The organism is Parabacteroides chinchillae (assembly GCF_900108035.1).
In the GTDB taxonomy this organism is placed as follows: domain Bacteria; phylum Bacteroidota; class Bacteroidia; order Bacteroidales; family Tannerellaceae; genus Parabacteroides; species Parabacteroides chinchillae.
In genome coordinates this window covers 1-115,343 of the sequence record NZ_FNVS01000005.1, presented here as the reverse complement: position 1 = coordinate 115,343, position 115,343 = coordinate 1, and the positions used below count along the sequence as shown (strand labels likewise).

General features: G+C 39.8%; 89 protein-coding genes and 1 pseudogene (1 of these 90 running past the window's edge). 65 read left to right on the top strand and 25 right to left on the bottom strand.

The window, feature by feature from the left end:
- The 3 genes in view from C4S38_RS05375 to nadA are tightly spaced (at most 3 nt apart) and all read right to left on the bottom strand, a layout consistent with a single transcriptional unit that may run on beyond the window.
- Positions 1–577: the 5' portion of a hypothetical protein gene (locus tag C4S38_RS05375; protein WP_234999294.1), read on the bottom strand. 392 nt of this gene lie to the left of the window's left edge; the window shows 577 of its 969 coding nt (coding positions 1–577); the start codon lies at positions 575–577; the stop codon falls past the left edge of the window.
- A gap of 2 nt (positions 578–579) precedes the next feature.
- The gene (locus tag C4S38_RS05370) at positions 580–2,037 is read right to left on the bottom strand and encodes an MBOAT family O-acyltransferase (protein ID WP_103982858.1); all 1,458 of its coding nucleotides are present in this window, start codon (positions 2,035–2,037) and stop codon (positions 580–582) included.
- A gap of 3 nt (positions 2,038–2,040) precedes the next feature.
- On the bottom strand, positions 2,041–3,027 hold the full coding sequence (nadA, locus tag C4S38_RS05365; protein WP_103982857.1) for a quinolinate synthase NadA: 987 nt from the start codon (positions 3,025–3,027) through the stop codon (positions 2,041–2,043).
- Between the two features lie 674 nt (positions 3,028–3,701).
- Between nadA and C4S38_RS05360 the strand changes: the two genes are divergently transcribed.
- The gene (locus tag C4S38_RS05360) at positions 3,702–4,232 is read left to right on the top strand and encodes an RNA methyltransferase (RefSeq protein WP_103982856.1); all 531 of its coding nucleotides are present in this window, start codon (positions 3,702–3,704) and stop codon (positions 4,230–4,232) included.
- Here C4S38_RS05360 and C4S38_RS05355 read toward each other — a convergent pair.
- Positions 4,224–4,829, bottom strand: a complete 606-nt coding sequence (locus C4S38_RS05355) for a DUF4294 domain-containing protein (RefSeq protein WP_103982855.1) — start codon at positions 4,827–4,829, stop codon at positions 4,224–4,226. The genes C4S38_RS05360 and C4S38_RS05355 overlap by 9 nt on opposite strands.
- Before the next feature lie 132 nt (positions 4,830–4,961).
- Here C4S38_RS05355 and C4S38_RS05350 point away from each other — a divergent pair, with 132 nt between their 5' ends.
- The 3 genes from C4S38_RS05350 to C4S38_RS05340 all read left to right on the top strand — a co-directional run bounded on the left by C4S38_RS05350 (position 4,962) and on the right by C4S38_RS05340 (position 8,701).
- Positions 4,962–5,774 carry a PorV/PorQ family protein gene (locus C4S38_RS05350; RefSeq protein WP_103982854.1) on the top strand — a complete coding sequence of 271 codons (813 nt, stop codon included), beginning with the start codon at positions 4,962–4,964 and terminating at the stop codon, positions 5,772–5,774.
- A gap of 12 nt (positions 5,775–5,786) precedes the next feature.
- Complete coding sequence (locus C4S38_RS05345) at positions 5,787–7,853, top strand: helix-hairpin-helix domain-containing protein (RefSeq protein WP_234999293.1); 2,067 nt, start codon at positions 5,787–5,789, stop codon at positions 7,851–7,853.
- A 68-nt stretch (positions 7,854–7,921) separates the two neighbouring features.
- Entirely contained in the window at positions 7,922–8,701 is a 780-nt protein-coding gene (locus C4S38_RS05340; RefSeq protein ID WP_103982920.1) for a radical SAM protein, read from the top strand.
- Positions 8,702–8,783: 82 nt separating this feature from the next.
- On the opposite strand, the gene C4S38_RS05335 is transcribed toward C4S38_RS05340, so the two are convergent.
- Both C4S38_RS05335 and C4S38_RS05330 read right to left on the bottom strand, forming a co-directional pair.
- On the bottom strand, positions 8,784–9,377 hold the full coding sequence (locus tag C4S38_RS05335; RefSeq protein ID WP_103982853.1) for a lipocalin-like domain-containing protein: 594 nt from the start codon (positions 9,375–9,377) through the stop codon (positions 8,784–8,786).
- A gap of 27 nt (positions 9,378–9,404) precedes the next feature.
- On the bottom strand, positions 9,405–12,137 hold the full coding sequence (locus tag C4S38_RS05330; RefSeq protein ID WP_103982852.1) for a T9SS type A sorting domain-containing protein: 2,733 nt from the start codon (positions 12,135–12,137) through the stop codon (positions 9,405–9,407).
- 266 nt (positions 12,138–12,403) lie between these two features.
- Between C4S38_RS05330 and C4S38_RS05325 the strand changes: the two genes are divergently transcribed.
- The 4 genes from C4S38_RS05325 to C4S38_RS05310 all read left to right on the top strand — a co-directional run bounded on the left by C4S38_RS05325 (position 12,404) and on the right by C4S38_RS05310 (position 16,151).
- A complete protein-coding gene (locus tag C4S38_RS05325; RefSeq protein ID WP_103982919.1) occupies positions 12,404–14,122 on the top strand; it encodes a tetratricopeptide repeat protein in 1,719 nt (572 codons plus the stop codon).
- 174 nt (positions 14,123–14,296) lie between these two features.
- Entirely contained in the window at positions 14,297–14,656 is a 360-nt protein-coding gene (locus C4S38_RS05320; protein ID WP_103982851.1) for a DUF3244 domain-containing protein, read from the top strand.
- Positions 14,657–14,942: 286 nt separating this feature from the next.
- Positions 14,943–15,623: a porin family protein gene (locus C4S38_RS05315; RefSeq protein ID WP_103982850.1), complete on the top strand. Its 681-nt coding sequence runs from the start codon at positions 14,943–14,945 to the stop codon at positions 15,621–15,623.
- A gap of 75 nt (positions 15,624–15,698) precedes the next feature.
- Positions 15,699–16,151 carry a porin family protein gene (locus C4S38_RS05310; protein WP_146059451.1) on the top strand — a complete coding sequence of 151 codons (453 nt, stop codon included), beginning with the start codon at positions 15,699–15,701 and terminating at the stop codon, positions 16,149–16,151.
- A gap of 75 nt (positions 16,152–16,226) precedes the next feature.
- Here C4S38_RS05310 and C4S38_RS05305 read toward each other — a convergent pair whose 3' ends face one another.
- Positions 16,227–17,306, bottom strand: coding sequence for an acyltransferase (locus C4S38_RS05305; protein WP_103982848.1), 1,080 nt, complete (start codon positions 17,304–17,306; stop codon positions 16,227–16,229).
- Between the two features lie 177 nt (positions 17,307–17,483).
- On the opposite strand from C4S38_RS05305, the gene C4S38_RS05300 reads away from it, so the two are divergent.
- Complete coding sequence (locus C4S38_RS05300) at positions 17,484–18,752, top strand: Gfo/Idh/MocA family protein (protein WP_103982847.1); 1,269 nt, start codon at positions 17,484–17,486, stop codon at positions 18,750–18,752.
- 108 nt (positions 18,753–18,860) lie between these two features.
- Here C4S38_RS05300 and C4S38_RS05295 read toward each other — a convergent pair whose 3' ends face one another.
- Entirely contained in the window at positions 18,861–20,540 is a 1,680-nt protein-coding gene (locus C4S38_RS05295) for a SulP family inorganic anion transporter (protein WP_103982846.1), read from the bottom strand.
- A 174-nt stretch (positions 20,541–20,714) separates the two neighbouring features.
- On the opposite strand from C4S38_RS05295, the gene rbr reads away from it, so the two are divergent.
- Positions 20,715–21,293, top strand: a complete 579-nt coding sequence (gene rbr / locus C4S38_RS05290) for a rubrerythrin (RefSeq protein ID WP_099464799.1) — start codon at positions 20,715–20,717, stop codon at positions 21,291–21,293.
- A 154-nt stretch (positions 21,294–21,447) separates the two neighbouring features.
- On the opposite strand, the gene nadB is transcribed toward rbr, so the two are convergent.
- Positions 21,448–23,025 (bottom strand): L-aspartate oxidase, encoded by a 1,578-nt coding sequence (nadB, locus tag C4S38_RS05285; RefSeq protein ID WP_103982845.1) that lies wholly within the window; start codon positions 23,023–23,025, stop codon positions 21,448–21,450.
- A gap of 155 nt (positions 23,026–23,180) precedes the next feature.
- Here nadB and C4S38_RS05280 point away from each other — a divergent pair, with 155 nt between their 5' ends.
- The 28 genes from C4S38_RS05280 to C4S38_RS05140 all read left to right on the top strand — a co-directional run bounded on the left by C4S38_RS05280 (position 23,181) and on the right by C4S38_RS05140 (position 55,288).
- Complete coding sequence (locus C4S38_RS05280) at positions 23,181–23,888, top strand: TapB family protein (protein WP_103982844.1); 708 nt, start codon at positions 23,181–23,183, stop codon at positions 23,886–23,888.
- Positions 23,889–24,031: 143 nt separating this feature from the next.
- A complete protein-coding gene (locus tag C4S38_RS05275; RefSeq protein WP_103982843.1) occupies positions 24,032–24,448 on the top strand; it encodes a hypothetical protein in 417 nt (138 codons plus the stop codon).
- 36 nt (positions 24,449–24,484) lie between these two features.
- Positions 24,485–24,901: a PH domain-containing protein gene (locus C4S38_RS05270; RefSeq protein ID WP_103982842.1), complete on the top strand. Its 417-nt coding sequence runs from the start codon at positions 24,485–24,487 to the stop codon at positions 24,899–24,901.
- A gap of 56 nt (positions 24,902–24,957) precedes the next feature.
- Positions 24,958–26,304 (top strand): dihydrolipoyl dehydrogenase, encoded by a 1,347-nt coding sequence (gene lpdA / locus C4S38_RS05265; RefSeq protein WP_103982841.1) that lies wholly within the window; start codon positions 24,958–24,960, stop codon positions 26,302–26,304.
- A gap of 308 nt (positions 26,305–26,612) precedes the next feature.
- Positions 26,613–27,962 carry a threonine/serine exporter family protein gene (locus C4S38_RS05260; protein WP_103982918.1) on the top strand — a complete coding sequence of 450 codons (1,350 nt, stop codon included), beginning with the start codon at positions 26,613–26,615 and terminating at the stop codon, positions 27,960–27,962.
- A 62-nt stretch (positions 27,963–28,024) separates the two neighbouring features.
- The gene (locus C4S38_RS05255; protein WP_103982840.1) at positions 28,025–28,753 is read left to right on the top strand and encodes a DUF4271 domain-containing protein; all 729 of its coding nucleotides are present in this window, start codon (positions 28,025–28,027) and stop codon (positions 28,751–28,753) included.
- Positions 28,750–29,508: a uroporphyrinogen-III synthase gene (locus C4S38_RS05250; RefSeq protein ID WP_199163421.1), complete on the top strand. Its 759-nt coding sequence runs from the start codon at positions 28,750–28,752 to the stop codon at positions 29,506–29,508. The genes C4S38_RS05255 and C4S38_RS05250 overlap by 4 nt, the downstream gene beginning before the upstream one ends.
- Entirely contained in the window at positions 29,508–29,891 is a 384-nt protein-coding gene (gene rnpA / locus C4S38_RS05245) for a ribonuclease P protein component (protein WP_099464891.1), read from the top strand. The genes C4S38_RS05250 and rnpA overlap by 1 nt, the downstream gene beginning before the upstream one ends.
- Before the next feature lies 1 nt (position 29,892).
- A complete protein-coding gene (gene yidD, locus C4S38_RS05240) occupies positions 29,893–30,114 on the top strand; it encodes a membrane protein insertion efficiency factor YidD (protein WP_103982839.1) in 222 nt (73 codons plus the stop codon).
- 1 nt (position 30,115) lies between these two features.
- Entirely contained in the window at positions 30,116–30,778 is a 663-nt protein-coding gene (locus C4S38_RS05235) for a TatD family hydrolase (RefSeq protein WP_103982838.1), read from the top strand.
- Positions 30,779–30,878: 100 nt separating this feature from the next.
- Entirely contained in the window at positions 30,879–32,171 is a 1,293-nt protein-coding gene (gene tyrS / locus C4S38_RS05230) for a tyrosine--tRNA ligase (RefSeq protein ID WP_099464813.1), read from the top strand.
- A gap of 320 nt (positions 32,172–32,491) precedes the next feature.
- Positions 32,492–32,704 carry a hypothetical protein gene (locus tag C4S38_RS05225; protein ID WP_103982837.1) on the top strand — a complete coding sequence of 71 codons (213 nt, stop codon included), beginning with the start codon at positions 32,492–32,494 and terminating at the stop codon, positions 32,702–32,704.
- A 310-nt stretch (positions 32,705–33,014) separates the two neighbouring features.
- Complete coding sequence (locus tag C4S38_RS05215; protein ID WP_103982836.1) at positions 33,015–33,941, top strand: ligand-binding sensor domain-containing protein; 927 nt, start codon at positions 33,015–33,017, stop codon at positions 33,939–33,941.
- A gap of 8 nt (positions 33,942–33,949) precedes the next feature.
- Positions 33,950–35,002, top strand: coding sequence for a DUF4434 domain-containing protein (locus C4S38_RS05210; protein WP_103982835.1), 1,053 nt, complete (start codon positions 33,950–33,952; stop codon positions 35,000–35,002).
- 24 nt (positions 35,003–35,026) lie between these two features.
- Entirely contained in the window at positions 35,027–35,587 is a 561-nt protein-coding gene (locus tag C4S38_RS05205; protein WP_103982834.1) for an RNA polymerase sigma factor, read from the top strand.
- A 116-nt stretch (positions 35,588–35,703) separates the two neighbouring features.
- Complete coding sequence (locus C4S38_RS05200; RefSeq protein WP_103982833.1) at positions 35,704–36,801, top strand: FecR family protein; 1,098 nt, start codon at positions 35,704–35,706, stop codon at positions 36,799–36,801.
- Positions 36,802–36,954: 153 nt separating this feature from the next.
- Entirely contained in the window at positions 36,955–40,377 is a 3,423-nt protein-coding gene (locus tag C4S38_RS05195; protein ID WP_103982832.1) for a SusC/RagA family TonB-linked outer membrane protein, read from the top strand.
- A 30-nt stretch (positions 40,378–40,407) separates the two neighbouring features.
- Positions 40,408–42,057, top strand: a complete 1,650-nt coding sequence (locus C4S38_RS05190; protein WP_103982831.1) for a SusD/RagB family nutrient-binding outer membrane lipoprotein — start codon at positions 40,408–40,410, stop codon at positions 42,055–42,057.
- Positions 42,058–42,336: 279 nt separating this feature from the next.
- Positions 42,337–43,623, top strand: coding sequence for a 3-keto-disaccharide hydrolase (locus C4S38_RS05185; protein WP_103982830.1), 1,287 nt, complete (start codon positions 42,337–42,339; stop codon positions 43,621–43,623).
- A 30-nt stretch (positions 43,624–43,653) separates the two neighbouring features.
- Positions 43,654–45,168, top strand: coding sequence for a Gfo/Idh/MocA family oxidoreductase (locus C4S38_RS05180; RefSeq protein WP_103982829.1), 1,515 nt, complete (start codon positions 43,654–43,656; stop codon positions 45,166–45,168).
- Between the two features lie 21 nt (positions 45,169–45,189).
- Complete coding sequence (locus C4S38_RS05175; RefSeq protein WP_103982828.1) at positions 45,190–46,044, top strand: sugar phosphate isomerase/epimerase family protein; 855 nt, start codon at positions 45,190–45,192, stop codon at positions 46,042–46,044.
- Positions 46,045–46,153: 109 nt separating this feature from the next.
- Positions 46,154–46,609 carry a hypothetical protein gene (locus C4S38_RS05170; RefSeq protein WP_103982827.1) on the top strand — a complete coding sequence of 152 codons (456 nt, stop codon included), beginning with the start codon at positions 46,154–46,156 and terminating at the stop codon, positions 46,607–46,609.
- A gap of 44 nt (positions 46,610–46,653) precedes the next feature.
- The gene (locus C4S38_RS05165) at positions 46,654–47,211 is read left to right on the top strand and encodes an RNA polymerase sigma-70 factor (protein WP_103982826.1); all 558 of its coding nucleotides are present in this window, start codon (positions 46,654–46,656) and stop codon (positions 47,209–47,211) included.
- Between the two features lie 90 nt (positions 47,212–47,301).
- Positions 47,302–48,168, top strand: coding sequence for a FecR family protein (locus C4S38_RS05160; protein ID WP_103982825.1), 867 nt, complete (start codon positions 47,302–47,304; stop codon positions 48,166–48,168).
- A gap of 117 nt (positions 48,169–48,285) precedes the next feature.
- A complete protein-coding gene (locus C4S38_RS05155; protein ID WP_234999292.1) occupies positions 48,286–51,759 on the top strand; it encodes a TonB-dependent receptor in 3,474 nt (1,157 codons plus the stop codon).
- 13 nt (positions 51,760–51,772) lie between these two features.
- A complete protein-coding gene (locus tag C4S38_RS05150) occupies positions 51,773–53,425 on the top strand; it encodes a RagB/SusD family nutrient uptake outer membrane protein (protein WP_103982824.1) in 1,653 nt (550 codons plus the stop codon).
- A gap of 146 nt (positions 53,426–53,571) precedes the next feature.
- Entirely contained in the window at positions 53,572–54,357 is a 786-nt protein-coding gene (locus tag C4S38_RS05145; protein ID WP_099465866.1) for a carboxylesterase family protein, read from the top strand.
- A gap of 40 nt (positions 54,358–54,397) precedes the next feature.
- On the top strand, positions 54,398–55,288 hold the full coding sequence (locus tag C4S38_RS05140; RefSeq protein WP_103982823.1) for a YitT family protein: 891 nt from the start codon (positions 54,398–54,400) through the stop codon (positions 55,286–55,288).
- Between the two features lie 68 nt (positions 55,289–55,356).
- Here C4S38_RS05140 and C4S38_RS05135 read toward each other — a convergent pair whose 3' ends face one another.
- The 5 genes and pseudogenes from C4S38_RS05135 to C4S38_RS05105 all read right to left on the bottom strand — a co-directional run bounded on the left by C4S38_RS05135 (position 55,357) and on the right by C4S38_RS05105 (position 61,788).
- Positions 55,357–57,312 (bottom strand): NPCBM/NEW2 domain-containing protein, encoded by a 1,956-nt coding sequence (locus C4S38_RS05135; RefSeq protein WP_103982822.1) that lies wholly within the window; start codon positions 57,310–57,312, stop codon positions 55,357–55,359.
- 125 nt (positions 57,313–57,437) lie between these two features.
- A pseudogene (locus tag C4S38_RS16320) lies at positions 57,438–57,997 on the bottom strand (hypothetical protein); the annotation flags it as partial.
- A 279-nt stretch (positions 57,998–58,276) separates the two neighbouring features.
- The gene (locus tag C4S38_RS05115) at positions 58,277–61,096 is read right to left on the bottom strand and encodes a M16 family metallopeptidase (RefSeq protein WP_103982820.1); all 2,820 of its coding nucleotides are present in this window, start codon (positions 61,094–61,096) and stop codon (positions 58,277–58,279) included.
- A gap of 152 nt (positions 61,097–61,248) precedes the next feature.
- Positions 61,249–61,467 carry a (4Fe-4S)-binding protein gene (locus tag C4S38_RS05110; protein ID WP_103982819.1) on the bottom strand — a complete coding sequence of 73 codons (219 nt, stop codon included), beginning with the start codon at positions 61,465–61,467 and terminating at the stop codon, positions 61,249–61,251.
- Between the two features lie 15 nt (positions 61,468–61,482).
- Positions 61,483–61,788 (bottom strand): GNAT family N-acetyltransferase, encoded by a 306-nt coding sequence (locus C4S38_RS05105; protein WP_103982818.1) that lies wholly within the window; start codon positions 61,786–61,788, stop codon positions 61,483–61,485.
- 250 nt (positions 61,789–62,038) lie between these two features.
- On the opposite strand from C4S38_RS05105, the gene C4S38_RS05100 reads away from it, so the two are divergent.
- Genes C4S38_RS05100 through C4S38_RS05085 form a run of 4 tightly spaced genes read left to right on the top strand, consistent with a single transcriptional unit; the run spans position 62,039 to position 68,126 of the window.
- A complete protein-coding gene (locus C4S38_RS05100) occupies positions 62,039–65,296 on the top strand; it encodes a DUF2723 domain-containing protein (RefSeq protein ID WP_103982817.1) in 3,258 nt (1,085 codons plus the stop codon).
- A 6-nt stretch (positions 65,297–65,302) separates the two neighbouring features.
- Positions 65,303–65,914, top strand: a complete 612-nt coding sequence (locus tag C4S38_RS05095; RefSeq protein ID WP_099464001.1) for a polysaccharide deacetylase family protein — start codon at positions 65,303–65,305, stop codon at positions 65,912–65,914.
- Entirely contained in the window at positions 65,915–66,832 is a 918-nt protein-coding gene (queG, locus tag C4S38_RS05090; protein ID WP_103982816.1) for a tRNA epoxyqueuosine(34) reductase QueG, read from the top strand.
- A gap of 4 nt (positions 66,833–66,836) precedes the next feature.
- Positions 66,837–68,126 carry a S28 family serine protease gene (locus C4S38_RS05085; protein ID WP_103982815.1) on the top strand — a complete coding sequence of 430 codons (1,290 nt, stop codon included), beginning with the start codon at positions 66,837–66,839 and terminating at the stop codon, positions 68,124–68,126.
- Between the two features lie 89 nt (positions 68,127–68,215).
- On the opposite strand, the gene C4S38_RS05080 is transcribed toward C4S38_RS05085, so the two are convergent.
- A complete protein-coding gene (locus C4S38_RS05080) occupies positions 68,216–69,193 on the bottom strand; it encodes a GntR family transcriptional regulator (RefSeq protein ID WP_103982814.1) in 978 nt (325 codons plus the stop codon).
- A 650-nt stretch (positions 69,194–69,843) separates the two neighbouring features.
- On the opposite strand from C4S38_RS05080, the gene C4S38_RS05070 reads away from it, so the two are divergent.
- The 6 genes from C4S38_RS05070 to C4S38_RS05045 are packed head-to-tail and all read left to right on the top strand — an operon-like array spanning position 69,844 to position 79,695.
- Positions 69,844–70,617 (top strand): glycyl-radical enzyme activating protein, encoded by a 774-nt coding sequence (locus C4S38_RS05070; RefSeq protein WP_199163397.1) that lies wholly within the window; start codon positions 69,844–69,846, stop codon positions 70,615–70,617.
- On the top strand, positions 70,614–72,683 hold the full coding sequence (locus C4S38_RS05065) for a pyruvate formate lyase family protein (RefSeq protein WP_099463995.1): 2,070 nt from the start codon (positions 70,614–70,616) through the stop codon (positions 72,681–72,683). Before C4S38_RS05070 ends, C4S38_RS05065 begins: the two co-directional genes overlap by 4 nt.
- Positions 72,684–72,703: 20 nt before the next feature.
- Positions 72,704–74,020 carry a sugar porter family MFS transporter gene (locus C4S38_RS05060; RefSeq protein WP_099463994.1) on the top strand — a complete coding sequence of 439 codons (1,317 nt, stop codon included), beginning with the start codon at positions 72,704–72,706 and terminating at the stop codon, positions 74,018–74,020.
- A gap of 12 nt (positions 74,021–74,032) precedes the next feature.
- The gene (locus tag C4S38_RS05055; protein WP_103982813.1) at positions 74,033–76,438 is read left to right on the top strand and encodes a glycoside hydrolase family 127 protein; all 2,406 of its coding nucleotides are present in this window, start codon (positions 74,033–74,035) and stop codon (positions 76,436–76,438) included.
- Positions 76,439–76,458: 20 nt separating this feature from the next.
- Positions 76,459–77,583 carry an aldose epimerase family protein gene (locus C4S38_RS05050; RefSeq protein WP_103982812.1) on the top strand — a complete coding sequence of 375 codons (1,125 nt, stop codon included), beginning with the start codon at positions 76,459–76,461 and terminating at the stop codon, positions 77,581–77,583.
- A 15-nt stretch (positions 77,584–77,598) separates the two neighbouring features.
- A complete protein-coding gene (locus C4S38_RS05045) occupies positions 77,599–79,695 on the top strand; it encodes a glycoside hydrolase family 127 protein (protein ID WP_103982811.1) in 2,097 nt (698 codons plus the stop codon).
- Between the two features lie 322 nt (positions 79,696–80,017).
- Here C4S38_RS05045 and C4S38_RS05040 read toward each other — a convergent pair whose 3' ends face one another.
- A complete protein-coding gene (locus C4S38_RS05040) occupies positions 80,018–81,457 on the bottom strand; it encodes a Gfo/Idh/MocA family oxidoreductase (RefSeq protein WP_103982810.1) in 1,440 nt (479 codons plus the stop codon).
- Between the two features lie 244 nt (positions 81,458–81,701).
- On the opposite strand from C4S38_RS05040, the gene C4S38_RS05030 reads away from it, so the two are divergent.
- A complete protein-coding gene (locus C4S38_RS05030) occupies positions 81,702–82,220 on the top strand; it encodes a GNAT family N-acetyltransferase (protein WP_103982808.1) in 519 nt (172 codons plus the stop codon).
- A gap of 2 nt (positions 82,221–82,222) precedes the next feature.
- On the opposite strand, the gene C4S38_RS05025 is transcribed toward C4S38_RS05030, so the two are convergent.
- Positions 82,223–84,496, bottom strand: coding sequence for a DUF6259 domain-containing protein (locus C4S38_RS05025; RefSeq protein ID WP_103982807.1), 2,274 nt, complete (start codon positions 84,494–84,496; stop codon positions 82,223–82,225).
- 164 nt (positions 84,497–84,660) lie between these two features.
- On the opposite strand from C4S38_RS05025, the gene C4S38_RS05020 reads away from it, so the two are divergent.
- A complete protein-coding gene (locus C4S38_RS05020; RefSeq protein ID WP_103982916.1) occupies positions 84,661–86,205 on the top strand; it encodes a glycine--tRNA ligase in 1,545 nt (514 codons plus the stop codon).
- Positions 86,206–86,215: 10 nt separating this feature from the next.
- Positions 86,216–86,740 (top strand): FKBP-type peptidyl-prolyl cis-trans isomerase, encoded by a 525-nt coding sequence (locus C4S38_RS05015; protein WP_103982806.1) that lies wholly within the window; start codon positions 86,216–86,218, stop codon positions 86,738–86,740.
- 508 nt (positions 86,741–87,248) lie between these two features.
- Here C4S38_RS05015 and C4S38_RS05010 read toward each other — a convergent pair.
- The 7 genes from C4S38_RS05010 to C4S38_RS04980 all read right to left on the bottom strand — a co-directional run bounded on the left by C4S38_RS05010 (position 87,249) and on the right by C4S38_RS04980 (position 96,312).
- The gene (locus C4S38_RS05010) at positions 87,249–88,058 is read right to left on the bottom strand and encodes a LytR/AlgR family response regulator transcription factor (RefSeq protein WP_103982805.1); all 810 of its coding nucleotides are present in this window, start codon (positions 88,056–88,058) and stop codon (positions 87,249–87,251) included.
- 4 nt (positions 88,059–88,062) lie between these two features.
- On the bottom strand, positions 88,063–88,815 hold the full coding sequence (locus C4S38_RS05005; protein WP_103982804.1) for a LiaF transmembrane domain-containing protein: 753 nt from the start codon (positions 88,813–88,815) through the stop codon (positions 88,063–88,065).
- A gap of 506 nt (positions 88,816–89,321) precedes the next feature.
- Positions 89,322–91,628 (bottom strand): glycoside hydrolase family 3 N-terminal domain-containing protein, encoded by a 2,307-nt coding sequence (locus tag C4S38_RS05000; protein WP_103982803.1) that lies wholly within the window; start codon positions 91,626–91,628, stop codon positions 89,322–89,324.
- A gap of 134 nt (positions 91,629–91,762) precedes the next feature.
- Complete coding sequence (locus C4S38_RS04995; RefSeq protein WP_103982802.1) at positions 91,763–92,713, bottom strand: nitrilase family protein; 951 nt, start codon at positions 92,711–92,713, stop codon at positions 91,763–91,765.
- A gap of 117 nt (positions 92,714–92,830) precedes the next feature.
- A complete protein-coding gene (locus C4S38_RS04990; RefSeq protein ID WP_099463982.1) occupies positions 92,831–93,586 on the bottom strand; it encodes a succinate dehydrogenase/fumarate reductase iron-sulfur subunit in 756 nt (251 codons plus the stop codon).
- 25 nt (positions 93,587–93,611) lie between these two features.
- Positions 93,612–95,555 carry a fumarate reductase/succinate dehydrogenase flavoprotein subunit gene (locus C4S38_RS04985; protein ID WP_103982801.1) on the bottom strand — a complete coding sequence of 648 codons (1,944 nt, stop codon included), beginning with the start codon at positions 95,553–95,555 and terminating at the stop codon, positions 93,612–93,614.
- A 58-nt stretch (positions 95,556–95,613) separates the two neighbouring features.
- The gene (locus tag C4S38_RS04980) at positions 95,614–96,312 is read right to left on the bottom strand and encodes a succinate dehydrogenase cytochrome b subunit (RefSeq protein WP_103982800.1); all 699 of its coding nucleotides are present in this window, start codon (positions 96,310–96,312) and stop codon (positions 95,614–95,616) included.
- Between the two features lie 408 nt (positions 96,313–96,720).
- Here C4S38_RS04980 and C4S38_RS04975 point away from each other — a divergent pair, with 408 nt between their 5' ends.
- The 14 genes from C4S38_RS04975 (at position 96,721) to C4S38_RS04915 (ending at position 114,511) form a co-directional block, all read left to right on the top strand.
- Positions 96,721–97,194 carry a pyridoxamine 5'-phosphate oxidase family protein gene (locus C4S38_RS04975; RefSeq protein ID WP_099463978.1) on the top strand — a complete coding sequence of 158 codons (474 nt, stop codon included), beginning with the start codon at positions 96,721–96,723 and terminating at the stop codon, positions 97,192–97,194.
- Positions 97,195–97,215: 21 nt separating this feature from the next.
- Positions 97,216–97,665, top strand: coding sequence for a hypothetical protein (locus C4S38_RS04970; protein WP_103982799.1), 450 nt, complete (start codon positions 97,216–97,218; stop codon positions 97,663–97,665).
- 50 nt (positions 97,666–97,715) lie between these two features.
- Positions 97,716–98,609: a serine acetyltransferase gene (locus C4S38_RS04965; RefSeq protein ID WP_103982798.1), complete on the top strand. Its 894-nt coding sequence runs from the start codon at positions 97,716–97,718 to the stop codon at positions 98,607–98,609.
- A gap of 87 nt (positions 98,610–98,696) precedes the next feature.
- A complete protein-coding gene (locus tag C4S38_RS04960) occupies positions 98,697–100,133 on the top strand; it encodes a THUMP domain-containing class I SAM-dependent RNA methyltransferase (RefSeq protein ID WP_103982797.1) in 1,437 nt (478 codons plus the stop codon).
- 40 nt (positions 100,134–100,173) lie between these two features.
- Positions 100,174–102,315: a S9 family peptidase gene (locus tag C4S38_RS04955; RefSeq protein ID WP_394340841.1), complete on the top strand. Its 2,142-nt coding sequence runs from the start codon at positions 100,174–100,176 to the stop codon at positions 102,313–102,315.
- A 247-nt stretch (positions 102,316–102,562) separates the two neighbouring features.
- The gene (purD, locus tag C4S38_RS04950) at positions 102,563–103,834 is read left to right on the top strand and encodes a phosphoribosylamine--glycine ligase (RefSeq protein WP_103982795.1); all 1,272 of its coding nucleotides are present in this window, start codon (positions 102,563–102,565) and stop codon (positions 103,832–103,834) included.
- 29 nt (positions 103,835–103,863) lie between these two features.
- Complete coding sequence (locus C4S38_RS04945; protein WP_103982794.1) at positions 103,864–104,868, top strand: DUF6427 family protein; 1,005 nt, start codon at positions 103,864–103,866, stop codon at positions 104,866–104,868.
- Positions 104,853–105,302, top strand: coding sequence for a YqaA family protein (locus tag C4S38_RS04940; RefSeq protein WP_103982793.1), 450 nt, complete (start codon positions 104,853–104,855; stop codon positions 105,300–105,302). Before C4S38_RS04945 ends, C4S38_RS04940 begins: the two co-directional genes overlap by 16 nt.
- Before the next feature lie 424 nt (positions 105,303–105,726).
- Positions 105,727–108,783 (top strand): SusC/RagA family TonB-linked outer membrane protein, encoded by a 3,057-nt coding sequence (locus tag C4S38_RS04935; protein ID WP_103982792.1) that lies wholly within the window; start codon positions 105,727–105,729, stop codon positions 108,781–108,783.
- 12 nt (positions 108,784–108,795) lie between these two features.
- On the top strand, positions 108,796–110,415 hold the full coding sequence (locus tag C4S38_RS04930; RefSeq protein ID WP_103982791.1) for a RagB/SusD family nutrient uptake outer membrane protein: 1,620 nt from the start codon (positions 108,796–108,798) through the stop codon (positions 110,413–110,415).
- A gap of 135 nt (positions 110,416–110,550) precedes the next feature.
- A complete protein-coding gene (locus C4S38_RS04925) occupies positions 110,551–112,113 on the top strand; it encodes a hypothetical protein (protein WP_103982790.1) in 1,563 nt (520 codons plus the stop codon).
- On the top strand, positions 112,103–112,471 hold the full coding sequence (locus C4S38_RS04920) for a hypothetical protein (RefSeq protein ID WP_103982789.1): 369 nt from the start codon (positions 112,103–112,105) through the stop codon (positions 112,469–112,471). Before C4S38_RS04925 ends, C4S38_RS04920 begins: the two co-directional genes overlap by 11 nt.
- A 12-nt stretch (positions 112,472–112,483) precedes the next feature.
- Positions 112,484–112,636: a DUF5989 family protein gene (locus C4S38_RS15910; RefSeq protein WP_099463965.1), complete on the top strand. Its 153-nt coding sequence runs from the start codon at positions 112,484–112,486 to the stop codon at positions 112,634–112,636.
- An 18-nt stretch (positions 112,637–112,654) separates the two neighbouring features.
- Positions 112,655–114,511: a glycoside hydrolase family 127 protein gene (locus C4S38_RS04915; RefSeq protein WP_103982788.1), complete on the top strand. Its 1,857-nt coding sequence runs from the start codon at positions 112,655–112,657 to the stop codon at positions 114,509–114,511.
- Between the two features lie 295 nt (positions 114,512–114,806).
- On the opposite strand, the gene C4S38_RS04910 is transcribed toward C4S38_RS04915, so the two are convergent.
- On the bottom strand, positions 114,807–115,343 hold a 537-nt coding region (locus C4S38_RS04910), incomplete at its 5' end, for an Lcl C-terminal domain-containing protein (protein WP_146059450.1).

The window sequence follows — 115,343 nt, the reverse complement described above, 5'->3', positions numbered from 1 at the left end:
CATCCGGATCATCATCATCAAGCATTTTACGAAGAAAATAAGACAAACCGGCGAACAGACAATTGCGGGCTTCGTAATTATAAATGAAAAACGGTTTATCCAAGGTTTTCTTCAATGGTACTATTTCTTCAGTTTTATTATCCATTTCATATCTATACATGTGTAGAGCCACACTGTTTGATGTTTTAATATCTATTGGTTTGGATAATAAATCTATATCTATGCATTGAATAACTGTTTTTACTTCTGTCGGAATCATTGTATAATACAATGCACTTTCACTCAACTGCTGTCCGGTGGAAGTAAGATTATATACTTTGGGATGATCGCTTAACTCTTTCTCAAGCATATATCCGTTTACTCCGTTCATACCTCTGCTATTACCCAATATAATCACTTCAGCTACTTCGGAAGTATCTTTCAATGTTTGTATAATCAGTTTTGTACGCATATAGTCGTTAGGCAAAGCCTTGAACAAAACTGGCGTTACTATATTCAACAACACCATAAAAGCCAGCAGAAATAAAATAAACGATATTATATAACGTATTTGTTGTACAGACAGATTCATAATCATATCTAAAATTGAAAATAAATAAAATTGGAAGCATCAGCCCCAAAGAAATAGATAGAAGCAATTATCAAACTATAAAAAGAATATCTTACAAACAGGTTAGGCATATTACACAAATCCAGACCAAAAGGTTTATTTCTGTTTATCCATTCAACCGTCAATAAAATAAAAATAAAGAAAAGAGAAATAATAGCCGTTACATTATTTGACCCGCTCACTTTGGGAATTGTAAACAATGAATCAGAGAACAAGCCTGATATGTAATTCCACGCCATAGATAATGTATCTGCTCTGAATATGATCCAGCCAACCGTTACAAAAAGGAAAGTTATGAACATAGAAATAACCGGTTTTGCGAAACCGGTTTGTTTATTATTATTTCTTCTTGACAAAAGTAATAAAGGTATAAAAAGCAATGCATGGTATATTCCCCAGGTTATGAATGTCCAATTAGCCCCATGCCAAAGTCCACTCAGAAAAAATATAATAAATATATTTCGTATATGTTTATACATTCCTTCCCAACTTCCTCCGAGTGGAATATACACATAATCGACAAACCACGTATTTAGAGATATATGCCATCTACGCCAGAAATCAATTATATTCCTTGAAAAATAGGGATAATTAAAATTCTGTTTCAATGTAATACCAAATAACTTGGCTGTACCTATTGCAATGTCGGAATATCCTGAGAAATCACCATAAATCTGAAAAGAAAAGAAAATAGCACCCAATAGCAGTGTACTTGCAGAATAGTTACTATAGTTTCCAAATACATCATTTACTACAATAGCACAGTTATCTGCTATTACAATCTTCTTAAAGAATCCCCAAAGTATCTGACGCATACCATTCACTGCGTCCGGATATGTAAAATTACGTGGTTTATAGAATTGCACCAACAAATTGGTAGCTCTTTCAATAGGTCCTGCCACCAATTGGGGAAAGAAACTTACAAATGCAAAAAAAGCAACCACATCATACGTAGGTTCAAGTTTCTTTCTATATACATCAATTGTATAACTTAAAGCCTGAAACGTGTAAAAACTGATTCCTACAGGCAAAATAATATATAAAAGCGGAGATTCTAAATTTATTCCCAACAGAGAAAAAGAAGTAATAAAGCTTTCAACAAAAAAATTAAAGTATTTGAAGAATATAAGTATTCCCAGATTCAGGGCAACGTTTCCTCCTACTACCCATTTGCATTTCTTTCTGATTTCCGGTGTATCTGCCGATGTTCCATTTCGCAATTTATCTATACAGACACCACTTAACCAACTGCAAAAAGAAGTAATAACTATAAGTATCAGAAAATGCCAATCCCACCAGCCATAAAACAGGTAGCTGACAACTACAATAAACAGATTCTGTAATTTTACCTTCCTGTTGAACACAAACCAGTAGAGCAGAAATACAACAGGAAGATAAATTGAAAACTCAACCGAATTAAAAAGCATATATTATAAACCCAGTTTTTCAGAAATTTCCAACATTCTCCTGATCGGTTTTATAGCTTTCTTCTGAACTTCTTCGTCTACAAATATCTCAGGCAGTTCAAACTTAAGACAGTTGTACAGCTTTTCCATTGTATTCAAACGCATAAAATTACATTCGTTACAAGCACAGGTACTATCATTCGGAGGAGCAGGAATAAATTCTTTAAGCGGACTTTGCTTACGCATTTCATGAATAACACCACTTTCGGTCGCTACAATGAATTGTTTCTTCTCGGACTTAATAGTATGCTTCAATAATGCTGCAGTCGATCCTACGAAGTCTGACACCTGAATAATGGGTTGTTTGCATTCGGGATGTGTTATAATTTCTGCATCGGGATATTGTTTCTTTAATTCGAGTATCTTTTCCAGAGAAAACTGTTCATGCACATGGCAAGCACCGTCCCACAACAACATATTGCGCCCTGTAATGCTATTTATATAGTTTCCCAGGTTACGATCGGGTCCGAATATAATCCTGGTATCTTCCGGAAAGCTTTCAACAATCTGACGGGCGTTGGTTGAAGTTACCACCACATCTGTAACAGCTTTCACAGCAGCCGTAGTATTTACATACGAAATAACAGTAGCACCGGGATGCTGTTTTACAAATTCTTCGAAAGCAGGAGCCGGACAGCTGTCGGCCAATGAACAACCTGCATTCAGATCCGGAACCAATACTTTCTTATCCGGACAAAGAATCTTTGCTGTTTCACCCATAAAATGAACACCGCAAAGAACTATAATATCTGCTTTCGTTTTAGCAGCCCATTGAGCCAAAGCAAGACTATCGCCTACAAAGTCTGCAATATCCTGTATATCACCAGTCTGGTAATAATGAGCCAATATAATTGCATTCTTTTCTTTACGCAATTTATCTATTTCTTCCTTTAAATTGATGTCTTTCGGAACAGGTGCATTCATATATCCGATTGATTGATTTGTTGACATAGCTTTATGTAATAACAGATTGTGACAATACGCAAAGTTAAAACTTTCCTTACAATCTGATATAAAAAATACATAAAACAGTCTTATAAAAAACTTTTATCATTCATTTCTTTCAGAATAAATTAGTTTTCTTTCCGAAATGAATGCCACTTTCATCCGAGTGTATAAAAAACGGATAAAGGAAGTTTTCTATGAGTTATCCACAATCATATATTATATTCTTATTATCTTTAAATTAAAAATTTAATTATGATATATATGATATACTGTTGAAACGGTTGATATATTTTAGTCGAAAATATTGTCTATAGAGTTATCAATATATATAAACTACTTATTAAGAAGATACTAACAATATAAAATATACTTTATATTCTGTTTTTCTTTTAGTTAAAGCTTATGTAACTTTTTTGTTGATTATTGGAATGTGAATAAAATAATAATTTTTTTCCTTGTTTACATGTGTATAATGGATGTTGAAAGTATATAATAAATAGTATGATATTTCTTTTGTACACAAAGGAAACGATTGTGTATATAGAAGAATCCGAATAAAGCAAGAACTTTTTTTCATTTTGTATCCACCATTTATCAATACCTTTTCAACGGTATATTTACACTTTGTTCATTAGGAAATAGCTACCTTTGTAATTGTAATAGTAAAGATAATAAAAATGCGTAAACTGAAAGTAACAGAATTGAATCGTCTTACTCCGGAAGCTTTTAAAGAGAGTAAAAAAATACCTATGGTAGTAGTTTTAGATCATATAAGAAGTTTAAATAATGTAGGTTCTGTGTTTCGTACATCCGATGCTTTCAGAGTAGAAGCTGTTTATCTTTGTGGTATTACAGCATGTCCTCCGCATGCAGAAATTCATAAAACAGCTTTAGGTGCCGAAGATAGTGTAGAATGGAAATATTTTAAAGATACTCCGGAGGCTGTTGATAACCTTAAACAAAAAGGTTATACCATATGTGCGATAGAGCAGGTCGAAGGAAGTATTATGCTGGATAATCTCTTATTAGATAAAGAAAAAAAGTATGCTGTAATAATGGGAAATGAAGTAAAAGGAGTTCAACAGAATGTTGTTGATAAATGTGATATGTGTATTGAAATACCGCAGTACGGGACAAAACATTCATTGAATGTGTCTGTTACTACCGGTATAATTATTTGGGATTTTTTTAAACAATTGTCAGATTAATCCGTTTTCAACCATAATAACTATACGCTCGGTAAGGGCGTCTTTTCCTTTTGGATCATATTCGGATTTAAGACTGGCTCCAAACATTCCGGCAAAGATGTTCCAGAATCCGGCGCGAAAGCTTCCCAGGTATGCCTTCAGCAAGTTATAGCTGGATTGATTGCATTCTCTGTCAATCAATTTAATAAGTAATTTTCCTTGGGAAAAAGATAGTTTTTTTAGTTCCGGTTTATATTGTTTAAACAAATCTTTTTCCATCAGCTTCAAATGAGCCTGTCGTGCCTTTTCATTAGGCAATGTCTCCATGTATTCGTATGTTTCTATAAGTGTTTCATAAACCATTTTAGCGTAAGGTAACGTACGCTTTACATCACGTACCAATTTATTATACTTTTGTTCTTCTCGTTTATTTTTGAATTTTACCTTTGGAAAAACATATACTTCTCTCAGATTAATAATAGCTATTGTATCTTTTCCGTTTACATAAGCTTTGTAGTAATTTTCCGGAAGAGTGTTCATTTTAAACGTCTGTTGTGCATTTATCTTTATACAACAAACCAAAAATAACAGAAATATATATAATATGATTCTTACCATACATTGCAAAAGTAGTTGATTTACTGGTTTGTTGTACTGGTTTTACACTATTTGACTAATAAGTTCAGTAAGAATTGCCAGATAAATATAAAATGGTATTTTTGTATTTATAATAGAAACAATACCTTACCTATGAAATTAATTGCATTTTGCCTGTTATGTCTAGTAATCTTTTATACCCGTGTCGGTGCTGTTAATAACTTACGTTTATCTGATATACGTAGTATGGGAATGGGAGGAAATGAAGTAACCCAATCATCGTTATTAAATCCTTCTTTAATAGCTCTCCAAAGTAACAGAAAGTTACAAATCAATTATTTCAATCGTTATTCTTTAAAAGAATTACAAACAGTAAACGGAAGTTTTCAATGTCCTAATCCTATATTACCAATAGGTGTTGATATCTTTTCTTTTGGTTACGATGCTTATAGGGAAAGCATGTTTCGTTTGTCCGGCAGTAAACTTTTAGGAGATAAATGGTCTTTAGGGATATCTGTTCAATATGCTATATTACAAACAGAATTATGTGAAGAAAATATTTCACGCCTTTCAACCGATATCGGAAGTACATTTCATCCGGTTGATAATTTGTTAGTAGGTATGTTGATAACCAATTTACCTTCTGTATCTATTAAAAATAATACAACTGAAATAAAGGATTTTACATTCTATTTAATACAGATAGGTTTTCAATGGAAGATTATTAATAATATGTTGATAGCTGGAAGTATAGGTACTAATAATGAACATACTGTAATATGTAATGCTGGTATTGAATATACTGTTTTTGACGCATTTTTTGTTCGTGCCGGAATTAGAAGCGATCCGGTTTTACCTTCTTTGGGTGTGGGATATAATTTATATCATTTTATTATTGATGTAGCTGCTTTATATCATCCGGAATTAGGAATAAGTACAGGAATTGGTTTATCATTTTCTTTTTAAATATACCTTACTATGAGACACTTTATGTTCATGTTTATAACTATGTCAATATACTTGTTAATTAATAGTTATAATGTTAATGGCCAGACTTCTTTTTCTGTTGATAAGTGGATGGAATATATGGAAGAAATGGCTGCAAATACAGACGATAATGAAAAGATAGAAACATTATATTCCGAATTATCCTATCTTACAGAACATCCTTTTGATCTGAATACTGTAACAGAACAACAATTGAAAAAATTACCGTTCCTTTCGGATTTCCAGATTAATAATATTATGAGATACAGAAAACGTTATGGCAATATGGCTACCGTATATGAACTGAAGAACATTGAAGGATTAGATTTTCAAACAATAGAATTGCTGCTTCCTTTTGTTTATATAGGTGTTATCCCTGTTGATAATTGCCCTGTTACTGTGAAAAATATGTTGAAATATGGTTCTAATGAATTATATATCAGATATGATAAATGTTTTCAACAAAAGAAGGGATATAGTTCATATCCTGATAGTATATTACAGGAATTTCCAAACCGGAAATATATAGGAGAATCTTTTTATACTTCTCTCCGTTACAGCTATTCATTTAAAGATAAAATATATTTTGGTGTTGTCGCTGAAAAGGATGCCGGAGAACCTTTTTGGAATGGTTATCATAAAGGATATGATTATTATTCTCTACATCTTCTTTTGAGAGATATAAAGATGTTGAAAACTTTGTTGATTGGTGATTATAAAGTTTCTTTTGGTCAGGGTTTGGTAGTAAGCAATGATTTTTCTTTGAGTCGTACCATTATTGTTACTCAGGCGGAAAGACGCACAAACGGATTTAGGAGACACTTTTCAACAAATGAAAATGATTTCTTTCGGGGAACTGCAGCAACGGTTAATTTGAAAAACATAGATATTAGTCTTTTCTATTCTTTACGTAAACTGGACGCAAAAGTTGAAGACCATATTTTTACTTCAATTAAAACAGACGGATATCACCGCTTGGAAAGAGACAGAGAAAAAATGAATAACATAAAAATGCAAACAATAGGTGGAAACATACAATATAATACTTCAAATGTTTGTTTAGGAATCACTGCTTTATCTTATTCTTTTGGAAAAGATAAAATTATGCCGGAGTCGAAACCTTATAATATATTCTATTTTAGAGGTGACAAAAATATAAATGCAAGTGTCAATTATCTTTTGAAAAATAACAAAATGAAGTTTTATGGTGAAACAGCTATTTCCCGGAATAAAGCGTTTGCAACTTTGAACGCTTTTCAATTAATGCCGGCTTCTTATATTTCCTTGTTGCTATTATACAGGTATTATGATAGACGTTATCAGGCTTATTTTGGTAATGCTTTTTCTCAAAATTCATCTGTTCAAAATGAACAAGGTTTGTATATGGGAATACAATTAACTCCATTCGCCTATTGGAAATGTTCGGCTTATGCTGATTTTTTCCGTTTTCCCTGGTTAAAATATGGAGTAGACTCACCTTCTACCGGACGTGAATATATGGTGCAAGTTGATTATACAGGCGGAAAAAATTTTTCTGTTTATATTCGCTATAAATACAGACGAAAAGAAAAGAATGAGAGTCTTTCCGATAAATTTACGACTGTCGTTTTACCTTATACTCAACAGCGTGTCCGGATTCAGGCAAATTATCATTTATCTTCCTTATTTATTTTCAAAACGTCTGCTGATGCTGTTGTATACAATGAAAGCACTAAAAACAGTAAAGGTTATATGGTCTCTCAAAGTTTTGGATGGAAACCTTCTTCACTACCTGTTCAGATAGATTTATATACTGCCTGTTTCTTTACAGACGATTATTCCAGTCGTGTGAGTTCTTATGAGAAAAATATATTGTATGTTTTCAATATGCCTTCATTTTATGGAAAAGGGTTACGTTTATCAACAACTTTTCGTTGGGATATATTGAAGAGAGTATCATTATCTGCCAAATTCGCATACACACATTATATGGATAGAAATGTTATTGGTACGGACCTTGAAGAAATAGAAGGTTCAGATAAAACGGATATTTATGCCATGTTAAGATGGAAATTTTAAAAGGCTTTTGTAGTTTTGTATCATATTATGGATGGTTAATTGTGAACCGCTTAAACAAAAATACAGTTATGTCTACGATTCTTTTTGATAAAATAATTTTCGGACCTGTTCACAGCCGCAGGCTTGGTGTTTCATTAGGTGTTAATCTTTTACCTACGGACGGGAAACTTTGTTCGTTTAATTGTATTTATTGTGAATGCGGACTGAATGAAGAACGTCGTACACGTAGTAAACTTCCTACCCGTGTAGAAGTAAAAGAAGCTTTAGTGCAGAAATTGGCTTATATGCAATCGGAAGGAATAGCTCCGGATGTGATTACTTTTGCCGGAAATGGCGAACCTACAATGCATCCCGAATTCGGAGGTATTATTGATGATACGATAAATACACGCAATCAGTTTTTTCCGCAAGCTAAAATTGCCGTTCTTTCTAATTCTACTATGCTCCATAAAGAAGAAGTGTTTCAGGCTTTAAACAAGATTGAAGATAATATATTGAAGTTAGATTCTGTTTTGGATAGCCGGATTCGTCAATTAAATGCTCCTAATTCTTCTTCTTTTAATTTTGATTCGTTACTGAAACAGTTATGCCGTTTTAATGGTAAGCTTATTATACAAACTATGTTTTTGCGAGGTGAAATAAATGGAGAACATATTGACAATACTTCTGAATCTGAAATTAAAGGTTGGGTAAACGCATTAAAACAAATCCGTCCTAAGCAAGTAATGATCTATACTATAGACCGGGAAACGCCGGTGAAAAATCTAAAGAAAGTATCTGGAGAAGATTTGGAAATAATTGCAGAAGTAGCTAGAAAAGAAGGATTTGATGTGACTGTTTCTGCATGATAAAACTTGTTTTTTGTTCTTTTAGGCAACTGTCTTTATAGCCAATAATAAAAACTATTATTGGCTATGTATGGAATATAGTTTACTCTTCTTTTTCTCTGCTTAAACGCCATGCTATTGCTCCGTTTTGTGATAAAACGAGCGAATCCGCATCAATTTTATCTATTGATAAAGTATCGATGCCATTAAAAGTCATTCTGTTTCCTATGCTTTTGTAATTCAATTGCAGATGCATTCCATCCAGACTCCATCCGTTAATATCCAAAGTAGCCATATTTACGCTTTGAGCTGTTCCGTCCTGATTTAGCGTAAAACCTTGTACTTCCTGTGCATTAATTGGGTTTGGTTCTACCCACGTACCTTGTATGTAGTAATAAGGAGAATGCCTCAGTATTGTTAACCCGGTTGCAGTTAATACTTTTGTACCATCCATATCTTTTTCAATACATGTGACTTTTACGGAATCATCAATTAATACACCCGGAACTTTTTCGGGGCTTGTATCCATTGTGCTGATATCTACAGTACTTCCATCGGAAGTAGTCAGTACGATATTGTTCATACTGGCATCAAGAACAGTCCCGTTTATGGTTTTAGACTCGGTGTTTTGTTTACATGCTGTCATGCTAAACACTGATGCAATAATGATTGATGCAATACAAATGTTCTTTTTCATATTTTATAAATATTAATATGTATTGATTTACCGTCTTTTTGCTGCTTGTATAATTTTTATATCATTGTTTGTATGAATTTTAAAGATATATATGCCCGGAGCAAACGAGCCGGTATAAATAACTTCTTCAGGATTTTTTATCTGTTTTACAACTTTACCGTCGGCCGAAATTATTTCGATCAATGTAACCTGTTGTGCATTGTTTATTCTTACCTGTTCATTAAATATGAGAGGCACTATGTTTACAGCATTATTGCCTGCATCTTCGATACTTACGTTTATTTCATTTTCTGCATTTGTTAAAACACTTTCATCGTTTTCATTATAAACGGCAGAAACGGAATAAGTATGTTTTCCTAAAGGGACATTTTTATCCAGATATTCTGTCCCGGTTATAAACGTTCTGTTTAGTTTTATTTGGTCGCGATAGACATTATATCCGGTGACTTCCGGAAAAGCAGCAACCGGATTGCTGCGTAGCTTATCATTTGATAAGCTACCTTCTTCGGAAGTAACGACTGCTGCAACAACAAAATTGGCATCGAAAACGGTACTTCCGCTTCCTTCGGGAAGATATAGATATTCCCATTTTTTTCCATCGTAAGATATAACATTCCCTTTACCGCTTATGGCAGGGCCTTTGTCTGCGTAAGCCGGATATTCTTTTTCTTTGTAATTTTCGGCATAGATAGTGACATACAAATTTTTAGTGGCATCTATTACATACGGAGTTTTTAATGTAATTGTGTTTGTCTGTTTGTATTGAGGATTACTGACCTTTTGTTGATATTTGTTTTCCATTTCTCCCTGGAAAATAAGTATGGAGTAAGTTCCTGCAAGAGGTGTAAATTTGACGGCTGTAAGCTTTTTGTTATTAAAAGGTGCCAAATCGTTTGCATCCCATGTTTGTCCGAAATAGAACGGATTACCTTTCAATCCGATTGATACGAAATTTGTATTGCTTCCCCAGAATATGGTTTGCTGGTATAAAGGAGCTTTCCAACTTACTAATACCGTATTTTCGGCCGTTTCTTTTGCAATTACATTTGTAGGGCCTTTATAATCGGTAATTAAAATAGTAGCATTGGTAGTGCCCGATTCTTTTCCATCCGTATATATGCCCGAAACTCCATAAATTTGGGAACCTGTTTCAAAAGATTCGTCTGTATATGTAGTTGAAGTTGTGTAGTCTAATAATATGTTGTTTCTGTAAATAGCATATTTTTCAATATCCGAAGCATTCTCAGGTGCTTTCCATTTCAGTGTAACTGTCTTATTATTGTACGTAAGAGTTAAATCGGTAGGGCTTAGTTTGTTTTGGGATGCATAACGTCCGGCTAGTTGTGTTACTCCTTTATTGATAGGATCCAACCAAATATCCATGCGGGTTGTATCCGAACCGGGGAATTTATTCCAGTGGTAAAATAATTTGCCATAAATATTACTGCCGTCCGGTTTATCGTTGCAGTTTGAATCTCCTCCGGTCAGGGTACCTACAATCAGTTTATTCTGATTAAACAACGGAGATCCGGACGAACCTCCGGCAGTTACACTTTGACCATTGTTTGTTGCATCAAAAATAACGTTCCAATGTGCATTGTTATACCCTCTTACACCATTTATATCGTTCCAGGTTATTGTTTTGGCAGGAGATTTGAATGTCGATATTTTTTTATAATCGCCATTGGGATGATGTATACCAACACCGGATTGAGCCGCTTTATCGCTTCTGTCCCATCCATTGTAATACACATTGTAACTTTCCGGAATGGATTGATTCAGTTTCAATAATAAACCGTCGGAACCTCCGCTGGTGGGAGTAGAAGCTACTTTTATACATCCGGTCATTGTATTAGGCCTATAAGCAATCGATAAGTTTGTACATTGAGTACGTTCATATCCAAAATAGAACAACCATTGACTGTAATCATCTTTACTGGCTGATACGTTAGATTCTGACTGGCTGCAATGAAATGCCGATAAAACGTAAGGGGTCAGATCTTCTTTTGTATTATTTACCAACGAACCGGAACATATGTAAGAGCTTTTTCCTATTCTCTGGATCATTTTGCAGACACCTTCTTTTTCGGCTTGCCAGGCGTCTCCTTCTTCACAATTAATGTTTACCATGCAATCGTTCGAAGCATTTTTCAATGAAGACGTTTTAGTTATATATAAGTGGTTATAGCCATAACCGATAGATTCGATATTAATACGAGGTTGTTCGGCATTGTTTGCTGCAGGTACATATTCCAGCACAATGTCATCACCCGCTATAAATTCGGTAGCAAATTTTTGTGTCGAAGGATTTGTTGTAGATGTATATGCTCCCAATACCTGTGTCTTATCTGTATTATAAATGAATAATTTACCTCCTTCTGGAATATAGAAATCGTTGTAGTATAGCATAATTGCTATAGCACCTTCTGCTTGTATGCGGAGTTGCCATACTGTTTGATTATCGGTCAGAGAAATTTGGTTTCCGTCTTTAATTATATCGAGATTGGCATCTATAAGTTTAGCTACGCGTAAAGGTGCACCCTGGCTTACTTGCCATTCATCTACAATTTTCAAATCTTCAACGCTAAAATTAACGGGTACTTCAACAGCAGCCAATGTATTTTTCAGGGTGTTTTGGCTATTAAAGCTGGGCGGTAGTCCGCCTTCGCTGATTTGTGCATTAACAGTAGAAATACCTATAATAAAGGAATATAAAATACTCATTGGAAGAGTAAGAAAGAGAAAGTGCTTTTTATTCATCTTACTATAACTTAATATATATTTGTTTTCTATATGGCCAATATCCCGTAATCCGGTTTAAAAGACGTTTCATCCAAATAGTTGTAAACTAGTTTAGAAACAGATATCAAAGATACATGAATTTTTTTCTACAATTTACATGTATCGGAAAATTTCATACTTATGATTTAGAAAAATCATCGTTATAATTTGAAAAAATCATTACGATGAAATGTTATTGTCGTAATTTTAGTTCTATATTTACCAACAATCTAAACGAACGCCAAATGAAATGCATTATAAGCATATTATTGCTAACCTTATTGTTATTTTCTGCCGGATGTAAAGACGAAACTGCCGCGAAAAAAATAATTATTCAAGCCGAGTCATTATATAAATCCGATCCCGACAGTGCGTACGCCTTGTTGAATACAATAGAGCTTCCTGATCTGCTAAGTGAAAAATTGCTTGCCCGTTGGTGCATGATATATGGGCAGGTAGCCGATACGTTGGGTGAAGAAATGCCTTATACCACTCAGCTAACGCGTGCCTTGTCTTATTATAAAAAGCATGGAACACGGAAACAACAAGCCGAAATAGGTCTGTATCTGGGTCGTTCGTATGTTGAAGACAAAGAATACGAAGATGCAATGAAAGCTTATATACCTGCATTAGAAATGGCTTTGCGGGCTAAAGACTATAACCAGGCAGGATATATTTGCAGCTATATGGGGGATTTGTATGATCTGAAAGGAACCTATTCATTAGGAAAAGATAAATATGAAGAGGCTTCATATTATTTTGCGAAAGCAGGCAATAAACGAAGTCAGGCTTTTGCTTTACGTGACGTTGGGTGTATGTATGCTTTTTCTGATTCTTGTATGTTGGCTTTGAATTATCTATTGAAGGCAGATACAATTGTAAGGAACTTAAATGATACGGCAGCTATTTCTGCTATAAGTAACGGATTGGGCAATGTGTATGGAATGTTAGGTGATTTAGAATTAGCCGAAAAATACCTGATGCAGGCAATCCGGTTGGATAGTGTTGATAATGCTCCTAATTATTTGTCATTGGCAAGCTTATACCGCGAAGAAGGAAATTATGAGAAAGCTCGTGAATATTTAAAGAAAGCGGAGATTCCGACATTAAATAAATATACTCCGATAGGAATATATTATCAGTATTATTTGGTAGAAAAGGCGGATAATTGTCCTGAGAAAGCACTTGCTTATTTGGAAAAACATTATGAGGTAACCGATTCTGCTGAAAGTATACAAGAAAAGATGAATATATATAAGGTAGAAAAGGAATATAATCATCTGAAAATATCTATGGAAAATATGAATTTACGCTCGGAGAAGCAGCGATTATTTATATTGGTCATACTGTTTGTGTTGTTTTCTTTATGTTCGTTATTTATATACTATATAAGAATTAATCAAAAAAATAGGAAGTTGAATAAACAGCAATTAGATTTACAACAAAAAGATATTATTTTATTACGATTAAAAGAAGATTTGCAATTCAAGCAAAAAGAATTGCATAAAATAATAACTAATAGGCAAACAAAAGAAAATAGTAATTTAGAATTAAAATATAAACAGAAACAAAACGAAATAGAAACACTTACACAACGAATAGAATTGCAACAAGAAGAACTGTTGTTTTCTTCTTCTATCGGAAAAAAGATATTAAAACTATCTAAGGGAGTCTGTCCCGGGAAAGATAAATCACCTCTTACTGAAAAAGATTGGCAAGCTATCTTTTCAATAGTCGATGAAATTTATCCATCAGTAAAAGATCATTTGTCAAATGTCAATATTACAGACTCTGAGCGCAATTATTCCTATCTCTCTATATTTAGGCTTGATACAAATGGAGAAGCTATACTGTTGCACATAAATCCTGAGTCAGTTAGTAAACGTCGCCAACGTGTGCGTCGGGCACTTGGAATAATAGGTCAAAATCTTGATTTGTGTACTTTTTTAAAGAATGCACAATAAACATCTTATTATTAATGTGATATAGTTATTTACTGACCTAGTCTTGTCCTATCTAAATACTGCTAATATTTTGATAATCAATCTTATCTTGTCCTATCTAAAGTATACCTTTTTTTATTTATTTTCTTTTATAGCTTTTACTTTTGTTCCAAAATTATAACATTGAAAGAAAATATGAAAGCTTTTAGATTTTTATTGGTTGCCATTTCATTATTGTGTGTAATTCCTTGTTTTGGAAAACGGGTTAGATTGAATGGAAATTGGGATAGAAAGCAGAAGTCCATTGGAATTGATATTCCCATTACTGCTACAGTAGATGAAAACATGAAAGAGCTATCCTTACAGTTTAATAGAAATATAGGATTGGTATATGTGACTATTTATAGCCTTTCAGAAGAAGTAATATATTATGAAGTGTTAGATGCGATTGAATTTTCTTCGTATACAATACAACTAGATAAGAAATTACAAGGTGAATATGTGATTTCTATATCAGATAATATGAATAATGTTTATGGATTGTTTGAATTTTAAATTTAAGAAAATGAAAAAGTTGAATGTGTTTTTTGCAGTGGCGATATTGTTGTATGTTACTGCATGTTCTAACGATGAGTTGGTAGATAATATACCAAATAAAAGCAGCAAGTATTCCATTTCAAAATGAAGATGATGAGATCGTACAGGTTATACTTGATAGAGATTTTATTAATTCTCAGTCAAATAGAGGAATTGGATTAATAAACCCTCCGGGAGAGTTAAGCGGATGGAGAACGTATGTTGAAAATGGAGTTTCGTATAATCTACCTATTATTGCAAGATAATGAAACAAAAATTTATATTCAGTATTTTACTGCTACTCGGAAGTTATACTATTGCTTTTGCCCAATTTTCATTTACTCCAAATGTAGGAATTTGTATTTCTGATATTTCAAACACACGAAATAGTCATGATTATATCAGTTATAATTTTGGTGTGGGTATTGATTATCATTTCAATCGTTGGGGAATAAGGAGTGGACTTTTTTTAAAAGAAAAAGGTACTTATAATATGGAAGGTGCTATAAATATTGATGAATATCCTGTCAATACAGACTTGGTTACAATGGATGCCAAATTGATGTATATGCAGCTTCCGGTATTAGCTTCTTATCGTTTGCCTATATATGATCATGTTGCTGTTCAGCTTAATGTTGGTCCTTATGTTGCATATGGATTGAAGGGTAAGTATAATTTGCAACGTATGGATGGAGAATATGGAATAAGTTCATCTCCCTTTGATCGGATTATTTTTGAAACAGAATCTTATGGAAAAAAAGATTTGTCTTCTTTTACTAAATGGGATTGGGGTATTAATGCTGGTGTTGAAATGAGTGTTTATCGTTTTAATATTGGTGTTTCTTATGAAATGGGGTTGAAGGATTTGTCTTCACATTTTCCTATAAAATATGACGGAAAGCAGCAGAATAGATCATGGAATATGTATGTTGGATTTACGATATGAACATAAATATGAATAAGTTAGTAATAAATTTATCAGTAAATCGTTTAATAAATACATCTTATTAAACAAATAATGATGAAGCGAGTATTTTTAATTTTATTCGCTGTTTTATCTATTCAGCTGGTAAAATCAATTGAATTAGAACCTCGTGCGGGTATTGGTGGAGTGTATGAGTGGGGATTGCATGCCGGTGCGTATGTTTCATTCCCGGTTTCTAATGTGTTTGCCATCCAAACAGGAGGATTGTTGTATAGTGGGGATAACTGGAAAAACTCTTCCTCCAAATGGAATATAGGCCTTAACATCCCTGTGTATGCTTCGTTTCGTTTGCCGGTTAGTGAGACAACAAACATAAGGCTGAGTGCAGGTCCTTATGTTGGAATTGCTTCACTCGGGCAACTAGGATTCTCTGCTGAAACGGGAGTGGAAGTAAAGAAGGTATATATAGGAGCTGCAATATTCCAGAACTGTCTGAACAAAAAAGATACTCAAGTTGGGATATCAGTAGGATATAAATTTGCTTTATAATTGGCTATTAGTCTTTATGTACTCCCTTCACACTCATTTGTCTTGGTTGGCAAATGATGTGAAGGGATTTTATGTTTATCCCAGAATGTATTTGTTTCCGGGGATATATGATAAAAGCTTAGAAACGATGCAGCAGGTTATAAAAGTAAATATTCCTATCAATAAGATGGAAACGGGAGTCGTGCAACTCTCATGAATGAGCTTATAAAAGAAATTCAGGATAAAGATATGCATTAGGTAAATGCCGTAACTTAACTGGGAGATAGTACGGATCGGTTTATACAACCATTCTTTATCGAATGAAATTTGCTTTAGTATAATGAAAATACCGAAAGTCATTAATGCGACAGGAGGAGTACAAAAACGCCAGGAAACTTCTATATAACCTAAATCTATTGACTCCAATGTTCTGTTGTAGAATGAGAAGAAGGCTAATCCGTAGCCGATAAGGAATGAAATTATTCCGATAAGCATACTTTTCTGCAAGCTCCAATTAATGTAAGTACGGATATAATGTGCCAAAACAAGATAACCTATATATCCTGAAAAATACCAGAACATGTGGAATTCATTCCAGAAACATTCCCCGTACCAACCATCCGTATATGTTGGTATGTAGTGATGGAGCGTGGTAAATGCCCATACGGCCAATACTGCTTGTTCTCCTCTCTTACTGGCTTGTTTCAACCAGGGCGAAAGGATCGGCATAAACATGTATAAACCGATCAACATATAGATGAACCAAAGGTGTCCGCTACTCATATTGAAATTCAATAACAGACGGGTAAGGCTTCCTTTCATATCTTCTGTAGTCATATCTCCGTATAATACGGGTACAGTCGCATATAATACTGACCAAATAATAAACGGAATAAGAACTCTGCTGAAACGACGTTTGAAGAAAGGGGCACCGCTTTCTTTCAAAGGTAACAGCAGGTAAGAAGAGGTCATTACAAACAAGGGAACGGCTGCACGCAAGGCACTGTCTATAAGACTTACCCAAAAACGATCGGTATCGTTTGCAATTGAACAGCCATTGGCTCCTACATAAAAAAACTCGCAGGCGTGTACCATGATCACCATAAAACACGCAAGTACTCTAAGATAGTCTAAAAAAACAATACGATTGTTTTGTAAAGGATTCGTAGTTAACATAAATATTACATTTTAAAAGAATTGAGATAATATTAAAAATAAAATACGGATGCAAAAATAGACAATAATTCGGATTATTTGAAAATCAAAACAAGCTTATGGTATCAGTCTGATCTGTTTTAGAATAAAATCCTGTATATTTGGCGAAAACTTCAATAATCTAATACTTAATATTCGATGGAGAAAAAAACAACTGTCCCCGTTACGGCCATTGTACTAGGAGCCAGCGGAAGAGGTAAATTGTATGGCGATTATTCACTTGAACATCCGGACGATCTTCAAATTGTCGGCATTGCCGAATTGGTGGAACTGCGCCGTAATATGTATAGGGATAAATATCACGTTCCTGCCGGAAACTGTGTAGCAACCTGGGAAGAAATGTTGAACCGCCCCAAGTTTGCAGATGCTGTGATTATAGCAACCCCAGACCATCTGCATTATGCTCCCTGCATGAAAGCGCTTGATTTAGGTTATGATATTCTTTTGGAAAAACCTATTGCCCAGACAGAAGAAGAATGCCGACGGCTGGTGGCATATGCCAAAGAGAAGGGAAAGATAGTAGGCCTGACACATGTTTTACGCTATTCTCCTTATTTCTTGATGCTGAAAGAGATGGTGTCGAGCAAGAGAATTGGTGAATTGGTAAGTATCCAGCATTTCGAACCGGTAGACCATGTGCACATGAGCCATTCGTATGTACGCGGAAGCTGGCGCGATTCGGAAGCAAGTACTCCGTTGGTTCTGGCCAAGTCGAGCCACGACCTTGATATACTTCACTGGATAATAGGTAAACCGTGTACAAAGGTGGCAGCTTTCGGCGACCTGGCACATTTCAAATCAGAGAAAGCTCCTGCAGGAGTTCCGGCCCGTTGTACGGATGGTTGTCCGGTAGAAGCAACTTGCCCTTATTCGGCATTAAAGATCTATTATCGTGATCGTACGTGGCTGTATGTATTTGATTTGCCTGAAGATTATGACGAACAAGGTAAGGTAATCCTTGAAAATCTGAAGAACGGCAATTACGGCAAATGTGTTTATCATTGCCAGAATAATCAACCGGACCATTATATGATGCTGATGGAGTTTGAAGGTGGTGTAACGGTCAACTTCTCTATCGAGGCATTTACTTCGTATAGCGGCCGCCGTACCCGTATCATGGGTACACATGGTGATATTGTCGGAGATATGGAATCGTTTACCCATACCGATTTCGCTTCCGGTGTCTCCAAGACATACCGGGCGGATGCTGTGGATGCGTTGAATTATGAAGGTGTAGGCCACGGTGGTGGTGATGCCGGAATGATACACGACTGGATAGAAGCCATTCGTAAACAAGACGCTTCCCTTATGAGTACGCCGCTCGACGAATCGTTGGAAAGCCATCTCATGGCGTTTGCTGCCGAACGGAGCCGTAAGGAAAACAAGGTAATTGCTGTAGAGCATTGATTCCGTTTTATGCCGATGAAAAAACTTCATCGGCATAAAACAAAATGACTGCTGTGATATATTCTGATTTTTTCCGGAAACCCGGAAAGAAAAGCCTTCCGGTATCTTTTATTTTTTTATAAAATCTTCCGCTCTCCTGATTGCTTCGTCTATATTGCTACAAATGTTTTCTGCTCCTATCCTGGCCTCAAAGCCGGATTTAATTAGGATGCGGTGTACTTGTTCGTTTACACCGGACAGAATTATATGTATATGTTCCGCCTGGGATAAACGTACAAGGCTTTCCAGGTTATGCAGCCCGGTAGAATCCATAAACGGAACTTTGCGCATGCGGATGATACGTACTTTTGGCTTGTCTCCTATGATTTGCATTACGTCATCAAACTTATTGGCTACACCAAAGAAGAAAGGACCATCTATTTCGTATGCTTCTACACCTTTGGGAAGAATCAATACTTCTTCGTCATGATGGATTTCCCCTTCGTCGGAAAGGTCTATACTGTCTGTTGCAACAGACACGCGGGTTGTTTCGGCCACCCGTCGCATGAAGAGCAGCATAGCGATAAGAAGGCCTATTTCGATGGCAATGGTAAGATCGAATATGACGGTTAGCAGAAAAGTTACTAACAATACGGAAACATCGCTCTTTGGATTTTTCATTAACGAACGGAATGTACGCCATTCGCTCATGTTATAAGAAACAATTATAAGTACGCCTGCCAGACAAGCCATTGGAATATGCTTTGTAAGCGGTCCCAGGAAAAGCAGGATCAGTAGTAATACAATGGCGTGAATGATGCCTGCTATGGGTGTCTTTCCTCCGTTGTTTATATTTGTCATAGTGCGGGCAATTGCTCCTGTTACGGGAATACCCCCGAATATAGGGACAATGACGTTGGCTGCTCCTTGGGCAATCAGTTCCGTATTGGAATTATGTTTGTCACCTGTTACTCCATCGGCAACCGTAGCCGAAAGCAAAGACTCTATTGCCCCGAGCAATGCAATTGTAAATGCGGAAGGGAGCAATAAATTAATCGTCTCCATATTAAAACGGATCGTTTCCGGCTGAGGCAACTGTGCCTGAATGGTGAACCTGTCTCCGATAGTTTCGATAGAAGTAATGCCAAAATGGCTTCGCAGGATATAAACAACTATTGTCATCGTGATAATAGCTACCAGCGATCCGGGTACTTTCTTAGATATTTTAGGAGTTAAAACAATAATGATAATACTTGCGACTCCTATCAATAAAGGCCATAAATTTATAGTATGGATAACTTCAAAATAAGCGATCCATTTGGAGATAAAATCGGCCGGAACCTTATCCATCGTAAGTCCGAACAAATCTTTCATCTGTGTAGTAAAGATAGTAAGGGCAATACCGCTGGTAAAGCCTACTACAATAGGGTAAGGAATAAATTTAATAACTGTCCCTAACTTGAATATGCCCATCAGAATAAGCAATATTCCGGCTATAACTGTTGCAATGGCCAACCCTTCAATACCGAAGTTTTGTATGATGCCATAAACAATAATGATAAATGCTCCTGTAGGTCCGCCAATCTGAATATTACTGCCGCCTAAAAAAGAGACGATAAATCCTCCTAAGATAGCTGTAATTATTCCTTTTTCAGGACTTACCCCCGATGCGATTCCGAATGCAATTGCTAAAGGGAGAGCTACAATACCAACAATGATGCCCGCCATGAAATCGGACATGAATTTTTCTTTCGAATAATTTTTCAGCGCGGTTAACAGTTTCGGCTGAAAATCGAATTTACTTGTCATTTTTCTTTCTGCCTGTTTAATAAAGCTGCAAAGATAGTTATAAATTTTATTTATGATCGTATAGATTTTATTTAGTAAACAAAATCATGCAATTATAAAACAAATGTATATATTTGAACTGTTTAATTACGGGGGTATTATCAGGGCTTACAATTCACAACATATATTAGCATTATGGAAAAAAGTATTAAAGGTACACGTACCGAACAGAATCTACTGAAATCATTTGCCGGAGAATCACAGGCAAGAAGTCGTTACACATTTTTTGCAAGTGTAGCTAAAAAAGAAGGTTACGAACAAATTGCAGGTGTATTTATGGAAACTGCAGAGCAGGAAAAAGAACATGCAAAGCGTTTCTTTAAATTCCTGGAGGGCGGAATGGTTGAAATTACAGCTTCTTACCCGGCAGGCGTTATTGCTACTACAGCAGAAAATCTGGCTGCAGCAGCTGCCGGCGAATATGAAGAATGGGCAGACCTTTATCCTGAATTTGCAAAAGTTGCAGACGAAGAAGGTTTTCCTGAAGTTGCAGTAGCTTTCCGTATGATCGCAAAAGTGGAAGCAGAACACGAAAAACGTTATCGCAAATTATTGGCTAATGTACAGGATGGCAAAGTTTTTGAAAAAGACTCACCTATTTTCTGGCAGTGCCGTAACTGTGGTTTTGTAATTGAAAGCAAAAAAGCTCCCCAGAAGTGTCCGGCTTGTTTGCATCCGCAAGCTTATTTTGAACCGATGAAACAGAATTATTAATTCAAAGTCTTATTTAAAAGATCCCGGTCATTTGTTGAAATCATCCCGATGGTTTTATTAAATGACCGGGATCTTTTTATTTTTACTTCCTTACTTATATTTCATCCGGTCAGGGACAAGGTTTTCCTGTTGTTTTTTATTTTAGAACGGATATTTAGCTTTTCTTTGTTGGTGGATAATCTAACGTATAATGTAGGCCACGGCTTTCTTTGCGATCGATAGCCTGACGCATGATCAGATACCCCACATTAATCATGTTACGCAGTTCACAGATATCTTTGGATGCAACGGAACGTTTAAATAAACTTTCTGTTTCTTCGTAGATAATATCCAGACGATCCCATGCACGTTTCAAACGAAGATCGGAACGAACGATACCTACGTATGTACTCATTATTTGTCCTACTTCTCTTATACTTTGGGTTATAAGTACCATTTCTTCGGGAGAACGGGTTCCTTCATCGTTCCAGGTTGGAATATCTTCCTGATAATTTAGTGAGTCAACAATACTTAAACTATGCTTTGCCGCTGCATCAGCATATACAACAGCTTCTATTAAAGAATTAGAAGCAAGTCGGTTTCCGCCATGCAAACCTGTGCACGAACATTCTCCGACAGCATAAAGCCTATTAATGGATGAACGGGCATCCAAATCTACTTTAATACCGCCGCATAAATAATGGGCCGCCGGTGCTACCGGAATATAGTCTTTGGTTATATCAATACCTAAGCTCAGGCATTTTTCGTAGATGTTAGGAAAATGTTTCTTTGTTTCTTCCGGATCTTTATGAGTTACATCCAGGTAAACATGGTCATCTCCACGGTTTTTCATTTCGTTGTCAATTGCACGGGCTACGATGTCGCGTGGAGCCAGGGAAAGGCGTTTATCGTATTTCTGCATAAATTCTTTTCCGTCTAATGTACGGAGCACACCGCCATATCCACGCATAGCTTCGGTGATTAAGAAAGACGGACGGTCGCCCGGATGATACAATGCCGTAGGATGGAATTGTACAAACTCCATATCCTTTACAGTTCCTTTGGCACGGTAAACCATAGCTATACCATCACCGGTTGCTACCATAGGATTAGTCGTAGTCTGATATACAGCTCCTATACCACCGGTAGCCATCAAGGTTATTTTAGACAGGAAAGTATCGATCTTTCCTGTTTTCAGATCCATGATATAGGCTCCATAGCATTGGATATCCGGTGTTTGACGGGTAACATTAACCCCCAGATGATGCTGGGTTAATATTTCAATGGCAAAATGATTTTCGAATACGGTAATATTCGGGTGCTGCTGAACTGCTTTTATCAAACTATCTTGTATCTCAGCTCCGGTATTGTCTTTGTGGTGGAGAATACGAAATTCTGAATGGCCTCCTTCCCTGTGCAGGTCGAAGTTTCCTTTTTCATCCTTGTCGAAATCTACTCCCCAACTGATAAGTTCTTTGATTTGTTGAGGCGCGTCTCGAACGACTTTCTCTACAGCACCCCGGTCGCTTAACCAGTCGCCGGCAATCATGGTGTCTTCAATATGCTTTTCGAAGTTGTCTACAATCAGGTTTGTAACAGAGGCTACACCTCCTTGTGCAAAATATGTATTGGCTTCTTCAAGGCCGGATTTACAAACAAGGGCTACTTTTTTTCCTTTACTCGCAACTTTAAGCGCGAAACTCATTCCGGCAATACCGGAACCTATTACTAAGAAATCAAATCGTTGTACCATCGTCCATATTGTTTAGGCTCACAAAGTTAGAAATTAACTCAGGATAAGGCGCCTTTTCTTTGGATATTTTAAACTTATGGCTTTGAACATTCGCTCTCTTTTTGTGTTCTATAACCGTCATGTGACTAGTAATTAATCATTTAATATATTGTAGTATGAATGTAAAAGTATTATTCGCCACTTTATTTTCAATGCTTGGAGCAGGAACAATAATGGCTCAGGATTGTACATTTTTCTTTCCCCAGACACAAGGAACTGTTCTGGTGCGTAAAGGATATGATGCAAAAGGAAATTTACAAACTATAATGACTTATAAAGTAGATGAAGTCGAAGCGATTCCTTCGGGTACGCAGGTAGAGGCTGATTATGTATTTACAAACCCTGCCGGAACAGTTGTAAACAAAGGGGATGTGGAGGCTTATTGCCAGAATGGTGAGTTCTTTATGGATATGAAACAGGTTTTGTCATATCCTGGAGTGGTTTCAGAAATGAATACGGATGTGGATATTACTGATAATTTTGTGAATTACCCAAATACGTTTGTCCCAAGTTTCAATAGCGACGATGTGTACATGGATAATGCTTCGGTAAAGATATACGATAAAAAGAACCGCAAAGACCGTCGTGATGTCAATATTTACGATCGCGAATACATGACTAACGAAAGCATTACTACTCCTGCCGGAACATTCGACTGTGCAAAAGTAAAATATAAAATGAACAGCCGTTCGCCAAAAAGCAAAGAGGTAATTACTGGTTACGGATATGAATGGTATGCTCCTAACGTTGGTTTGGTGCGTACCGAACAGTACGATAAAAACAATGTTCTCCAATCTTATACTGTCCTGGAAGAATTAAAATAAAGGTGACTTACAATCTTACGTTGTATAAACCGGTTTAAGTGGATACGCTGTTGCTGAAAAGTGACAGCGTATTTTCGTATAGCCTTTCAAATCGTATGGCCGTAAAAGTGTTACTGGGATATTGAAACTGAAGAGCTGAAAATATGGAAGGTTTGCTGACATTTTATATTAAACTATACTTGAATGTTCCGTTTCAGATATCCAGGAAACATAAAGATTCATCTGGAGAAGAATATATCAAACACAATTGGGAAAGAAAGAATGTATATGGCGTAGGCGCCGGATATGACTATAATATACCTATTTATTCTCATCTTTCCGGCTTTATAGGTATCGGTTTTAAATATACCCATTTTAAGAATAAGGTATCTGGAAGTGCAAATTCAACTGACAAATTGCCTTCTGATTTTCAAACTAAAGCGTATTGGGAATCTTCTGTCAATAAAAATGCTTATTCCTTATTACCCTCAGTTGGTATTCGCTATTCAATAGGCCATTGGGAAGCTGAAGTAAAATATAAGTTGTATTTGCCAGCCTGTTTATTTATAGGCTTTATATGAATCTTTTTCGTTACCTTGCGCCAAATTTGAGGAAAGATGGATAGAGTATTTAAATCAAAAGTTGGTTGGTGGTTTCATTTGGGACTGTTAATTATAATAGCCGTTTGCATCAGGGCGTTTCTGAGTACGAATGTTGCCGGTATGATTGTCGGATTGTTAACTTGTATGTTATTAATACACATGTTGCTTAATACGTGGTATAAAATAACGGAAGACGGACAACTGGTAGTACATTGCAGCATTTTTCCCGAAAAACGTATTGCTGTTTCGGATATAACAGCCGTAGAGACAACTGTGATGCCGGTTTCCAGTTATGCTCTTTCTCTTGACCGCCTTATTATTTATAAAAACGGTTTCCAATGGATGCTGGTTTCTCCAACTAATAAAAAAGAATTTCTAAAATTACTTCGCAAACATAATCCTGATATACAGATCAAGGAGCCTGTGATATAAATCATTTGCATTGCTGAAAGTTAATCCTAATATAAAACTTAATTAAATCTGAAAACATGAAATACGATGTTGCCATAATCGGTGGAGGTCCTGCCGGTTATACGGCTGCCGGAGAAGCGGCTGCAGCGGGTCTTTCTACCGTTCTTTTCGAAAAGAACGCACTGGGAGGTGTTTGTTTGAATGAAGGATGTGTTCCTACAAAAACACTCCTTTATTCGGCTAAAATGTATGATACGATCAAACATGCTTCCAAGTATGCCGTATCTGCTGAAAATCCTTCTTTTGACTTTCCGAAAATAATTGCCCGCAAAAATAAAGTAGTTAAGAAACTGACAGCCGGTATTCGTATGAAGATGACCGGGCATGGAGTTGTTATGGTTGCAGGTGAAGCTGAAATAAAAGGTCGTGCAACTGATGGAACGATTACTATTCTTTGCGGCGAAGATACTTTTGAAGCAACTAATCTGTTAATATGCACGGGTTCTGAAACGGTTATTCCTCCTATTCCCGGGTTGTCTGAAACAGAGTACTGGACAAGTCGTGAGGCGTTGTTATCCAAAGAACTTCCTGCTTCATTGGTCATTATAGGAGGTGGAGTTATCGGTATGGAGTTTGCTTCCTTCTTCAACAGTATGGGTACGGAAGTGCACGTAGTTGAAATGTTGGATAAAATACTTGGTCCGATGGATCGGGAGTTGTCTGAAATGCTACAGGCCGAATATGTAAAACGTGGCATTAAATTCTATTTGAGTCATAAAGTAACAGGTGTACATGGTACGGAAGTTTCTGTTGAAAAAGATGGCGAAACTTTTACATTACATGGCGATAAAGTATTACTAAGTGTGGGGCGTCGTCCGGTGACAAAAGGTTTCGGGCTGGAAACATTAGACGTTGAGCCGTTCCGTAATGGTATTAAAGTAAACCAATATATGCAGACTTCTTTACCGAATGTATATGCGTGTGGCGATATTACGGCATTTTCTTTGTTGGCTCATACGGCAGTGAGCGAAGCAGAAGTTGCAATTAAACATATCTTGGGGAAGGCTGGGGAAGGCATGAGTTACAAGGCCATACCTGGTGTTGTTTATACTAATCCTGAGATTGCAGGTGTAGGTAAGACCGAAGAAGAAGTGCGGTCGGAAGGTATATCTTATATAATAAAAAAGATTCCAATGTCATTTTCCGGCCGTTTTGTAGCAGAAAATGAAATGGGTAATGGTGTTTGCAAATTAGTGCTTCTGGAAGATGAAACGATAGTTGGTGCCCATTTATTAGGTAATCCGGCTTCCGAGTTGATTGTGATTGCCGGTATAGCTATTGAAAAAGGTATGAAGGCCGAAGAATTGAAGTCTATCGTATTCCCTCATCCTACCGTAGGAGAAATAATAAAAGAAGCTTTATAATTTCATCCCGATCTTTTTTGCAAATCATCCCGATCTTTTTTTTAAATCATCGGGATGATTTGTTTTTGGCTTCGATATAAAAAATAGGTTCTTATGTTTTCCTCTTTGTAATCGGCTTCCGAAAAATTCCTATATTTGCTTCCGAATTGATGCCTTGTTTTTATTAGGAAAGACCTTTTACTGCTGGCCGTCTGGCCGGAAAGGTTTATATCTTCGTGGATTAGGACGCAAATGCAAAAAGATTATAGAATTTTTCAAAAAAACATGATGATAAGTCTTTGTAAGATTAAGATAAGATATAGATGAAGATGGAAAGTGATTCTTTGAATGACCAAGAAGTATTTTTATTACGGCGTAAACTAGATCTTTTGCTTCGTACTGGAAAATTACTTATGGAAAGTGCAGCCGACACAAACCGTGTTGAACGGAATATGAAGCGTGTAGCTGCTTTTATGGGTATTCCTGAAGAAAAATTGCATTTGGATATCCGGTGGACGATGATTATTGTAAATGTGAGTGATGACAGGCATTCATTTTCCAAATTCCAGAAATGTGAAAAACATGGTATTAATATGACTACGATTTCACAGGTTAGTAAGTTATCGTGGCATGCAATAGAACATGATTATTCTTTGGATAAATATGAAGAAGAATTGGAAAAAATAGCCTGTCAACCCCGGAATTACACACCCTATCTGGTAGCTATCGGCGCAGGTTTTGCATGTGGAGGCTTTTGTAAATTATTTGGTTGCGACTGGATTGCTTTTCTTTTTGCCTCTATATGTGCTTTTATCGGATTCCGAATACGTGCGCGTTGTATAGAATTTGGTATTAATGTTTACATGAGTATCGCTATTGCAGCCTTTGTTTCTACTTGCCTGGCTTATGCTTCTTCTTATTCCGGATTGTCCGATACACCTTGTCATCCGTTATTAGCTTGTGCCTTGTTTATTGTGCCGGGAGTTCCTTTGATTAATTTTGTGGATGATATGATAGATAATCATTTGCTGGTAGGCATCACACGTGCTGCAAATACAGCTATGATGGTGATGGCAATGACTTTCGGTATTGCTTTTGCAATGCGTATATTGGTAATGAATGATGTTGCAATAGATCATAAATTCAGTGAATTAAGTATGGTCCCTCACGACCCGTATTATATTTATGCAATTGCGGCAGCTATTTCGGCCATGGGATTTTCTATGATATTCAATATACAAAGGCGTTTGTTATGGGTGGTGGCAGTAGGAGGCATCATTGCCGTATGTACACGCAATTTTGTAAATTTTGAATTGGGATATGGTCCTGTAATCGGCTCATTTATGGGTAGTTTTGTGGTTAGCCTTATTGCGGTAAAGGCTGTCCATTGGTTTCATGTGCCTAATCATGTATTGACTATCCCTTCGGTGATTCCAATGATTCCGGGAGTATTGATGTACCGTTCTTTATTGGCATTCATTAATTTACATGGAGTTGTAGGCGAAGTGACCAACGCTTTTTTTAATGGTATTAATTCTGCACTTATCATTCTTTGTATTTCGCTTGGCGTGGCCGTACCCAATATTTTTGCCCGTCGCTATATTGCTAAAGATCGTCAATGCCATTTGCAGGAAGAATTGGAAAAGCGCCGTATGCGTGGCAAATTTATTGAATGGTAGGATTGTATTCCACTTTATTTCATAAAGATTTTATGTAAGTTTGCACCGTAATTTTGAAATAGATGGGAGTATTCGAAGGATATGTTGGTATACGTTTATGGGACGGACAGTTGGTGGATGATGTGATATTTTCCATGCTTCTTCTGCTATTCATAGCGTTTTCCATCGTTTTCCATTCCAATTTCCGTCTATTTATAAAAATGCTGAAAGATATTGTTTTTTTGAAAGAACGACAAAGCCTTTTTGAAAAACCGGTAGGTAGCGAATGGTTTTTTCGTAATTTTATATTGTTTCAGACCTTATTTCTTACCAGCGTTTCACTTTTTGCTATAGCAAGAGTTTATGGGTATATTAACCATTTGAAAGAAAGTACGGTATTGCTTTCTATCGGTGTTATTTTTATAATTCTTTTTTTGTTTTACCAGTTTAAGCAATTTCTTTATTTTTTGTTTGGCAGCGTGTTTGCCGATCCGGTACGTTATAAGCTGTGGAAGACAAATTACAATGCTGTTATGGGAGCATGGGGAGTTTTGCTGTATATTCCGGTTTTGTGGTTGGTCTTTGTGGGAACCCATATTTTTGTTCCTGTAATCTTGTTTGCAATTTTCTATATATTATGTCGTTTTGTAATAATTTATAAGACAATACGGATATTTCACAAGAAAAATTCTGGTTTATTGTATATAAGTTTGTACCTTTGTGGCCAAGAAATTTTACCTTTAATATTCTTGTACAAAGGTATATTTTATTTGTATAATTTTATCGAGACGAGTACTCTATTATGGCATTGAATATTAAAAAAGTGCTGGTGTCACAACCGAAGCCTGCATCAGAGAAATCACCGTATTTCGATATTGCAGAGAAGTATGGTGTGGAAATAGATTTCCGCCCTTTTATCAAGGTTGAACCTTTAAGTTCGAAAGAATTCAGACAGCAAAGAATTTCAATTTTAGATTACAGTGCTGTTATTTTTACAGCCCGTACGGCAATAGATCATTTTTTTCACTTGTGTGAAGAACTGAGAGTTACTATTCCGGAAACGATGAAATATTTTTGTATGACTGAAGCAATTGCAGTTTATCTTCAAAAATATATTGTTTATAGAAAGCGTAAAATATTTTATGGACAAGGCAAGCCGGAAGATTTGGTTACTGTTATTGCTAAACATGCAAAGGAAAAATATCTGATTCCCGTATCAGATGTCCATAAGGAAGATTTATTTTCTATGCTGGAAGTTAAGAAGATTAACTATACAAAGGCAATCATGTATCGTACGGTAAGTAATGATTTTTCAAAAGATGAAAAATTCGATTACGATATGCTGGTGTTTTTCAGCCCTTCCGGAATCTCTTCTTTATTGAAGAATTTTCCGAATTTCAAGCAAGATGATATCAGGATTGGTTGCTTTGGCCCTACAACAGCAAAGGCTGTAAAAGAAGCCGGACTTCGTCTGGATGTGGAAGCGCCTACTCCAGAAGCCCCTTCTATGACAGCAGCATTGGAATTATTCCTGAAAAAAGAGCTAGGTGATAAAAAGAAAGGATGATTACTAACAAAAAGAATACCCTTTCAAAAGAAGAACGCTTGTCATGGAAACGCTACATTGATTTATTATTTGCCCAAGGGCAGTCGTTTGTAGCGTTTCCATTGCGAGTTGTCTATTTGCCCACAGAAGAGGAAATGCCTGTTCCTGTTTCAATAATGGTGAGTGTCCCCAAAAAAAGATTCAAACGTGCTGTAAAACGTAATTTAATAAAACGTCAGGTACGGGAAGCTTATAGAGTTCGCAAATATGATTTGATAGAACCACTTTCCGAAAAAAATAAAAATATGTTGATTGCCTTTCTTTATTTAGATAAAGAAATCCGCCCGTTTACCGATATGGAAAAGGCAATGAATAAAGCATTGGCTATCCTTCGGGATAAATAAAATGAAACGCTTCTTTACAGTCCTTCTTTTGTTGCCGGTTTATTTTTATAAATATTGTATCTCCCCGATGACACCGGCTTCGTGCAGGTTTACTCCTACTTGTTCGGAATATGCTGTACAGGCACTGAAGAAGCACGGACCGGTAAAAGGTTTATATTTGGCGATTAAACGAATACTCCGTTGCCATCCGTGGGGAGGAAGCGGATACGATCCTGTTCCGTAAAATGCAATACTTCGATATACATACACATCAGCCATCTGTCCGTCCGAACGACATTGCAATAGTCAATATCGATTCCTTTCGGAATAAATTTGAGTTTCTTCCGAAAGAAACCGGGATTCCTTCCGAAAGGAACTATTTTTCGTGTGGAATCCATCCCCGGTATATTGATGATGTGGAAAGGCAATTGGATGAGTTGCAGAAATATCTTTCCTTACCGGAGGTTGTGTTGTTGGGAGAGGCTGGCTTTGATAAACTGGCACAAGCATCAGTTTTTTTACAACAGGATGTTTTTCTTGCCCAAGCCGATTTGGCTGAAGAATATTGTAAACCGATGATTATCCATTGTGTGAAAGCATGGCAGGAAATAGAGGCGGCAAAAAACAAAATAAAACCTCGGGTGCCGTGGATCATTCATGGATTCCGGGGGAATGATATTTTAGCCACTCAATTGATTCGTCAGGGCTTTTATCTTTCGTTTGGTGAATATTTTAATCTGCAAGCTGTGCGAATGGCCTGGCCTGGACGTCTGTTTGTAGAGACGGACGATAAGCCAGTGGATGTACGTATTGTCTATAAGAAAATTGCGGAAGCCTTATTTATTGAAGAGTCCCGACTTGTTGAGCAGGTGGCGGAAAACGTTGCCCGTTTAGGCTTAATCAAATAATTATCAATAGTCAGTTGCCTATTCTCAATTAAAAAATCTTACCTTTGCCCTCATTCAAATATAAAACAGTATAATAATTAATACGATATAATTTAATACGATGAATTTTGTAGAAGAATTAAAATGGAGGGGCATGATTCATGATATGATGCCCGGAACAGAAGAGCAATTACAAAAAGAGATGACTTCCGCTTATGTTGGTATCGACCCGACTGCAGATTCATTACATATTGGCCACCTTGTAAGTGTGATGATGCTGAAGCATTTTCAACGTGCTGGGCATCGTCCTATCGCTTTGGTCGGAGGTGCGACAGGTATGATTGGCGACCCTTCTATGAAGTCGGCCGAGCGCAATTTGCTGGATGAAGCAACGCTTCGCCATAACCAGAATGCAATCAAAGCGCAGTTGGCTAAATTTCTTGATTTCGATTCTGATGCTCCCAACGCGGCCAAGTTGGTAAATAATTACGACTGGATGAAGGATTATTCTTTCCTTAATTTTATTCGCGATATCGGTAAGCATCTTACTGTTAATTATATGATGGCAAAAGATTCTGTAAAGAAACGTTTGAGTTCGGATTCGAATGTCGGTATGTCGTTTACGGAATTTTCTTACCAGTTGTTGCAAGGATACGACTATCTGTTTTTATATGAACATGAAGGTTGCCGTTTGCAGATGGGAGGCTCTGACCAGTGGGGGAATATCACAACAGGAACGGAATTGATCCGTCGTAAATTGGGCGGTGAGGCTTTTGCCTTAACATGTCCGCTTATTACGAAAGCCGACGGAGGCAAGTTTGGTAAAACTGAATCCGGAAATGTTTGGCTGGACCGTCGTTATACCTCTCCTTACAAATTTTATCAGTTCTGGCTGAATGTAAGTGATGACGATGCCGCAAAATATATCAAGATATTTACGGCTCTGGATAAAGAAGAGATTTCATCTTTAGAAGCAGAGCAGGCAGCAGCTCCTCATTTACGTCCGTTACAAAAACGTCTGGCAAAAGAGGTGACTGTTATGGTTCACTCTTTAGAAGATTATGAAGCGGCTGTAGAGGCTTCTAATATTTTGTTCGGAAACTCCACATCTGAGACTTTAAAGAAACTGGATGAAGATACGTTGTTGGATGTATTCAATGGCGTTCCTCAATTTGAAATATCCCGTGTTGAACTTTCTGCCGGAATCAAGGCTGCGGACTTGTTTACCGAAAAAGCTTCTGTTTTTCCGTCAAAAGGAGAAATGCGTAAATTGGTTCAAAGTGGAGGAGTGAGTTTGAATAAAGAAAAACTTACTGAAGCAGATACTGTAATAGATTGCGGATCATTGCTTGATGATAAGTATCTGCTGGTACAAAGAGGTAAGAAGAATTATTATTTACTCATTGCGAAGTAAATATTATTTAAATATATGATGAAACGTGGTGAAGAAATTTATTCGCCACGTTTTTTATTTCTGTAGAATTACGAACCATTTGTTTTCAACTATTATATAATATAACGGTTCCGTATCTCTGTGTGGAATATTAATGTTCCTCTTTTCTTTGTACGTAGAAGCTATCTGAATAATAATAGTATATTTGTAGTATTAAATAGGTTTGACGAGGCAGTGGCCCCAATCCTGTTTGGTTGTAGGATTTTTTCGTCTATAGCTTTACAGATGGCGGTTCCGTACTTCCGTGAGAGAAATATATCCCGATTTTGTACGGTGGTTTTATGCAATATCTGCAACATGTTAACGAATCTACCCGCCGTACCAGAGTAATAAATCTTACTACGGAACTGATGGACTTTGTTGCTTTTATGTCGCAAAGTAAAAATCAAATTCACAATATAACAGTGTATCTCAACCAGCAAGTTGTGGACCTGGATAAGCTGATAAAGGACTTAGAGGAAGAAAGAAATCTGTTGGTTACGGAAAATGATTGATATGAAATCCAGTCAGAAACGTACTATATGAATAAAGTTCTATAGTAAGAAATTTATTAAAAGACTTGCAGAATAAAATTTTATTGTTACCTTTGCATCGCTTTAGATAAAGCGCCGGATTGTCTCATGGTGTAATGGTAGCACTACAGTTTTTGGTTCTGTCTGTCGAGGTTCGAATCCTCGTGAGACAACAGAAGTAATTTAAAAAGCTCCCCGATAATGAATGTTGTCGGGGAGCTTTTTTATTTTGTCGATTGGAATTATTCTGTATATTTGCAGAATACAGAATTTATTTAGAGAGTAATTATCCATGAAAAAGCTATTCGTAATCCTTTCTTTTTGTCTGTTTGTGTGTCATTTACAAGCTCAATTCACCTCTTTGCAAGTTGTTGAATACAATTCGCCTAAAAATGATGTCCGTTCCATATCTTTTGATAAGGCAGGCAATATGTTTGTGGCAACTTATGCCGGAATTTATAAACAAGTGCCGGAAGGATGGAAACTTCTTTCGGATGAAGATACTTATCTGGAATCGTTTATCGTAGACAAAACAGATAATCTATGGATGTCAGGTTGGGGAAAAGGAGTATATCGCGCTGATAAAGAAACGCAGGTTTTTGAGAAGGTGAAAGGAATACCGACATCGGCTAATGTTTTGTTTGAAGATGCCAAAGGGCGCATCTGGGCAGGAATGTGGCGAGATGGATTAATGATGGGGGATCAGGATAACTGGACAAACTTTACAACGAAGAATTGTAATTTGGCGGATAATTCGATTTTATCCGTTGCATGTGATTCTAATAATAAAATATGGATTGGCACTTATCAGGGATTATCTTCTTATGATGGCAGTCAGTGGTCTTGTTATACTGTAAACAATAGCCGGTTGCCTGATTATATTGTATACGCCCTAGCTACCGGCAAGAATGATCGTGTTTGGGCTGGTACATGCAAAGGCGTTGCTTTATTCAATAAGAAAGGTGTTGTGGAAAAAGTATATGATACATCTAATTCTCCGCTGTCGGATAATGTTGTGATTTCACTTCTTGAGGATAGCAAAGGGCGGCTTTGGGTTGGAACCTGGAGAGGGCTGGATATGTTTGACGGTACACAATGGAAAAGATATACGGTTGAAAATAGTAATCTGCCGGATAATAAAATTCAGGTATTGCAACAACATGGCAATAAATTGTATGTGGGAACAAGTTTGGGTATTTCGGTAATGGATATAAAATAAGAATCAAGATGGATAGACGAAAATTTATATATACAAGCGGACTGGCTCTTGCTTCTGCGTGCATGGCTGGTAAATTACAGGCTTTTGAGTACAAACGCAATTTGGATATAAAGCCTATTATGGGATCCTGGTTCGAGTTTAAGCATCATTCCGAAATAGAAGGGACTTATTGGAATCCGCAGTTTGCTTCTTTTACAGCAGACCAGTGGAAGACTTTGATAAAAGATATCAGTGGGTTGGGAATGGAATACCTGGTGCTGCTTTCGGTAGCAGATAACGGGAAGACCTTATATCCTTCCAAATTACAACCAATGTATGATCTGGCTTGTCCGGACCCGCTGGAAGCCGTATTGAGTGCGGCTGACGAATGTAATGTTAAATTTTTTATAAGTAATGATTTTTGGGCGGATTACCGGGATGTAAATAAAATGATGACCAATAAGGAAGTTGCAATTCTTCGTGCCAAAGGAATGGAAGAAGTTGCAGAAAAATATGGACATCATAAGAGTTTTTACGGTTGGTATTTCCCGAATGAATCGGGGTTATTCCGTACCATTGACGAAACGACGATTACCTATGTAAATGATTGTTCGCGTATGGCCCATGATTTGCTTCCTCATACGACAACGCTTATTGCCCCTTATGGAACTAAATCTATTCGATTAGATGATCAATACGTACGGCAGTTGGAACGGCTGGATGTTGACATTGTGGCTTATCAGGATGAGGTTGGAGTGCGGAAAGCAAAGGCCGGAACGGCTGGTAAGTATTATGAAGCCCTTTATCATGCACACGCCAAAGCTGGTCGGGCACGTTTGTGGGCAGACCTTGAAGTATTCGATTTTGAGGGAGATGTTTATAATAGTCCGCTTATTCCATCTTCTTTTGAAAGGATTCATGCCCAGTTGGCGGATATTTCTCCATTTGTGGAGAATGTTTTAATTTATCAATATTGCGGCTTAATGAGTAAGCCGGGTTCTATTGCTTCGATCGGTCAACCACGTGCTGAAAAGTTATATACTGATTATTCTAATTGGCTTGCCATACAAAAACGGCCTTAAAAGAGAAGATAGAGACAGGGAGAGATGACGCTTTATTCTGATTTAGCGGATATAGAGCTATGGAATTGCTTTTTATCGGGAGATAAGAAGGCTATGGAATATATCTATAGCTTGTATTATAAACCCTTGCTGGCTTATGGCATGAAATTATTGCCTGATTATGAACTGGTAAGGGATTGTGTGCAAGATATGTTTGTCAAGCTGTATATAACTCGTAAAAATCTTTCTTCAACACCACACATAAACTCTTACCTTATCCGTGCATTGCGCAACCGTTTGTATGATGAAATGTCTGTTCATGTGGATAAAATGACGATTGATGATTTGCCCTTCGACTTTGCCGTTGAAGATTTTTTTTTAACTCATTTCCAGGAAAGTGATGATGATTTACTCCAAAGAAAAAAATTACAAATAGCAATAGAAAAATTATCTGCCCGGCAGCGGGAGATTGTTTATTTACGTTTTATCCGTGAACTGGATTATAATGAAATAGGTGATTTTCTGGGAATTAATTATCAGTCGGCAAAAAATCTTATATCACGTACTTTAGTAAAGTTGCGACAATATTATATGGAGGGGAATTGAACGAAATTGACGGTCTGATAAATACTTCTCGTGATTTTTTATAAAACTTTTCTTGTGAATTGAGTACTGATTTGTTAAAATCCCGTTTTCCTTATATAAGAAAAGATAATAGAAGTATGCCTAAAGGTAGACAAAATAAAAAACAACAATTCAGAAACCTTGTTAACCGGATTGTTCCCTTATTTAAACGCTATGAAACAAAAGCGTTTGACAAAAACGAGATTGAGTCGTGGAACGCGATAAGCCAGCGTATAAACGTTTATGAGCGCCGTAATCTGCAAAGACGTATATTGTATTTTACTTCGGCTGCCGCTTGTGTTTTGCTTGTTATTGGGGGAATGTTTTCTAGATTTTCTTCTGAAAAACCTCAAAGTCCAACTTTGGCACAGGTCGTGACAAAGTTGCCAGTTCTTGAAAATTCTTCACTGGAAATTATGTTGGTTACAGCAAATGATCAAAAGTTGAATGTAGAAGATAATACAAATGTAAAATACAATCCGGATGGTAGTATTGTCGTAAATTCGGAAAAGATCGATCAAACGATTGCGAAGAAAAAAGAAAAAACAGTAGTCCCCGTATATAACCAGATTATTGTCCCTAAAGGGAGGAGAACGAATGTAACATTTGCTGATGGTACGCGTATTTATGTTAACTCCGGAACACGTGTTGTTTATCCGGCTGTTTTTGCTAAAGATAAACGTGAAATATATGTGGACGGCGAAATATATCTGGAAGTAAAACATGATGAATCGCGTCCTTTTTATGTAAAAACAGATAATATGGATGTTCGTGTCTTGGGTACTACATTCAATGTATGTGCTTATAATGAAGATATGGAATCTTCCGTTGTTCTGGTTAATGGAAAGGTAGAAGTTGAGACAAAAAAGAATGAAAAAGTAACATTGTCTCCGGATGAATTGTTCAGTATGCAGCCAACGGGAGTCAGCACCCGTAAAGTTGATGCATCCGAATATATTTGTTGGACACAAAATATGATGATATTCAAACACGAACCACTAAGTAAAGTGCTAACCAGGTTATCTCGCTATTATGGCAAAGAGATAGCCTGGGATGCCGATTTGGGTAAAATGACAATCAGTGGAAAACTAGACTTGCGTGATAATGTAGAAGATGTAATGAGTATTGTTACTACGGCTGCCCCACTGACTTTCGCTAATACGGATAATGCCATAACGGTAAAATTGAGGAAATAAATCAAAAGGAAAAATATATGAACTTATAAAAAACAGGATGCTTATGGTGTAGAGTAAAATCGTTAAACCGGATATTTTAGTGTTTGAGTATTATCCGGTCGCATTTGGGTTAACTTTTTGCTAATTATTGTTTAAAGAAATCAACACAAACGTATGAAAAATCATTTTTTATTTAGAGGAAGACTTCCTAAGATTCCCAAATCGGTATGTATGCTTTGCTTGATAGCTAGTTTGGGTACGACTGACGTATTCGCAGCGAATACGTATGCACAGTCAACAACGTTGACTGTACAACTGAATAACAAAACTATTAAAGATGTATTCAGTTATATTGAAAAAAATAGTGAGTTTATTTTTGTTTATCTTGATAATACATTCGATTCCCGCAAATTAGTGAATGTAAATATGCAGGAACAACCGGTAACTGCAATTCTTGATAATCTTTTCAAAGGAACAGATGTCACTTATAAAATTGACAATCGCCAGGTCATAATTTCCCGGAAGGAAGCTTCCGCTGTAACCTCTTCAACCCAGCAGGCAAAAGAAGTATCGGGCGTTATAAAAGATAATACCGGCGAACCTATTATTGGTGCTAATGTCGTTGTAAAAGGAACCACAACAGGTATGATTACTGATTTGGACGGACATTTTGCTATGAAAGTTCCTTCTCAGAATGCTACGTTGGTAATTTCTTATATTGGTTACAAGACACAGGAAATAGCATTAAACGGTCGTAATGTTATTAATATAACAATGGAACCGGAAACAGAGAATCTGGATGAAGTGGTTGTTACTGCTTTAGGTTTGAAGCGTGCTACAAAAGCATTAGGTTATTCAGTTCAGGAACTGAAAGGCGAATCATTGACAGAAGCTCGTGAAAGCAACGTAATGAATAGCTTGAGTGGTAAAATTGCCGGTGTACAGGTTAGCCAGAGTGGTAATGGCGGTATGGGATCCAGCCGTATTGTTATTCGTGGTAATAACTCTTTGGGCGGAAATAACGAACCGTTGGTTGTAGTAGATGGTGTGCCTATTAATAACTTTAACGGAGGTGTAACAACCGGCGGTGAGTGGGGTGTTTCAGATTCAGGAAACGGTTTGTCGGATATAAATCCTGACGATATTGAATCAATTTCCGTGTTGAAAGGTGCTGCCGCTGCTGCACTTTATGGTACACGTGCTGGTAATGGTGTATTGATGATTACAACGAAAAAGGGTGGTACTCAACCGAAAGGTTTAGGTATTACATTAAATTCGAATGTAATGATGGAGCGTCCATTGGTAAAGCCAAAGATGCAGAATGTGTACGGACAAGGTACAAACAATGTATATGATCCGGATGGCAATTATAGCTGGGGACCGAAAATGGATGGCAGCAGTGTAACAGACTGGACTGGCCAGTCTCGTCCATATTCTCCATATGATAATGATATTATGGACTATCTGGGAACAGGGGTTACCACTACTAATACTTTAGAAGCATCTGCAGCTACAGAAAAGGCTACTTTTTTAGGAACAGTATCATATCAACGTATGGATGGTGCTGTGCCAAGTAACTATCAGGATAAATATATTATTAATTTCCGTAATACATTAAACTTGAGTAAAAAACTATCGTTGGATACAAAAGTAAATTATGTAAAGCAGAAAATGTGGAATACTCCTGCTGTTGCTGGTGATCCTACCTCTGTGATGAATAACTATCTGATGATGCCGAGAAGTGTGCATTATTCGGATATGCAGGATCCGTTTAATCCGGATGGCTCTGTTAAGCAGTGGACTTCAAAGGAAATCAATTACGTATTAAATCCGTATTTTACTCCGAACAACGAAAATAATAATCATCGTGACCGTTTTATCGGCTTTATTGCTTTGCAGTATCAGCCAACCGATTGGTTAACTATCAAGTTGCGTCATGGTGAAGATATGTATTGGTCTGGAAGTGAAAGTAAAACGGTTGCTGCTACTCCTTATTCAAAAGATTATAAAGGCCATGGTAATTATAATATAGGTACTTCAAATTTCCGCGAACGTAATACGGATGCTTTGATTACAGCAACACAAGATAACTGGTGGGGATCTAAGTTCTCTGGTAGTGTAAGTGTGGGAGGAAATATGATGTTTACCCAAAACGAGTCATTCAGTGAAAATTCCGGCCGTTTGGCTATTCCGGATTTCTTTGCTATTAGTAACGGAGAGTTGCAGACGGCAACCCATTGGTTAAGCAAGAAAGCTGTGAACTCTATTTATGGATTTGTTCAGTTAAGCTATGGCAATTGGGTGTTCTTGGATGTAACAGGCCGTAATGACTGGTCTTCAACACTACCTCGTGCAAATCGTTCTTTCTTCTACCCGTCAGTTGGTTTAGGCTGGGTTGTTTCTGATATGTTACGTTCTTATGATGTAAATGTTCCGGAATGGCTGTCGTTTGCAAAACTGAGAGGTTCGTATGCGGAAGTAGGTAATGATACAGATCCGTATCGCCTGGCTGCGACTTATGGTATTTTTGATGTTGCGGATGGCATTAAAGGCTCAGAAGTAAACGGAACTATTCCATTGTCTACATTGAAACCGGAAACGATTAAATCTACAGAAGCAGGTTTCGATATTCGGTTCCTGAACAATCGTGTTGGATTAGACTTTACCTGGTATAAGAAAGATGCAACCAATCAAATTTTGACATTACCTATTTCTTCTACAACTGGTAAGACGTCTCGTTTGATCAATGCCGGTAATATTCAGAACAAGGGTATTGAGTTTGTTTTGACAGGAACTCCTGTAAGAACCAAAGATTTTGAATGGAACGTAATAGTTAACTATTCAAAGAATAAAAATAAAATTAAGGAATTACATCCTGAATTGTCTGTTTATGAATTAGGTTCAACAAGCTTTGTGAAGGTTGTTGCTCGCGAAGGAGGTAGCTATGGTGATATTATTGGTTATCGTTACAAACGTGACGATCAGGGACGTAAAATTGTAGATAGTGAAGGACTTCCTGTACTGGAAGCCAATATGGACACTGAAAATCCGGTTGGTAACTATTTACCGAAGTGGACAGGAAGTATGAATAATACATTTACTTACAAAAATATTACATTCAGCTTTATGCTTGATTTACGTGTAGGTGGTGATATCTATATGAATTCGTTATCTCGTGGTGCTGTGTATGGTACAACAGAAATGTCATTGGCCGGACGTGACGAATGGTATGCCGGAACAGGCGGTATTGTTGTGGATGGCGTTACTGAAGACGGACAGGTAAATACGAAAGCTGTAAATCCGCAGGAATATTGGTCACGCGTATCACGCTCAGGAGAAGAGTTCCTTTATGACGGAACTAACTTGCGTTTACGTGAATTGACTTTGGGATATGTTTTTCCAAAACGTATGTTGGCGAAGACTCCGTTTACAAATCTGAAAATAAGTTTTGTAGGACGTAACTTATGGTTGATTAAAAATAATGTTCCGGGATATGATCCTGAATCTTCCTATAGTACCGGTAATGCAAGTGGTATAGAATATGCTTCATTCCCTTCTATGCGTAGTTTCGGTTTTAATCTGAACGTATCTTTCTAATGATGTCAGACTTTATTAAGAATTATCAATATGAAGACTAAAATAAAATCTTATTTACTGATGCTTGTAATGGCAGGAACTTCTGCTTTGACTTCTTGTGAAGGTTTCGACAGCATCAATGAAAATCCAAATGCTCCGACCCCGGAAAAGATTGATCCGGTTTATCTGCTTTCTCCAGTGTTTATCAGGAGCGTTTATAATGTAGACTTATACCAGCGTATTCACAATCTATATGTAGATACTTATGCCCAATATTTCTCTAATGATAAATATTCATCCAACGTATGTGTTCCTAATAATGACTGGACACAGCAGTATTGGGATGCTCATTGGGGATGGATTGCCAACATGAATGAAGTGATTCGTATCTGTAAAGATAATCCGGCACATAATAATCTGGTGCAGGTTGCTCGTATCTGGAAAGTCTGGACATTTGCTCGTGCTACGGATCTGTTCGGTGATATCCCGTATTCAAAGGCTTGTGATGATTCAGGCGAAGCAGCCCCGTATGATACACAAAAAGATATCTATTATGATATGGTGAAAGAACTGGCTGAAGCTTCGGCTGCTCTTAATCCGGACGGCGATAATCTTGGCTCGGGTGATTTGATATTCCAGGGTAATGTAGCCCGTTGGAAATCATTTGCAAACAGCATGCGCCTTCGTTTGGCTATGCGTATGACTGAGGTAGATGCTGCCAAAGCAAAGCAGGAAGCTGAAGCTGCTGTAAAAGCTGATGGCGGCCTGTTATCAGGTATCAATGAGGATGTGAAGATTGTCCGTAAGAATTCTTATTACAAATTCGATTACGGTTATTATAATGCCGTGTCCCATTTGTTTAATGGCGGACGTATGACCATGAGTTATTCTATGCAGAAACTTCTTACAAACTTAGGGGGTATTCCTTTCCCGAAGAAAGATACCTATAAAGAAGTACCTGAATATTGCGATCCGCGCGGCCCTATTTATTTTAACGTAACCAACCAGTATAACGGAGCGGGCGAAGAGTATCGCGGACGTTGGAGAGGTGTTCCTGCCGGTTATACACAGGCTGTCAGTTTGGAACCAAACAATGTAAATAAGAATAATTCCCGCGTGGGTGTTTATTTCGTGGGTAGTACCAAAGAAACGGATGTACCGTTTACTGTAAATATGGACCGCGACCAAACACTGATGTATTATTCTGAAGTATGCTTCCTGCGTGCCGAAGGTGCCGTTCGTGGCTGGGACATGGGTGGTTCTGCTCAGAGCTTTTATGAGGAAGGAATCAAAGCTTCTATGAAAGAAGTGGAGATTGCGGATGATGTAATTGCTAATTATATGCAGTCTACCATGCCTAATTTATATGGAACGACTGTCCCCTTTAATGATACTAAGGGAGAAAATAATACCCAATTGGCAAAAATTATTACGCAGAAATATTTATCAGGTTTCCCGGATAATGGTTGGGAAGCATGGAATGATTATCGTCGTTTAAGTTTGCCTACATTGGATCCGTTTGCTATGCCCGAAGCCGGTTATGTTATTGAGAAAGGCGCAATGGGTTGGAGAGGTTCTTTACGCCGTATTATTTATCCGGCAAGAGAACAGATAGTAAACGAAGCAAATTACAATGAAGCTGTTGCCCGTATAGGTGGTGATAAAACTACAACCCGTATATGGTGGGATGCTCAAAAATAAAAAGTAGTTTGGGTTAATTATAATGGCAGGCCCGGAAGGAAGACAGTACGTCGACCTTCCGGGCTTTTTATAGCTGAGGGTAATAATTAGGCTTATTTGATTTTTCTGTTAAAAATGATTCTAATATTTAATTATTTAATATCTTTGTTGCAACCGCTGTGTCTGGTTAAAATAATTAAAAAACAAAATAGGCCGTACGTAATATTTTTAATAAGCGTGTCTATCTTAATAGAATGATGAAGTTAGTACCTAAATCGTGAACAATTTAAAAAGACTCAGATGGAAATTGACAGAACACGCACAAATGGATTTTTACTTGTATGTACAATAGCTTTAGGCTTTTTGCTACCATCATGTATGGATGCTGGGCAAAATATATTGACAGAACAGGAAAAAGCGGACGGATGGGAACTCCTTTTCGATGGAAAGACGCTGGACGGATGGAGAGATTATAATGGTACTGCACTTACCGGTCCATGGGAAGTTGTAGATGGAGCTATACGAGCCGATGGCAGAGGAAGTGATGCCAGCGGATATATTGTTACCGATAAACAATATGAAAATTTTGAACTTTCTTGGGACTGGAAAATTTCGAAGGGAGGAAATAGCGGAATGTTGTACCATGTAGTTGAACGTCCTCAGTTTGCCGTACCGTATGTAACCGGACCTGAATATCAATTATTAGATGATGCGAATATTACAGAGCCTTTGGAAGAATGGCAACGTTGTGGCGTTGATTATGCAATGTACCTTCCTGATTTCTCTAAAATAAAGGTAAAGCCTGCCGGAGAATGGAATACTTCAAAAATCGTATTTGATAATGGGCATGTAACTTATTTCATGAATGGTGAAAAAACGATTGAGTTTGACGCCTGGACAGATGACTGGTTCTCCCGTAAAAATAGTGGGAAGTGGGCAAATGCTCCGGAATATGGTTTAGCCCGCAAAGGAGTATTTTGTTTGCAAGATCATGGATATCCGGCATGGTTCCGTAATATTAAGGTTAAAGAACTTCCCCGGAAGTCGAAAGAAGTAGACCTTTTTAACGGAGTGGATCTGGCAGGTTGGGATAAGTATGGAACGGAATTATGGTATGTAAAAGATGGATTGCTTATTTGTGCGAGTGGTCCTGATAAGCAATATGGCTATTTGGCAACACGCGAATATTATGATGATTTTGATTTGACTGTCGAATTCAAACAAGAAGCAGATGGTAACTCAGGTATCTTTATCCGTTCTTTTGTAGAACCTGATGTAAAGGTTAATGGATGGCAGGTCGAGGTTGCTCCGAAAGGGCAAGATACAGGAGGCATTTATGAGTCGTATGGTCGTGGTTGGTTGATTCAGATTCCTGATGAGAAAGAAGATATTTTAAAATGTGGCGATTGGAATACAATGCGCATTAAAGTGCAAGGTGATAATGTTCAAACTTGGTTGAATGGTGAAGAAATGGTTAATATCCGCGATGAAAAAATTGGTGCAGGGCAAGGACGTATAGCCTTACAAATTCATGATGGAGGTGGTATAAAAGTACTTTGGCGTAATCTGCATTTAAAAACTTTATAATATAAAATATTACTTTATAATTTAATAGTTATGAAAAACATATCCAGAAGAAATTTCCTCAAGTCGGGTGTTATGGCTGCTGCCGGCCTGACTATTGTACCGGGTTCGGTACTTGGCAAGTCGTTTGGTTATACGGCTCCTAGTGATAAATTGAATATTGCCGGAATAGGTGTAGGTGGTATGGGGCGCCGCAACCTGGCAAATATGAGTACAGAAAACATTGTTGCTCTTTGTGACGTAGATTGGAAGTATGCAGATAAGACTTTCAAAGATTATCCAAATGCAAAACGTTTCAAAGATTGGCGTGTGATGTTTGACGAAATTGGTAATTCTATTGACGCTATTATGGTAGCTACCCCAGACCATACACATGCTGGCGTTACTGCACATGCTATTACTTTAGGAAAACATTGTTATACACAGAAACCTCTTACTCATTCTGTTTACGAGTCACGTTTGCTGACTAAATTGGCAAAGAAATATAAGGTCGCTACTCAGATGGGTAATCAAGGTAACTCATTTGACTGGTGCCGTCAGATTGCAGAGTGGATTCAGTCTGGTGTAATAGGCGAGGTTACAGAAGTACATTGCTGGACTGACCGTCCTATCTGGCCACAGGGGTTAATGAAACCGAGTGAAATTGTAAAGACTCCTAAGACATTGGATTGGGATTTATTTATCGGTCCGGCTCAAAAACGTCCGTATAATCCGGTTTATACACCGTGGAACTGGCGCGGATGGTGGGATTTTGGTACGGGAGCTTTGGGTGATATGGCTTGCCATATTATGGACCCGTTATACTGGGCTTTGGATTTGAAATATCCGACAAGTGTTATCGGTAGTTCTACGCTGAGCAACCTTTATTCGCCTCCTCATGCACAGATTGTAACTTATACATTCCCGGCTCGTGCTCCGAAGGGAAATGTTAAAATGCCGGAAGTGAAGGTTTATTGGTATGATGGCGGTTTGATGCCTCCTCGGCCGGAAGAACTGAAAGACGGACAAATGATGGGTGATGAAAATGGTGGTATAATTTTTATTGGAACAAAAGGTAAGATTATGACTGGTTGTTACGGTATGAATCCTACATTGTTACCAGTATCTGATATGGATCATTTCAATCAACCTAAGCCGACCATTGCACGTGTAAAAGGTGGTAATGGTAATATCTGGTCAACTAATGCCCATGAACAAGATTGGATTCGTGCTTGTAAAGAATCTCCGGAAAACAGAACAGAAGCGTCTTCAAATTTCCAGTTCTCCGGTCCGTTTAATGAAATGGTGGTTATGGGTGTTTTGGCTGTTCGCTTATCAGGTCTGCAAGGTTTGCACCGCGAATTGCAGTGGGATGGTGAAAATATGAAATTTACAAATATCTCTCCGACTGACAAGATAAAAATAGTAACGGTAGATGATTTCAAGGTTATTGATGGTGATCCGCGTTTTGATCGTCGTTTTGCTGAATTCAGTGCACAAGATATGGCAAACGAATGGATAAAACATACGTATAATAATGGCTTCTCTTTGCCTGATATGCCGAAGTAAAACTTTTAATAATAAATAATTATGATTGGACGAATTTCTAAGATAATAATTGCCGCTGTTTGTTGTTTGTTGGCATTGCCTTCATTGGCACAAACAAAGGCTGAAAAACAAGGTTGGCGCTTAGGTATACAATCTTATTCATTTCACAAATTCACATTGGTGGAAGCTTTGGATAAGACTCATGAACTAGGTATAAAATGTATTGAGGTGTTTCCCGGACATAAATTAGGAGGTAAATGGGGAGATAAAGTTTTTGATTTTAATCTGGATACTCAGACTCAGAAAGAAATAAAAGAACTGGCAGCCTCTAAGGGAATTAAGATTGTTGGTACAGGAGTTTATATAGCTGATAAACCATCTGATTGGGAAAAGATGTTCAAGTTTGCAAAAGCGATGAATATGGAATTTATCACTTGCGAACCGGCTCTTAAGGATTGGGATTTAGTAGAAAAACTGGCAAAACAGTATAATATTAAAGTTTCAGTCCATAATCACCCGCAACCTTCTGATTATTGGAAGCCAGAGAACTTGTTGAATGCAATTTCAAATCGTAGTAAGTTGTTGGGATCATGTTCTGATGTTGGACACTGGCGTAGAGAAGGTTTGAATCAGATTGATTGCTTGAAACAATTGAAGGGTCGTATAGTCTCATTACATTTTAAGGATATAGCTCCGAAAGTTGAAGGTGAAAAAGAACAGCATGATGTGATTTGGGGAACAGGAATTCTGGATGTAAAGGGAATGCTGAAAGAGTTGAAAAAGCAGAATTTTAAAGGGGTATTCTCTATTGAATATGAATACAACTGGGATAATTCGGTTCCTGATATTAAAGAATGTATCAAGTATTTCAACAAAACTGCCGATGAGATCTTATAAGTGGATAGGCATAGGTTAATAGGTAGTTATGCGTACAGGTAAGGAATGATTTCTGAACCTGTACGCTTTGCCTCGTAATAGAGAATGTGTATTAGATCTAATATGAAAAATGAGAATAAAGGTTGACCTTATTTTTTTGTTGAGTATTTTTATCATGGGATTTTCTTGTATTTCGCAACAAGATGACCCTTTGAAAAGAGCATTGTCTATTGCAGGAGATAATCGTGCGAAACTTGAGAAAGTTTTGGAACATTACAAACAAGATACTTTGAAATTAAAAGCGGCTTGCTTTTTAATACAAAATATGCCTTTTCATTTTTCTGCTAAGCAGGAAATGGATAGCTCCTTATGGAAAGTGTATGACAAACACGTAAAGATTTCAGAAAAGTATAGTTGGGAAATGTCTTTGAAATGGAGACGCGAGATAGATGATTTGAAAGATATATATGGATTTTTATATTCGTCAGCCAATAGTTTTAACACAAAACAGGATATTAAATCAATTTATATAGAGCCAGATGTCAGGATTGTGAAGTATAATCTTCACGATTATTTGAAAAACTGAAAGATTGATTTTTAGTTGCTTAATTGTTTAAAATCAAATAGTTTATGGTCTCTGATGAAGAAATGATCATACAGATTAAGAATGGTAATATGACTGCATTCAAATCTTTGTTTGATTCGGTTTATTTCCAGCTGTATTTTCATTGTCGGAAATTTGTGCCCGACTCTGAGGATGCCAAAGACTTATTACAGAATGTATTCCTCCGTTTTTGGGAAAAAAGGAGCGAGATAGACATTCATACTTCGTTGAATGCCTATCTGTTTCGTTCTGTACAGAACGAATGTTTGAACTATATCCGTTCGAATAGAATTACAACTACTTTAGAAGAAGGTCTGCCGGATAATATAAGAAATGATTTTAATAATAATGAGCCTTCTCCTTTCTCTGATTTAGCTGCACTTGAAATCGAAAAAATAGTAGAAAATACAATAGATAAACTGCCGGACCAATGTAAGTCTATTTTTAAATTAAGCCGGATAAATGGATTAAAGAATCAAGAGATAGCTGATAAATTGACTATCTCTGTCAGAACTGTAGATACGCAGATATATAGAGCACTTAAAATTTTAAAAGGTAAATTGAAGGATTATATGTCTTCCTAAGAAAAAATTAGATAAAATAATATTTATGCTTGTAAGTAATCTTTTGTTTAGATGTGTCATATTAAAAAGTGAGGAAAGAACAGTTGATAGATGAAGGGATATATTAAAAATATGATTGGAGAAAGCCTAAAAGAAGAGGTAGATATTAATAATGAGTGGAGCCGTTTGGCTTCTTCTATAAATAGACTGTCAGGTGGCTCAAAAAAAAAGGTGTTTCTTCGATTGGTGAGTTATGCGGCAGCAATGTTTATAGGAGTTGTCCTTTCGATTTCTGCTTTCTATTTTGTGGAAAAAAAGCCATTGGCTATGGTTGGCACTTATAAGTTGGTAACAGATAAAGGTGAGAAAAGTTATTTGCAATTGCCAGATGGAACAAATGTATGGCTTAATTCATGTACTACAATAGAATATGCTCCTGATTACGGAAAAAGTAATCGGGATATTCATTTGGATGGAGAGGCTTATTTTGAAGTTGCAAAAAATAAAGAACTTCCGTTTATTGTAAAAACTAGTGGAGGTATTGACGTAAAAGCTGTTGGTACGGCATTTAATGTTCTGGCATATAGTGATGATGCAAAATTAATAACAACATTGTTTAGCGGAAAAGTGGTAGTTCAGCCGACATTAACGAAGCAACAAATACTGTTGGAGCCAAATCAAGTGGCAGTTTATTATAAAGGTAGAAATAAAATAGAAATTGTACCATATGATAAAAAAATGTTTGCTCAATGGAGAGGAGGAGCATTATCATTTGAAATGATGTATTTGGAAGACATAACAAAATTATTGGAGCGGAATTATAATGTAGTATTCCGTTATCAGAATCAAAAGATAAAAAAACTGAAGTTTAGTGGAAGTTTTCGGAATAGTGAAGATTTATCAGAGATTTTGAGAGTGATAAAAACTAATACATCAATAACTTATCAAGTTGTAAAAGATACTATAATAATTAAATAACAGGAATATTAATCTTTAAATCTAACAGCCTATGAGATAGAATTGAAAAAATCATTTTTATTACACAGTTAACCTATTTTTTTTAGATTTTATTGTATAATCTTAATTTCATTAATTATGGCAAATCATACAGGGAGTTCTGGAAGAACTAATTTTAGTACCCTGAGAAAACTTACTCTTCTTGGTTTGTGTGCAGCCGCTTTCCAGTTTCAGGTGATAGCAGCTTCATCACAAATGATTACCTTGAGTATCACACGGGGAACCATTTCTGACGTTTTTAAAGCAATAGAAAGTCAAAGCGATTATAAATTTTTTTATAACAACAGCCAGGTCGATTTGAGCGACCAGGTAAATGTAAATGTTTCAGGAGGCTCGATAGAAAGCGTTCTTGATAATGTTTTTGCAGGTACCAATATTACCTATAAGATTGTAAACAACCACGTAGTCCTTACAAATAAGACTTCGAAAGAAGCAAAAGTTTCAATTGTCAACCAAAAAGGAAAAACTGTAACAGGTAAGGTTGTGGATCCGAATGGAGAGCCACTGATCGGCGTAAATGTACTTGTAAAAGGTACAACAATCGGTGCTACCACTGATATAGACGGAAATTATTCATTGAACGGTGTTCCAGCCAATGCCGTTTTGGAATTTTCATATATCGGTTACAACTCACAAAATATTAACATAGGAAATAAAAACAGTGTAAACATTACATTGTCAGAAGACACCCAGAAACTGGATGAAGTCGTAGTAGTAGGTTACGGTTCATTCAAGAAAAGTGATTTAACGGGTGCTATTTCCCAGATTAAAGGGGATGAGATCGCAGCGTTACCTCTTCGAAGTGCTTCCGATGCATTACAAGGTAAGGTAGCCGGTGTATCTATTACTGCAAACTCAGGAAGTCCGGGTTCATTAGGAGACGTTCGTGTTCGTGGTATCGGTACATTAAATGGTAATGATCCGCTATATGTAGTGGACGGTATGCCTCAAGATGCTATCGGCTGGTTGAACCCACGCGATATTGAAAACATTGAAGTATTGAAGGATGCATCAGCCCAGGCAATTTATGGTTCGCGTGCTGCAAATGGTGTGATTTTGGTTACTACCAAACGTGGTGCAAGTGGTGACTCTTATCGCAGTAATATCGAATTCGATATGAGTGTAGGATTCCAAGCTGCTTCTAAAACGTATGATATGTTGGATGCCGAAGGTTTCATGGAATATAAAAACCGTGCCTATGCTGCTGCAGGAAAAGATTTAACAGAAGACTTTGCCACACCGGAAAAGCGTGAAGCTATTTTATCTTTCCTGGAAAAGAATGGAGGACGTCAAGGTACCAACTGGTGGGATGCTATCACAAATAAACCGAAAGATGCTATGAATCAAACTTATAATTTAGCATTATCGGGTGGAACAAATAAACTGAGATACCGTGCCAGCTTTGGATATATGAATCATAAAGGTCTTGTAAAAAGTTCGGAATATGAACGTTTGAATGGCCGTTTGAATGTAGATTCAGAAGTAACAAAATGGTTTAACTTATCTGCTAATGTGAACGTGGCTTATGAAGCCAGAAGAAATATTACAGAAAATGATTCATATACGGCAACCGTATTTTCTACAGCTGCTGCAGACCCTATTACTCCTGTTTATAGAGATAATCTGGTAGATGTTCCTGACTTTTTGAAAGATCGTATTTATAATGGCTATGAACCGGCTAATCCATGGTCACGTTACACAGGTGTTCTCTATTCAAACAAGCCAAACACAGTAGCTCAGGTTGATCGTCATGCTTTAAATGTTTGGCATGAAGTATCAACAAAGAGTAATATCGCAGGAGAGTTCAAGCTATTTCCATTTTTGACATTCAAATCAAGTATTGCTCTTGACTTGATTCGTGCACAATCTGATGGTTTTAATCCTAAATATTATCTGGATGGCGATGAATACAATTCTTTTGCAACTGCAAGCCGGAATGTCTATAACACAGATTACTGGGTATTTGACAACTATTTAACTTATAATCAAAAGTTTGACAAACATAATGTGTCTGTAATGGCTGGTACTTCTGCAGAAAAGAAAAAATATGAAGTAATCAGCGCCTCTAAGCAAGGAATGATTAACAATGAGCCTAACCAACAGATTATAAATGCAGGTACAATGAATCCGGGAGCTGGAGGATACCATGTAATCAACACTCTGAACTCATACTTCGGCCGTGCTTTCTATTCTTTTGATAACCGCTATATGGTTACAGCCAATATCCGTTGGGATGGTTCTTCCCGATTTGCAGATGGCAACCGTTGGGGTGTATTCCCATCCGTATCCGGAGGTTGGAATTTCTCAGAAGAAAGTTTCGTGAAGAGTTTTGCTGAAAAGTGGCTGTCTCAAGGTAAATTAAGAGTCGGTTGGGGGGAAATTGGTAACCAGACCATTGGTGATGGTGCCTATCTGAATACATTTGCAAATGGTGGTTATTATCTGTTTGGAAGTGGTAATACTATCTTGAGTGGTGCACGAAATCAAGTAGGAAACCCAGACTTGAAGTGGGAAACAACCCGTCAGCTTGACCTTGGTTTGGATTTAGCATTTCTTCAAGGTTCGTTGAGATTAACTTTAGATTATTATAATCGTGAAACGAAGGACATGTTGGTACAAGTTCCTAACCCTGCCAGTTTAGGTTTCCCAAATACTCCATGGGTAAATGCGGGTAGTATCAGTAATAAAGGTTTTGAAGTTTCTATCGGTTATGATGGAAAAGCAGGGAAAGACTTTACTTACCATGTAAACGCTAATGTTTCTACTTACAAGAATAAAGTAAAAAGTCTTGGTAGTGATGCCAATATTCCGGGTAAAGGAGTTCACTTAGGATACTACACATATACTATGACCGAAGTGGGAAAACCTATAGGTTATTATTATGGTTACAAAACTGATGGAGTATTCCAAACTCAGGAAGAAATTGACAACTATAAAAATGATGGAAAAATGGTTATGCCGGATGCAAAACCGGGTGACTTAAAATTCCAGGATTTGAATAAAGACGGACAGTTGGATGACAAAGACCGGACAATGATAGGTAACCCGCATCCCGACTTTACATTTGGTATCACATTAGGTGCCGAATATAAAGGCTTCGACTTCTCTGCATTCTTCCAGGGATCAGTAGGAAATGACCTGTTGAATATTTTGAAATATGACATCTATGGAGGTGTTGGTTGGTATAATGCTCCTAAAGACATTCTAACAACATTCTGGAATGGTCCGGGTAGCACAAATGAGAACTTTGCAATCGATGCTGACAGCCGTTTGAATCGTGAAATGTCTGAATGGTTTATTGAAGACGGTTCTTATATTCGTCTGAAAAACCTGCAGATTGGTTATACGATTCCGTCTTCTATCACAAAGAAGATCACATTGAATAACCTTCGTGTATTCGTTGCTGCACAGAATTTATTTACTATCACAGGTTATTCCGGTCTGGACCCTGAAATTGGTGAGTTTAATAAAAATCCTATCTATAGAGGAGTTGATATGGGATATTATCCGCAGGCAAGAACCTTTATGTTTGGTATCAGTATGAAACTTTAAAAACGGATGTATTATGAAATCAATAATAAATTTAGGAAAAGTATGTGCGGTAGCTTTATTCGCAGGTACTTTGATGACAAGCTGTAATGCAGATTTTCTGGATCGTCCTACTGTAGGTTCGGTAGATGAGACAACTTATCTGAATTCTGAAAATGGAGGCTTTAAGCTATTAATAAATTGTTATCAGCCAATCGTTAATCATTGGGACTATCAGCAAATGAAATTCGACATGGGCGACCAGTTAACAGATGACTGTACCAAGGGAGGATCTGATGCTGCAGACCGTGTTGTTATTACCGAAGTAACGCGAGGCAATCCGACCGCATCCAGCAGTATGTTGCTAAGCTTATGGAATCATCGTTATCAATCAGCCATTTCTGCATGTAACGTATTCTTATCATTGGTTACTCCTGAAACGCAATTGATAAAAGATGGAGGTGCATTAGTTACGACTGCTGAAAAGCAACGTTGGATAGCAGAAGCTAAGTTTTTACGCGCATTTTATTACTTTGACTTGGCTATGATGTTTGCTAATGTTCCTATTATAGACAAACCTTTGAATGCAGTAGACAAAAATACGATTACAAAGTCTGATAAAGAAGAGGTTAGAAAATTTATTCTTTCGGATTTAGATGCAGCTATTGCTGAGGCAAACTTGCCAAGTGCAAATGCTATTCCAGCTTCTGATATAGGTCGTGTATCCAAAGAGGCTGCTTTGTCTTTCCGCGCTCGCGTAAAAATGTTTTTTGGTGATTATGAAGGAGCAAAAGCAGACTTAAAACTTGTTGTTGACGGAGGTCAGTTTGATTTGATTAATGACTACCAGACTTTGTTTAACAGTGCGGCAGAAGGCTATATGTCTAAAGAAGCTGTATTTATCACTACCCGTGCTTATATTCCTAATTATACAGGAGGTAGCGTTGTTCCTCAGATGTGTATCGGTCGTAACACAACCGGTGGTTGGGGTGGAGAATGTCCTACAACGAATTTGGTAAATGAATATGAAGTAGGTGACCCTCGTTTGACACATACAGTTATGTCATCCGGTGATATTTTCTATAAAGGAGATGGCGTAACAACAGAAACTCACGATTATTCAGGTTATGATAACCTTCCACAACAACATAATCGTAAGTTCTGGGTTGATTATTCAAGGAGACCTACAGGTAGTTTAATGGACACAGACTGGTCGTTCTATCATATCCGCTATGCTGATGTATTGTTAATGTACGCAGAATGTTTGATTGAGACAGGCGGTGATAAACAATTAGCTGTCGATTTAATTAATAAGGTTCGTTATCGTGCATTTGTAACCACTTCTCCTAAAGATAAGTTTGCTCAGTTCCGTAAGTTTAATGTACCGGATGATAAAAAGGTAACGGAAGAAGTGTTTAATGCAAAATACAAAGTGAAAGTATCAGACGATTTACGAAAAGCTGTCCGTCACGAACGTCGTGTTGAATTAGCAGGAGAAGGTCTTCGTCTTTACGACTTGCTTCGTTGGGGAACTTTTGTTTCAACTATGCAGGCATTCAGCAAAACAAAAGAAGGAATATATTCTGGAGTAGGCTCAAATGTTACAGATAAAACATGGCCATATCCTATTCCTCAAGCTGAAATTGATTATGTAGGCGGTTCTTTAACGCAAAATGATAATTACAATTAAATAATAAGTTGTTGATCTTAAAGCCATGCTCAAAAAGAGCATGGCTTTTTGTTTTAAAACAAAAATTATTAAGATACAAACCACCAACTAAGAGATAATCAATTACATTTGTTTTCTGGTTCTATCATTAATCTAAAATAAGTATTATGAAAACATTGAATTCATTTTTTTTCGTGGCACTATGCCTGTTATTTTCTATCACTTCGTATGCCGGAGATAAAGCCAGTTTTCTTAAAAAACAGTTTACTGCTGCAAATGGTTATAAATTGAATTATCGGGTATTGTATCCTGAAAATTATTGTCCGGATCAGCAATATCCTGTCATCCTATTTTTGCACGGTGCAGGGGAAAGAGGAGATGATAATGAGGCGCAATTGTTTCATGGAGGTGATATGTTTGCTTCATATACTAACCAGTCCAAATATCCGGCAATTGTTATTGCTCCGCAGTGTCCGAAAGATCTATGGTGGTCATCTTATCAACGACCTGAAAAAGAAGGCGAAAAACGTTATTATCCTACGGTAGCTCCGATTACAAAAACAATGGCTGCCGTTAAAGAACTTTTAGACAGTTATATAGCTAAAGGAATTGTAGATACAAAACGTATTTATATTACCGGTCTTTCTATGGGTGGAATGGGAACATTTGATTTGGTTTGCCGTTACCCTAATCTTTTTGCGGCTGCAACTCCTATATGTGGCGGGGCAAACTTGCAACGTTTAACAAATTTCAAAGGTAAAACAGCTTTTAGTATCTACCATGGGGCAGATGATAGTGTGGTAGATGTACAATTTTCGCGTGATGCTTATGAAACATTGAAAAAGGCAGGTGTAGATGTTCGTTATAAAGAATATCCGGGTGTCGATCATAATAGTTGGGATAATGCATTTGCGGAACCTGATTATCTGGACTGGATGTTCCGGCATAAATAATCTTTCACTACTTTTGCAGCCGCATAAATTCAAAAATAAAATGAATCCTACTTTATTAACGACTTCACGGCAAGTCATGTGGAGGGAAATGAGGGATTATCTGATGATAGCCCTCGGTATGATACTTTACGGTATCGGCTGGACTGTATTTCTTTTGCCTAATGACATTACAACAGGCGGGGTACCGGGCATTGCCTCTATAATTTATTGGGCTACAGGGTTTCCGGTGCAGTATACCTATTTTGTTATAAATGGTATTCTGCTCCTGCTTGCATTGAAGATTTTAGGATTTCGTTTCAGTATTAAAACTATTTTTGCAGTATTTGTGCTGACTTTTTTCTTGTCTGTGATTCAAAAGCTGACTGCCGGGTTACATCTTTTACATGATCAGCCTTTTATGGCTTGTGTATTAGGAGCCTCCTTTTGTGGTAGCGGTATAGGTATAGCCTTTTCATCCAATGGAAGTACGGGAGGAACAGATATTATTGCTGCAATTATCAATAAATACCGGGATATTACTTTAGGACGTGTGGTAATGATATGCGACATGATTATTATTACGTCCAGTTATTTTGTGTTGAAAGACTGGGAAAAAGTTGTTTATGGTTTTGTTACATTATACGTATGTAGCTTTGTACTTGACCAGATTGTGAATAGTGCCCGCCAATCGGTCCAGTTTTTTATTATCTCGAAAAAATATAAAGAGATCGGGACTGAGATTAATGCACTGCACCGTGGCGTTACAGTTATTGATGCAACAGGTCTTTACACAGGACAAGAGCAAAAAATAATGTTTGTTCTGGCTAAAAAACGGCAGTCCACAACTATTTTTCGCATTATTAATGATATTGATCCGAATGCTTTTGTTTCGCAAAGTGCAGTTATTGGTGTCTATGGAGAAGGTTTTGATCATATTAAAGTGAAAAAATAGAAAAAATCAGGTATGCAATAATTCTTTAGACGTTATTACATGCCTGATTTTGAATCATTTTACAGACTTTATTCAGGAATTAATCTAACAAATGTTACTCCATGATAAGGGACTTCGGTATTAAAGGAAGTTTGAGACGATGCAATATCTTTCTGACGCCATAAATCTCGTATCGTATATTTTCCATTCAGCCCGATAGACTTGAAATCCAGGTCGAATTTATATTTACGACTTTGTACATCATCTGTTTGATCCCAATAGATAGCATACGGATTGGCATGAAAAAATCCTATTGCAACCGAGCCATCCTCCAAGTATTTATACCAGATTTGTCCGTTTTCAGTTATAATCTTACATGCAGGCATAACTAATGGATCCTGGTTTACAGCCAAAACTTCATCATTTGTAAGTAAGTTGGTGGTAAATTCATCCATTTCATTCATATCACAGCCTATTAATAACGGAGCAGACAAGATGCACCATAAACTTATATGTGAATATTGTTCATCAGGAGTAAGATAAGAGTCGTGTGCTCTTGCTCCCCAACCCAATCCAAGTTTACCTACCACAAGCATATCCGGATCATTATACTTACCTGGCCGGGTTGCCTGTGCACAAACATCCTGGAAGAAGCCGATACTACGTACAACATTCCATTCATCTGTAATATCACGAGTTGTACGCCATTGATTGCCTCCGGCATCACTACCCCAATTCCATACGTTAGGAGCTCCATAGCCAACACAATAAACAATATCGCGGTTTACTTTATCCAATGCTTTACGCATTACAGTATAAGGTTCTTTTATTATTTCTTCCGTAGGAACCGGAGCAACCTGTGTATACAAGCAATAATCATATTTAAGGTAATCGATGCCCCAGGCAGCCCATGTATCGGCATCAATTTGCTCATGTTGATAGCTGCCCAAATGACCTCCGCAAGTAAGCGGACCCGGGGATGAATAGATTCCGAACTTTAACCCACGGCTATGAATGTAATCACCTAAGTCTTTAAAATCAGGAAATTTCTCATTGCCCATCAACACACCTTCAGAAGTACGTTCTCCTGACTCCCATCCATCATCTATATTAACATAAGTCCATCCATGGTTAATTAAATTGCGGGCCATATAATCTGCAGCATCTTTTACCTTTTGGTCGTTTACCTGTAATCCCCAACAATTCCAGCTATTCCACCCCATCGGAGGAGTAAGACAAATCTCATTTCCAACCTCGATACGTAAGGGACGTATATCTTGGCCAACACTATTTTCAGCTTTCAGGATTACATTAAATGTGCCTTGCTTTATTAATTTGCCCCGTATAAAACCTGTTTCAGGATCTAAAGTCAGTCCTTCCGGAAGATTAACTGCTGAAAACTTCATTGGACGATCTCCTGTGGCTGCTATAGTATATAAAAAGGGGCTTCCGGGTCTTATTCCAAACACTTTTGCGCTATTAATACGGGGAGTTGCGTCAGGACATGGTGTAAGGATATACTTTTCGCCTTTACGAGGTTTGGGCATAACCGGCTCAGGTGTTACAGAACCAGAGGTTTCAATCTTTGCATTAAGCCAATCTGCATGGTCATACATAATCCCGTCTCCAGATTCTTTAATCAACAATGCCAGTTTCTTTACTCCTTTTAGGTTAATATTAAAAGGCACAGCAGGCATCCCTTTGCAAAGTGTCCCACTGCTCCATACTAATTGTCGATCAGCAAGGACTTGAAACTCGAGGTTCCCTCCAAAGTCATTATGATCGTCTGCACCAGCCAGACCGGAAAACGTTTTTGCTTTTCCTTCCAAATTTAATAAAAAACGACTGACGGAATGAGATCCTATACCGCGCTCATACTTCACTCCATTTACTTGCAGAGATGTTCCCATAACTGACTTATTAGCTAAAGGTATCCCCCAGTCTTGTAACATATACCCTAAATCTAATTGATCCAGATATACTGTTTTAGCAAATGACAGGAATGGCATTAAACATGCCAAAATGATTAATTTGATTTTCTTCATATATAAATGGTTTAAATAGTAAAAAATAAGGCCATATCCTTATTTGGAATATGACCTTAAAGATAAGGAAATAATCAATTACTAATAATTATCGTTCTGAATTAAAGAGCCACCAACAAAGTCAATTCTTCCGTTACCTTTTTATCACCCGGTACATTAAACTTACGGAACTGAGCAAACTTATCAGTAGGAGAAGTGGTTACAAATGCACGATAACGAACCTTATTAATTAAATCGACAGCTAATTGTTTATCACCGCCTGTCTCAATCAAACAGTCTGTCTGTGTTAAGTCATTGGTTGGCCTTCTTGAATAATCAATCCAGTGCTTACGGCTGTGCTGTCTTGGGTCATTATTTACCATGCCTTCTTTATAAGTATTAATAATTTCATAACGATTCTTTTCTGCAGAAGTACCAGCCATTACAGACACATTATGTTTATCAAACTTTTGATTATAGGTTAAATAGTTATCAAATACCCAGTAGTCTGTATTTGTACCTTGACGTCCTCCATTCTTTTCCAGGAAAGATAAATAGCTTCACGCTTTTCCGGTGTGGCAAAGTCTTCTGTTAGTTGTTTTCCTGCAGCGGCATAGGCACGGTTCTTATATTCCATTAAACCTTCGGCATCCAACATATCGTATCTTTTTGATGCGGATTGGAATCCTACACTCATATCGAATTGTTATAAAATTTATAATCGCTTTGACTTTCTATTGCTTTAAAAACGTCAGAAATGGTTCCCCGTGTGATACTCAAGGTAATCATTTGTGATGAAGCTGCTATCACCTGAAACTGGAAAGCGGCTGCACACAAACCAAGAAGAGTAAGTTTTCTCAGGGTACTAAAATTAGTTCTTCCAGAACTTAGGTTATAAGCAGCGTTTTGTATAATAAAAAAATCATCGGGATGTTTTTTCCATTTCATCCCGATGATTTCGAAAAAAGATCCTGATGAATGGATTTTATGGTTCCATTACTATTTCTATACTGTTGCCTTGAGAAAGTAATTGCCGTGTAAATGCTTGTATTTTTGCGGGAGTCAGGTTTTGTAATAGATTTTCGTAATCTGTTTCTCCGTCAAAACCTTTGTAATAATAATTGTCTAAAGTATTTAACCAATAATTATTTTCTTGTAGATTCTCTGCATGACGTTTTATCATATTATCCTGGCTCTTTCTGAAATCTTCCGGACGTGGCCCCATATCTGATATACGTTTTAATTCGTTTCGTACAATTGTATTCATCCGTTCACGTTTGTCCGGATCGGTGTCAAAAAAGATTTGTAATGTTGTTTGTCCTTGCGGGAAAGGAGAAATATAGGCAGAAGTTTGTACTCCGTAAGTTCCTCCTTCATCTTCGCGTACCTTTTCTGTGTAGACAAGATCTAAAATTTGTTTCAATGCTGTAGCACAGATGATATTTTCCAGGGTGTAATCAATCTGGCCAGAATAGAGATTTGCTACTGTTGCCTTGGGTACTTCCATCTTACGTTGGAAGATATTTGTATAAACACCTTTGCGTAAGGCTGGAACCTTGGATGGATCCCCTTTTTCTATATGTCCTTTTGATGGTAAAGAAGCTAAATATAGTTCTATATATGGACGAATGCTATCGGGATCAATATTCCCGACAAAAGTGAAAACGAAACCGGAGGCATCAGCAAATCGCTCTTTATACATTTCCATGATGCGGGGATAACTGATATGTTCAAAATCTGTAGCTTGCAAACGCATGGCACGGGGATTGTCATTATAGGCTGCCCTGGCAAGCGAATCGCTAAAAGCTACCATTGGATTCAGTTCCAGGTTTTTCAGCTGTGACTTTATACGGTTCTCGAATGAGGCGTAAGCTTCTTCGTCTGTACGAGGAGCTGTAAAGTTGAGATAGATTAGTTCGAAAAGTGTTTGTAAATCTGCAGGAGTAGATGAACCATTTATGCTTTCGTTATCCAGCCCGAGTGATGGAGTGCATGAAACCTGTTTTCCTGCTAAACGTTTTCCTAACTCTATTACAGAAAAATTGCCTAAGCCTCCTATTCCGATAACGTCATTAAAGACTTTTAAATTATCTATGTCTTTAGCCCCGAACAGAGTGCTTCCTCCGGGACAGGTGGCAGTCATTACTACTTGGTCTTTTTTTAAGTTTGTAGGTTTCAAAACGACTTTAATACCATTGTTTAAAGTTAAAACAGTAGCCCCGAAACGTTGGTCTTTTTCTGTTTTTATGATTTTTCCCGGAGAGGGAAGTACCGGTATTAGTGGCTCGTTGGAAACATTCTCCCGGAATGGTTCCACTGTCATATGTTGTGCTTTAAGGAACGTTTTTAACAGATTTTCTTCCGTAGGGTAAACAATACCTGCTTTGTCCGGGCCGGTAAGACTTATTACAATATTGTCGTCACTGCTCAACATATCCTGTATGTAATGGTTTACTTGTTCTATTGGAATAGATGGTGCGATTTGGTTGATTAAAGAATATTCCGTTTCGATACCGGGAATATATCCTCCGTTAGTGAAATGGTTGACATATTCTTTTGTATAAGCACTGTTCTTTTGCTTATCACGTTCATTATAAGCTGTTTCGTATTGTTTTAGCACATTGATGCGAGCTCTGTCATATTCTGAAGCAGTGAAGCCATATTGTTTGACCCGTTCTGTTTCGTTTACCAATGCTGTTAACGTAGAGTCTATTTCCCCTTCTTTCGCTATTGCTGCAACTGTCCATGCTCCTTGCGTTTTGGAGATCATATAATCGCCGTCATAAGCTTGGGCATATACGAATGGAGGATTGGCCTGATGCAGTATTTCTTCAAACCTTTCGTTTATCATGTCTGCACACACTGCCTGTATATAATCTTTTACTAACCCGGTGACGGAAGCGTAAAGATCTGCAGGTAACTTTTCATGCTTATAAAAAAGATAAAGTATAGTATTTGATGCTTCTTTATCTTTAGCTATGGATATAAGTGGCATGTCGTTATCCGGCACATTGAACTTTTCGCGTGGGGCAGGGGCTTTTGGTGCCGGGATATCTGTAAATATACGCTTTACCGCAGCTTCCACTTTATTTACATCGATGTCTCCAACAATAATGATGGCTTGCAAATCGGGACGATACCATTTTTTATAATAGTCTCTCAGTTCGTTCGGTTTAAAGTTGTTGATTACATCAATACTGCCGATTGGCATACGGTTAGCATAGCGGCTACCGGGGTACATTTGAGGGAGTTGCTGTTCCCAGAGACGTGCTTGTGCATCCTGTCGCGTGCGCCATTCTTCGCGTATTACATTGCGTTCTTTTTCAATGGCCGTATCAGCCAGAGTAATGAAGTTTGACCAGTCATGAAGTATCAGCAGACAAGAATCTACTATGCTTTCTTTGCTGACTGGCGCATTCATTATCATATAAACTGTTTCGTCAAAGCTAGTATAAGCATTAAAATTCTCACCAAACCGCATACCTGCATTTTCAATAAAATCTTTCATCCCTTGTCCGGGAAAGTTTTTACTACCGTTGAAAGCCATATGTTCCAGAAAATGTGCCAGACCGCGCTGGTTATCTTCCTCCAGAATGGATCCTACATTTTGGGCAATGTAAAAATCGGCTCTTTCTTTGGGCTGTTCGTTATGACGGATATAATACGTTAATCCATTGGGTAATTTGCCATACCGTACTTTTGGATCAACAGGTAACGGCTGTATTTCCTCTTGTGCATTTATTACCGATGAAATGGCTGTAAGGCAAAGTAAGAGAAATGCTAATAAAGAATATTTTCTAATCATAATATTATAACATTATCGATGTGTTCAAAGATAGTATTTCTGTAGAAAATAGAGAATACAATATTATTTTAATGTAAATTAAAAAGAAGCCGCGACAGAAGGGAAACTTTTGACACGGCTTCTACTTTTATTTAAAACGGTTTTTATTTACTTTACTTCTTCTTTAATTTATAACTTAAAGCTCCCGACGGACATTGTTTGATTTGTGCTATCAGTTCTTCCGTGGTAGCATTTCCTATTTTGATCCAAGGTCTTTCTTTAGGATTGTACACTCGGGGCAACATTTTTACGCAGATCCCTGCATGTTGGCATAATCCGGGTTGCCAAATGATGGTCAGTTCGCCATTTGAATATTCTTTTTTTTCTGCCATTGTATTTTTCTTAATTTATGACTGAATATTAATTCCTCTCATAACAATACGCTTCCAGTCAGGGTGTTTTTGCAAATAACCTGCAACAAAAGGACAAAGGGGAACCAGTCGTAGCTCTTGTTTCTCTATATCTTTTAAAACTTTTTCTACAAGCTGCGATCCGATACCTTTACCTTCAAGAGCTATTGGAACTTCGGTATGGGTTAAATAGATTTCTCCGTTTTTAGATTTTATATATTCAATCTTTGGAATATATTTGTCGACATGAAATTCATATTGATGATGTGTTTCATTGTCTATTAATTCGTAGTCTTCAGCCATAATCTTTAATCTTTAATCTTTAATTTTTAATGTCCGTACGCATATAGAACAGTTTTGAATACAGCTTTGTTTATATAAAAAAAGTGTGTGATTTTTGTGTAATTGCCTTCTCTTTAATATATTTCTAATTTTGTAATTACAATTTATAAGGAATCTGAACGTTACGTATTAAACGTAAATGCTTACCTTTGCGCCCGATTGCCCGCGTAAGGGTAGTTTATATGAAACTAATTATATCACTTTATACAACATGGGAAAGTATAAATTAATCAACAACGCGTTGGGGTGGATTGTTTTTGCAGCCGCTTTTACCGTTTATTTGATGACAATCGAACCTACTGCCAGCTTTTGGGATTGCGGTGAGTTCATTTCTTCAGCATTCAAACTGGAAGTAGGACATCCTCCCGGAGCACCCTTCTTTATGTTAGTAGCTAACCTTTTCGGACAGTTTGCTTCCGATCCCTCTAAAGTAGCCATGATGGTGAACAGTATGTCTGCTCTTTTTAGTGGACTGACAATCTTATTCCTGTTCTGGAGTATTACGCACATGGCCCGTAAGATTATGGTAGGGGATAGTTATGATATGCCGCTCGGAACGATGATTACTATTCTGGGCAGTGGCGTTGTGGGTGCGTTGGCATATACATTCAGTGATACATTTTGGTTCAGTGCGGTAGAAGGTGAAGTATATGCTTCTTCTTCTTTGTTTACGGCTGTTGTATTCTGGCTAATTCTGAAATGGGAAGATATGGCAGACCAACCTCATGCCGATCGTTGGATTGTATTGATTGCCTATTTAATGGGATTGAGTATTGGTGTCCACTTGTTGAACTTATTGTGTATTCCGGCTATTGTACTGGTATATTATTATAAGAAGTTTGAAAATCCTACCATGAAGGGAACGTTAATAGCCCTTTTGGTTTCTTTTGCTATTGTTGCGTTGATGATGTACGGTGTGGTACAGGGTTTGGTTGAAGTATGCGGTTACTTTGAACTTCTGTTTGTTAACGTACTGGGAATGCCTTATAATTCGGGTGTTTTTGCTTATGTTATAGTATTAGCCGGAGTGTTGATTTGGTCGATTTGGGAAACTATGCGCGACGAGATCAATCCGTTACGTATGAAAATTGCTTTTATATTGGCTATAGTGCTGATAGGTATTCCTTTTATTGGTAGCGGATATGTACTGGCTGTGATCCTTACTGCTGCCCTTACGGCTTATTTGTTTATGAGTAAGAAGGTAAATATCAAGATGCTGAATACAATCCTGATTTGCCTGATGGTAGTTGTTGTAGGCTATTCTTCATATGCACTGACGTTGATTCGCGCTTCGGCAGATACCCCAATGAACCAGAACGCTCCGAGCGACATTTTTACTTTGCGTACCTATCTGGCTCGCGAGCAATACGGTAAAACTCCGTTATTGTATGGTCAGACTTATGCATCGGAAGTATTGCGTGAGGTTAAGGATGGTGCCTGTGTTCCTGTTACTGAAGAGGGAGCACCTACCTGGAGCCGTGTTATCAAGAAGGATAAAAATGAGAAAGATCGCTATTATGTTTCCCGTCATGAGACGGAATATAAATATGTGGACGAACTGGATATGTTGTTTCCACGTATGTATAGCAATGATGCACGCCATATAGCCGCCTATAAGGAATGGGCACAGGTAAAAGGACAACCTGTTAAATTTAACCGCTGTGGTGAAATGGTTTCTGTGGTGAAACCTACTTTCATGGAAAACCTGCGTTTCTTCTTTGCTTACCAGCTTAATTTCATGTATTGGCGCTATTTTATGTGGAATTTCTCCGGACGTCAGAATGACATTCAAGGAAACGGCGAAGTGCTGAATGGTAACTGGATAACAGGTATTCCATTTATAGATGAGGCTTTGGTAGGTCCTCAGGAAGATATGCCTTTTGATATTGTAAATAATAAAGGGCATAATGTCTATTATATGCTGCCTCTTTTACTGGGTATTTTAGGTCTGTTGTATCAGGCGTATGCAGGAAAGAAGGGTATTCAGGCATTCTGGGTTACGTTCTTCCTGTTCTTTATGACGGGTATTGCAATTGTATTGTATTTGAATCAAACACCTTATCAGCCGCGTGAACGAGACTATGCGTATGCCGGTTCGTTCTATGCGTTCTGTATATGGATCGGATTCGGAGTGGCGGCTTTGGCAAAAGGCCTCGAAAAATATGGTAAGTTGCCTGCTGTAGCGGCAGGAGCTATTGCTTCCGTTGTTTGTTTATTCGTTCCTATGCAGATGGGTGCGCAGAATTGGGACGATCATGATCGTTCGAACCGCTATGTTGCCCGCGATTTTGGAGCAAATTATCTGGAATCGTGCGAGCCGAATGCTATCATCTTCACAAATGGAGATAACGATACCTTCCCGCTGTGGTATGCCCAGGAAGTTGAGGGTATACGTACCGATGTTCGCGTATGCAACACCAGTTATCTGCAAACAGATTGGTATATCGACCAGATGAAGAAACAGGCATACGAATCGCAGCCACTGCCTATTTCGTGGAACCGTGCAGATTATATACAGGGTACGCGTGATGCTGCTTTTATATTCCCTCTGACTGATCAGTCGATTGATTTGAAAACAGCATTGGACTTTGTCCGTAGTAACGATCCGAAATACAAAAAGATTCCGAATATAAGTCAGGAACTCGATTATATACCTTCGCAGAGCTTAGTATATAAGGTAGATGTTAATTCGGCTGTGAATAACGGTGTAGTTGATACGGCTGATATCCGGTATGTGCAGGATATGACTATTGATTTGAAGGGTAAAGATGTTCTTGGTAAACAGGAGTTGATGATTCTGGATATGCTGCAGACTAATGACTGGAAACGTCCGATGTATTATGCTGTAACAGTTGCAAGCGATCAATGGGTGAAGCTTGACCCATATTTCCAGCAGACAGGTCTGGCTAACCAGATTGTCCCGATGCAGGTGAAAGGTACTGTTAAGGAGGTTAATACCGAAAAGATGTACGATAATGTGATGAACAAGTTCAAATGGGGCGGCGTAAATACGAAGGGCGTTTATCTGGATGAAAACGTAATGCGTATGTGCAAGAGCTACCGCTCTGTATTGTTTGCTAAGTTGGCGGCTGCGTTGGTTAACGAACAGAAGAATGATAAAGCGTTAGCAGTACTTGATAAGGCAATGGAGGTTCTTCCTGCCGAAAATATTCCTTTGGATTACAGTGCCCTTTCAATTGGTGAGCTTTATTATGTGCTTGGCCAAAAAGAAAAAGCAGAAGGAATATATACCGGAATAGCCGATAATGCAGTTCGTAATCTGAATTGGTTGTTCCGCTTGAAACCCGGACAACTGTCGTCTGTAGAGAACGAACTCGGACACAATCTGGCAGTACTGCAGGAAGTGCTTCGTGTAAACAAGCAGCACAACCCTGAGTTTGCTAAGAAGTATCAGGAAGAGTTTGACAACTACCGTATGGCTTACGGTGTTCCTCAAAATGCAGAATAACGAAATATGTTTATAGAACAACCTCCCTGGTTATACAGGGTTCTGTTTCCCGGGGTAATCTGGCGAATACCGGCTGAGAAGAAGTGTGTATATCTTACCTTCGACGATGGCCCTATTCCCGAGGTTACCCCTTGGGTTTTAGATATACTGGATAAATATGGGGTAAAAGCCACCTTTTTTATGGTAGGAGACAATGTGCGTAGATATTCGGATATCTATCAGATGGTAATAGATAGAGGCCATCGTGTAGGGAACCATACGTATAACCATATCCAGGGTATTCAATATTGGACGAATAATTATCTGGCAAATGTAAAAAAGGCGGCCGAGTATATAAAAACAGATTTGTTCCGCCCTCCGCATGGGCACATGCGTTTGCCGCAGATACTTACGCTTCGCCAGCATTATAAAATAATTATGTGGGATGTAGTTACGCGTGATTATAGTCCGCACATGACGCCTAACGGGGTTTTCAATGTAGTGAAGAACTATACCCGTAATGGCTCGGTAATCGTTTTCCACGATTCTTTGAAAGCGGAAGGAAATATGCGTGAAGCCATGCCTCGCGCCGTCGAATGGTTGCTGCAGCAGGGCTATGAGTTTAAGGTCTTTGAGTAAATGTTTGTTTCTTCCAAAATAAAAGAACTAGCCTGCAAACACGGATTCGGCGCGTGTGGTATTGCCCGTGTGGAACCTGCTGATACCGAGATTGTTTATCTGGATCAATGGATTGCAAACGGCTGCCACGGAGAAATGAAGTATATGGAAAATTACCGGGATATCCGTTTCAACCCTTCCGGATTAGTAGAAGGAGCTTGTTCCGTTATTTCCGTTGCCTTAAATTATTATCCAGGGAAAAAGCTTTCCCCGGATATGCCTCATATTGCCTATTATGCCTATGGAAAGGATTATCATATTGTACTGAAAAATAAACTTCGCTTGTTGTGGGAAAGCATTACATCTTCGTTGGATAAAACGCATGAAGCCCGATTTTTTACCGACTCGGCTCCTATCCTTGAACGCTATTGGGCATGGAGGGCCGGCATTGGTTTTATTGGAAAAAATACCAACCTGATTATTCCCGGCAAAGGCTCTTATTTCTTCCTCGGAGAGATTGTTACTACTTTGGAAGTCGATGAGTACGATACGCCCCAAAAGAACCGTTGTGGAAACTGCAACCGATGTATCGAATTTTGCCCTACCGGCGCGTTGGAATCCGAACGGCATCTGAATGCATCCCGATGCCTATCCTATTTGACGATAGAACACAAAGGAGAAATACCACCGGAACAGGCAGCCAGATTGGGCAATCGTCTATATGGCTGCGATACCTGTCAGCAAGTTTGTCCCTGGAACCGCTTTGCAACCCCGACGCAAGAGGAACAGTTTTGTCCTACCGAAGCATTTTTGTCTCTTAATAAAGAACAATTGCGTATGCTGACGAAAGAGGAATATAATTGTATATTTGCTTATTCTGCTGTGAAAAGGGCAAAATATGAAGGTCTGTTGCGCACAATAAAATACTTAAAAGAATAAATCCATGAAGAAAATGATCCATCTGCTGGTACTGCTGTTTTGCTATTCGGCAGTCACAATGGCTGCTTCCGAAGATTTAAAAGGAAAACTGGAAGCACTGAAAGGCATTGAAAGTGTTGAACAATTGAAATCGGACTGCTATCCTGAAAAATATGTGGTACGTATTACCCAACCGCTAGATCCGAAACATCCTGAACTTGGAACATTTACTCAGCGCGTAATTATAGGACATGTGGGTTTTGACCGTCCTACGGTTCTTGTTACCGAAGGATATGGTGCAGCCTATGCCCTGAATCCCCGTTATCAAGAAGAATTAACCCGGCTGCTGAATGCAAATCTGATATTTGTGGAATATCGTTATTTCCTTGAGTCAACCCCCGATCCGCTGAACTGGGATTATCTGACAGCCGAAAATTCGGCATATGATTTGCATCATGTGAACCAGACTTTCCGTGAGCTATATAATACGGGGAAATGGATAAGTACAGGGATCAGCAAGGGCGGTCAGACTACTATATTATATCGTGCATTTTTTCCGGATGATGTAGATTTTTCGGTTCCTTATGTTGCACCTTTAAACCGGGCAGTAGAAGATGGGCGCCATGAGCCGTTTCTTCGTAAAGTGGGAACAAAAGCTGAACGTGCTAAAATAGAAAGTTTCCAAATAGAGGTGCTGAAACGTAAAATGGAGATTGTTTCCATGTTAGAATCGTTCTGTAAGGAAAATAACTTGCAGTTCCGCATACCGGTGGAGGAAGTTCTGGATTATTGCGTATTGGAATATCCTTTTGCCCTTTGGCAGTGGGGAACTTCCGTAAAGACTATCCCTCCCTTATCAACAGATACGGAGACACTGTTTAAACATCTGGTTTCTATCAGCGGTCCCGATTATTTTGCGAAAGACCAACCCAATACCTCTTTCTTTGTACAAGCAGCTCGCGAACTGGGTTATTATGGCTACGATACGAAACCATTTGAAAAGTATCTGACAATTAAGAACAGTGATGGTTATTTAAGCCGTATTATGCTGCCCGAAAGTGCCGGAACGATAGAATTCCGCCCCGGGCTTTATCAAAAGGTATATAACTTTCTGAAAGAAAATGATCCCAAGATGATATTCATTTATGGTGAAGTTGACCCGTGGAGTGCAACTCGCGTTCCTTCTTTCAAAGGAAAAAAGAATGAACAGATTTATATCCAGCCCGGTGGAAGCCATCGTGCCCGTATAAGTAACATGCCGGAGGATATGAAAGAAAAAATACTGAGGCAGATAAATAAATGGTTAGCTGAGTAGAGTTTTTATCTGCTTGTGTAAATAAAGAAAAGGCGAATAATTCAAAATTATTCGCCTTTTCTTTATTTCATGGTATTGGATATTCTCAGTTATAATGAATTCCTTAAATTTAGTTGCCATGGATTTTCAATGGTTTCGATTCCTTTTTTATTAACCAGGGAAGCCATTGTTTGACCCATAAGCTTAAAGTCTGTAGATAGCGTAGTGATACCTCCTGCCAGAATCTCTTTTAAAGGAGTGTCATTATAAGATATGATACCGAAGTCTTTTCCGGGAATGAAGTTTTGTTTGGTTGCCTGTTTTAACAGGTCTACCAGATCACGATCGTTTACTACCATGTAGATTTCACCTGCGTTAAGGCTTCTGTCCTTGATGGAACCAATATACTCGTGCGTGAAATTATAGTCTTTACAAAACGAACAGAGTCCTATATAACGTTCAACCGGTTCTTTCTCTTCTTTCTGGACCATAATTATATGGTGATATTTCTTTATATGGGATAAACCGTGGACAAGTGCTTCGTACGTGTCTTTTTCAAAATTTTGTGCAACAGAAGAGTATTTCCCTTTTAGTTCCGAATGGAAATGATCTAGTAAAAATACATTACCTGATAAGCTTTGGAGTAAAGGATCGATGCCTGCAAATTTTCCGGGCATTAAGATATAAGTAGTATATTTATTGTTTGCTTCGTTAATAAGCGTTTCGAATACTTTCCTGTTATAATTGTGAAAATAGATATCTACAGTGGCAACTTTTCCTATTGACTCCATGAATGAGTTATACAGGTCTTCTTTAAATTCATTAAGTTCATTGAACAATAGGAATATGTTGTGTTTCTGGGTTATTCTTGTACTTGTCACATAATAACCTATTCCGGGATTGGAATCGATTATACCTTTTGACTTTAGTTCGCTTAATCCGGCAAAAACGGTATCTCTGGATAAGGTATAATTTTTCCTGAATTCATTTATAGAAGGAATCCAATCTCCTTTTTTATATGTTCCGTTATTAATACCTTCTATAACGTGGTTTACCACTAACTTGTACTTTGATTCGTTAACTCTCATTTCTCTTATTTTATTGTACAAAGATATGGTTAATTAGTTCTGGCTGGTACGAGCTGGTCTATGTTTAATAACACAGACAAAAATAATAGACTAGTTCGTACCAGTGTGAATGATTTGTTTATATTTGTTGCGATGACCCAATTGTATTGAAAACCATTTATTATGATACCATGAAGATAGACAAACATTCCATGTGAGGTATTTGCTCAAAATTCTAAGATTACTGTAGATGCTTCCAAAGTTATGAATGAGATCCCTGCATATCTTTACGGAGCTTGCATTGAGGATGTGAATCATGAAATCTTTTGGGAGATAACAAAATGGATTATGAATTTCCTTCTCATTCATATGTTGTTATGAAGTTTGTTAAGCAATGAATAGCTTTAACGGATATAAGGTTATCCGGTTGTAAAAATAACCATAACTATGGTTTTTGAAAATTATAATTATGAATTGAAAAAAACGTAGTTATGATTATGAGGTATAAATAGAGCAGCTCCGAATCCTTAAACTTGAGTGTGGAAACCTTGCTAACTGGTACGAGCTGGTCTATGTTTAATAACATGATAAAAACATCGTACCAGTTCGTATCAGTTGGAATATTATTCTCTATATTTGCGGTGTTAAGTCTAATACCAATCTGATATAGCATGAATAGTTTGAACTCCATACAACAAGGAACAATCTTTAGCATTGAAGAGTTTGCCGTCAATGACGGGCCAGGTATCCGGACTACCGTTTTTCTGAAAGGCTGTCCGTTGCATTGCGTGTGGTGCCATAATCCGGAAGGAATCTCTCCTGAGCCACAGTATATGATGAAGAAGGATGAAACAACTGTATGTGGTTATCGGATTACTGCAGATGAACTGGCAAGCCGGCTTTTGAAGAATAAAGAAATTTATTCATTAAATAAAGGCGGGGTCACTTTTACGGGAGGAGAGCCTTTGTTGCAATACGGTTTCTTGCTGAATGTACTCCGTAAGATAAAGCCTGAAATACATACGGCAATTGAAACAAGTGGCTTCGCTTCGGAGGAGGTTTTTCGTGAAGTTCTTCCTTTACTGGATTTAGTGTTGTTTGATGTCAAACATACAGATCCTGCGATACATAAGAAATATACGGGGGTGGATAACCAGTTAATACGTAAAAATCTGGAATGTTTGTGCTCCTCCGGTAAAGACTTTGTTATACGCATACCCCTGATTCCGGGAATAAACGATACAAAAGAAAATATGCTTGCTGTTCTGGATATAATCAGGGATGCAAAGTCATTACAAAGAGTAGAAATACTCCGTTACCATAAAATGGCCGGTGCCAAGTATTCCATGATAGGCAAAGAATATAATCCTCCGTTTGATCCGGAAATACCTCCACGAGTTTATAATGTCTTTGAAGATAATAATATAAATACGATAGTCTTATGAATGAAAGAATAAAAAATCTACGGGAGTATTTACTGGACAAGAAGCACCATCAGTTTCGCAGAACTCCCGGTGAGTTGGGAATACAAAACCTGAGTGACGAATATAAGGCAAGCGGATTTTCTCCGGTAAAGCGTTCTGCCGCCTGCTTCTCTGCTATGCTTGAGAAAGAACAGCCTGTTATCTTACCGGGAGAAAAGATAGTCTTTACACGTACGGTTACAGAAGTGCCCGAAGTGTTTACAAAAGAGGAATGGGATGCTATTAAAACGAGTCATTATATACATGAGAAGGGATATGTTTGCAATATTTCTCCCGATTATGCCTATACATTAACATACGGCCTTGAAGCCCGAAAGGAAGAAATAAGCAAAAGACTGGAAGATGCCGGCCTGACAAAGGATCAAAAAGAATTTCTGCTTTCTGCCTATAGCAGTCTTGTGTCTCTTCAGGATTGTATCGAAAAGTATGCGCAATATGCGTTGTCGGTTGGAGAAACAGAGATTGCGACGACTTTGCAGGCTATTAAGTGTAACGGCGCTACCAGTTTCCGCGAAGCCCTTCAATTGCTGCGTATTCTTCATTTTTCTATTTGGGAGGCCGGCAATTATCATAATACGTTAGGCCGTTTCGACCAGTATATGTATCCGTATTATATCCGGGATATTGAGAACGGTGTGTTAACGAAAGAAGACGCATTTGATCTGTTGGAAGAGTTCTTCCTGGTATGTAATAAAGACAGCGATCTGTATCCGGGCATGCAGCAAGGAGACAATGGGCAGAGCATGGTGTTGGGCGGAAGAAGCATGACGGGTGAATACCTGTTTAACGAACTCTCCCGTATGTGTTTGCAGGCAAGCTACGAACTGGAACTGATCGATCCTAAAATCAATATCCGCGTAGACAGAGATACTCCTGCCGAAATTTACGAACTGGGTTCACAACTTACCAAGATAGGGTTGGGTTTCCCGCAATACAGTAATGACGATGTTGTTATCCCCGGCCTGATCCGGAAAGGATATGCTGAAGAAGACGCCTATAATTATGTAGTGGCGGCCTGCTGGGAGTTTATTATTCCCGGAGTAGCTATGGACATACCTAATATTGACGCTTTGTCTTTAATAGAGTGTGTAAGAGATTGCATGGAACAACTGAAAGACTGTCCGGATTATGCCTCTTTCTACAGTTTGATAGAAAAAGAAATGGCAAACCGGTTGGATGCGATGTGTAAAAAGCATCATAACATTTATATGATTCCGGCTCCTATGATGTCATTACTTATGGACGGAACTATTGAGCGGGCAAAAGATATATCTGAAGGCGGCAAATATAATAATTACGGAATCCATGGAACAGGTATAGCTACGGCTGCCGATTCATTGGCTGCCATCAAAAAATATTATTATGAGGAGCAGAAGGTGGATTATAGTGCTTGGATGAATGCGCTTACCCATAACTTCAAAGAAGAAAAAGAACTGCAGGAGTTGCTTCGTAAAGAAGCTCCCAAGATGGGGCAGGACGACGACTATGTCGATTTGATTGCCAGAGACCTTCTAAACTCTTTCGATCGGGCACTGCAAGGCCGGATCAATGAGAAAGGAGGCGTTTACCGCGCCGGAACCGGAACAGCTATGTACTATATATTCCATGCAACGGAGTTGGGAGCTACTCCCGACGGTAGAAGTGCCGATGAGAAAATTCCGGCTAATTATTCTCCCAGCTTGTATATTAAGCAAAAGGGGCCGTTATCCGTTATTAAATCGTTTGCAAAGCCCGATTTAAAGAATGTGGTTAACGGTGGACCTCTCACCCTGGAATTCGATCAATCTGTATTCCGCAACGATGAAAGTGTGGCCAAGCTGGGTATGCTTGTCAGAACTTTTATTACTTTAGGCGGTCATCAACTCCAGTTGAATACTGTGTGCAAGGAGAAACTGTTGGATGCAAAGAAGCATCCGGAGAACTATCGCAACCTGATTGTCCGTGTCTGGGGATGGAGCGGTTATTTTGTGGAGCTGGACGAATGTTACCAGGATCATGTAATCAACCGGATTGAATTTGGACTTTAATCTTTAAACTCTATATTATTATGAAAACTACAGTGAAAGGTTTTATGTTTTACATCGCTTTTGTAGCATCGTTGGGCGGCCTTTTATTCGGATTTGATACGGCGGTTATTTCGGGAGCCGAGAAGTCAATCCAGGCCGTCTACAACCTTTCGGATTTTGCCCACGGCTTCACAATTGCTACGGCGCTGATCGGTACTATTATCGGTGCTTTGATCTGCGGTAAACCTGCCGAGAAATACGGACGCCGTTGGTCACTTATTGTGATTGCGTACCTTTACCTCGTTTCGGCTATAGGCAGTGCTGTTATTGTGAACTGGTATTCGTTTATGTTTTTCCGCTTTATGGGTGGACTTGCAGTGGGAGCCTCTTCTGTTGTAGGACCTATGTATATTGCCGAAGTATCTCCTTCACACTGGAGAGGACGTTTTGTAGCTTTCTTCCAGTTTAATATCGTATTGGGCATTGTGATAGCATACGTTGCGAATTATAATATTGTAGGTATACCTCACGACTGGCAATGGATGCTTGGCATAGAAGCCATTCCGGCCCTTCTGTTCGGGTTGCTGTTAATGACCGTACCCGAAAGTCCCCGCTGGCTTATCAAACAAAACCTTGTGGATAAAGCCCGCATGGTGCTTCGTAAGATTGGCGAACCGGATGTGGATAGAGAAGTGAAATCTATTGAAGAATCCCTTGAAGATACGGAAGTTGTCGGCGAAAATCTTTTCCAGAAGAAATACTTTTATCCCGTATTGATAGCCTTTCTTATCTCTTCTTTCAACCAGCTTACAGGCATCAATGCGATCCTTTATTATGCTCCGCGTATATTTGAATTGTCTGGTGTATTCCGTGAAGGTGCGATGATGCAGTCCATTGTTATCGGGCTGACTAACCTGACGTTTACAATGATCGGCATGCTGTTGATAGATAAAGTAGGGCGAAAAAAATTGATAGGTTTTGGATCTATCGGCATGTTCTTGTCGTTGTTTCTTGTAGCCAGAGGGTTCTATCTTGAGAAGTTTGAAGGCTACTATATGATGTTGAGCTTGATGGGGTACATTGCTTTCTTTGCTGTATCATTGGGTGCTACTATCTGGGTGGTAATCTCGGAAGTGTTTCCTAATAGTGTGCGTGCTAAAGGACAGGTGTTCGGAAGTATGACGCATTGGGTATGGTCGGCTCTGTTGTCGTGGTTCTTCCCGATTTTCCTCTCCATAGGGGGGACTTATATTTTCGGATTCTTCTCGGTTATTGCCCTGGGAAGCCTTGTGTTTGCCATTAAGTTGCCGGAGACACGTAATAAGTCGCTCGAACAGATTCAGAAAGAACTTACATAACTTCATATAATCATGAAAAAGACAATAACAATCCTTGTCATTACCCTGCTCTCTGTTTTCAGTGGGTATGCCGCAAATGAAGGGAAAAGTAAAATACATGAAGTCCCTTTTACCTCTGTACATTGTACGGATAACTTCTGGGCACCCCGGATCGATACAATCCGTACAAAAACAATTCCATACGCTTTCAAACGTAGTGAAAAGGCCGGATATATAGATAATTTCGCTATAGCCGGCGGTTTGAAGCAAGGAAAATACCAATCGGCCTTTCCTTTTGATGATGCCGAGGTATATAAAATAGCCGAAGGAGCTTCTTACCTGTTGACTGTAAAGAAAGATCCGGAACTGGAAGCATATATGGATAGCATTATTGCTATTATAGCTTCGGCGCAGGAACCGGATGGCTACCTCTTCACGAACCATACCATCAATAATCCGCTCCACCCGTGGGTTGGAAAGGAGAGATGGGTTCAGGATTGGAATTTGAGTCATGAGACATTTAATGCCGGCGAACTTTATGAAGCTGCCATAGCTTATTACTATGCAACCGGCAAACGCTCTTTGCTGGATGTGGCCATTAAGAATGCCGACCTGATTTGCAGTGTATTCCGTGAGGGAGGTCTGAAGATAGCCCCGGGACATGAAGTTATCGAAATGGCTCTTGTGAGGCTTTATGAAGCAACCGGTGATGAGAAATACCTCAAACAATGCCGTTATTTCCTTGAAAGCCGCGGGCATAAAGTTTTTGATAAAACCTCGGCCGATATACGTAAAAACGGTATGTATTGGCAGGATCATCTGCCTGTTACCGAACAGCGCGAGGCTGTGGGACATGCCGTACGTGCCCTCTACCTTTATTCCGGGATGGCCGACATAGCCTTGCACATGCAGGATAAGGCCTATCTGAACGCTATCGATTCTATCTGGAGCAACATAGTAGGCAAGAAGATGTACCTGACCGGAGGATTGGGATCGACAGCCAATAACGAGGCTTTCGGCAAGAACTATGAACTGCCTAATGCAACTGCCTATTGCGAAACCTGCGCTTCTATTGCCAACTGCATGTTCAATCTCCGCATGTTTAAGCTTCACGGCGATGCCAAATATATAGATGTACTGGAACGTTCGCTCTACAATACTGTTTTGAGCGGTATATCCATAAGTGGTGATATGTTCTTTTATCCGAATGTGTTGGAGACAAATAAAAACGGACAGGAACGCAGCCTGTGGTTTGATTGCTCTTGTTGTCCTACCAACTTGTCCCGGTTTATCCCCGCCGTTCCGGGATATATCTATGCGGTAGACGATAAATCTATTTATGCCAATCTTTTTGTAAGCGGTTCGGGTGAGGTACAGTTTAATGGCCGTAAGGTATTGCTTGAACAGCAAACCGATTATCCCTGGAGTGGTGATGTGGCTATCACGGTGAATCCGGTAGAAACAAATTCCTTTGATCTGAAAATACGTATTCCGGGATGGGCCAAAGAAAGTGTTGTTCCTTCCGACCTGTATAGCTTCGTTGGAAAGCAGAAGGGCAATGTGCAGATATTCTTGAATGGTAAGCCATACAAGTACCAGCAGGAAAAAGGCTATGCCATCATTACAAATAAATGGAAAAAAGGCGATAGAGTAACCGTCTCCTTTCCAATGGAACCGCGTCAGGTTATAACCAATGATGCCGTTAAGACAAATAATGGACTTGTTGCCGTAGAACGGGGTCCGCTGGTTTATTGTGCAGAATTTGTCGATAATAATGGCGAAGTCCGTAATCTGTCGCTGCCCGGAAAGACTTCGTATGAAGTGAAAAAGCGTCCCGACCTGATGAATGGTATTTATACGATTATAGCTGCCGGAAAGAAGTATACCGCTAAGGCAGGAGGGAAAGAAATACAGTCTGAGGATACCCGTATTACTTTTATTCCCTACTATGCCCGGGCTTATCGCGGAGCCGGCGAAATGAAAGTCTGGCTACCTCGGAACGGCGAAAAGATCGTATCCAGCCTGCAGGAGGAACTGCGCGTGGTAGATGAGGTGCTGATCGGACAGGAAAAGTCGGAGGCTGCTCATAACCTTCGGGGAGAGAATACGCGGGCCGACAAATCGGGCGGCTGGCGCGATGCACAGGACGGATGGTTCTCATACGACCTGAAAGTACTTCCCGACAAACCGATGGAGCTGGTTTTGACCTATCATAGCACCGATGGCGGCAACCGCCAGTTTGAGATATGGGTGGGTGACACCAAGATAGCAGAGCAAAGCCTCCGCACCGAAACATTTGATTTGTTTATTGATCATCCTTATCTTCTTCCCGAAGTGCTTACCCGGGGGAGAGAAAAGGTTACTGTGAAACTCCAAGCGCTTCCCGGCAATATAGCCGGAGGGATCTTTGGTTGTAAGATGCGATATGTAACAAAGTAATAATCTTTAATCAGGAAAACATGAAACAAATATTATTCTTAATTCTTTTATCTATGATGGGTATACAAGACGGACAAGCCCGCCACTCCAGGTTGGGCAGGGCAGACTTTCAGGCAAAGGTAGACGGTAAACAGACCGACTTATATTATCTGACAAATAAAAACGGGGTAGAGATTGCCGTTACCAACTTCGGAGGCCGGGTTGTGGAGATATGGGCTCCCGACAAGAACGGACAGTTTGCAGACATTGTGCTGGGACACGACAATGTAAACGCTTACGCGAACTACAAGGGCGAACGTTTCCTCGGTGCAACGATCGGCCGCTACGGCAACCGTATCGATAAGGGACAGTTTACGCTGGACGGTAAAGATTATCAGCTCCCTATTAATGATAAGCCTAACAGTCTGCATGGTGGCGACAAAGGTTTCGACATGGTAGTATGGGATGCGGATCAAACAAACCCCCAGACATTGGTGCTGTCTTATGTGTCCAAAGATGGCGAGCAGGGCTATCCTGGAACCATGAAGGTGAAGATGACCTACCACCTTTCCAATGACAACGAATTTGTTATCACGCACGAGGCTACCACCGACAAGAATACCGTAATCAACCTCACGCATCATTCTTTCTTTAATCTGCATGGCGCAGGCAACGGTACGATCAACGACCATGTATTGATGCTTAATGCAGATAAATTTACACCGGTGAATAATGTGCTGATTCCTACCGGAGAACTGACTGATGTAACTGATACCCCGATGGATTTTCGCAAGGCAACCCCTATCGGTGAGCGGGTAGACAACAATTTCGAGCAACTTGCCTTCGGACATGGATATGACCATAACTGGGTACTAAAGCGCAAGACAGCCAACGAATTGGAACTGGCTGCTTCCGTTCACGAACCCGTTTCGGGCAGATATATGGAAGTTTGGACTACCGAGCCGGGCATCCAGTTCTATGGAGGCAACTTCTTTGACGGTTCGATGATTGGCAAACGCGGACAAAAGTACAATTACAGGGCTTCGCTGGCTTTGGAAACACAACATTTCCCCGATAGTCCGAATCATCCGAACTTCCCTTCTACCGTATTGAAACCGGGGGAACAGTATAAACATATTTGCGTATATAAATTCGGAGTGAAATAATAAATAACAGGATATATGAAACTACATGCACTCACATTACCGGCTTGCCTTCTGTTGGGAGCCGTTGCTTGCTCTCCGGGCGAGCAGGAGAATACGGATACAGGTATTCATTTTCTGGAAGTAAATCAGGTAAAGGTTCAGGATGCTTTCTGGAAACCTAAATTTGAACAGTGGAATAAGGTTACCACCAACGATGTGTTCGACAAGTTTGAAGGCAAACACCTTCATAACCCGGACCCTAAGAAGATGCACAATACGTTCGAAAACTTCGACCGTGTGGCTAATGGCGAGCGTAATGTGGGAGACCATGCCGGTATGCCATGGTTTGACGGTTTGGTATATGAGACGATCCGTGGCGTTTCCGACCTTATTGCCCAACAGTCTAATCAGGCTCTCGAACAGCGTGTGGACGGTTATATCGACCTTATTGCCAAGGCACAGGCCTCCGACCCCGACGGCTTTATCAACACTTATACCCAGCTGATGGAAGACAATCATCGCTGGGGTGAAAACGGCGGTATGCTCCGTTGGCAGCATGATGTATATAATGCCGGTATGCTTGTTGAGGCAGGTGTGCATTATTATAATGCTACAGGTAAGACTAAATTACTGGAAGTGGCTACCCGCTTTGCCAACCATATGTGCGATTACATGGGGCCGTATCCTAAAAAGAACATTGTTCCGGCTCATTCCGGTTCGGAAGAACCGCTTGTTAAACTGTATTGGTTATACAAGAATAATCCGGACCTTAAACAAAAAGTAAGTGTTCCGGTAAACGAACAAGCCTATTTTGATTTGGCTACGTTCTGGATCGAGAACCGTGGCCATAACTGCGGACAGCCTTTGTGGCTGACTTGGGGTAATCCGGTTGCCGAGCAGTGGATCCGCGATAATAAATATGCCGATCTTCAGTTCGGCAATCATTCGCGCCCTTCTTTCGGCGACTATGCGCAAGATTCTCTTCCCCTGTTCCAGCAACAAACAATAGAAGGACACGCCGTTCGTGCCACCCTCTTTACAACAGGTGTTGCTGCCGCTGCTCTGGAAAATAAGAACCCTGATTATATTGCTGCCGTAACCCGTTTGTGGGATAACATGGTGGGTAAGCGTATGTTCGTAACCGGTGGTGTTGGAGCCGTTCATTTCGACGAAAAATTCGGCCCCGACTATTATTTACCAACGGATGCTTATTTGGAAACATGTGCTGCTGTTGGTGCAGGCTTCTTTAGCCAGCGTATGAACGAACTCACCGGAGATGGTAAGTATATGGATGAGTTCGAGCGTTCCCTCTACAATAACGTATTGACCGGAATTTCTCTGTCCGGCGATCATTATACGTATCAGAACCCCCTGAATGCCGAAAAGCATGCACGCTGGGAGTGGCACGAATGTCCCTGCTGCCCGCCCATGTTCCTGAAGATGGTTTCGGCCGTTCCCGGCTTTATCTATTCACATCAGGGCAACACAATCTCTGTGAATCTGTTTATCGGCAGTGAAGCTACCGTTAACCTTAGCAAAAACCTGTCTGTAGCCGTTAAGCAAGAAACGCGATATCCGTGGGACGGATCTGTTACGCTGACGGTAGATCCGGCTAAGCCGGCCGATTTCGCATTGCGTGTACGCATACCCGGATGGGCACAAGGCGTCGAGAATCCCTATGGACTTTATAAGTCAGATGTAAACTCTCCTGCAGAACTGAAGGTGAACGGCGAGCCGGTGCAAATGAACGTTGTAAAAGGCTATGCTGAGATCAATCGTAAATGGGCTAAAGGCGATAAGGTAGAACTGTCGTTGCCGATGCAACCCCGTATCATCACTGCCGATGGATCTGTTACCGACCTGAATAGTATGGTAGCCCTTGCTTCGGGTCCGCTGGTGTATTGTCTGGAGGGTTGCGATAATACAGACCTGAAAGATATCAGGTTTGATACCCGATCTCCTATGTCTTTGAACTATCGCAGCGACCTTTTGAGCGGGATTAATGTGATAGAAGGCAAAGCATTCGATAAGGATGAGAAGGAGATTGCCGTGTCTGCCATTCCGTATTATGCGGTAGGAAACCGTACGGAGGGAGATGCATATAAAGTTTGGCTTCCTGTTAAAGGCAAGTAATAAGTACTTTTCAAGGATTTGGATTGTGTGTAAGACCGGGAGAGAGGCACCTCTTCCGGTCTTTTTTTAGTATCCTTTAAATTGATTAGATATTCTTCACTTTGTCACCTTCTGCCACCATCTTCGGGGCTGTCCTTAAATTATAAAATGGTTTGATATTGACTGTATCTTGCTGACATTGGCAATGTCGGGCAGCTTGTCGAATACGGCTTTCCCTGGTCCTTTCAAAAAATCATCAGGGTGTTTTTAGAAAATCATCGGGATCATTTTTCTAAAACATCCCGATGATTTTAAATCTTGCAAGCCACCTTTGTTTGGTAGGCTAACTTATTTTGTAATATTCTTCCCAACCTTTTCGTGGAGGTTCACCTACCAGCATTTGATTGGCTAACTTGTTATTGCTGATTTGTTTGGTTTCTCTGTCAAATATCAGCTTTTCTCCTAGTTGCTGGCTAAGTACGCCTAAGCAAAAGACTTGGCTTAACGGACCTGCAACAGAGAATGGCGAACGCGTTTTCTCTTTTCCCTGGCAAGCCAGTAAGAAGTTTGCGTAATGGTTGGAAGGGCTTTGCGGTACTTCCGGCAACCGGGGTTCCATCTCTTTTGCCTTTTCCTCCGGTATAATGGAAAGGGTGCTGCTGTGTGAGCCTCCCTTGAATGTGAGTGTTTTTGTGTAAATTTCTTTACCCGGATTCAATTTGGCAGGCTGTATTTTTCCTCCTGCCACGGTGGGAATATTCGGGTCGAGTTCCGATACGCCATATCCTTCGGGTACGGCCGGTATATTGTCCAGTCCGTCGTACCAGGTGACATCTACGGCCGGCATGGTTCCTCTCTCTGGAAACTTGAACAGGATGGTAGACGACATGGGGAAGAAGAACGGGTTGTGGTCTTTGAGGTAGATTGGGTTGATCTCCGTGGGTAACCCCAGATCGAGGAACTGGTGGGCTGTGTCCAGAATATGTGCTCCCCAGTCTCCCAAAGCGCCCATGCCGAAATCATACCAGCAACGCCATTGTCCCAAATGAAAATCGTGATTGTAGTCGTGATGTTTTACTACACCAAGCCAGGTATCCCAGTCCAGCGTAGAGGGGATGGGTTCGGCTACCGGAAAGTGGGTTATTTTCGGGTCCCATCCATGCCAGCGGCGCGGATTGTTCATGTGGGCGGTGATGGCTGTTACATCTTTGATAATGCCGGCTTCCTGCCAGGCTTTAAACTGGAAGTAGTTAGCTTCGGAATGTCCCTGGTTTCCCATCTGGGTTACTACTCCGAACCTCTTTTCGGCCTTCATCATCAGCTCCACTTCGTTGAAGGTGCGTGCCATCGGTTTCTCTACATATACATGCTTGCCGTGTGCCATGGCCTCGATGGTGATGGGGAAATGGGCATGGTCGGGCACACCTACCGTGACGGCATCAATTTTATCCGCCATTTTGTCGAACATCTTCCGGAAGTCCTGAAAACGGGGTGCATCCGGAAACATGGAGATGATTTCCTGCGTATGCGGAGCGCCCATGTCTACGTCGCATAGGGCTACAACGTTACAGAGGCCGGTATTGTATAGTTCTTTTGCAATCTCTCCTCCCCGGTTGCCTATGCCGATAAAGGCAATGTTGACTCGGTCGTTTGCACTGACAAACGGAGAAGTTGGCAACGTGCGTCCTTTAGCCGGCGTCCAAATAGAAGGAATAACGGCGGTTGCCGAAAGAGCAAGTGTTTGTTTCAAAAATAGGCGGCGTGAAATATCTGTTGATTTCATGATATAGTTATTTAGATATTAATAAGTCTGATCAAACAAATGTAGGAAAAACTCTTTATTCTGCTTTGTTGTTTCAATGGAAAATATTATTGATATTTGCGGCGTGAAACAGAAAACTGATAAGATATCCGCATAATACAGCCTGATAACTTCTTTTTCAGGCTGGACTACTCCGTATTTTTGATACATGGACGTATCGAACTTATTAATCATATCATATAATAACATCTTAAAAATAATAGAGATGAAAACTGGTTTCACAGTAAGACAAACAACAGAAGCGGATTATTCTACAGTATATAACCTGATACAGATAGCTTTCCTGACGGCCGAACATCGTGATGGAAACGAGCAAGACTATGCCGTAGGTTTGCGTAACAGCGATAAGTATATTCCGGAATTGGATTTAGTGGCTGAGTTTGGCGGCAAACTGATCGGGCATATCATGTTTACGAAAACGTATGTAACAAAACCGGACGGCAGCAAGTATGACACTCTTTTGGTTGCTCCCTTATCCGTGTTGTTGGAGTATCGAAGCCATGGGGTTGGCTCGGCGCTTATGAAAGAGGGATTTCGCATAGCGGAATCGCTGGGATACGGATCGGCCTTTCTGATAGGTGATCCTAATTACTACCAACGTTTCGGATATAGATTATCGCATTTGTTCGGTATTAATCACGAAAGCTTCCCGGTCGAATATGTTATGGCTAAGGAAATAACCGCCGATTCGTTGGATGGAATCAGCGGTTTGATCAGCATGTAATGTTATTGTTTGGGAATAAACTCCAGAACACAAACTCCACGGGCCGGCATGTCAAAATGAATGTTGGCCTTGCTGTGGGCGTATGTTTGCAAAAGAAGGCGCGTACTGTCTGTTGTTACATACACTTCTCCTTCCGAAGGCAAATCATAATCGGATAGGTTGATTGTGAAGTCCACCGGTAGCTGTTTATCGCTTATGCTGGCCAGTGCGATTCCGATAGCCCCGTCGGGTGACTTCCATGTTCCGGTATATAACGAAGGAACTGTTTTCTTGAATTTGGAAACGTTGTTTCCGGTGCGGCCTACGTAGATGGAAAGTTTCGATATGTCGATTTCCTGATTTGGTATGTTGATCTCCGGAGTACGGCAGTATTCGCCATAAAGTAAATAACCGAGTGCCTTATAACGTGTTTTAACCAGTTTGATTAAAAAGTCTATTTCTTCTTTACGGTCTTTGGCCAAGAAGGCATGGTAATTGGCAATGGTAGGCTGCATTCCCCATACGAAAGCACGCGATTGTTCCATCAGGAACTGCGAGTTGAAGTCTTCAGGCAATGCTTTTTCTTTATTGGCCGGGCTGTATTGGGCCGGCCATAATTCGTCGTAGGGGGGATATACCAACGAAGAATAGCTGCCATAGGTTATAGCGTAGTCGTGATAAACGGCCTGATATAACGGAATAGATTCGATATTGCTGATACCGGCATAACGCTCGCGGCTTGTTTCTAAAGTCAGAAAGAGGTCGAGATTCGAAATCCAGTCTTCGCCCGAACCTTCTCCGGCAAGAATGGATTGTTTTTTGTCGGTGATTTTACTTCGGATGAGGGAGGTTAGCTTCTGGAATCCGTTTATCCAGTAGTTGCCTCCTCCCAGGTCGTGTCCGTGACTTTTGTCATAACACTGGAAGTTCATGCAAGCCTGATCCATATATACGCCGCTGGCCTGATAGAAGTTTATCACACTGTCGCACAAGGAAGCATATTTATTTTGCCAGAACTCTGTGGCCATACACATCGGGGTGATGGATTTGTTGGTAAATATATTGTAAGCATGCTCGTATGTCTTCCCGTCTATGGTTTTGGCACAATAGGGTTCGGCATTTTCCGATTTCCAACTATCGGTGGATGTTCCCCATTGAAAGGAATTCATATACACAATGCTTCGTACCCCTTTCTGCCGGGCGGCGGTTACAGCTTCGATAAAAGATTTGCCTCCTTCACGCGGAGGGAGGTATTCGGGGAAATAATCGTCGTAAGAACAATTGTGCCACCAATGCCAAAAGACATTGACCGGCACTCCGGCTCTTTCCTGAAGGTCGATAGCTTCAGGCAGTACATTTGGTGATTTGCCCCTGTTCCAAACCCATATACCTGTCTGGGGTAGCCATTCTGCCGTTAAGTTGTTTTTGAACCGGCTTTCCCTGCACCATTTCTGTTGGATACCCCATTCGCGATACATTTTTGCTGCTGTAATCCAGTCTCCGCGAAAAGATCCGAGTATGGCTTGGTAGGCAGGTTGATAGCTGTCTATCCGATTGTCGAAAGGCGGAATGTTGGTTATGCTGTATTCCAGTTTGTTATTCGTATCGAATGTCAATGAGAAGTTTTTAGTATAGGCAAGCGTATCGTTGCAGGAGAAATAAATGCCGCTCGATTCTTTGTTGTATAAAGCCATTAGTTGCATAGACAGGTGTCCCGGGTGGTTCCATGTGTAGGTTGCCGGTGTTTTCTGTTTTACTACTTCTGCCCTGGGGTTTTTTATGAGGCTGCCCAGCCAGGTAGCTGCAGCCAGTTCTTCATTACCCAGGTCTTTGATACCGGCAATAACGGGAAACTTAACATTCTGAATGTTTTGTTCTCCCATTCCTTCTACTTTGATATTCCAGTAAGATAAAGCTTTTTCTTTATCGAGTGATACGGATGCTATTACTTTTAAGCCGTTGGTTCCGTCTGCTTGTTGCCATTCAATGTTGAGGGTGAGTGGGTCCGGCTTTTGGAAGCTTACCTTTGTTGGCAGTTTCTCCGGTGCCGGAGTTCCGGCGGCAACATCCAATAGCCAGGGCAAACCCTCTACGGCTGCCGAGTCTATATACTCGTATGAAGTTGCAATGTCGGAAAATGAGATCAGCTTTCCTGTAGATCGTTCAAAACCTAATTTGATTTTCCCGTTGTTAATAGATACGACGTCTCCGTGTAAAGTATTTGTACAACCTGATGTAAAAGCCAGGAATATACAAATGGAGATAAAGAAGATAAATGTTTTCGTGGGTGTTTTCATATATGAAAAAATAAATGCATGGTTGAAAAATCGTAAATGTAATAAAAATACGGATTTGTATTGTTATTTTTAAAAGTAAATTAAGTGTTTATCAGAAAGAAGCGTTCTAAATGTATCGTATTTTGATGAAAAATCACTTACTTTGCGCCATTAATTATTTTATCATGGCACAAGAAGATGTTTTTAAGAAGTTAGTTTCGCATTGTAAGGAATACGGTTTTGTATTTCCCTCATCAGAGATATATGATGGTTTAGGTGCAGTGTACGATTATGGACAGTATGGCGTTGAGCTGAAAAATAATATAAAAAAATATTGGTGGGACAGTATGACGTTGTTGCACGAGAATGTAGTCGGCATCGATTCGGCTATTTTTATGCATCCCACTATCTGGAAAGCTTCCGGTCACGTAGACGCTTTCAACGATCCGTTGATTGACAATAAAGACTCTAAGAAACGCTATCGTGCCGATGTGTTGATTGAAGACCATCTGGCTAAGATAGAAGAAAAGATGAATAAAGAGGTTGCCAAGGCAGCCAAGAAGTTTGGAGAAGCTTTTGACGAAGCCCAGTTTCGTGCTACAAATGGACGTGTGCAGGAATATCAGGCAAAATGGAACGAGATACACGAACGCTTTTCGAAAGCGCTTAACGATGGTAACTTTGAAGACCTTCGCCAGCTGATTCTGGATTGTGAGATTGTATGTCCTATCTCGGGAACCCGCAACTGGACGGAAGTACGCCAGTTCAACCTGATGTTTTCTACCGATATGGGTTCTACAGCCGATGGAGCCACCAAGATTTATCTGCGCCCGGAAACAGCTCAGGGTATCTTTGTCAACTTTTTGAATGTACAGAAGACCGGACGTATGAAAGTACCGTTTGGTATCGCACAGATAGGTAAGGCTTTTCGTAACGAGATCGTAGCCCGTCAATTTATCTTCCGTATGCGTGAGTTCGAACAGATGGAAATGCAATTCTTTGTTCGTCCGGGCGAAGAGATAGAATGGTTTAAGAAATGGAAATCTACCCGTTTGAAATGGCATCAGGCTTTAGGATTGGGTAATGAGAAGTATCGTTATCATGATCATGAAAAGCTGGCGCATTATGCAAATGCGGCTACCGACATAGAATTTGAAATGCCTTTCGGCTTCAAAGAAGTAGAAGGTATTCATAGCCGTACGGACTTCGACTTGAGCCAGCATGAGAAATTTTCAGGTAAGAAGATACAATACTTCGATCCTGAGCTGAACCAGAGCTATACACCGTATGTAATAGAAACTTCAATCGGTGTAGACCGTGTATTCCTGAGTATTATGGCAGGTTCTTATTGCGAAGAAACTTTGGAAAATGGAGAATCCCGCGTTGTACTGAAATTGCCGGCAGCGTTAGCTCCAATCAAACTGGCTGTATTGCCGTTGGTAAAAAAAGACGGACTTCCCGAAAAGGCAGAAGAGATTGTAAACATGTTGCGTTTCGATTTCCGTTGCCAGTATGATGAGAAAGATTCGATTGGCAAGCGTTACCGCCGTCAGGATGCAATCGGTACTCCGTATTGTATCACTGTAGACCATGATACTTTGAAAGATAATTGTGTAACTATCCGTTTCCGCGACACAATGGAGCAGGAACGTGTAAGTATCGATAAGTTGCATGATATAATCTCTGAGAAAGTTAGTTTGAAGAATTTATTGAAAAAGGTAATAGAATAAAAAACGAAGAATGAAGAAGTACCTGCAAATAGCCCTGATGTTGTTTTGCGTGCTGGTGGTTTCCTCCTGCAGCAAAAATGAAGATGCATTAGAAGTAGATGAAGCGTGGAAAATTGAAAATGATGAGGCCTTTCAGGCACAGATATTTGCTCCGGGTTTTCAGCAACTGAAGTCGCAAAGTAATGAAGGCTTTATTCTTTATAAAGTAATAAAGGAAGGCGAAGGTAAAGAACCTATTTATTATACAAGTACGGTTAAAGCTTACTATAAAGGCTCCCTTATTGATGGAACAGTTTTTGAATCTCATACATTTGAAGAAGGAGCTCCATCTAAATTTGAAGTTTCCGGAGTTGTGGACGGATGGACTACTGCTTTGCAACATATGCATGTAGGAGATAAATGGGAAATTTGGATTCCTCAGCAATTAGGCTATGGTGCCAGCGGAAAAAAAGCGCAAGCGGCAGGTCAGATTACGATACTTCCATATACGACATTGATATTTGAGTTGGAAGTTGCAGAAATAGTTAAACAATAGGCAAATCTATAGTAGTTTATAAAAAAGAAGGTTGTTTCGAAACCATAATGAAGCAACCTTCTTTTTGTATTTATAGCAAGCAGGGTATAAAAGGATATATGTTTTACTAATAAAAGTCCTGTTTTCTTCCTTCTATCCCAAAAGATGGTATAATGACTATGAACCGGCCTATATAGACTATGAAAAGTTGGAGCAGATAACTCGAAGAGGAGTTGTTTACGTGACTAAGATGAAGGAGGAGATGAGTGTTTGGGAATGAGACCCTTATAAACAATTAAAGCCTGTCTCACGACAAGCCCTAACCAAACTTTGTTAACCTTAAATCTAATACTATTATGAAAAAACCACAATGCAAATATACACCTGTCAATCCCTTTTGTCAATAGTTTCCCGGATAATATATGTTAAGCAATATCTTATATGTTGCCAAAAAGTGTTATTCAACATAAAAGTAAATACATTCCAATCAAAATATTGTAAAATTAACAGATAAGACATCTCTTAGAGCTTATAAAGACAAGCGTTCTTTTAGCAGTTTATAACCGGATAAACTTGCGCGGAGACAGATACCGTTCTTTAAACGTATCTGGTAATTTTCTTTTCCAAACAATTCGATACGTAGAATTTGTTCCATATTAACGATACAAGAACGATGGATGCGCACAAATATTTCCTGGGGCAAATGTGCCTCAAAATATTTCATCGTTTGCTCCTTGACATATTGTCCTGTGGAAGTGAAGAGGGTAACGTAATCCCCGCAAGCCTGTAGATAGAGCAATTCTTCTAAATGGATAATATGTATGCGTGAACCGTCTTTTACGGAAATGCGGTCGAGTATGGTTTCTTCATCAGCTTTTACAACAGATAATTCATTAATTGCATATTCCGGTTCGGACGGCTCAATGGATTCTTCCAGGCTTTGTTTTTCCAGGTTATATATGCGATACCACATCGACAAGATTACCCAGATTAAGGTTCCCAGAGTAAGCCGGAGCGGAATGGTGGCACAAAAATCTGTGATCGCTTCTTGTTGTAGCCATAATTCTATTTCCCACGCACCCGCCAGACTGATTATCTGGATCAGAATGCCTAGTAACAGATACATTTGTAATGAATGAATTACTTCAAAAATGTATCCGTACAGATATCCGGCTATGGCTAAAAGCCCAATGGAGATCAATCCATCTATACCTGCCATCCACCATTCGAGACCTCCATAGCAATATAGCAACAGGGAATAAATTGCCCATGTTGTTACCGTTGCCAGAAGTCCTGTCATCCGGTTTATGACTGATCCAAAAAACGGATGTGTTTGCATATGATTAATTCTTAAATTCAATACCGCCAAAAGTTACTTTCCCCCGGATAATCAGCACATGTTCCTGATCTGTTTCGGCTGAAGAGTGATAACGCTTGTCATCGCATCCGCCAATAACTGTATTGACTTGTGATTGTAAATTCCATTCGGCAGGCAAATAGATTTCAATACCTCCGAAAGTACATTCTACATCGATGAAGGTCTGCGCTGCTTCCAGTTTAGTTCGGCGCAAGTCTAATACTGTTCCGCCACATGTATTTCGGATATCCGCCCCTTTGAAAACCGGGTCTAATACGATTTGCTGAACAGAGCCAAATGTGTTGTAGGATATAACGAAACCATCCTGACTGGAATAATCTGTGTTGGAGTATGTGTTTGCTTCTTCCTTCCAATGTTTTTGGAAATTTCTTTGAAAATGTTTTTGATGGAAATTTGTGTTGGGCCTTCTTTGGGGTTTGAATAGTTGGAATACACCAATAATTACGAAGATAAGAGGCCAATAAACATGAAGCCAGTTACTGCTTGACCAACCTATTTCCGGTAGAATAAATACAACTCCTATTGCAGTGGTAATCAATCCTGCCCAAAAACGTTTACTTAATAGATTAAACAGTCCTACATATATGAGAAGTACTTGCCATGAAATAAGTATGGAAAATAAGCTATATGTAACTATCCCCATGTTTTTCAGAAACCAGACAATGCCGACAAAGATGAACGGAATTGCCCAAAATACACTTTTGTTATTTGTATTCATGATATCTTATTTTAAATTCGTTTGATACAAATGTAAGTTTGATGTAAAGTACATGCAATATAAAACCGCTTGATTACAGACAAATATCGGTGAATTACGGAATATTCCCGATAAAAAGAGATGGTATTTTAAGATAAGGGATGAAAAAAGGCTGCACATTACGTTGCTGCCTTGACCTTTTCAGGGGTGTGTTTTCTTCTTGTTTGGACTCCTTTTTACATAAAGGGGTATAAAAGTTCTTTAGGCTTACATGCTTCCGGTGTTGTAATGCGTAGATTCCGGACTTGTTTGAAATATTCTGCCTCTTATAAACAATTAAAGCCTGTCTCACGACAAGCCCTAACCAAACTTTGTTAACCTTAAATCTAATACTATTATGAAAAAACCACAATGCAAAAGTATGGCTTTTTCAATAAGTATCAATAGTTAAAATGCTAAATTGTGTTGTAAAACAGATAATAAATTGTAATTATGTTCGGATTTTTATTATTTATCCTCGTTTTAGGCTAATTACCTTTATATTCTGCTATTTCCCGGCATTGGATGTCTTCTGCCGATTTGGCAAACATAAATTCAAACAGTCCCGGTTCCGTAACATATTGCATGCGGGCATTCCATAAACCCAGTTCCTGATAAGGTATTGTGAATGAGATTCGTTTGCTTTCTGCCGGCTTTAATTCTATTTTCCGGAAACGTATTAACGACATAACTGGAGTAGTTGTACTGCTTACCAGGTCGTTTACATAAAGTTGTACTACCTCTTTCCCTGTTAACTGACCCGTATTTTTGACGTTAACGGAGACTTCTATGCTTTCTTTACCAAATGTCTTCTTTGAGATTTGCATATCCGAATATGCGAAAGAGGTGTAAGATAATCCGTAACCAAATGGGAATAGCGGGGCGGGAGAAGAGAATACATAATCTCTGCCCGGCTTCTCTTTTGTGCCCGGTTTGCGGTTAATACCTTTGCCGGAAGGTTTATAATCGTAACTGACCGGAATATGTCCCACTGATTGGGGTATCGTTACATTTAGCCGGCCCGAAGGGTTTACTTTACCGAATAGTATGTTGGCGATGGCGGCACCGCCTCTTTCGCCCGGGTACCAGGCTTCCAGTATAGCCGGTATGTTTTCCTTCTCCCACGAAATACTCCAGGGGCGTCCGTGTATTAATACGAGGATGACTGGTTTTCCCGTTTCTTTCAGTGCTTGTATTAATTCACGCTGTACACCTAACGGATTGATGTCAGTCAGGTCATACCCTTCGCCGCAGGTGAAAGGATCGCCTGCTTCTTGTTCTCCGGGCCCTTTTCCCCAACCTATACCGGAAAGAATCACACTGGTTCCTCCCAGGACAACTACTACGGCATCACCTTTTTGAGCAGTCTCTACTGCCTCGGCGAAGCCTTCCTTGCTTAGTCCTGATATGTCGCAGCCTTTGGCATAGTGTACTTGCATACGGTCTCCAACCAATTGTTTGATACCTTCCAACACAGTTACACCGGATTTGTTGTCACGGGTATACGAATAGTCGCCATATTGTACCTGATTGGCATTGGGGCCTATCACGGCAATACTTTTCAGCTTATCGGGATTCAACGGAAGCAGGTTGTTGTCATTCTGTAAGAGGATAATAGATTCTTCGGCAATCCTCTGCGCCAATTCGACGTGGGCAGGCAGATGAACTCTTTTCTTCAGATTGGCTATGTCGGGGTAAGGTTTTTCAAAAAGCCCGGCTTTAAACTTGACGGTCAGTATGCGCCGAACCGATTGGTTTATTAGTTCTTCCGATACTTTGCCTTCCTGTACTAAATGCACCAGTTCTGCATAATTCTCCGGCCGGGCTGCTTCGAGGTCTACTCCTGCGGTTATGGCTTGTTGTGCTGCCTCTGCTTTGTCTTTGGCTGTTTTATGGAAATAATGTAGCATGGATATGCCTCCGTAATCGGAGAATACATAGCCCTGGAAGTTCCATTCATTACGCAATATTTGAGTCAGTAGAAAATGATTTGCGTGGGCCGGCATGCCATCTACCTCATTATAAGATGGCATAACGGAATAAATGTTTGCCTTTTGCACTACTTTCTGGAAAGGAGGTAGGTGTAACGATCTCATTTCGCGTTCTCCCAGTGAAGAGGGAGCAAGGTTGATCCCTGCAATCGGTTGGCTGTATCCTGCAAAATGCTTGGCTGTGCACATCAGTTTGTTTTCAGGAATGGCTTTAAGTGTTTGTTCGGGTTTGCCTTGCATTCCTGTAACGAAAGCTGATCCCATCTCGCCTACCAGATACGGATCTTCTGCATAACATTCTTCATTTCGTCCGTAACGCGGATCTTTGATAAGGTCGAATAACGGAGATAATGCCTGATCTACTCCTGAAGCCGAAGCTTCGTAGGCTATTACGGAAGCCATTTCTTCTATCAATGAAGGACTCCATGTGCTTCCCTGCGCAATGGCTTGCGGAAATATGGTGGCTCCGTAGGCCAGTTGTCCGTGCAGGCATTCGCCTATTTGAATGGGAGGAATACCTAATCGGGTATTTTCGCGGGCATGTTTTTTTGCTTTGGCTGATAGTTCTGCAATTTGTTTTATGTCGATAAAAGGACTTTCGCATACGCCATATACGGATTTTGACTTGGGGAAGTCGGCAAGGCTAGTCATCGACAATTGTTCCACCTTTTCTTCCAGCGTCATTCGTTGAAGCAAATCTTCCACACGGTCTTTTATCGAAGCTTTCGGGTCTTTATATAATTGTGGATAGGCTGTATAGACAAATGCACTGGCCAAAAGAATAAACATATATTTTCCGTTCATAAGTAAATAGTATAGATTGTAAGACAAATATTGACTTTGCAAATGTATATAATAATGTACTATATTTCATTTATAACTTAAATGCTTTTTGTAAAAAGCATTTTCAATATCCGGTTGCAGCAAAAATCGGTTACCTATTCCTCTGTCAGCCAAGCTACCTTTTGGACCGAAGTGTGAGGTTGGCTGATGATGTCTGCATATAATTCAGGGCGGCGTGCGTTGAGGTAACGATGCCCTCCGGCTTGTGTTAGTTTTTCGGGGATAAGGGTGGCTGTTACGTAGTCGTCTCCCAGTTTCCGGCATTCGGCCAGAATATCACCAAACGGATCTAGTATCATAGAGCAGCCATTTTTTATTTCATTATAATCTTTTCCTATCGGGTTGGAAAAGACTACATAGACGGCATTGTCGTATGCCCGGGCCGGGAGCCATTTCATTAGCCAGGAACGACCTTTCAGCCCATCAAATTCCTGACGCAAGGTGGTAGGATCGGCATCGCGCTTTTCCCACAAAGCAGGATCAACCAAGCCGGCTCCCGGACGTGGAGAAAGTGTACACATGGTTACATGGGGCATGAAGATAATGTCTGCTCCTAACAATTTTGTAGCGCGGACATTTTCAATAATATTGTTATCGTAACAGATCAGAATACCGCATTTCCATCCTTTTATATCGAATACCACATATCGATCGCCCGGAAGAATATGAGGATTGATAAATGGATGGAGTTTTCGGTATTTTGCTTTCAGTCCATTCCCATCTACACAAATTTGTGCTTTGTAGATATTGTCGTTACTGTCTTTTTCAAAGAATCCGGCCAGCAGGGTGATATTAAATTCTTTTGCTATGCTGATTAATGTTTGCGTACTTTTGCCCGAAGGGATTGGCTCTGCAATGGCTAAAAGTTCTTCTCTTGACAACTCTTTTGCAAATGTGTATCCGCAAACGGAACATTCATGGAATGCTACAACCTGGGCACCTTCGCCAGATGCTTTACTACATATTTCCCGGATTACCGAAAGATTATAGGCTTTGTCGTTGTCACGTGTTTCAAACTGGGCAGTTGCTATTTTTAGTGATTCCATGTTGTGATAGGTCTTATGTGGTATTATTGTGGTTTGAAAAAATAAAGGACTGCATAATGTCATTATTTTGTATGACACCTGCAGCCCTTTGTATTATAAATCCGAATATAACGGATATTAGTCTTTCAACTTAGCCCAAATGAATTCGCGGTTCATGCGGGCGATATTGCTGACGGAGATGTTCTTCGGACATTCCATTTCGCAGGCACGAGTGTTTGTACAGTTACCGAAGCCCAGTTCGTCCATCTTGGCTACCATAGCTTTTGCACGGCGTGAAGCTTCGATTTTGCCTTGAGGTAATAAAGCCAACTGGCTAACCTTGGCAGAAACGAACAACATAGCTGAACCGTTTTTGCAAGCAGCGGCACAAGCACCGCAACCGATACAAGCGGCGGCATCCATAGCCATTTCTGCATCATCACGAGGAATAGCAATTGAATTGGCATCAGGTACACCACCTGTGTTTACTGAAACGAAACCACCAGCTTGAATGATTTTATCGTAAGCGTAACGATCTACCATCAAGTCGCGGATGATCGGGAATCCGGCAGAACGCCAAGGTTCGATCGTGATTGTCTCTCCATCGTGGAAACGACGCATATAAAGCTGGCAGGTTGTTGCTCCTGTAGCCGGACCATGTGCATGGCCGTTTACATAAAGAGAACACATACCGCAGATACCTTCACGGCAGTCATGATCGAATACAATAGGTTCTTTCCCCTCGTTGATCAACTGTTCGTTCAGAATATCCAACATTTCCAGGAAAGAAGTACCCTGGTTAATGTTTTTCAGCTGATAGGTTTCGAATTGTCCTTTTTCCTTCGGACCTCTCTGGCGCCAAACTTTAACTGAAATATTTATATCTTTATCCATGATTCTAATTTTTGTAATTGGTTGATTACTTCTTGTAGTTACGTGTCTGAGGTACTACGAATTCATAATTCAGATCTTCTTTCAACATAACAGGATCTTTGTCTTCACCCTGGTATTCCCAGCAAGATACGTACATGAATTTATCGTCGTGACGAAGGGCTTCGCCTTCTTCAGTCTGATGCTCTGTACGGAAGTGTCCGCCACAAGACTCTGCACGGTCTAATGCATCGTGAGCCATCAATGTACCGATTTCGATGAAGTCGGCCAGACGAAGTGCTTTTTCGAGTTCAACGTTCAGGTCATCACCTTTACCCGGAATATGTACGTTTGTCCAGAATTCTTTCTTCAGGTCTTTCAACATTTGGATAGCTTCTTCCAAACCTTTGGCATCACGGGCCATACCGATGTGTTCCCACATGATGTGTCCCAGCTTTTTATGGATAGAATCAACAGACTCTTTACCCTGGATGCCCATCAGTTTTGCAATACGTGCGTTGATAGCCTTTTCTGCTTCTGCAAATTCAGGCAGGTCTGTACTGAAACGCGGAACCTGAATCTGGTCTGACAGATAGTTCTGGATAGTATAAGGCAATACGAAGTAACCGTCGGCCAAACCTTGCATCAAGGCTGATGCTCCCAAACGGTTTGCACCGTGGTCTGAGAAGTTTGCTTCACCGATAGCGAACAAGCCCGGAATGGAAGTCATCAATTCATAGTCTACCCACAAACCACCCATTGAATAGTGTAATGCAGGATAAATCATCATTGGTGTTTCGTATGGATCGTCATTGGTAATTTCTTCGTACATATCGAACAGGTTGCCGTATTTAGCTTTCACTACTTCCTTGCCCAAACGGTTGATAGCGTCGGAGAAGTCAAGGAATACAGCCAAACCTGTATTGTTTACACCGAAGCCTGCATCGCAACGTTCTTTAGCTGCACGTGAAGCCACGTCACGCGGAACCAGGTTGCCGAATGCCGGATAACGGCGTTCCAGATAGTAATCGCGGTCTGCTTCCGGAATATCTTTACCTTTCTTTGTTCCAGCCTGCAATGCTTTTGCATCTTCCAGTTTTTTTGGAACCCAGATACGTCCATCGTTACGAAGAGATTCGGACATCAAAGTCAGTTTTGACTGATAATCGCCGTGTACAGGAACACAAGTCGGGTGAATCTGCACCATACATGGGTTTGCAAAATAAGCACCTTTCTTATAGCACTGCCATGCAGCTGAACCGTTGGATGCCATTGCATTAGTAGACAGGAAGAAGGTATTTACATAGCCACCTGTTGCAACAACTACTGCGTGGGCAGCAAAACGCTCAACCTTACCGGTAATCAGGTTACGGGCGATGATACCACGGGCGCGGCCATCAATTTTAACAACGTCCAGCATTTCGTGGCGTGTGTACATCTTTACTTTACCTAATCCGATCTGACGGCTTAATGCAGAATAAGCACCCAGCAACAATTGCTGTCCGGTCTGACCGCGGGCATAGAATGTACGTGATACCTGGGCACCGCCGAATGAACGGTTATCCAACAGGCCGCCGTATTCGCGGGCGAAAGGAACACCTTGTGCTACACACTGGTCTATAATACTGTTAGATACTTCAGCCAAACGGTATACGTTGGCTTCGCGTGCACGATAGTCGCCACCTTTGATTGTATCGTAAAACAGACGGTAAACAGAGTCGCCGTCATTCTGATAATTTTTTGCAGCATTGATACCTCCCTGCGCGGCAATAGAGTGTGCACGGCGAGGTGAGTCCTGGATACAGAAGTTCAATACGTTGAATCCCATTTCAGCCAGTGATGCGGCAGCAGAAGCACCAGCCAGACCTGTACCAACAACGATTACATCCAGACGACGTTTGTTTGCGGGGTTCACCAATTTCTGGTGAGCTTTATAATTACTCCACTTCTCAGCCAACGGGCCTTGAGGTATTTTAGAATTTATTTCAGTCATAATAATTTATTTTCAATGATTGATTATTAATTGTCAGCTTATGCAGAAAACCGGTTTCTTAGCAACCGCCAACACCATTCAGATAGAAAATAATAGTGATAATTGCAAAGATAGCACAAACTACGGTTGCAAAGATTTTAGAGATACATTCCCAACGGCTCATCCAGATGGTGTTGTTCCAACCCAATGTGTGGATTGCGCTCCAGAAACCATGAGTCAGGTGGAACCACAAAGCTACATACCATATCAGATATAACACGGTAATAAGGATGTTACCTTTGAAATAATAATTAATAAAAGTGGCGCCGCTCTGAGGAGAAGCTACTGTACCATCGCCCAGCATAACTTCATGGTGTCCCATTAATTCGGCAAACATCATGTTGTACCAGAACTGAGTGAAGTGTAATACCAGGAACAGGATTACAATAATACCCAGCACAAGCATGTTCTGAGAAGCCCATTCTACGCCTTTCGGACGGGCATTGATAGCGTAACGGTCGTTTCCGCGAGCCTTACGGTTCTGCAATGTCAGAATGAATGCGTAAATGATGTGGATAATGAAGCCTGCAGCCAACACCATTGTAGCAGCTACGGCATACCAGTTTGCTCCCAGAAATGCACAGATCGCGTCGTAAGCTGCCCCGGAGAATACAGCCGCCACGTTCATGGACATATGGAACAATAAAAACAGAATAAGGAAGATACCTGATATACTCATTATCAGTTTCTTCCCGATAGAAGAATTAAGTAACCACATAAGATAATAATTTAAGTTATTTAATTGTGTTTAGAAGTTTCAACCTTAAACTATGTAATTATCACGCAAAGGTATGCTAAATCCGCATATCAAGCAATAAGAATAAGGAAATATTTCTGTAATGAAAAATTTCTGACGTTGCCGGTTCTAAATGGCCTGGTGATGAAATCTGTTTTTGTGACGGACAAGTTTTGAGTTGACAATTATCGACCAAGCGGCCGACAATTGTCAACCGTATGGCTGACGACTATCAACCGTTCGGTTGATAATTATCAACATGAATTTTGTTGCCGGGAAAAAGCGGTGTTGGCCGGTGTGATTAAGATAATCCTGCGCAAGAATTGCATAAATAGAAAATACAGGATTGAACTTTTTTAATTATGTTTGTGAGCGTAATTGGAATAAGAGATGAAGACGCTTGTACATACAGAGAAAGAACAGATAGAATTTATAATCAGCAAATGTGATGTTTGCTACGTAGGCCTGGCCGATACGGACGGAACGCCTTATGTTTTGCCGATGAATTTTGGCTATCGCGATGGTGTTGTTTATCTGCATTCTGCACAGGAAGGGCGCAGTATTTCTATTCTGGAAAGAAACCCGAAAGTTTGTATCACCTTCAGCACTGATCATGCACTGGTGTTTCAGCACCCCGAAGTGGCATGCAGTTACCGAATGCGTTCCAAAAGCGTAATCTGTTGGGGCAAGGTGGCTTACGAAGAAAATTTTGACCGGAAAGTGGAAGCGTTGGATATTATAATGAAACAATATTCAGATAAGACTTTCAAGTATAGTGATCCGGCCGTTGTGAATGTTAAGATATGGAAGGTGGAAATGGACGAAGTGACCTGCAAGGAGTTTGGAGCACCGCATAAGAAGTAAACTATAAAAATAGAGATAATAATGAAGAAAAATTTTTTACTTTTTTTTATGATCTTGCTTGCCTTTACGGCTTGTGAAGGTCCGGCTGGCCCTCCGGGGCAGGATGGTTCTGGTATGTACTGGTTTGTAGATACATATACAATACGTGAGAAAGATTGGAAGATGTATTCTGATCCTGATGGGCGTAATCCGTATTATATGTGTGAAGTTCCGATAAAGGAGCTTACAAACGATCTTTATGTGGACGGAAATGTATTTGCTTATCTGATCCAGAATCCGGGACAAAATAATGAAGTGCAAACCCCATTACCATATACATTACCTTTGGAAAATACAGAGGATGCAAGATGGTCTGAAATTATTAACTTCGATTTTATGCCGGGGTCAATTGCTTTCTATGTAACATATAGTGATTTTGCAGTTAATGTACCGCCGGGGGAATTGCAATTTAGGGTAGTCTTGAATTATTGAATTGAAAAATAAGTTATCTTTGCGAAGCATAAAGAATATTCTGAGAAACAATGAATTTGCAGGAGCATAGCAAAGTACTGGGTGACACGGTGGATAAACTATCGGATGAGGCATCGTACAAGCAATTGTTTCATGCTTACCGGGATGAAGAGGCGCTTCCTTCGGCTGAGGTTTTGAAGGAAATCGTAGATTTGTGCCGGTCTGTTTTATTTCCCGGATATTATGGAAATGCACGTATTAACAAACAAACCATTCGTTTTCATACGGGTGTGAATGTGGAAACACTTCACGCTTTACTTTCGCGCCAAATCTATGCCGGACTTTGTTTCGCAGATGCTTCTTGTGTTACTTGTCCGGAGGAAAAAGTGTTTCGGATTGCGGAAAAGCATTCTGAAGAATTTATTTCTAATCTTCCTGAAATACGGGCTGTTTTGGCAACAGACATAGAAGCTACTTTTAATGGTGATCCTGCTGCGCAAAATCCGGGTGAAGTTATATTTTGTTATCCCGGTTTTAGGGCAATAGTCAATTATCGTATTGCTCATCAGCTTTACAAACAGAATGTTCCTTATATTCCACGAATCATTGCAGAGATGGCTCATTCTGAGACAGGAATAGATATCCATCCCGGAGCACGGATCGGCCATCATTTTTCAATAGACCATGGAACAGGTACAGTGATTGGCGAGACAAGTGTGATAGGGAACTTTGTTCGTATATTTCAGGGTGTCAGTCTGGCAGGAGAAAAATTGCCTCCGGATGAGAATGGCAATGCAATACGAGGTGTGGCACGCCATCCGGTATTGGAAGATCATGTTACTATTTATTCGAATGCAACATTAATTGGCAAGATACGAATTGGCAAGGGCGCTACAATATGCGGTAACGTATGGATATCGGAAGATGTTCCGGCCGGAGCGATAGTGCAGCAGATCGTTGGTTAATGGCTGTTGATTTGGATGGATGAATTTAAAAACAATATAAATAATCAAAATGCAGATTTGTGAATCTGTTTTCAACTTTCAATTGAAATGAACGAGACATTTGAAATGGTGGCCAAAACCCTTTATGGGTTAGAAGATATTTTGGCCGGTGAGTTATTAGCCTTGGGTGCCAACGATTTGCAAATAGGTCGTCGTATGGTTTCTTTTACAGGAGATAAAGAGTTGCTTTATAAGGCAAACTTTTGTTGTCGTACGGCACTTCGTATCCTAAAACCGATCTATCACTTCAAAGCCAAAGATGCAGATACCGTATATAATGAAGTAAAGAAAGTAGAATGGGAAAAATATTTGTCGTTAGACAAGACGTTTGCAATAGATTCTGTGATTTATTCCGAAGATTTTAACCATTCTAAATTTGTTGCATATCGCACGAAGGATGCTATTGTCGATTATTTTATGGAAAAGATGCAGAAGCGTCCTTCTGTCCGTGTGAATAATCCTGATTTATATATTAATATTCATATCTCGCATAATGATTGTACGCTCTCTATTGATAGCTCGGGCGAAAGTTTGCATAAACGCGGTTACCGTGTGGATCAAACAGAAGCTCCGCTGAATGAAGTGCTTGCTGCCGGTATGATTATGAAAACAGGTTGGAAAGGAGAATCTAATTTTGTTGATCCGATGTGTGGATCGGGTACGCTGCTGATAGAGGCTGCCATGATTGCTCTTAATATTGCACCAGGTATTCATCGTAAGGAATTTGCTTTTGAGAAATGGATCGATTTTGACCAGGAGTTATTTGATCGTATTTATAATGATGAAAGTAAAGAGAGGGAATTCACGTTTAAGTGTTACGGTTCCGATATTTCGCAAGCAGCTATAGATATTGCTTTGGAAAATATCCGGAGTGCGGGATTAGTAAAATATATTGATCTGAAAGTAGTGCCTTTACAGCAATATAATGAAGCACCACAGCCTGGTATACTGGTTATGAACCCTCCTTATGGAGAACGTATTTCGTCTCGTGACCTACTGGGATTATACAATATGATAGGTGAACGTTTGAAGCATGTATTTACAGGTTATCAGGCATGGATCTTGAGCTATAAAGACGAATGTTTTGATAAGATAGGACTTCGTCCGAGTGAAAAGATGAAGTTGATGAATGGCTCATTGGAATGTGAATATCGTTGCTATGAAATGTTTGATGGAAAGAATAAAGACTATAAGAAAGCTTTGAATGAAGGAAAAGATGAAGATCGTTCCGGCCGTTCTCCCGTAGTGAAGCGTTCTGATGGTTCGAAAACGGTTAAAAATACAAATTTCCGTACTGCACGCATGGATCGTCCGGATCGCCGTTTTGCAGCAGCTCATGGTGAGAATGATGAAGAACGTTCTAATTTTATCCCGGGTAAAAAGGTTGGAAAAATGCGTTATCGTGATGAAGGTCGGCGTCGTGATGATAAACGTTCATTTAAAAAACCTTTTAGAAGGGGAGGAAAGAATGATTTCGATGATTAAAAGAATAAGGCTGGTCTGTCTGCTGATCGTTTCTGTATCTATGTCGCTTATAGCTCAAAATAAAGATACTCTTACCTTACATGATCTGATTCCAGGAGGAAAGACGTATAATCGTTTTGTTCCCCGAAACCTGGAACAGTTGCAGTGGTGTGGTGATATGTATATATATGCCAAAGGTGATAGTTTGCTGGGAACTGTTCCTGGTAATACAGAAAAGGTAGTGCTTACACGTGAACAGTTGAATAACGCCTTGGTTGCAGCAGGTTTGCAAACAACAGGAAATTTACCCGTGTTATCTTTGCCTTATGCCGGAGAGCCGGTTGTTTCTTTTGAAAGTAAAGGACATCGGATTTGTTATAACTTTAAAGAGAATAAAATAGTTGCAGACTATCGTTTGCCTAAGGATGGAGCGAATTATGACTTTTGTCCGGCTAATGGTTATCTTGCTTTTACGGAAGGAAATAATCTTCGTATCCTTTCTCCCGATAATGAAGTAAGTGTTGTTACATGTGAAACACAGGATGGAGTTGTTTGTGGTAAGTCGGTACATCAGAATGAATTCGGTATTGTGAAAGGGACATTTTGGTCTCCTAAAGGTTCTGCACTGGCTTTTTACCGGATGGACGAAAGTATGGTTACCGATTATCCTTTTGTTAATATTGATGCCCGTTGTGCAGTGGTTGAACCGCATAAATATCCGATGGCAGGTATGAAAAGCCATGAGGTAACAGTGGGCGTTTATAATTTGTCTACAGGAAATACAATATGGCTTAAGACGGGGTTACCCAAAGAAAAATATCTTACAAATATAGCTTGGAGTCCGGATGAAAAGAGTATTTATATTGCCGAATTGAATCGTGATCAAAACGATATGCAATTAGTCCGCTATTCGGCTCTGACCGGAGAAAAAGAAGCTGAGTTATTTACGGAAAAGGATGAACGTTATGTTGATCCTTTGCATCCGGTTCTTTTCTTGCCAAATGATCCGGGCAAGTTTATTTGGCAAAGTGAGCGAGACGGATATAACCATCTTTACTTATACGACACCACTGGCAAACAACTAAAACAACTGACTTCTGGTGAATGGGTGGTTTTGGATATACTTGGTTTCGATCAAAAAGGAGAAAATATCTTTATTTCCGCAACAGCTCCGCACCCGTTAAGTTCTTTCAGTTACGGGACCCCGATGGAGGTGTATGCTTGGAAAGTAAATTTGAAGAATAGCAAACGGACCTGTCTGAATATAAAGAAAGGTGTGCATAACGTGTCTGTCAGCCTTTCCGGTTTGTATGCAATAGATCGTAATTCTTCCCCGTCTGTTCCCCGTGACATAGATGTTATCAGGACGAAGGACGGACAATCTGTTAAAACGTTGTTGTCAGCAAAGAATCCGTATGAAGGATATGCAATGCCGGAGATTGAAACAGGTATAATTAAAGCTGATGACGGGATTACGGATTTGAATTATCGGTTAGTAAAACCGTTAGGTCTTGATAGGACAAAGAAATATCCTACTATTATATATGTATATGGTGGTCCGCACACACAGCTGGTAACAGGGGAATGGATGAATGGTGTGCGTGGTTGGGATATATATATGGCACAACGCGGATATGTGGTTTTTACATTGGATAGCCGGGGTTCTGCTAATCGTGGACATGTATTTGAAAGTGTGATCCATCGTAATTTAGGAGTGAATGAAATGGCAGATCAAATGAAAGGTGTGGATTTCCTGAAAAGTCTGTCTTACGTAGATTCTGACCGTATTGGTGTGCATGGCTGGAGCTATGGTGGTTTTATGACGACAAACCTGATCCTGACATATCCAGACGTGTTTAAAGTAGCAGTAGCAGGTGGTCCGGTGATCGATTGGAGCAATTACGAAATTATGTACGGTGAACGCTATATGGATCGTCCGCAGGATAATCCGGAAGGATATAAGAATGCCAATCTGAAACTGAAAGCAGGAAATCTGAAAGGGCATTTGTTGCTGATACATGGTGATATTGATCCGGTAGTTGTCTGGCAGCATAGTTTAGGTTTCTTGAAGGCATGTGTGGATGCAGATACTTATCCTGATTATTTTGTTTATCCGCGCCATGTTCATAATGTAACCGGAAAAGACCGTCCGCATCTTTATGAGAAAATCACGCGGTATTTCGATGACTATCTGAAGAAATAGTCTGCAACTGCTCCCTGATAAACCGATCAAGTATATCTTTTGGAAAGGTGCAGGATATATCCCGGCAATTGTGAGCGAAAACAATATCTGGATGACAGATCAGAGCCTGGAAGACTACGGCGACAAATTAATCCTGTGGATACCGCTGAAACGGACAGTAACAACCGACCTTATTATCCGGTAACAGAGGGTATTCAAAATAGATTTTGTACATTTGCCCCAATTTATTAAAGCTAAGAAAGGATATATGAACATTTTATTATTGGGCTCCGGCGGCCGCGAACATGCAATAGCCTGGAAGATTGCACAAAGTCCGAAAACGGATAAGTTATATATTGCTCCCGGTAATGCCGGTACAGCTTCTATTGGTACGAATGTAAATATGAAGGCCGATGACTTCTCTGCTATTAAAGAATTTGTTTTGGCAAATGATATTCATATGGTTGTTGTTGGCCCGGAAGATCCTCTGGTAAAAGGTGTATACGATTTCTTTAAAAAAGATTCTGCCTTGGCTACTATTCCTGTGATCGGACCAAGTAAAGAAGGTGCCCAGTTGGAGGGAAGCAAAGACTTTGCCAAATCTTTTATGATGCGTCATCATATCCCGACAGCTCGCTATAAAAGTATTTCTGCTGAAAATCTGCAGGAAGGATATACATTCCTTGAATCGTTGTCTGCTCCTTATGTATTAAAAGCTGATGGTTTGGCAGCAGGAAAAGGGGTTTTGATTATCGATAGTCTGGATGAAGCAAAGAAAGAGTTGGGCGATATGCTGGGCGGTATGTTTGGTGATGCCAGTAAGACTGTCGTTATTGAAGAGTTTTTAGATGGGATAGAATGTTCTGTTTTTGTAATGACAGATGGCAACGGTTATAAAATCCTGCCGGTTGCTAAAGATTATAAGCGTATAGGAGAAGGCAATACAGGTTTGAATACGGGTGGTATGGGAGCTGTTTCTCCGGTTCCTTTTGCAGATGAAGTATTTATGGCAAAGGTGGACGAACGTATTATCCGTCCTACTATCGAAGGGCTGAAGGCTGAAAAGATCGATTATAAAGGTTTTATCTTTTTAGGGCTTATCAACGTAAAGAACGAACCGATGGTAATAGAATATAATTGCCGTATGGGTGATCCTGAGACAGAAGTAGTAATGCTTCGTATTCAGAGCGATCTGGTTGAGTTGTTGGAAGGCATTGCCGAAGGAAATTTAGCAAAGCGCACATTAGTACACGACCCTCGTGCAGCCGTGACTGTGATGCTTGTCAGCGGGGGCTATCCTGAAACTTATGAAAAGGATAAAGTTATTTCCGGACTGGATAAAGTATCGTCGGAAAATATAATTTTCCATGCCGGCACAAAAGTTTCCGGAGAACAGATTCTGACAAACGGAGGCCGTGTTATTGCAGTTAGTTCGTATGGTAAAGATAAAGCGGATGCTTTAAATAGGTCGTTTGCAGGTGCAAAAGCAATAAACTTCGAAAAGAAATATTTCCGGAGTGATATTGGTTTTGACTTATAGAATTGGCGGAAGTTCTGTATACTGTATAAATGAGAGGAACGTCACAATATCGTAAATATACAATTGCTACTCCAACTGCCTATTTATATGCATTTATTGCATGTATAGCCAGTTGGATAGTGAGCTATGTTTATTCAATAGGCTATCCTGTATATGGCGAGGTAGCTGCTCCTCCTCTCTGGAATGCTATTTGCCAGCTTTTGCCTAATAAGGCATTTACCTATGTAATCGGTATGGCGTTAATGATTGGAGGTGCGTTTCTTTTACATAGAGCTAATTATGCTCTTATGCTTATCAGGGAAAAGACGTTGCTCCCGTTTCTTTTTTTTATTTTGCTTATTAGTACAAACCCGGACTTTTTCCCTCTTAAATCTACTTCTTTAGGAGTCTTTTGCCTGATTTTTGCTGTTTATCAATTGTTCACATCCTATCATAATCCGGAATCAATGGATAAAGCATACAATGCCGCTCTGTTAATCGGAGTAGGTAGTCTGCTTTGGATACACATATTATGGTTTCTGCCATTATTCTGGTATGGGATGTATCGGTTTCGTTCGTTGAATGTCCGTACGTTTATGGCATCCTTTTTAGGAGTTAGTACTGTTTATTGGTTTGTTTTGGGATGGTGTGTCTGGCAAAAAGATTTTTCACCATTTATTATTCCTTTTACTTCATTGTTTAAAATACATTTCTTGCAGATAAAAGGAACTTTTATAGATTGGATAGGCCTTATCTATGTGGCATTGATAACAATTATTGCTTCCATTAACATCCTAGCGCATGAGTATGAAGATAATTTACGTACGCGGCAGTTTTTGTCTTTTGTTATTGTTTTGGCTATATGGTCATTTGTCTTGTTTTTTATATATGAACAATCATCTGAAGAATATTTGGAAATGGCCTGTGTTCCTTCTTCTATATTAATGGCGCATTTCTTTACTGTAGTACATAACAAATATATATTCTGGTTGTTTCATTTTACAGTATTGCTGTTTATTGCACTTTTATTTATCCGCTTATGGAATTTCTTATAGAATATGGATATATCGGCGTATTTGTAGCTTCGTTTTTAGCTGCAACTATATTGCCTTTTAGCAGTGAGGTTGTTCTGACGGGAGTATTGCTTGCCGGAGCCGCATACTGGCCTTGTATGGTTGCTGCTACTTTAGGAAATTTCCTGGGAGGTATGAGCTGCTATTGGCTGGGTATGCTCGGTAAGGTAGAGTGGATTGAAAAGTATTTGAAGTTGGATCCCTCGAAACTTGAAAAAGTGCAAAATTGGATAAAAGATAAAGGCTCTTGGATGGGGTTTTTTGTTTTCCTTCCTGGGATAGGAGACTTTATTGCAGTAGCTTTAGGATTTCTTCGGGCAAATATATGGATTGTTGCTATCTCCATGTTTTTAGGAAAAGCCATTCGTTATTGGGTATGGATGGAATTTGTATATAAAGTGCAAGATATGTTGTAAATCAAGTGTTAACCTTTCTTTGTGGAATTTTTGAAAAAATAAAACTTCCTTTTTAGTCTACAAAATTATAATTTATTCTTTTCAACAGGTACGAACTGGTCTATGTTGTATAACATTGTAAATTAATCATACCAGTTCGTATCAGTTTGGAATATTATTATCTATATTTGTAAAGTTCTAAACGAATAAAAGATTTGCTGTGGATAAACCATAATTCATGATAATGAATAGGACGCTGTAGAACAAATGATATTTATGTATGCTTCATCTGAAATGAGATAAATATAAACTTATAATTTGTTAGCCTATGGAGTAAGGAAGTGACAAAATTTGAATCAAAGAGAATAGTCATACTACTTAATTTAAAATCAGTACAAGACTCTCCTCCTTAAATCTGAGTATTAAATAAAAACACTACAATTGTATGGAAAGAATTTGTACAGAGAGTTTACCACCTCTCCGAAAAATGCACAACGAAAAAAAACGAATAGCAAAATTAATTTTAATCGCTCCTTTTATTTTTGCTACTGGTACATATGCTGCAGATGGCAGTAATGTACAGAACGAAGCGAGTCCTATGATTACACAGCAAAAAACTCGTCAGATTACAGGTACTGTGGTTGATAAATCCGGCGAACCTGTTATTGGTGCCAATGTTGTAGTAAAAGGTACTACAAACGGAACTGTAACGGACATCGACGGAAAGTACGCCCTGGATGTTCCTGATAAAGCAATTCTTCAGATCTCTTATATTGGTTATCTGACACAGGATATTCCTGTAGGTAATCAAAATGTGATGACTATCCGTCTGGTTGATGATACACAAAGTCTGGATGAGGTGGTTGTTGTAGGTTATGGTACACAGAAAAAGGGTGAAGTAGCCAGCGCTATTTCTACCATTAAATCTGATAATTTTGTGAAGGTTCCGACTTCGGATGCTGCTCAGCTTATCCGTGGCCAGGTGGCCGGTTTGAGCATTGTTACTCCTGATGCTAACCCGGTGGGGAATTCACAGATTTCATTGCGTGGAGCCAACACTTTGCTGCAAAGTGCAGCACCTCTGGTGCTGATTGATGGTATACCAGGTGATATGAATATGGTTTCACCGGACGATATCGAACAGATCGACGTTTTGAAGGACGGTTCGGCTGCGGCCATCTACGGTACCCGTGGTACAAACGGTGTAATCCTTATCACAACAAAGAATGCTAAAGGTGAAATGCCTACATCAGTAGATGTAAATGCTTATCTTGCCACTCAGCAGATAACAAAAAAACTGCCTTTCTTCACTGCCGATGAATACCGTAATCTGGTGGCTCAGGGAAAACCGGGAGCACAGGATGACGGTTCAAGTACGAACTGGCTGGACGAAGTAATGCAGACTCCTCTGACCCAGATATATAATATCAGCTTGCGTGGCGGTACGAAAACTACTAATTATGTGGCCAGTTTCGAATATCGTGGTATCGAAGGTATTATTAAACGTACCAAGAACCAGATGTATTATCCGCGTGTGGAAGTTACTCACCGCATGTTTAACAATATGTTGAAATTGAATGCTAGTTTGAGCGGATACAAACAATCTTATTTTGCCGGTTCGGATGATGATAACGGTTATAATAAAGAAGTATACCGTAATGCAATTACTTATAACCCAACTACTCCGGTTAGGGGGGAAGATGGTAAGTGGTCTGAAAGCCCTTCAAAAACAGACTATTTGAATCCGGTGGCTCTTTTGGAAGAGGTAGAAGGTGAAAACCAGGCGACCAACCTCCGTATGTTTGCTTCCGCTACATTGACTCCGATTGAGGGGTTGGATATTAAATACCTTGTATCATCCAATACTTATAACCAGACACGCGGTTATTATGAAACAACAAATCATATTGCTTCATATAAAAACGGCAGAACCGGTTTTGCTTCAAGAGGTACAAAACGTAAAGTAGACGATCTGTCCGAAGTGACTGCTTCCTGGAAAAAGACTTTGTTTAAAGATCATACATTCTCATTACTGGGAGGTTATAGCTGGATGCGTACAAACTATCAGTTCTATTGGATGCAGAACTTCAACTTCCCTTCTGACGATTACACCTATAATGGTATGCAGACAGGGCAAGCATTGAAAGACGGCCGCGCTGCTGAAAATTCTGAACAAACCGAAAGTTTATTGATTGGTTATTTCGGTCGTTTCAACTATAGCTACAAGGGCAAATATATGTTGGCTGCCAGTGTGCGTCACGAAGGTTCTTCTAAGTTCGGTGCTAACCATAAATGGGGTACATTCCCATCGGTATCAGGTGCATGGAGCATTAAGGATGAGGATTTCATGGAGGATGTTAAACCGTTAAGCCAGTTGAAACTGCGTGCGGGTTATGGTGTAACCGGTACGGCTCCGGAAGAGGCTTATATGTCATTGAATACGTTGGATTTCGGTACGTATGTATATTATAACGGCTCTTTTATTAAAACAATCCGTCCGGCTTCCAATGCCAACCCAAACCTAAGATGGGAACGTAAGAAAGAGGCCAACGTGGGTATCGATGCCGGTTTCTTGGACGACCGTTTGACAGCTACGGTAGACTATTATCATCGTACAACAAGCGACCTGTTGTGGAGATACCAAGTTCCTCTTCCTCCGTATTTGTATTCTGATATGACAGCAAATGGTGGTTCGGTTCGTAACCAAGGTATTGAAGTAACGGTTTCTGCTCTTCCTGTACAGACAAAAGACTGGCAATGGCAGACATCTGTGAACTACTCTACCAACAAGAGTGAGTTGCTTTCTTTGTCGAGCGATATGTATGTGTCTAATGATTATTCAGATCAGGGATGGTTGCCCGAACCTATGCAGATGGCCACACACCGTATTGAAGTAGGCCAGCCTATCGGTAATTTCTACGGATATAAGAGTATTGATATTGATGAAACCGGACACTGGATTATTGAAGGTGCCGACGGCAATCCGAAACCTATCGCCGATCAGGTTCCCGACGATAAGAAGGTAATCGGTAATGGTCTTCCTAAGCATTATCTGAACTGGAACAATACCGTTAGATGGAAAAACTTCGACTTGAATGTAACGATGCGCGGTGCATTCGGATTCGACATCCTGAATGTCGCTAAGTTGCAATTTGGCGCTCCTATCATGTTGACTCGTGGTAATATCCTCAATACTTCTTATGATAAAGTATATGGCAAAACTCCTCTGGCCGACGATCAGGGCTTGCAATATGTAAGTTATTATGTAGAAAAGGGTGATTACTGGAAGATCGACAATGTAACGTTGGGATATACATTCAACTTTAATACCTGGGTGAAGAGCTTGCGTGTTTACGGAACAATCTCTAACCTGGCTACCATCACCGGATATTCGGGCATCGATCCTGAAGTCAGCATTGGTGGCCTTACTCCGGGTGTTGATGATAAGAGTCGTTATCCGGCAGCAAGAACGTATACGTTAGGTGTATCTGTTAAATTTTAATACGTGAAGAATATGAAGACATATATTAAATTAGCTGTTGCTTTGTTTTGTATGGGTTCTGCCGTAAGCTGCAGCAATAATCTGGATGAGAAAGTATTCTCAAAGGTAACCGAACAAAACTATAACTATACCGAAAAAGACTTCGGGCCTACGGTTGCAAGTGTGTACAGTTATTTCCGTTTTATTGCCCACGAGAGATATTGGGCTGCACAGGAAATCAGTTCCGACGAAATTGTTATGCCACCCAACTCTTCCGGTTGGGATGATGGTGGGACATATCGTATGATGCACTATCATAAATGGACATCCGAACAGCAGCATCCGTTGCACATGTGGAATAGTTTCTATCAGGGCGTTGTGTTGTCAAATACTGTACTTTCTCAGATTGCTTCAGGCAAATTGCCGGCTGCATCCGATGCAGAAAAAAAAGCAGGTATTGCCGAGCTGAGAGCCGTGCGTGCTTATTTCTACTGGTTGATTTGTGATAATTTCGGCGATGCTCCGTTGCTTACCGAACCTACCGTAGATTTACCGGGAAAGGTAACACGTAAAGAAATTTTTGATTTCGTGGTAAGCGAGTTGAATGAAGCAATTCCTGACTTGAGCGAAGAACAAGGCGGCAAGATGTACGGACGTCTTAATAAATGGGCTGCCAAATGTGTGTTGGCAAACGTATATCTGAATGCAGAAGTGTATGTTGGCGAGAGCCATTGGGATGATTGTATTGCTCAGTGCGATGATATTATCAACAGCGGCAAATGCGCATTGTCTCCAAATTACAAAGACTCGTTCCGTGCAACAGGAACCGAATCTTCAAAAGAAATCCTGTTTACCATTCCGTATGACAAGACACTGGCCGGTGGCCAAAGCATTCACATGTTTTCTTGGCATGGTGAATTGCAGAAGAAGTTCGACTTGGAAGCAACTCCTTGGGGCAGCGGATCGGCTATGGGTATTACGCAGTTTATCGACACCTATGATCCTGCCGATACACGTTTGTCGGACACATGGTTGATGGGTGACCAATATTCATACGACGGAACAACGCTGTTGATGTGTACATACGATAAGAAAGGCCAGCCACTGAGCTTCCAGAAAGAGGTAATGAGCGGAAACTATACAAACGAAACAGACGGTTACCGTATGAACAAGTTTGAAGTTCTGCCACGTACACCGGGTTCTTCCGATACCGACTTCCCGTTGATGCGTTATGCAGAAGTGTTGCTGATGAAGGCCGAATGTTTGTTGCGCACAGGCAAACCGGGTGCAGGGGCTTTGGTAACACAAGTTCGTCAACGTAACTTTAAGGATAATCCTGAAAAGGCTATCGTTACCGACGAACAGTTGAAAGCAAACACCTCTTATCGCTATGGCTTTGTAGAAAACTACAAGATTGTGAAAGATGGCAATACTGATCCTGTTCAGTTCGGACGTCTGTATGACGAATTGGGTTGGGAGTTTGCTTGGGAAACCCACCGTCGCCGCGATATGATCCGCTTCGGAACTTATACGAAAAAGAGTTGGCTGTCACACGAACCGCAAGGCGATTACCGTACCGTATTCCCTATTCCGGAAAGTGTACTTACATCCAATCCGAATCTGACACAAAATCCGAATTATACTTCAAAGTAACAGCAGATTGCTTCTGAAATAAATTCAATGTAACTTTGTTTCATGCCGATGCAAAAAAGTTTTATCGGCATGAAACAAAAGTTTTGTTAGGACGAAACAAAAGTTTCACAGGCATAAAACAAAGTGAAACATAGTATGAAAAGACAACACACATATAAACTGATTGCCATACTTTTGCCGTTCATCCTGGTGGCAGTGGTAGAAATCATTTTGCGTATAGTTAATTACGGATATGATACCCGCTTGTTTGTTACCGATCAGGACGCCCGTTTTTGGGTGATGAACCACGACATCTCTAAAAAATACTTTACCGCACACCAGAATGCCACTATTGGCAACCGGGAAACATTCTATAAAAAGAAACCGGCCGGTACGTTTCGCTTCTTTGTACTTGGTGCATCTTCCTCCATCGGATTTCCTTATATGCACAACGGCTCCTTTGCCCGGATGCTGAAATATAAACTGCAATTCCGTTTTCCACAGAACAATATCGAAATCATTAACCTTTCCCTTACCGCTATTAATACATATGCCTTATACGACTTCTCCAGACAGTTGGCAGATTATGAACCCGACGGTGTTCTTGTTTATGCCGGACATAACGAATATTACGGTGCGTTGGGTATTGCTTCTTCGAGCCGGATAGGCTGTAACCCGTTATTAATACGGACGATGCTTGCTGCCCGCAACCTGAAACTGATACAAGCCTTTTCTCAACTGGCCGGTAGTTTCAAACCCAAAGATACTTCTGTTACTGACCAGGACCTGACTTTAATGGAACGTATGGCTGCACGTCAGCAAATTCCTTACCAATCCGAAGCATGGCAGGACGGGATCGAACAGTTCGACCGCAATCTGGGTGATATGCTGTATTTGTTTGAGCAACATCATATCCCTGTTTTTATCGGAACATTAGCCTGCAATCTGAAAGGACAAAAACCATTAAGCAAAGACTCTGTTTCTGTCCGAAATAATGCCATACAAGAATATAATTTGGCGGAAAAGGCGTATGCCGACTCGTCATGGCACGAGGCACAGCAGCATTATATGCTGGCCAAAGAGTATGACGGCTTGCGTTTTCGTGCTCCTGAGGCATTCAATGACATTATTCGCAAGTATGGTAAACAGATACAGAATGTTTATGTGACAGATATTGCCGCCCGTTTTGCCGCCAACTCGCCCAACGGCATTGTTGGAAATGAACTTATGCTAGAACATGTGCATCCTAATCTGGCGGGGCAACGGCTCATTGCCGACTCCTTCTATGATGCTTTGCTAGCCGATTTTCCGGCATTCAAAACTTCTGCACAGGTGGGTACTACTGTCGATTTGGCTACGGAATATCCGGTAACTTCTTTTGATACCATCTACGGCGATCTGGTAATATGGAAGCTCCGGCAGCAATGGCCTTTCAACGAGCCGGCCTCAAAACTGAATTATGATAAAAACAACCGCGAGTACAGAACAGCTGCACAGTTTTTTGTTCGCAAACTGAACTGGGGACAAGCCATGCAGCAGTTGAATAATCACTATATACAGAATAAGGATTATGCCGGTGCCCTTCGCATTGTTGAACAGATGTGTCTGGAACTTCCGCACGAAAAGGTTTTCCTGAAACAGGCGGCCTCTTTGGCTCTTCGTTTGCAGCAACAGGAAAAAGCGTCTTATTATTTAAAACAGGCAGGTTATGGCGGATAGACGGAAGAATATGGAGTTTGGTATTCTTGCTGCATTGGTATTATTGGTTGCCGGCCGGTTTAGGGATTTGCAGCTTTCGGCCGTTATTATTATAGTGCTGTTGATCACGTTGCTTTTTCCGAAGCTTTTCACCCCGTTTACGTGGCTGTGGTTTCGTCTGGGCGAGATATTGAATGTGGTAGTTACCAAAATACTTCTTTTGCTGATCTTCTGCATTGTCGTAACTCCGGTTGGCTTGTTACGGAGAATATTGGGCAAAGATGCCTTGTGCCTCCGGAAGTTTAAGAAAGATACCGGTAGCGTGTTTGTGGTGCGCAATAAGCTATATGAAGCTTCGGATTTGGAAAAACAGTATTAACACATAGATAAGATGACAGACTTTATAAAGGAATTTTTCGGTTTTCTGGTACACCGGAAGAAGTATTGGTTGATACCGCTCGTTATCATCCTGCTGCTTATTTCGTTGTTGGTTGTGCTCACGCAGGGCACGGCTTTGGCTCCGTTTATTTATACCATTTTTTAATTACTTAATTCTAATAGCATGAAACAGTACGTATTATTATCCCTTGCCTGCCTTTCGTTGTGGGGATGCAAGGAACAGCAAGTTACAAAGGAAGCGCCGCTTAAGATGATTGAGCAAGTAGACTTCTCACATGTAAAGATACAGGATAACTTCTGGTCGCCGCGCCTGGCTAAACACATATCGGCCACGCTTCCGGTTTGTATCGATCAGATCGAAAACCAGACGGGACGCATCCGCAACTTCGAGAATGCCGCGAAAGGTGAAGGGGAGCACTCCGGTATCTTCTTCGACGACTCCGATGTTTATAAGGCGCTTGAGGGCATAGCTTACAGCCTTATCAATAACCCCAATCCCGAACTTGAAAAGAAAGCCGATGAATGGATCGACAAGTTTGCCGCCGCCCAACAACCGGATGGTTACATCAATACGTTCTACACCCTCACCGGACTGGATAAGCGGTGGACCAATATGGATAAGCACGAGATGTATTGTGCCGGACACATGACCGAGGCCGGTGTTGCTTATTACAAAGCCACCGGAAAGCGTAAACTGCTGGATGTCTGCATCCGCATGGCCGACCACATGATGACGCAGTTTGGCCCTGATAAACGCCATTGGGTTCCCGGGCACGAGGAGATAGAACTGGCGCTTGTCAAGCTCTATGAGGTGACACAGGAGGAGAAATATCTCGACTTTGCCAACTGGCTGATCGAAGAACGCGGCCACGGCCACGGAACAATGGGAGGCGAGGGTGAATGGAATCCTTACTATTACCAGGATGAAATGCCGGTGCGAGAGATGACGGATATTGCCGGACATGCCGTACGCTGCATGTATCTTTATTGCGGCATGGCCGACGTGGCTGCCCTGAAGAAAGACACAGGATATATAAAGGCATTAGACCGCCTTTGGGATGATGTGGTGTTGCGCAATATGTATATTACCGGCGGTATAGGTTCGTCGCGACATAACGAAGGCTTTACCGAAGACTATGATCTGCCTAATCTGGATGCCTATTGCGAAACATGTGCTTCGGTGGGTATGGTATACTGGAATCAGCGTATGAACCAGTTCACCGGCGACTCAAAGTATATAGACGTGCTTGAACGTTCGATGTATAACGGTGCTCTGGCTGGTATTTCATTGGCGGGTGACCGTTTCTTCTATGTAAATCCGTTGGAATCGAAAGGCGAGCACCACCGCCAGGCATGGTATGGTTGTGCATGTTGTCCGAGCCAGATTTCACGCTTCCTGCCTTCTATCGGTAACTATATTTATGGTACTTCCGACAAGGCTATATGGGTTAACTTGTATATGGGCAATACCACCGAAGTTCCGACCGACAAAGGTAATATCGTATTGAAACAGGAAACCTCCTATCCATGGAGCGGACAAGTACAACTTACGGTTTCTACATCTTCTCCATTGAAGAAAGAGATACGTATGCGTATTCCGGGTTGGTGTAAACAATATACGCTTGCTGTAAATGGTAAACAGGTTAGCCCTGCGATAGAAAAGGGATATGCAGTGTTGGATAACGAATGGAAGTCCGGCGATATCATTACATTGGATATGGCTATGCCTGTCGAAATGGTTGAAGCCGATTCCCGTGTGAAAGAGAACATTGGCAAACGTGCCATTCAGCGCGGACCGCTTGTTTATTGTATGGAAGAAACCGACAATAAGCAAGGTTTTGATAAATTGGCCGTCTCTGCGGCAACCACTTTTACCGAAGGATTCGATGCAAACCTGTTGGATGGAGTAGTAGCTATCCAGGCTGCCAATGGCAACGAAAACATCCGCTTGGTTCCTTACTATACTTGGGATAACCGCAACGCCGGTAAGATGAAAGTGTGGATAGATTATAAGGAGTAAGTAGCCGGTAGACAATTCAAATGAAGACAAGAAGGTGTGTCTAAAGTCGAAATTAAGGATGTACATTCACTGTCGGCTTTAGCCTGGTTTTAGTTACCGTCCGCTTCAGCGGACGGTCTAAAGTATGTTCTCTTTGTAGGCTTTAGCCTAAGTTCGGTTGCCGTCTACTTTAGTGGACGGATTAAGGGATGTACATTCCAATTGGGCTAAAGCCCTTGAAAGAGGATGGCTCTACTATCCGTCGGTTGAAACCGACGGCAATTGAAACCGGGCTAAAGCCATTTCTATCCATTGATCAGATATCCCGGACACAGCGAACATACCGACTGTCGACCGTGACGTTGCCACTGAAACTGCCATCACTGAAGCGCAGTACGCAGCGGCCACCGGCATAACCATCGTAGACCGAACTACTCCAGTAGCCAGAGCCGATGAACGCAGCGAAGCCGGATATATTCTCTAGCGTAGCCTTATTCTGATACATGGCGAACAACTCGATCTGAGTAGGAAGACGCCAACCGCTACCCAAAGCTGTACACTGAGCTTTGGCATTGCCATTATCATATTGATAAGCACCCGAAGGCTGAGTCTTAGACACCTCGATAGAATAAGGTGTACTTATAGTAGCAGTAGAAGATACACCTTTATAATCGGAACCGGTTGTGCCTGTAACTGTACCACCATCGTAATTGAATGGAGGAAAATGAGTAAGGGTTCTCCCCTGGGCATCCAGTTCTGCCTTATAAGCATCGGCTACGGACTGGTCGATGGTGACCTTATTTGGCGGTACTAATGTACCCCGCACACAGCGGATATAGTTGTTGTAGTTCGT

Bases quoted from the DNA above. Each gene is read 5' to 3' on its own strand.
- C4S38_RS05175 (WP_103982828.1), top strand. From the start codon at position 45,190: ATGATTGGACGAATTTCTAAGATAATAATTGCCGCTGTTTGTTGTTTG.
- C4S38_RS05065 (WP_099463995.1), top strand. From the start codon at position 70,614: ATGAATGAAAGAATAAAAAATCTACGGGAGTATTTACTGGACAAGAAG.
- C4S38_RS05160 (WP_103982825.1), top strand. From the start codon at position 47,302: ATGAAGGGATATATTAAAAATATGATTGGAGAAAGCCTAAAAGAAGAG.
- C4S38_RS05015 (WP_103982806.1), top strand. From the start codon at position 86,216: ATGAAGAAGTACCTGCAAATAGCCCTGATGTTGTTTTGCGTGCTGGTG.
- C4S38_RS05150 (WP_103982824.1), top strand. From the start codon at position 51,773: ATGAAATCAATAATAAATTTAGGAAAAGTATGTGCGGTAGCTTTATTC.
- C4S38_RS05225 (WP_103982837.1), top strand. From the start codon at position 32,492: ATGCAATATCTGCAACATGTTAACGAATCTACCCGCCGTACCAGAGTA.
- C4S38_RS05190 (WP_103982831.1), top strand. From the start codon at position 40,408: ATGAAGACTAAAATAAAATCTTATTTACTGATGCTTGTAATGGCAGGA.
- C4S38_RS05325 (WP_103982919.1), top strand. From the start codon at position 12,404: ATGAAATGCATTATAAGCATATTATTGCTAACCTTATTGTTATTTTCT.
- rbr (WP_099464799.1), top strand. From the start codon at position 20,715: ATGGAAAAAAGTATTAAAGGTACACGTACCGAACAGAATCTACTGAAA.
- C4S38_RS05020 (WP_103982916.1), top strand. From the start codon at position 84,661: ATGGCACAAGAAGATGTTTTTAAGAAGTTAGTTTCGCATTGTAAGGAA.
- C4S38_RS05305 (WP_103982848.1), bottom strand. From the start codon at position 17,306: ATGTTAACTACGAATCCTTTACAAAACAATCGTATTGTTTTTTTAGAC.
- C4S38_RS04915 (WP_103982788.1), top strand. From the start codon at position 112,655: ATGAAACAGTACGTATTATTATCCCTTGCCTGCCTTTCGTTGTGGGGA.
- C4S38_RS04930 (WP_103982791.1), top strand. From the start codon at position 108,796: ATGAAGACATATATTAAATTAGCTGTTGCTTTGTTTTGTATGGGTTCT.
- C4S38_RS05145 (WP_099465866.1), top strand. From the start codon at position 53,572: ATGAAAACATTGAATTCATTTTTTTTCGTGGCACTATGCCTGTTATTT.
- C4S38_RS05085 (WP_103982815.1), top strand. From the start codon at position 66,837: ATGAAGAAAATGATCCATCTGCTGGTACTGCTGTTTTGCTATTCGGCA.
- C4S38_RS04970 (WP_103982799.1), top strand. From the start codon at position 97,216: ATGAAGAAAAATTTTTTACTTTTTTTTATGATCTTGCTTGCCTTTACG.
- C4S38_RS05295 (WP_103982846.1), bottom strand. From the start codon at position 20,540: ATGACAAGTAAATTCGATTTTCAGCCGAAACTGTTAACCGCGCTGAAA.
- C4S38_RS05360 (WP_103982856.1), top strand. From the start codon at position 3,702: ATGCGTAAACTGAAAGTAACAGAATTGAATCGTCTTACTCCGGAAGCT.
- C4S38_RS05300 (WP_103982847.1), top strand. From the start codon at position 17,484: ATGGAGAAAAAAACAACTGTCCCCGTTACGGCCATTGTACTAGGAGCC.
- C4S38_RS05255 (WP_103982840.1), top strand. From the start codon at position 28,025: ATGGGAGTATTCGAAGGATATGTTGGTATACGTTTATGGGACGGACAG.
- C4S38_RS05045 (WP_103982811.1), top strand. From the start codon at position 77,599: ATGAAACTACATGCACTCACATTACCGGCTTGCCTTCTGTTGGGAGCC.
- purD (WP_103982795.1), top strand. From the start codon at position 102,563: ATGAACATTTTATTATTGGGCTCCGGCGGCCGCGAACATGCAATAGCC.
- C4S38_RS05080 (WP_103982814.1), bottom strand. From the start codon at position 69,193: ATGAGAGTTAACGAATCAAAGTACAAGTTAGTGGTAAACCACGTTATA.
- C4S38_RS05315 (WP_103982850.1), top strand. From the start codon at position 14,943: ATGAAACAAAAATTTATATTCAGTATTTTACTGCTACTCGGAAGTTAT.
- C4S38_RS05170 (WP_103982827.1), top strand. From the start codon at position 46,154: ATGAGAATAAAGGTTGACCTTATTTTTTTGTTGAGTATTTTTATCATG.
- C4S38_RS05320 (WP_103982851.1), top strand. From the start codon at position 14,297: ATGAAAGCTTTTAGATTTTTATTGGTTGCCATTTCATTATTGTGTGTA.
- C4S38_RS05345 (WP_234999293.1), top strand. From the start codon at position 5,787: ATGAGACACTTTATGTTCATGTTTATAACTATGTCAATATACTTGTTA.
- C4S38_RS05115 (WP_103982820.1), bottom strand. From the start codon at position 61,096: ATGATTAGAAAATATTCTTTATTAGCATTTCTCTTACTTTGCCTTACA.
- C4S38_RS05050 (WP_103982812.1), top strand. From the start codon at position 76,459: ATGAAACAAATATTATTCTTAATTCTTTTATCTATGATGGGTATACAA.
- C4S38_RS05030 (WP_103982808.1), top strand. From the start codon at position 81,702: ATGAAAACTGGTTTCACAGTAAGACAAACAACAGAAGCGGATTATTCT.
- C4S38_RS05100 (WP_103982817.1), top strand. From the start codon at position 62,039: ATGGGAAAGTATAAATTAATCAACAACGCGTTGGGGTGGATTGTTTTT.
- C4S38_RS05205 (WP_103982834.1), top strand. From the start codon at position 35,027: ATGACGCTTTATTCTGATTTAGCGGATATAGAGCTATGGAATTGCTTT.
- tyrS (WP_099464813.1), top strand. From the start codon at position 30,879: ATGAATTTTGTAGAAGAATTAAAATGGAGGGGCATGATTCATGATATG.
- nadB (WP_103982845.1), bottom strand. From the start codon at position 23,025: ATGGTACAACGATTTGATTTCTTAGTAATAGGTTCCGGTATTGCCGGA.
- C4S38_RS05270 (WP_103982842.1), top strand. From the start codon at position 24,485: ATGGATAGAGTATTTAAATCAAAAGTTGGTTGGTGGTTTCATTTGGGA.
- C4S38_RS05165 (WP_103982826.1), top strand. From the start codon at position 46,654: ATGGTCTCTGATGAAGAAATGATCATACAGATTAAGAATGGTAATATG.
- C4S38_RS04980 (WP_103982800.1), bottom strand. From the start codon at position 96,312: ATGTGGTTACTTAATTCTTCTATCGGGAAGAAACTGATAATGAGTATA.
- C4S38_RS05280 (WP_103982844.1), top strand. From the start codon at position 23,181: ATGAATGTAAAAGTATTATTCGCCACTTTATTTTCAATGCTTGGAGCA.
- C4S38_RS05210 (WP_103982835.1), top strand. From the start codon at position 33,950: ATGGATAGACGAAAATTTATATATACAAGCGGACTGGCTCTTGCTTCT.
- C4S38_RS05095 (WP_099464001.1), top strand. From the start codon at position 65,303: ATGTTTATAGAACAACCTCCCTGGTTATACAGGGTTCTGTTTCCCGGG.
- C4S38_RS05235 (WP_103982838.1), top strand. From the start codon at position 30,116: ATGCAATACTTCGATATACATACACATCAGCCATCTGTCCGTCCGAAC.
- queG (WP_103982816.1), top strand. From the start codon at position 65,915: ATGTTTGTTTCTTCCAAAATAAAAGAACTAGCCTGCAAACACGGATTC.
- C4S38_RS05055 (WP_103982813.1), top strand. From the start codon at position 74,033: ATGAAAAAGACAATAACAATCCTTGTCATTACCCTGCTCTCTGTTTTC.
- lpdA (WP_103982841.1), top strand. From the start codon at position 24,958: ATGAAATACGATGTTGCCATAATCGGTGGAGGTCCTGCCGGTTATACG.
- C4S38_RS05040 (WP_103982810.1), bottom strand. From the start codon at position 81,457: ATGAAATCAACAGATATTTCACGCCGCCTATTTTTGAAACAAACACTT.
- C4S38_RS05060 (WP_099463994.1), top strand. From the start codon at position 72,704: ATGAAAACTACAGTGAAAGGTTTTATGTTTTACATCGCTTTTGTAGCA.
- C4S38_RS04940 (WP_103982793.1), top strand. From the start codon at position 104,853: ATGGAATTTCTTATAGAATATGGATATATCGGCGTATTTGTAGCTTCG.
- C4S38_RS05135 (WP_103982822.1), bottom strand. From the start codon at position 57,312: ATGAAGAAAATCAAATTAATCATTTTGGCATGTTTAATGCCATTCCTG.
- C4S38_RS05025 (WP_103982807.1), bottom strand. From the start codon at position 84,496: ATGAAAACACCCACGAAAACATTTATCTTCTTTATCTCCATTTGTATA.
- C4S38_RS05310 (WP_146059451.1), top strand. From the start codon at position 15,699: ATGAAGCGAGTATTTTTAATTTTATTCGCTGTTTTATCTATTCAGCTG.
- C4S38_RS05185 (WP_103982830.1), top strand. From the start codon at position 42,337: ATGGAAATTGACAGAACACGCACAAATGGATTTTTACTTGTATGTACA.
- C4S38_RS05330 (WP_103982852.1), bottom strand. From the start codon at position 12,137: ATGAATAAAAAGCACTTTCTCTTTCTTACTCTTCCAATGAGTATTTTA.
- C4S38_RS04960 (WP_103982797.1), top strand. From the start codon at position 98,697: ATGAACGAGACATTTGAAATGGTGGCCAAAACCCTTTATGGGTTAGAA.
- C4S38_RS04945 (WP_103982794.1), top strand. From the start codon at position 103,864: ATGAGAGGAACGTCACAATATCGTAAATATACAATTGCTACTCCAACT.
- C4S38_RS05215 (WP_103982836.1), top strand. From the start codon at position 33,015: ATGAAAAAGCTATTCGTAATCCTTTCTTTTTGTCTGTTTGTGTGTCAT.
- C4S38_RS05350 (WP_103982854.1), top strand. From the start codon at position 4,962: ATGAAATTAATTGCATTTTGCCTGTTATGTCTAGTAATCTTTTATACC.
- C4S38_RS04990 (WP_099463982.1), bottom strand. From the start codon at position 93,586: ATGGATAAAGATATAAATATTTCAGTTAAAGTTTGGCGCCAGAGAGGT.
- yidD (WP_103982839.1), top strand. From the start codon at position 29,893: ATGAAACGCTTCTTTACAGTCCTTCTTTTGTTGCCGGTTTATTTTTAT.
- C4S38_RS05105 (WP_103982818.1), bottom strand. From the start codon at position 61,788: ATGGCTGAAGACTACGAATTAATAGACAATGAAACACATCATCAATAT.
- C4S38_RS04955 (WP_394340841.1), top strand. From the start codon at position 100,174: ATGTCGCTTATAGCTCAAAATAAAGATACTCTTACCTTACATGATCTG.
- C4S38_RS05010 (WP_103982805.1), bottom strand. From the start codon at position 88,058: ATGCAAACACATCCGTTTTTTGGATCAGTCATAAACCGGATGACAGGA.
- C4S38_RS05335 (WP_103982853.1), bottom strand. From the start codon at position 9,377: ATGAAAAAGAACATTTGTATTGCATCAATCATTATTGCATCAGTGTTT.
- C4S38_RS05340 (WP_103982920.1), top strand. From the start codon at position 7,922: ATGTCTACGATTCTTTTTGATAAAATAATTTTCGGACCTGTTCACAGC.
- C4S38_RS05260 (WP_103982918.1), top strand. From the start codon at position 26,613: ATGGAAAGTGATTCTTTGAATGACCAAGAAGTATTTTTATTACGGCGT.
- C4S38_RS05110 (WP_103982819.1), bottom strand. From the start codon at position 61,467: ATGGCAGAAAAAAAAGAATATTCAAATGGCGAACTGACCATCATTTGG.
- C4S38_RS05370 (WP_103982858.1), bottom strand. From the start codon at position 2,037: ATGCTTTTTAATTCGGTTGAGTTTTCAATTTATCTTCCTGTTGTATTT.
- C4S38_RS04965 (WP_103982798.1), top strand. From the start codon at position 97,716: ATGAATTTGCAGGAGCATAGCAAAGTACTGGGTGACACGGTGGATAAA.
- nadA (WP_103982857.1), bottom strand. From the start codon at position 3,027: ATGTCAACAAATCAATCAATCGGATATATGAATGCACCTGTTCCGAAA.
- C4S38_RS05155 (WP_234999292.1), top strand. From the start codon at position 48,286: ATGGCAAATCATACAGGGAGTTCTGGAAGAACTAATTTTAGTACCCTG.
- C4S38_RS05180 (WP_103982829.1), top strand. From the start codon at position 43,654: ATGAAAAACATATCCAGAAGAAATTTCCTCAAGTCGGGTGTTATGGCT.
- C4S38_RS04985 (WP_103982801.1), bottom strand. From the start codon at position 95,555: ATGACTGAAATAAATTCTAAAATACCTCAAGGCCCGTTGGCTGAGAAG.
- C4S38_RS05275 (WP_103982843.1), top strand. From the start codon at position 24,032: ATGGAAGGTTTGCTGACATTTTATATTAAACTATACTTGAATGTTCCG.
- C4S38_RS04975 (WP_099463978.1), top strand. From the start codon at position 96,721: ATGAAGACGCTTGTACATACAGAGAAAGAACAGATAGAATTTATAATC.
- C4S38_RS04920 (WP_103982789.1), top strand. From the start codon at position 112,103: ATGGCGGATAGACGGAAGAATATGGAGTTTGGTATTCTTGCTGCATTG.
- C4S38_RS04995 (WP_103982802.1), bottom strand. From the start codon at position 92,713: ATGGAATCACTAAAAATAGCAACTGCCCAGTTTGAAACACGTGACAAC.
- C4S38_RS05195 (WP_103982832.1), top strand. From the start codon at position 36,955: ATGAAAAATCATTTTTTATTTAGAGGAAGACTTCCTAAGATTCCCAAA.
- C4S38_RS04935 (WP_103982792.1), top strand. From the start codon at position 105,727: ATGGAAAGAATTTGTACAGAGAGTTTACCACCTCTCCGAAAAATGCAC.
- C4S38_RS04925 (WP_103982790.1), top strand. From the start codon at position 110,551: ATGAAAAGACAACACACATATAAACTGATTGCCATACTTTTGCCGTTC.
- C4S38_RS15910 (WP_099463965.1), top strand. From the start codon at position 112,484: ATGACAGACTTTATAAAGGAATTTTTCGGTTTTCTGGTACACCGGAAG.
- C4S38_RS05140 (WP_103982823.1), top strand. From the start codon at position 54,398: ATGAATCCTACTTTATTAACGACTTCACGGCAAGTCATGTGGAGGGAA.
- C4S38_RS05005 (WP_103982804.1), bottom strand. From the start codon at position 88,815: ATGAATACAAATAACAAAAGTGTATTTTGGGCAATTCCGTTCATCTTT.
- C4S38_RS05200 (WP_103982833.1), top strand. From the start codon at position 35,704: ATGCCTAAAGGTAGACAAAATAAAAAACAACAATTCAGAAACCTTGTT.
- C4S38_RS05355 (WP_103982855.1), bottom strand. From the start codon at position 4,829: ATGGTAAGAATCATATTATATATATTTCTGTTATTTTTGGTTTGTTGT.
- C4S38_RS05000 (WP_103982803.1), bottom strand. From the start codon at position 91,628: ATGAACGGAAAATATATGTTTATTCTTTTGGCCAGTGCATTTGTCTAT.
- C4S38_RS05070 (WP_199163397.1), top strand. From the start codon at position 69,844: ATGAATAGTTTGAACTCCATACAACAAGGAACAATCTTTAGCATTGAA.